The sequence below is a fragment of the Paenibacillus sp. TAB_01 genome (assembly GCF_043945595.1).
Classification (GTDB): domain Bacteria; phylum Bacillota; class Bacilli; order Paenibacillales; family NBRC-103111; genus Paenibacillus_S.
Window position 1 is genome coordinate 1,994,044 of record NZ_JBIFNP010000001.1, and the last position, 115,343, is coordinate 2,109,386.

Annotated in this window: 114 protein-coding genes, 3 tRNA genes, 7 pseudogenes and 2 other annotated features (2 of these 126 only partly in view); of the genes and pseudogenes, 105 read left to right on the plus strand and 19 right to left on the minus strand. The window is 51.8% G+C overall.

What is annotated here, in order from left to right:
* The 15 genes and pseudogenes from ACHHV8_RS09500 to ACHHV8_RS09570 all read left to right on the plus strand — a co-directional run.
* Positions 1-628, plus strand: the 3' portion of a protein-coding gene (locus ACHHV8_RS09500) for a cell division protein FtsQ/DivIB (RefSeq protein ID WP_395158054.1). Its footprint begins 275 nt before the window's first position; only the last 628 of its 903 coding nucleotides appear in the window; the start codon falls outside the window, past its left edge; the stop codon is at positions 626-628.
* A 194-nt stretch (positions 629-822) separates the two neighbouring features.
* Positions 823-2,082 carry a cell division protein FtsA gene (gene ftsA / locus ACHHV8_RS09505; RefSeq protein ID WP_395158055.1) on the plus strand — a complete coding sequence of 420 codons (1,260 nt, stop codon included), beginning with the start codon at positions 823-825 and terminating at the stop codon, positions 2,080-2,082.
* Positions 2,083-2,130: 48 nt separating this feature from the next.
* Positions 2,131-3,267 carry a cell division protein FtsZ gene (gene ftsZ / locus ACHHV8_RS09510; RefSeq protein WP_395158056.1) on the plus strand — a complete coding sequence of 379 codons (1,137 nt, stop codon included), beginning with the start codon at positions 2,131-2,133 and terminating at the stop codon, positions 3,265-3,267.
* Between the two features lie 339 nt (positions 3,268-3,606).
* Entirely contained in the window at positions 3,607-4,524 is a 918-nt protein-coding gene (gene spoIIGA, locus ACHHV8_RS09515; protein WP_395158057.1) for a sigma-E processing peptidase SpoIIGA, read from the plus strand.
* 85 nt (positions 4,525-4,609) lie between these two features.
* Complete coding sequence (gene sigE, locus ACHHV8_RS09520; RefSeq protein ID WP_395158058.1) at positions 4,610-5,332, plus strand: RNA polymerase sporulation sigma factor SigE; 723 nt, start codon at positions 4,610-4,612, stop codon at positions 5,330-5,332.
* 170 nt (positions 5,333-5,502) lie between these two features.
* Positions 5,503-6,285: an RNA polymerase sporulation sigma factor SigG gene (gene sigG / locus ACHHV8_RS09525; protein WP_395158059.1), complete on the plus strand. Its 783-nt coding sequence runs from the start codon at positions 5,503-5,505 to the stop codon at positions 6,283-6,285.
* A 486-nt stretch (positions 6,286-6,771) separates the two neighbouring features.
* Positions 6,772-7,071, plus strand: a complete 300-nt coding sequence (locus tag ACHHV8_RS09530) for a YlmC/YmxH family sporulation protein (RefSeq protein ID WP_395158060.1) — start codon at positions 6,772-6,774, stop codon at positions 7,069-7,071.
* Positions 7,072-7,221: 150 nt separating this feature from the next.
* Positions 7,222-8,079, plus strand: a complete 858-nt coding sequence (gene pgeF, locus ACHHV8_RS09535) for a peptidoglycan editing factor PgeF (protein WP_395158061.1) — start codon at positions 7,222-7,224, stop codon at positions 8,077-8,079.
* A 46-nt stretch (positions 8,080-8,125) separates the two neighbouring features.
* Positions 8,126-8,815: a YggS family pyridoxal phosphate-dependent enzyme gene (locus ACHHV8_RS09540; RefSeq protein WP_395158062.1), complete on the plus strand. Its 690-nt coding sequence runs from the start codon at positions 8,126-8,128 to the stop codon at positions 8,813-8,815.
* 54 nt (positions 8,816-8,869) lie between these two features.
* Positions 8,870-9,307 carry a cell division protein SepF gene (locus ACHHV8_RS09545; protein WP_395158063.1) on the plus strand — a complete coding sequence of 146 codons (438 nt, stop codon included), beginning with the start codon at positions 8,870-8,872 and terminating at the stop codon, positions 9,305-9,307.
* A 22-nt stretch (positions 9,308-9,329) separates the two neighbouring features.
* Positions 9,330-9,596 carry a YggT family protein gene (locus ACHHV8_RS09550; RefSeq protein ID WP_395158064.1) on the plus strand — a complete coding sequence of 89 codons (267 nt, stop codon included), beginning with the start codon at positions 9,330-9,332 and terminating at the stop codon, positions 9,594-9,596.
* Positions 9,597-9,606: 10 nt separating this feature from the next.
* Positions 9,607-10,389 (plus strand): YlmH family RNA-binding protein, encoded by a 783-nt coding sequence (locus ACHHV8_RS09555; protein ID WP_395158065.1) that lies wholly within the window; start codon positions 9,607-9,609, stop codon positions 10,387-10,389.
* A gap of 113 nt (positions 10,390-10,502) precedes the next feature.
* Positions 10,503-10,982, plus strand: a complete 480-nt coding sequence (locus ACHHV8_RS09560; RefSeq protein ID WP_395158066.1) for a DivIVA domain-containing protein — start codon at positions 10,503-10,505, stop codon at positions 10,980-10,982.
* Positions 10,983-11,079: 97 nt separating this feature from the next.
* Positions 11,080-11,343: a binding site (T-box leader), on the plus strand.
* A gap of 107 nt (positions 11,344-11,450) precedes the next feature.
* Positions 11,451-14,219, plus strand: a pseudogene (gene ileS / locus ACHHV8_RS09565) (isoleucine--tRNA ligase).
* Between the two features lie 100 nt (positions 14,220-14,319).
* Positions 14,320-14,646: a DUF5665 domain-containing protein gene (locus ACHHV8_RS09570; protein WP_395158067.1), complete on the plus strand. Its 327-nt coding sequence runs from the start codon at positions 14,320-14,322 to the stop codon at positions 14,644-14,646.
* Here the strand turns inward: ACHHV8_RS09570 and ACHHV8_RS09575 are convergent.
* Positions 14,643-15,407, minus strand: coding sequence for a TraR/DksA C4-type zinc finger protein (locus tag ACHHV8_RS09575; protein WP_395158068.1), 765 nt, complete (start codon positions 15,405-15,407; stop codon positions 14,643-14,645). The genes ACHHV8_RS09570 and ACHHV8_RS09575 overlap by 4 nt on opposite strands.
* 107 nt (positions 15,408-15,514) lie before the next feature.
* Here ACHHV8_RS09575 and lspA point away from each other — a divergent pair, with 107 nt between their 5' ends.
* Genes lspA through ACHHV8_RS09590 form a run of 3 tightly spaced genes read left to right on the plus strand, consistent with a single transcriptional unit; the run spans position 15,515 to position 18,132 of the window.
* Complete coding sequence (gene lspA / locus ACHHV8_RS09580; RefSeq protein ID WP_395158069.1) at positions 15,515-16,006, plus strand: signal peptidase II; 492 nt, start codon at positions 15,515-15,517, stop codon at positions 16,004-16,006.
* 5 nt (positions 16,007-16,011) lie between these two features.
* Entirely contained in the window at positions 16,012-16,959 is a 948-nt protein-coding gene (locus tag ACHHV8_RS09585) for an RluA family pseudouridine synthase (RefSeq protein ID WP_395163462.1), read from the plus strand.
* A gap of 18 nt (positions 16,960-16,977) precedes the next feature.
* Entirely contained in the window at positions 16,978-18,132 is a 1,155-nt protein-coding gene (locus ACHHV8_RS09590) for an aminotransferase A (RefSeq protein WP_395163463.1), read from the plus strand.
* A 530-nt stretch (positions 18,133-18,662) separates the two neighbouring features.
* On the opposite strand, the gene ACHHV8_RS09595 is transcribed toward ACHHV8_RS09590, so the two are convergent.
* Entirely contained in the window at positions 18,663-19,823 is a 1,161-nt protein-coding gene (locus ACHHV8_RS09595; RefSeq protein WP_395158070.1) for an N-acetyldiaminopimelate deacetylase, read from the minus strand.
* Between the two features lie 110 nt (positions 19,824-19,933).
* Positions 19,934-20,644, minus strand: coding sequence for a 2,3,4,5-tetrahydropyridine-2,6-dicarboxylate N-acetyltransferase (gene dapD, locus ACHHV8_RS09600; RefSeq protein ID WP_395158071.1), 711 nt, complete (start codon positions 20,642-20,644; stop codon positions 19,934-19,936).
* A 464-nt stretch (positions 20,645-21,108) separates the two neighbouring features.
* Here dapD and pyrR point away from each other — a divergent pair, with 464 nt between their 5' ends.
* From pyrR to pyrE, 7 genes and pseudogenes are all read left to right on the plus strand, one after another.
* The gene (gene pyrR / locus ACHHV8_RS09605; protein WP_395163464.1) at positions 21,109-21,663 is read left to right on the plus strand and encodes a bifunctional pyr operon transcriptional regulator/uracil phosphoribosyltransferase PyrR; all 555 of its coding nucleotides are present in this window, start codon (positions 21,109-21,111) and stop codon (positions 21,661-21,663) included.
* Entirely contained in the window at positions 21,660-22,571 is a 912-nt protein-coding gene (locus tag ACHHV8_RS09610) for an aspartate carbamoyltransferase catalytic subunit (RefSeq protein ID WP_395158072.1), read from the plus strand. Before pyrR ends, ACHHV8_RS09610 begins: the two co-directional genes overlap by 4 nt.
* A 53-nt stretch (positions 22,572-22,624) precedes the next feature.
* On the plus strand, positions 22,625-23,902 hold the full coding sequence (locus ACHHV8_RS09615) for a dihydroorotase (protein ID WP_395158073.1): 1,278 nt from the start codon (positions 22,625-22,627) through the stop codon (positions 23,900-23,902).
* A 60-nt stretch (positions 23,903-23,962) separates the two neighbouring features.
* Positions 23,963-25,144, plus strand: coding sequence for a carbamoyl phosphate synthase small subunit (locus ACHHV8_RS09620; RefSeq protein WP_395158074.1), 1,182 nt, complete (start codon positions 23,963-23,965; stop codon positions 25,142-25,144).
* Positions 25,131-28,344, plus strand: a pseudogene (gene carB, locus ACHHV8_RS09625) (carbamoyl-phosphate synthase large subunit). Before ACHHV8_RS09620 ends, carB begins: the two are co-directional and overlap by 14 nt.
* A 107-nt stretch (positions 28,345-28,451) precedes the next feature.
* On the plus strand, positions 28,452-29,189 hold the full coding sequence (gene pyrF / locus ACHHV8_RS09630; RefSeq protein ID WP_395158075.1) for an orotidine-5'-phosphate decarboxylase: 738 nt from the start codon (positions 28,452-28,454) through the stop codon (positions 29,187-29,189).
* 42 nt (positions 29,190-29,231) lie between these two features.
* A complete protein-coding gene (gene pyrE, locus ACHHV8_RS09635; protein WP_395158076.1) occupies positions 29,232-29,888 on the plus strand; it encodes an orotate phosphoribosyltransferase in 657 nt (218 codons plus the stop codon).
* 745 nt (positions 29,889-30,633) lie between these two features.
* Here pyrE and mtnB read toward each other — a convergent pair.
* From mtnB to ACHHV8_RS09670, 7 genes and pseudogenes are all read right to left on the minus strand, one after another.
* Positions 30,634-31,275: a methylthioribulose 1-phosphate dehydratase gene (gene mtnB, locus ACHHV8_RS09640; RefSeq protein ID WP_395158077.1), complete on the minus strand. Its 642-nt coding sequence runs from the start codon at positions 31,273-31,275 to the stop codon at positions 30,634-30,636.
* On the minus strand, positions 31,272-31,946 hold the full coding sequence (locus ACHHV8_RS09645; RefSeq protein ID WP_395158078.1) for a 2-hydroxy-3-keto-5-methylthiopentenyl-1-phosphate phosphatase: 675 nt from the start codon (positions 31,944-31,946) through the stop codon (positions 31,272-31,274). Before ACHHV8_RS09645 ends, mtnB begins: the two co-directional genes overlap by 4 nt.
* Positions 31,943-33,256 (minus strand): 2,3-diketo-5-methylthiopentyl-1-phosphate enolase, encoded by a 1,314-nt coding sequence (locus ACHHV8_RS09650; protein ID WP_395158079.1) that lies wholly within the window; start codon positions 33,254-33,256, stop codon positions 31,943-31,945. Before ACHHV8_RS09650 ends, ACHHV8_RS09645 begins: the two co-directional genes overlap by 4 nt.
* A gap of 29 nt (positions 33,257-33,285) precedes the next feature.
* Complete coding sequence (proC, locus tag ACHHV8_RS09655) at positions 33,286-34,152, minus strand: pyrroline-5-carboxylate reductase (protein ID WP_395158080.1); 867 nt, start codon at positions 34,150-34,152, stop codon at positions 33,286-33,288.
* Between the two features lie 54 nt (positions 34,153-34,206).
* Positions 34,207-35,481 (minus strand): annotated as a pseudogene (locus ACHHV8_RS09660) (glutamate-5-semialdehyde dehydrogenase).
* A gap of 86 nt (positions 35,482-35,567) precedes the next feature.
* On the minus strand, positions 35,568-36,686 hold the full coding sequence (gene proB / locus ACHHV8_RS09665) for a glutamate 5-kinase (protein WP_395158081.1): 1,119 nt from the start codon (positions 36,684-36,686) through the stop codon (positions 35,568-35,570).
* A gap of 65 nt (positions 36,687-36,751) precedes the next feature.
* Positions 36,752-36,974: a binding site (T-box leader), on the minus strand.
* A gap of 62 nt (positions 36,975-37,036) precedes the next feature.
* Positions 37,037-38,230 carry a pyridoxal phosphate-dependent aminotransferase gene (locus tag ACHHV8_RS09670; RefSeq protein ID WP_395158082.1) on the minus strand — a complete coding sequence of 398 codons (1,194 nt, stop codon included), beginning with the start codon at positions 38,228-38,230 and terminating at the stop codon, positions 37,037-37,039.
* 218 nt (positions 38,231-38,448) lie between these two features.
* Between ACHHV8_RS09670 and ACHHV8_RS09675 the strand changes: the two genes are divergently transcribed.
* Positions 38,449-39,249, plus strand: a complete 801-nt coding sequence (locus ACHHV8_RS09675) for a methyltransferase domain-containing protein (protein WP_395158083.1) — start codon at positions 38,449-38,451, stop codon at positions 39,247-39,249.
* Between the two features lie 77 nt (positions 39,250-39,326).
* Positions 39,327-40,127, plus strand: a complete 801-nt coding sequence (locus tag ACHHV8_RS09680) for a carbon-nitrogen family hydrolase (protein ID WP_395158084.1) — start codon at positions 39,327-39,329, stop codon at positions 40,125-40,127.
* Positions 40,128-40,432: 305 nt separating this feature from the next.
* On the opposite strand, the pseudogene ACHHV8_RS09685 reads toward ACHHV8_RS09680, so the two are convergent.
* A pseudogene (locus ACHHV8_RS09685) lies at positions 40,433-41,376 on the minus strand (LysR family transcriptional regulator).
* 191 nt (positions 41,377-41,567) lie between these two features.
* Here ACHHV8_RS09685 and leuC point away from each other — a divergent pair.
* The 9 genes from leuC to ACHHV8_RS09730 all read left to right on the plus strand — a co-directional run bounded on the left by leuC (position 41,568) and on the right by ACHHV8_RS09730 (position 54,606).
* Positions 41,568-42,986 carry a 3-isopropylmalate dehydratase large subunit gene (leuC, locus tag ACHHV8_RS09690; RefSeq protein WP_395158085.1) on the plus strand — a complete coding sequence of 473 codons (1,419 nt, stop codon included), beginning with the start codon at positions 41,568-41,570 and terminating at the stop codon, positions 42,984-42,986.
* Between the two features lie 31 nt (positions 42,987-43,017).
* Positions 43,018-43,623 carry a 3-isopropylmalate dehydratase small subunit gene (leuD, locus tag ACHHV8_RS09695; RefSeq protein ID WP_395158086.1) on the plus strand — a complete coding sequence of 202 codons (606 nt, stop codon included), beginning with the start codon at positions 43,018-43,020 and terminating at the stop codon, positions 43,621-43,623.
* 136 nt (positions 43,624-43,759) lie between these two features.
* Positions 43,760-45,127, plus strand: coding sequence for a UTP--glucose-1-phosphate uridylyltransferase (locus ACHHV8_RS09700; RefSeq protein WP_395158087.1), 1,368 nt, complete (start codon positions 43,760-43,762; stop codon positions 45,125-45,127).
* Between the two features lie 342 nt (positions 45,128-45,469).
* Positions 45,470-46,795 carry an extracellular solute-binding protein gene (locus ACHHV8_RS09705; protein ID WP_395158088.1) on the plus strand — a complete coding sequence of 442 codons (1,326 nt, stop codon included), beginning with the start codon at positions 45,470-45,472 and terminating at the stop codon, positions 46,793-46,795.
* A 72-nt stretch (positions 46,796-46,867) separates the two neighbouring features.
* A complete protein-coding gene (locus ACHHV8_RS09710; protein ID WP_395158089.1) occupies positions 46,868-47,767 on the plus strand; it encodes a carbohydrate ABC transporter permease in 900 nt (299 codons plus the stop codon).
* Positions 47,767-48,651 carry a carbohydrate ABC transporter permease gene (locus ACHHV8_RS09715; protein ID WP_395158090.1) on the plus strand — a complete coding sequence of 295 codons (885 nt, stop codon included), beginning with the start codon at positions 47,767-47,769 and terminating at the stop codon, positions 48,649-48,651. Before ACHHV8_RS09710 ends, ACHHV8_RS09715 begins: the two co-directional genes overlap by 1 nt.
* A 49-nt stretch (positions 48,652-48,700) precedes the next feature.
* Positions 48,701-50,488, plus strand: a complete 1,788-nt coding sequence (locus tag ACHHV8_RS09720; protein WP_395158091.1) for a cache domain-containing sensor histidine kinase — start codon at positions 48,701-48,703, stop codon at positions 50,486-50,488.
* Complete coding sequence (locus tag ACHHV8_RS09725; protein WP_395158092.1) at positions 50,466-52,040, plus strand: helix-turn-helix domain-containing protein; 1,575 nt, start codon at positions 50,466-50,468, stop codon at positions 52,038-52,040. The genes ACHHV8_RS09720 and ACHHV8_RS09725 overlap by 23 nt, the downstream gene beginning before the upstream one ends.
* A gap of 46 nt (positions 52,041-52,086) precedes the next feature.
* Positions 52,087-54,606 (plus strand): beta-mannosidase, encoded by a 2,520-nt coding sequence (locus ACHHV8_RS09730; RefSeq protein ID WP_395158093.1) that lies wholly within the window; start codon positions 52,087-52,089, stop codon positions 54,604-54,606.
* 189 nt (positions 54,607-54,795) lie between these two features.
* Here ACHHV8_RS09730 and ACHHV8_RS09735 read toward each other — a convergent pair whose 3' ends face one another.
* On the minus strand, positions 54,796-55,074 hold the full coding sequence (locus tag ACHHV8_RS09735; RefSeq protein ID WP_395158094.1) for a helix-turn-helix domain-containing protein: 279 nt from the start codon (positions 55,072-55,074) through the stop codon (positions 54,796-54,798).
* Between the two features lie 171 nt (positions 55,075-55,245).
* On the opposite strand from ACHHV8_RS09735, the gene ACHHV8_RS09740 reads away from it, so the two are divergent.
* On the plus strand, positions 55,246-56,205 hold the full coding sequence (locus ACHHV8_RS09740; protein ID WP_395158095.1) for a HipA domain-containing protein: 960 nt from the start codon (positions 55,246-55,248) through the stop codon (positions 56,203-56,205).
* Positions 56,202-56,939: an HIRAN domain-containing protein gene (locus tag ACHHV8_RS09745; protein ID WP_395158096.1), complete on the plus strand. Its 738-nt coding sequence runs from the start codon at positions 56,202-56,204 to the stop codon at positions 56,937-56,939. The genes ACHHV8_RS09740 and ACHHV8_RS09745 overlap by 4 nt, the downstream gene beginning before the upstream one ends.
* Before the next feature lie 378 nt (positions 56,940-57,317).
* Here the strand turns inward: ACHHV8_RS09745 and ACHHV8_RS09750 are convergent, their stop codons facing one another.
* Together ACHHV8_RS09750 and ACHHV8_RS09755 are read right to left on the minus strand one after the other, a co-directional pair.
* Complete coding sequence (locus ACHHV8_RS09750; protein WP_395158097.1) at positions 57,318-58,187, minus strand: MFS transporter; 870 nt, start codon at positions 58,185-58,187, stop codon at positions 57,318-57,320.
* 532 nt (positions 58,188-58,719) lie between these two features.
* Positions 58,720-59,286: a helix-turn-helix transcriptional regulator gene (locus ACHHV8_RS09755; RefSeq protein ID WP_395158098.1), complete on the minus strand. Its 567-nt coding sequence runs from the start codon at positions 59,284-59,286 to the stop codon at positions 58,720-58,722.
* 52 nt (positions 59,287-59,338) lie between these two features.
* Here ACHHV8_RS09755 and ACHHV8_RS09760 point away from each other — a divergent pair, with 52 nt between their 5' ends.
* A complete protein-coding gene (locus ACHHV8_RS09760; protein WP_395163700.1) occupies positions 59,339-59,482 on the plus strand; it encodes a hypothetical protein in 144 nt (47 codons plus the stop codon).
* On the opposite strand, the pseudogene ACHHV8_RS09765 reads toward ACHHV8_RS09760, so the two are convergent.
* Positions 59,414-59,566, minus strand: a pseudogene (locus ACHHV8_RS09765) (AraC family transcriptional regulator); the annotation flags it as partial. The gene ACHHV8_RS09760 and the pseudogene ACHHV8_RS09765 sit on opposite strands and share 69 nt — an antisense overlap.
* A gap of 154 nt (positions 59,567-59,720) precedes the next feature.
* Here ACHHV8_RS09765 and ACHHV8_RS09770 point away from each other — a divergent pair.
* The 17 genes and pseudogenes from ACHHV8_RS09770 to ACHHV8_RS09850 all read left to right on the plus strand — a co-directional run bounded on the left by ACHHV8_RS09770 (position 59,721) and on the right by ACHHV8_RS09850 (position 75,805).
* Positions 59,721-60,494, plus strand: coding sequence for a sugar phosphate isomerase/epimerase family protein (locus tag ACHHV8_RS09770; protein ID WP_395158099.1), 774 nt, complete (start codon positions 59,721-59,723; stop codon positions 60,492-60,494).
* A 66-nt stretch (positions 60,495-60,560) separates the two neighbouring features.
* Complete coding sequence (locus ACHHV8_RS09775) at positions 60,561-61,583, plus strand: Gfo/Idh/MocA family protein (protein ID WP_395158100.1); 1,023 nt, start codon at positions 60,561-60,563, stop codon at positions 61,581-61,583.
* A 282-nt stretch (positions 61,584-61,865) separates the two neighbouring features.
* Entirely contained in the window at positions 61,866-62,738 is an 873-nt protein-coding gene (locus ACHHV8_RS09780) for a 3-hydroxyacyl-CoA dehydrogenase family protein (RefSeq protein WP_395158101.1), read from the plus strand.
* A complete protein-coding gene (locus ACHHV8_RS09785; RefSeq protein WP_395158102.1) occupies positions 62,735-63,949 on the plus strand; it encodes an acetate/propionate family kinase in 1,215 nt (404 codons plus the stop codon). Before ACHHV8_RS09780 ends, ACHHV8_RS09785 begins: the two co-directional genes overlap by 4 nt.
* Before the next feature lie 43 nt (positions 63,950-63,992).
* On the plus strand, positions 63,993-65,291 hold the full coding sequence (gene asnS / locus ACHHV8_RS09790) for an asparagine--tRNA ligase (RefSeq protein ID WP_395158103.1): 1,299 nt from the start codon (positions 63,993-63,995) through the stop codon (positions 65,289-65,291).
* Between the two features lie 78 nt (positions 65,292-65,369).
* Entirely contained in the window at positions 65,370-66,032 is a 663-nt protein-coding gene (locus ACHHV8_RS09795; RefSeq protein WP_395158104.1) for a DnaD domain protein, read from the plus strand.
* A gap of 560 nt (positions 66,033-66,592) precedes the next feature.
* A pseudogene (locus tag ACHHV8_RS09800) lies at positions 66,593-69,698 on the plus strand (efflux RND transporter permease subunit).
* 73 nt (positions 69,699-69,771) lie between these two features.
* Entirely contained in the window at positions 69,772-71,028 is a 1,257-nt protein-coding gene (locus tag ACHHV8_RS09805; protein WP_395158105.1) for an efflux RND transporter periplasmic adaptor subunit, read from the plus strand.
* Between the two features lie 167 nt (positions 71,029-71,195).
* The gene (locus tag ACHHV8_RS09810) at positions 71,196-71,741 is read left to right on the plus strand and encodes a phosphatidylglycerophosphatase A family protein (protein ID WP_395158106.1); all 546 of its coding nucleotides are present in this window, start codon (positions 71,196-71,198) and stop codon (positions 71,739-71,741) included.
* Between the two features lie 97 nt (positions 71,742-71,838).
* The gene (locus tag ACHHV8_RS09815; RefSeq protein ID WP_395163701.1) at positions 71,839-72,006 is read left to right on the plus strand and encodes a hypothetical protein; all 168 of its coding nucleotides are present in this window, start codon (positions 71,839-71,841) and stop codon (positions 72,004-72,006) included.
* 71 nt (positions 72,007-72,077) lie between these two features.
* Positions 72,078-72,154 (plus strand) — tRNA-Met (locus ACHHV8_RS09820).
* Between the two features lie 9 nt (positions 72,155-72,163).
* Positions 72,164-72,240, plus strand: a tRNA-Ile gene (locus tag ACHHV8_RS09825).
* A 44-nt stretch (positions 72,241-72,284) separates the two neighbouring features.
* Positions 72,285-72,369: transfer RNA gene (locus ACHHV8_RS09830), tRNA-Leu, on the plus strand.
* 178 nt (positions 72,370-72,547) lie between these two features.
* The gene (locus ACHHV8_RS09835) at positions 72,548-73,468 is read left to right on the plus strand and encodes a hypothetical protein (protein WP_395158107.1); all 921 of its coding nucleotides are present in this window, start codon (positions 72,548-72,550) and stop codon (positions 73,466-73,468) included.
* On the plus strand, positions 73,443-74,180 hold the full coding sequence (locus ACHHV8_RS09840) for a plastocyanin/azurin family copper-binding protein (protein ID WP_395158108.1): 738 nt from the start codon (positions 73,443-73,445) through the stop codon (positions 74,178-74,180). Before ACHHV8_RS09835 ends, ACHHV8_RS09840 begins: the two co-directional genes overlap by 26 nt.
* Before the next feature lie 294 nt (positions 74,181-74,474).
* Positions 74,475-75,056, plus strand: a complete 582-nt coding sequence (locus ACHHV8_RS09845; protein ID WP_395158109.1) for a sigma-70 family RNA polymerase sigma factor — start codon at positions 74,475-74,477, stop codon at positions 75,054-75,056.
* Positions 75,053-75,805 (plus strand): anti-sigma factor, encoded by a 753-nt coding sequence (locus ACHHV8_RS09850; RefSeq protein WP_395158110.1) that lies wholly within the window; start codon positions 75,053-75,055, stop codon positions 75,803-75,805. Before ACHHV8_RS09845 ends, ACHHV8_RS09850 begins: the two co-directional genes overlap by 4 nt.
* Positions 75,806-75,910: 105 nt before the next feature.
* Here ACHHV8_RS09850 and ACHHV8_RS09855 read toward each other — a convergent pair whose 3' ends face one another.
* Both ACHHV8_RS09855 and ACHHV8_RS09860 read right to left on the minus strand, forming a co-directional pair.
* Positions 75,911-76,249 carry a hypothetical protein gene (locus ACHHV8_RS09855; protein ID WP_395158111.1) on the minus strand — a complete coding sequence of 113 codons (339 nt, stop codon included), beginning with the start codon at positions 76,247-76,249 and terminating at the stop codon, positions 75,911-75,913.
* Positions 76,250-76,285: 36 nt separating this feature from the next.
* The gene (locus ACHHV8_RS09860; protein WP_395158112.1) at positions 76,286-76,984 is read right to left on the minus strand and encodes a pirin family protein; all 699 of its coding nucleotides are present in this window, start codon (positions 76,982-76,984) and stop codon (positions 76,286-76,288) included.
* Between the two features lie 187 nt (positions 76,985-77,171).
* Here ACHHV8_RS09860 and ACHHV8_RS09865 point away from each other — a divergent pair, with 187 nt between their 5' ends.
* The 6 genes from ACHHV8_RS09865 to ACHHV8_RS09890 all read left to right on the plus strand — a co-directional run bounded on the left by ACHHV8_RS09865 (position 77,172) and on the right by ACHHV8_RS09890 (position 80,620).
* Entirely contained in the window at positions 77,172-78,335 is a 1,164-nt protein-coding gene (locus ACHHV8_RS09865; RefSeq protein WP_395158113.1) for an acyltransferase, read from the plus strand.
* Between the two features lie 126 nt (positions 78,336-78,461).
* The gene (locus ACHHV8_RS09870; protein ID WP_395158114.1) at positions 78,462-78,668 is read left to right on the plus strand and encodes a hypothetical protein; all 207 of its coding nucleotides are present in this window, start codon (positions 78,462-78,464) and stop codon (positions 78,666-78,668) included.
* A 160-nt stretch (positions 78,669-78,828) separates the two neighbouring features.
* Positions 78,829-79,071 (plus strand): hypothetical protein, encoded by a 243-nt coding sequence (locus ACHHV8_RS09875; RefSeq protein ID WP_395158115.1) that lies wholly within the window; start codon positions 78,829-78,831, stop codon positions 79,069-79,071.
* Positions 79,065-79,202: a hypothetical protein gene (locus tag ACHHV8_RS09880; protein WP_395158116.1), complete on the plus strand. Its 138-nt coding sequence runs from the start codon at positions 79,065-79,067 to the stop codon at positions 79,200-79,202. The genes ACHHV8_RS09875 and ACHHV8_RS09880 overlap by 7 nt, the downstream gene beginning before the upstream one ends.
* A 535-nt stretch (positions 79,203-79,737) precedes the next feature.
* Complete coding sequence (locus tag ACHHV8_RS09885) at positions 79,738-80,025, plus strand: hypothetical protein (RefSeq protein ID WP_395158117.1); 288 nt, start codon at positions 79,738-79,740, stop codon at positions 80,023-80,025.
* Between the two features lie 322 nt (positions 80,026-80,347).
* Positions 80,348-80,620 (plus strand): hypothetical protein, encoded by a 273-nt coding sequence (locus ACHHV8_RS09890; protein WP_395158118.1) that lies wholly within the window; start codon positions 80,348-80,350, stop codon positions 80,618-80,620.
* Positions 80,621-80,946: 326 nt separating this feature from the next.
* Here the strand turns inward: ACHHV8_RS09890 and ACHHV8_RS09895 are convergent, their stop codons facing one another.
* Complete coding sequence (locus ACHHV8_RS09895) at positions 80,947-82,065, minus strand: site-specific integrase (protein ID WP_395158119.1); 1,119 nt, start codon at positions 82,063-82,065, stop codon at positions 80,947-80,949.
* A 15-nt stretch (positions 82,066-82,080) separates the two neighbouring features.
* Positions 82,081-82,698, minus strand: coding sequence for a LexA family protein (locus tag ACHHV8_RS09900; RefSeq protein ID WP_395158120.1), 618 nt, complete (start codon positions 82,696-82,698; stop codon positions 82,081-82,083).
* A gap of 172 nt (positions 82,699-82,870) precedes the next feature.
* Here ACHHV8_RS09900 and ACHHV8_RS09905 point away from each other — a divergent pair, with 172 nt between their 5' ends.
* The 43 genes and pseudogenes from ACHHV8_RS09905 to ACHHV8_RS10115 all read left to right on the plus strand — a co-directional run.
* Positions 82,871-83,059, plus strand: coding sequence for a helix-turn-helix transcriptional regulator (locus ACHHV8_RS09905; RefSeq protein WP_395158121.1), 189 nt, complete (start codon positions 82,871-82,873; stop codon positions 83,057-83,059).
* Positions 83,060-83,217: 158 nt separating this feature from the next.
* Positions 83,218-83,421 carry a helix-turn-helix domain-containing protein gene (locus ACHHV8_RS09910; protein WP_395158122.1) on the plus strand — a complete coding sequence of 68 codons (204 nt, stop codon included), beginning with the start codon at positions 83,218-83,220 and terminating at the stop codon, positions 83,419-83,421.
* Between the two features lie 333 nt (positions 83,422-83,754).
* Positions 83,755-84,159, plus strand: coding sequence for a hypothetical protein (locus tag ACHHV8_RS09915; protein WP_395158123.1), 405 nt, complete (start codon positions 83,755-83,757; stop codon positions 84,157-84,159).
* Positions 84,146-85,333, plus strand: a complete 1,188-nt coding sequence (locus ACHHV8_RS09920) for a DUF2800 domain-containing protein (RefSeq protein WP_395163465.1) — start codon at positions 84,146-84,148, stop codon at positions 85,331-85,333. Before ACHHV8_RS09915 ends, ACHHV8_RS09920 begins: the two co-directional genes overlap by 14 nt.
* A 30-nt stretch (positions 85,334-85,363) precedes the next feature.
* On the plus strand, positions 85,364-85,915 hold the full coding sequence (locus ACHHV8_RS09925) for a DUF2815 family protein (RefSeq protein ID WP_395158124.1): 552 nt from the start codon (positions 85,364-85,366) through the stop codon (positions 85,913-85,915).
* A gap of 29 nt (positions 85,916-85,944) precedes the next feature.
* Positions 85,945-86,316 (plus strand): nucleoside triphosphate pyrophosphohydrolase family protein, encoded by a 372-nt coding sequence (locus ACHHV8_RS09930; protein WP_395158125.1) that lies wholly within the window; start codon positions 85,945-85,947, stop codon positions 86,314-86,316.
* A complete protein-coding gene (locus ACHHV8_RS09935; RefSeq protein ID WP_395158126.1) occupies positions 86,313-86,642 on the plus strand; it encodes a hypothetical protein in 330 nt (109 codons plus the stop codon). The genes ACHHV8_RS09930 and ACHHV8_RS09935 overlap by 4 nt, the downstream gene beginning before the upstream one ends.
* Before the next feature lie 15 nt (positions 86,643-86,657).
* On the plus strand, positions 86,658-86,990 hold the full coding sequence (locus ACHHV8_RS09940) for a hypothetical protein (protein ID WP_395158127.1): 333 nt from the start codon (positions 86,658-86,660) through the stop codon (positions 86,988-86,990).
* Positions 86,991-87,326: 336 nt separating this feature from the next.
* Entirely contained in the window at positions 87,327-88,934 is a 1,608-nt protein-coding gene (locus tag ACHHV8_RS09945; RefSeq protein ID WP_395158128.1) for a DNA polymerase, read from the plus strand.
* A gap of 197 nt (positions 88,935-89,131) precedes the next feature.
* Complete coding sequence (gene dcm / locus ACHHV8_RS09950) at positions 89,132-90,604, plus strand: DNA (cytosine-5-)-methyltransferase (protein WP_395158129.1); 1,473 nt, start codon at positions 89,132-89,134, stop codon at positions 90,602-90,604.
* A 186-nt stretch (positions 90,605-90,790) separates the two neighbouring features.
* Positions 90,791-91,486, plus strand: coding sequence for a hypothetical protein (locus tag ACHHV8_RS09955; RefSeq protein WP_395158130.1), 696 nt, complete (start codon positions 90,791-90,793; stop codon positions 91,484-91,486).
* 702 nt (positions 91,487-92,188) lie between these two features.
* Positions 92,189-94,558: a virulence-associated E family protein gene (locus ACHHV8_RS09960; RefSeq protein WP_395158131.1), complete on the plus strand. Its 2,370-nt coding sequence runs from the start codon at positions 92,189-92,191 to the stop codon at positions 94,556-94,558.
* Between the two features lie 265 nt (positions 94,559-94,823).
* A pseudogene (locus ACHHV8_RS09965) lies at positions 94,824-95,126 on the plus strand (VRR-NUC domain-containing protein); the annotation flags it as partial.
* Positions 95,110-96,480 (plus strand): SNF2-related protein, encoded by a 1,371-nt coding sequence (locus tag ACHHV8_RS09970; protein ID WP_395158132.1) that lies wholly within the window; start codon positions 95,110-95,112, stop codon positions 96,478-96,480. The pseudogene ACHHV8_RS09965 and the gene ACHHV8_RS09970, both read left to right, overlap by 17 nt.
* 7 nt (positions 96,481-96,487) lie before the next feature.
* Positions 96,488-96,853 carry a transcriptional regulator gene (locus ACHHV8_RS09975; protein ID WP_395158133.1) on the plus strand — a complete coding sequence of 122 codons (366 nt, stop codon included), beginning with the start codon at positions 96,488-96,490 and terminating at the stop codon, positions 96,851-96,853.
* Positions 96,854-96,868: 15 nt separating this feature from the next.
* Positions 96,869-97,042 (plus strand): hypothetical protein, encoded by a 174-nt coding sequence (locus ACHHV8_RS09980; RefSeq protein ID WP_395158134.1) that lies wholly within the window; start codon positions 96,869-96,871, stop codon positions 97,040-97,042.
* The gene (locus tag ACHHV8_RS09985; protein WP_395158135.1) at positions 97,039-97,440 is read left to right on the plus strand and encodes a winged helix-turn-helix transcriptional regulator; all 402 of its coding nucleotides are present in this window, start codon (positions 97,039-97,041) and stop codon (positions 97,438-97,440) included. Before ACHHV8_RS09980 ends, ACHHV8_RS09985 begins: the two co-directional genes overlap by 4 nt.
* Positions 97,441-97,468: 28 nt before the next feature.
* Positions 97,469-97,972: a hypothetical protein gene (locus ACHHV8_RS09990; RefSeq protein WP_395158136.1), complete on the plus strand. Its 504-nt coding sequence runs from the start codon at positions 97,469-97,471 to the stop codon at positions 97,970-97,972.
* Between the two features lie 17 nt (positions 97,973-97,989).
* Entirely contained in the window at positions 97,990-98,160 is a 171-nt protein-coding gene (locus ACHHV8_RS09995; RefSeq protein ID WP_395158137.1) for a hypothetical protein, read from the plus strand.
* Between the two features lie 339 nt (positions 98,161-98,499).
* Positions 98,500-98,874: an HNH endonuclease gene (locus ACHHV8_RS10000; protein WP_395158138.1), complete on the plus strand. Its 375-nt coding sequence runs from the start codon at positions 98,500-98,502 to the stop codon at positions 98,872-98,874.
* A gap of 135 nt (positions 98,875-99,009) precedes the next feature.
* The gene (locus tag ACHHV8_RS10005; protein ID WP_395158139.1) at positions 99,010-99,522 is read left to right on the plus strand and encodes a phage terminase small subunit P27 family; all 513 of its coding nucleotides are present in this window, start codon (positions 99,010-99,012) and stop codon (positions 99,520-99,522) included.
* Entirely contained in the window at positions 99,515-101,236 is a 1,722-nt protein-coding gene (locus ACHHV8_RS10010; protein ID WP_395158140.1) for a terminase large subunit, read from the plus strand. The genes ACHHV8_RS10005 and ACHHV8_RS10010 overlap by 8 nt, the downstream gene beginning before the upstream one ends.
* Before the next feature lie 65 nt (positions 101,237-101,301).
* Positions 101,302-102,504, plus strand: a complete 1,203-nt coding sequence (locus ACHHV8_RS10015; protein WP_395158141.1) for a phage portal protein — start codon at positions 101,302-101,304, stop codon at positions 102,502-102,504.
* A gap of 1 nt (position 102,505) precedes the next feature.
* The gene (locus ACHHV8_RS10020; protein ID WP_395158142.1) at positions 102,506-103,192 is read left to right on the plus strand and encodes a head maturation protease, ClpP-related; all 687 of its coding nucleotides are present in this window, start codon (positions 102,506-102,508) and stop codon (positions 103,190-103,192) included.
* Between the two features lie 31 nt (positions 103,193-103,223).
* Positions 103,224-104,393 (plus strand): phage major capsid protein, encoded by a 1,170-nt coding sequence (locus ACHHV8_RS10025; protein ID WP_395158143.1) that lies wholly within the window; start codon positions 103,224-103,226, stop codon positions 104,391-104,393.
* Positions 104,390-104,665, plus strand: a complete 276-nt coding sequence (locus tag ACHHV8_RS10030; RefSeq protein ID WP_395158144.1) for a head-tail connector protein — start codon at positions 104,390-104,392, stop codon at positions 104,663-104,665. The genes ACHHV8_RS10025 and ACHHV8_RS10030 overlap by 4 nt, the downstream gene beginning before the upstream one ends.
* 1 nt (position 104,666) lies before the next feature.
* Complete coding sequence (locus ACHHV8_RS10035; RefSeq protein ID WP_395158145.1) at positions 104,667-104,996, plus strand: phage head closure protein; 330 nt, start codon at positions 104,667-104,669, stop codon at positions 104,994-104,996.
* The gene (locus ACHHV8_RS10040; RefSeq protein WP_395158146.1) at positions 104,993-105,415 is read left to right on the plus strand and encodes an HK97 gp10 family phage protein; all 423 of its coding nucleotides are present in this window, start codon (positions 104,993-104,995) and stop codon (positions 105,413-105,415) included. The genes ACHHV8_RS10035 and ACHHV8_RS10040 overlap by 4 nt, the downstream gene beginning before the upstream one ends.
* Positions 105,415-105,864: a phage tail terminator family protein gene (locus ACHHV8_RS10045; protein ID WP_395158147.1), complete on the plus strand. Its 450-nt coding sequence runs from the start codon at positions 105,415-105,417 to the stop codon at positions 105,862-105,864. Before ACHHV8_RS10040 ends, ACHHV8_RS10045 begins: the two co-directional genes overlap by 1 nt.
* Positions 105,865-105,876: 12 nt before the next feature.
* Positions 105,877-106,284 carry a hypothetical protein gene (locus ACHHV8_RS10050; protein ID WP_395158148.1) on the plus strand — a complete coding sequence of 136 codons (408 nt, stop codon included), beginning with the start codon at positions 105,877-105,879 and terminating at the stop codon, positions 106,282-106,284.
* A gap of 100 nt (positions 106,285-106,384) precedes the next feature.
* Positions 106,385-106,963 (plus strand): phage tail sheath C-terminal domain-containing protein, encoded by a 579-nt coding sequence (locus tag ACHHV8_RS10055; RefSeq protein ID WP_395158149.1) that lies wholly within the window; start codon positions 106,385-106,387, stop codon positions 106,961-106,963.
* A gap of 13 nt (positions 106,964-106,976) precedes the next feature.
* Positions 106,977-107,402, plus strand: a complete 426-nt coding sequence (locus tag ACHHV8_RS10060) for a phage tail tube protein (protein ID WP_395158150.1) — start codon at positions 106,977-106,979, stop codon at positions 107,400-107,402.
* 44 nt (positions 107,403-107,446) lie between these two features.
* Positions 107,447-107,824, plus strand: coding sequence for a hypothetical protein (locus tag ACHHV8_RS10065; RefSeq protein ID WP_395158151.1), 378 nt, complete (start codon positions 107,447-107,449; stop codon positions 107,822-107,824).
* Positions 107,825-107,964: 140 nt separating this feature from the next.
* Positions 107,965-109,809 (plus strand): tape measure protein, encoded by a 1,845-nt coding sequence (locus tag ACHHV8_RS10070; RefSeq protein ID WP_395158152.1) that lies wholly within the window; start codon positions 107,965-107,967, stop codon positions 109,807-109,809.
* 11 nt (positions 109,810-109,820) lie between these two features.
* Positions 109,821-110,240, plus strand: a complete 420-nt coding sequence (locus ACHHV8_RS10075; protein ID WP_395158153.1) for a hypothetical protein — start codon at positions 109,821-109,823, stop codon at positions 110,238-110,240.
* Positions 110,237-111,226 carry an XkdQ/YqbQ family protein gene (locus tag ACHHV8_RS10080; RefSeq protein ID WP_395158154.1) on the plus strand — a complete coding sequence of 330 codons (990 nt, stop codon included), beginning with the start codon at positions 110,237-110,239 and terminating at the stop codon, positions 111,224-111,226. Before ACHHV8_RS10075 ends, ACHHV8_RS10080 begins: the two co-directional genes overlap by 4 nt.
* Positions 111,226-111,504: a hypothetical protein gene (locus ACHHV8_RS10085; protein WP_395158155.1), complete on the plus strand. Its 279-nt coding sequence runs from the start codon at positions 111,226-111,228 to the stop codon at positions 111,502-111,504. The genes ACHHV8_RS10080 and ACHHV8_RS10085 overlap by 1 nt, the downstream gene beginning before the upstream one ends.
* Positions 111,488-111,913, plus strand: a complete 426-nt coding sequence (locus ACHHV8_RS10090) for a DUF2634 domain-containing protein (protein ID WP_395158156.1) — start codon at positions 111,488-111,490, stop codon at positions 111,911-111,913. The genes ACHHV8_RS10085 and ACHHV8_RS10090 overlap by 17 nt, the downstream gene beginning before the upstream one ends.
* Entirely contained in the window at positions 111,906-113,006 is a 1,101-nt protein-coding gene (locus ACHHV8_RS10095; RefSeq protein ID WP_395158157.1) for a baseplate J/gp47 family protein, read from the plus strand. Before ACHHV8_RS10090 ends, ACHHV8_RS10095 begins: the two co-directional genes overlap by 8 nt.
* Positions 112,943-113,476, plus strand: coding sequence for a putative phage tail protein (locus ACHHV8_RS10100; protein WP_395158158.1), 534 nt, complete (start codon positions 112,943-112,945; stop codon positions 113,474-113,476). Before ACHHV8_RS10095 ends, ACHHV8_RS10100 begins: the two co-directional genes overlap by 64 nt.
* Positions 113,477-114,862 (plus strand): hypothetical protein, encoded by a 1,386-nt coding sequence (locus tag ACHHV8_RS10105; protein ID WP_395158159.1) that lies wholly within the window; start codon positions 113,477-113,479, stop codon positions 114,860-114,862.
* Positions 114,859-115,278 carry a hypothetical protein gene (locus ACHHV8_RS10110; RefSeq protein ID WP_395158160.1) on the plus strand — a complete coding sequence of 140 codons (420 nt, stop codon included), beginning with the start codon at positions 114,859-114,861 and terminating at the stop codon, positions 115,276-115,278. The genes ACHHV8_RS10105 and ACHHV8_RS10110 overlap by 4 nt, the downstream gene beginning before the upstream one ends.
* Before the next feature lie 3 nt (positions 115,279-115,281).
* Positions 115,282-115,343, plus strand: the beginning of a protein-coding gene (locus ACHHV8_RS10115) for a hypothetical protein (RefSeq protein WP_395158161.1). The gene runs 133 nt beyond the window's last position; the window shows 62 of its 195 coding nt (coding positions 1-62); its start codon is at positions 115,282-115,284; its stop codon lies off the right edge, out of view.

The following is a 115,343-nucleotide window of genomic DNA, read 5'->3' on the forward strand; positions in this document are numbered from 1 at the left end:
CAAAATGGTAGAGTCCGCTGTCGTGACAAAGCATTTTCCCGGTGTCATTCATATCGAGGTAAAGGAATTTCCGAAGGTAGCTTATCAGCTGGGGGATGCGAATCAGCCGGAGGCCATTTTGGCTGACGGGAGCATCGTGCCGGTGTCCAGCCAAGTCAATTTTGTGATGGACAAGCCTATCCTGACCGGATGGTCGGGAGCGGAGGCGATGAAGGATAAGCTGTGCAAGGCGCTGGCCTCGATTTCCGAGTCGTATCTGACCGATGTGTCCGAAATTAAGCCGGATCCTACCGAGTCTTATCCGGACCGGATCAAGATGTACACCCGCTCCCAATTCGAAGTGATAACGACCATCGGGTATTTGCCTGAAAAGCTCAAATATCTCGATACTTATATCGCAAATTTGAAAGAAAACAAAATTCATACCGGCGTGCTGAAGCTTCTTGAGGCCGACACTCATGCCCCGTTCGACACGGACGCGGGAAAAAGCGGAGCCTCCTCCAAAGATACGAAGACGGATCCTAAAACGGCCGCAGGCGCTTCCGGAACCCCGGCCGATCCGAAAAAAGATCCAGTCAAAGATGCCAAAAGCGAGAAGACGAATACGAAGGATTCTTCAAGAAACTAATGGAATTCTAATGGAATTAGTCTACTCAACCGATAGAAATAATGATAGAATTGGCATTACGGTATCATTTTGGTCAAGAAAATGAAAAAAGTTTGCAAAAAAAGAGGGAAAATCCCAAGCGTGTTGAATATGTACAGGAGCTTTTCTTTAACAATCAGCTAACAACAATTACAGATCACAGGAGGTGCCACAGGTTGAGCAGCAATGACATCATTGTTAGTTTGGACATCGGTACATCCAAAGTTCGTGCTATTATTGGGGAAGTCGTTAACGGCGCCATTAATATAATAGGGGTTGGATCTGCCGACTCGGAAGGTATTCGCAAGGGAGCCATTGTCGATATCGATCAGACAGTCCAGTCGATTCGCAACGCAATAGATCACGCGGAGCGGATGGTCGGTATTCAAATAGCAGAGGTTTACGTTGGAATTTCCGGGAATCATATTGCTTTGCAATCTAGCCATGGCGTAGTTGCCGTATCTAATGAAGATCGCGAAATCGGAGATGAAGATATTGAGCGGGTCATTCAAGCGGCCAAGGTCATTCCTTTAGCTCCCGAGCGTGAAATCATTGGGGTCGTGCCTAACCAATATTTGGTCGACGGTTTGGATGAGATCCATGATCCTCGAAGTATGATTGGCGTACGACTTGAAGTAGAAGCAACCATAATTACCGGCGCCAAAACAGCAATACATAATTTGCTGAGAGTTGTCGAGAAGGCTGGCGTAAAAGTATCTGGCTTGATCTTAATGTCACTGGCAGCAGGACATTTGAGCCTGTCCAAGGACGAGAAAGCCGTTGGAACGGTTCTTGTCGATATTGGCGCAGGACAGACGACGATTGCGGTATTTGAACAAAATAATCTAGTGGCAACGTCTACATTGCCGATTGGCGGCGAATACATTACGAACGATATATCTATCGGACTTCGTACACAAGTAGACATCGCAGACAAAATCAAGCTGAAATTCGGCTGTGCCATTATTGAACACGCGGCAGCGGATCAGGTTTTTAAAGTGAACCGGATCGGCAGCAATGTGGACAAGGAGTTTACGCAGATCGATTTGGCGAATATCGTCGAACCTCGTGTTCAGGAAATTTTCCACTTGATCCGTATGGAAGTACAGCGTCTCGGTTTTGCGGAAGTGCCTGGCGGTTATGTATTAACCGGGGGAACAGTGTCCATGCCGGGGATGCTTGCCGTTGCACAAGCGGAGCTTGCCACTTCCGTCCGTATTGCAGTTCCTGATTTTATCGGTGTTCGTGACCCTTCTTATACCAGCGGTGTTGGGATTATCCAATATGCTCATAAATATTTGAGAGCAGCTAAACAAGCCGGCGGAGCAAAGAAAGTCATCACTAACCCGGCGAACACGAAAAAATCGTCCGTTGCCAGCGAAACAAAGCCTTCGGTTATGGAACGTTTTAAAAATTGGTTGAGCGAATTCATCTAAAGGGATTTCCTGGCTTATGAAAGCTTATTGAGGAGGATAATGAAGGCTATGTTTGAATTTGATATGGACGCGGATTTGTTAGCCAAGATAAAGGTTATCGGTTGCGGCGGCGGTGGCAGCAATGCCGTCAACCGCATGATCGAGAATGGAGTGAAGGGCGTAGAGTTTATTACCGTCAATACGGATGCTCAGGCTCTGCAAAACTCCAAATCGGAGCAAAAACTGCAAATCGGGGATAAACTGACTCGCGGTTTAGGTGCCGGTGCCAACCCGGAGGTTGGCAAGAAGGCGGCTGAGGAATCGAGAGAGCTGATCTTCAATACATTGAAGGGTGCCGATATGGTCTTTGTTACAGCCGGAATGGGCGGAGGTACAGGAACAGGCGCGGCTCCCGTCATCGCTGAAATCGCCAAAGAATGCGGCGCTTTGACCGTTGGCGTGGTAACGCGACCATTCACCTTCGAAGGCCGCAAACGCGCTTTGCAGGCGGAGCAGGGCATCTCTGCTCTGAAAGAAAAAGTGGATACGCTGATCGTCATTCCGAACGATCGTTTGCTTGAGATCGTCGATAAGAAGACGCCGATGCTGGAAGCTTTCCGCGAGGCGGATAACGTTCTCCGTCAAGGCGTACAGGGTATTTCCGACTTGATCGCCGTTCCCGGCCTAATCAACTTGGACTTTGCCGATGTAAAAACGATCATGACCGAGCGCGGCTCGGCCTTAATGGGGATTGGGGAAGCTACAGGCGAGAACAGAGCTGCCGAAGCTGCCAAGAAAGCGATTCAAAGTCCGCTCCTGGAAACATCGATTGACGGCGCACGCGGCGTCCTGATGAACATTACAGGCGGAGCGAATCTGTCTCTGTATGAAGTCAACGAAGCGGCGGATATCGTTGCCTCGGCTTCCGATCTGGAAGTCAACATGATCTTCGGTGCCGTCATTGACGAATCGTTTAAGGACGAAATTAAAGTTACGGTTATCGCAACCGGCTTTGAACACAAAGCTGCACCGTCACAACCGGTCCGTAAGCCTAATGCCAATAGCTCCGCACCGTCGTCAGAACCGGCCGGAGACAATCGCGGCGGCGCAAGCAACTTGCGTCCTTTTGGAGGCCAAACTTCCGGAGACCAGCTGGATATTCCGACATTCCTGCGCAACCGCGGCAGAAGCAATCTGGATAAATAAAGCTATGATGACAAGTTATCCCTTGATCGTTTGGATCAAGGGATTTTTGCTGTATGGAAATGTATGCTTTTGAAACGGAAGGCTTTCCGCCTGGCCGGTTCGAAGCTTGGATATGATATGCGCAAGGACCGTCAGGAGGATTTGCCTGACGGTTTTCTTTTGCTGCAGGGGCTTCGGCATCCATTGCCGCACCCCCACTATATGACAAAAAAAGTTACGGCTAATCGGCAAGTTTAGACAGACTTTGGAATAGGCTTACTATATACTTGTCTCATTCGCATGAAATGGAAGAAGACAGGTTCTATTAAGCAGCAGCTTGCGGCTGGGAGGGCTCGGAGAATGATTGTTTACATCGATATCATTTTCCTGACGAATGTACTGATTGACGGGGCGCTGCTGTGGGTTACCGCAAGATCGCGCAAGCTCGCTTTCCGCTGGTGGAGGCTGCTAAGCTCCGCTTGTTTGGGAGGGGCTTATGTAGTCTTGATGTTCTTTCCGCCGGTATCGTTTATGTTCACGTTTGCCATTAAATTTGCCTTGTCGCTGCTCATGCTGTGGCTGGCCTTCGGCTTCGGAGGCATTCAGCATTTCATGAGGAATGTCAGCGCATTTTATGTGGTGAATTTTGCGGCGGCCGGCACCGTATTGGGAGTGCACTATTTTTGGATGTCCTCCACAGAGGTGCTGAACGGCATCTGGTTCGCCCAATCGGGCGGGGCTTCCCACCAAGTGCATATCGGACTGATTTTTCTTCTTGCCGTATTGATTTTTGCCATCTGGCTGTATCGGCATGTTCATCAAGCCGCCAAGCGCAAGGAGGAGATGGCATCCTTTTTTGCCAAAGTGGAGGTGTATATCGATGAGTATGCTTCGAGCTGCATGGGATTAATCGATACGGGGAACCAGCTGTACGATCCGCTGACCAAGACCCCCGTGATGGTGATGGAGGTGTCTCAATGGGGCGAGAAAATCCCCGATACCTGGAAGCAGCGAATTGAACGGTCGGAGGTCGACCAGATCGTGAGCGCAATCGGGACCGATGAATTCGAATGGCAGGATCGGCTCCGCCTGGTTCCTTACCGGGGCGTGAACCGGAATACGCAGTTTATGCTGGCGATCAAGCCCGACCGGGTCATTATTACGTATAACGACAAACAATTTGAAACGCTTAAAGTGCTGATCGGGCTCGATGGAGGCAAACTGAGCTCCGACAATGCCTATCAAGCTATTATCCACCCGAATCTGATGCAAGCCTAATCTCTGTCATGTGGGGCTGGAACGGCCCTAAACATGCTGACGAAGAACGTTTTGCCGGCGGCAAAACGCCTAAGGAGGACACACGATGCTCGTGAAGTGGAAGCTGAAACTGCAAATCTATTATTTCCGTCTGATGATGAAGCTGGGACTCAAGGGCGAGGAAATCTACTACATAGGCGGAAGTGAAGCCTTGCCTCCTCCACTTACCCGGGAAGAGGAAGAATACTTGCTGGAGAAGCTGCCTTCCGGGGATGCGGCGATTCGCGCGATGCTGATTGAGCGCAACCTGCGGCTCGTTGTGTACATTGCCCGCAAATTCGAAAACACGGGAATCAACATTGAGGATCTCGTGTCCATCGGCGCGATCGGCTTGATCAAGGCGGTCAATACGTTTGACCCCGAGAAAAAAATCAAGCTGGCCACATATGCTTCCCGCTGCATTGAGAACGAAATCTTAATGTACCTGCGGCGCAACAGTAAAATCCGTACCGAGGTTTCCTTCGACGAGCCGCTGAACATCGACTGGGACGGCAACGAGCTGCTGCTCTCCGATGTGCTCGGTACGGAAAACGATACGATTTACCGCAACATCGAAGAGCAGGTGGATCGCAAGCTGCTGCATAAAGCTTTGGATAAGCTGTCGGAGCGGGAGCGGACGATTATGGAGCTGCGGTTCGGTCTGCAGGACGGCGAGGAGAAGACGCAGAAGGATGTGGCTGACCTTCTCGGCATTTCGCAGTCCTATATTTCCCGTCTAGAAAAGCGCATTATTAAAAGGCTTCGCAAGGAATTTAATAAAATGGTTTAAACTGGAAATTATTTTTTTTGAAAGCCATGAAAGCGAATCCGGGCTTGTACGGCTTGGATTTTACGGCATTGAGGCATTTGGTTAAAGAATCAGACAAGCATAGGGGGCGCATAAAAAACCGGACCGAGGAGATAATTAACAGTAATGTTTCTCCTTGGGAGGTAATCACGGTGACCCGAAACAAAGTCGAGATTTGCGGTGTAGATACCGCAAAGCTACCTGTTCTGACCAACGCGGAAATGCGTGAATTATTCGTTCAACTGCAATCGAACAATGAACGAACGGCAAGAGAGAAATTGGTTAACGGCAATCTGCGACTCGTACTAAGCGTTATTCAACGGTTTAATAACCGCGGCGAATATGTGGATGACCTGTTTCAAGTCGGCTGTATCGGACTCATGAAGGCGATCGATAATTTCGATCTGAGTCAGAATGTTAAATTCTCCACCTATGCCGTTCCGATGATTATCGGAGAAATTCGCCGTTACTTGCGTGACAATAACCCGATCCGGGTATCTCGTTCGCTGAGGGATATTGCCTACAAAGCGCTGCAGGTTCGCGACAGCCTGACGAATCAAAATTCCCGCGAGCCCTCCATTTACGAAATTTCCGAGGCGCTTAACGTGCCTAAAGAAGATGTCGTCTTTGCGCTGGATGCGATTCAAGATCCCGTTTCCTTGTTCGAGCCTATCTATCATGACGGTGGCGATCCGATCTATGTTATGGATCAGATCAGCGACGACCGCAACAAGGATGTGTCGTGGATAGAAGGAATTGCTCTGAGAGAAGCGATGCGGAAGCTGAACGACCGGGAAAAAATGATTTTGTCCATGCGGTTTTTCGATGGCAAAACCCAGATGGAAGTAGCAGACGAAATCGGAATATCGCAAGCGCAGGTTTCCCGTCTGGAGAAATCGGCGATTTCCCAAATGCAAAAACATGTGAAAAATTAACTTGCCCGCCAGGCAAGCTTTGTATACTCCCCTGAAATGATAATCATAAGGCCGGCTCTTGAAAGAGCAGGTCTTTTTTTACACGCCAGAATTTAAGTACCTGAGTCCGCTTCGAAGCATAAGCCCCACTTTGTGGGTCAGGCTGTCGAGAAACCCGCCTTTAAGTGAAAAAGGAGCACAGACGCAGGTGGGGTATCCAAGCTTACGAAGCCCGTTTTTCTACGAAAAACGCTTAGTTTACGTCCGCCTTTGAAATCCGTGAAAATACCTTTAAATCTAATCCATTTCACGGGTTCAACAGCGGCTGGAAGAGGATACCCCACCGGAGTATCATACAAATTCTGGGTTCCTAGACAAGCTCGCCCCACTTTGTGGGGTTATTTTTCGTGAGGAAGGACATTTTGCCCAAGTCATACATATAGTAGGTAATAAAGGCTTTAGAGAACAGGCTCGAAGAATCCATGAAGAATACGTGGTGGTTGCAGCGTGAAAATTTCAGATTTTCAAACCAAAGACGTCATTAACATAGTGGATGGGAAAAAACTGGGGCAGATCAGCGACCTGGAGCTCGACTTACGCCAGGGACGGATAGAGTCGATTGTCGTTCCGAACAGCCCCCGTTTTTTCGGATTGTTCGGCGGAGCGACCGATGTCGTCATTCCATGGAAAAATATCGTCAAAATCGGTGCCGATGTAGTACTCGTCAAGCTGGAGGACGTCCGAAGCTTCCGGCAGCAGGAAGAAGTGGAGATGAACTACGATTATAACCGTTCCTATCGAGGCTAGCCGCACACGTTTAAACAGCACGCCGACGCAGGCATCCCGCCGTTTGCAGGAAGGGATTTCCGGCTATGGTGTGCTGTTTTTTACGGGTTGTTGTATACTGGAGTGAGGATGAACGACAAGACCGAAAGAGCGGGAGGAGAGCGGCCGGCTATGGAACCTTTTGTACTGCAAAAAGTAGAGAACGGATGCGAGTTGTTTTTTCTAAAAGGATGGATGAAGGAGCATCCTGGTTTGACGGCGGGATGTACTTCCCGGCTAGGCGGCGTCAGCAAGACGGCGTTTGCCAGCCTGAACTGCGGTCTTCACGTATCGGACCAGCCTGAGCACGTGGTGGCTAACAGGGAGAAGCTTGCCGAAGCGCTGCGGGTTCGTCTGGAGGATTGCACCTACGGAGAACAGGTGCACGGCAGTGAAGTGCAGGTGGTCACCAAGGAGTTAGCCGGGGCGGGGACGAGAACGAGAGCGACGGAAATCCCCTCGAAGGATGCTTTTATAACGAATGAACCGGGACTTTTCTTGCATGCCTTGTTTGCGGATTGCGTTCCTTTATTGTTCTTTGATCCGGTCCATCGGGCCGTAGGCCTGGCGCATGCCGGCTGGAAAGGGACGGTGCTTGCTATTGCCAAAGCTACGGTTGAAGCGATGAGCAGGGAATACGGCACGAACCCAAGCGAAGTCTATGCCGCGGTAGGCCCTTCCATTCATGCCTGCTGCTATGAAGTGGACGATTACGTCCTGTCCCGGGTTAAGCAGGTCATGAACGAGCTGGAGCTGTCCAATGAGGCTGCAGACGGTTTTCCGCCGATCTATGTGGAGCGGTCCGACGGCAAATACAGCTTAAGCTTGCAACAAATGAATCGACAAATTATGATGAAAGCAGGAATTTTGCAGTCTCATATCGAAATGAGTAGTTTATGCACAAGCTGCCGCACGGATCTGCTGTTTTCCCATCGCAAGGAGCATGGCAAAACGGGCCGGATGGCCGCTTGGATCGGTCTGCGCGATTGAACTGCGCCGGCTAAGGTTATGTAAGAATAGAGGTGAAAAAGACGTTATGCAGCTTACGCAAACGATACCATATGTTGAAGACTTGATTCATAAAGCTTGCGCCCGTTCCGGCAGAAGCCGAAGCGAGGTTCAGACCATTGCCGTAACGAAATATGTTTCTGCGGAGACGACGGGGAAGGTGCTGCAGAGCGGCTTGCTCCATATTGGCGAGAACCGGTGGCAGGATGCGCAGGCCAAATGGGAAGCCTATGGAGAGCAGGGCCTGGGCGTGTGGCATTTTATCGGGCATCTGCAGACCAACAAGGTGAAGGATGTCGTCGGTAAATTTGCCTATATCCATTCATTGGACAGGCTATCCCTTGCCAAAGAAATGGATAAGAAGGCGGCGGCGCTCGGCATTGCGGCGCAATGCTTTATTCAATTGAACGTTTCGGGCGAGGAAACGAAATACGGCCTGGAGCCGGAGGCGTTACACGGGTTTGTGGACGAGCTTAAGGCGTTCCGCCACATCCGTATCGTCGGATTGATGACGATGGCGCCGTATGAGGCCGAGCCTGAATCAACCCGGCCGGTATTCCGCCGTTTGAGAGAGCTGAGAGATGAATTAAACCGGGAGCAGGCGCTAGGCTATGAGGTGCCGCATTTGTCCATGGGGATGTCCAATGACTTCGAGGTGGCGATTGAAGAAGGAGCCACGTGGATTCGGCTGGGATCGATATTGGTGGGCAGGGAATAACCTGCGCTTACGATTCGAGCTTCACATGAAGTGAAGCTTATAGGAGGAGAGGACATGGGCGTAATGAACAAATTTATGAACTTTTTGGGTTTGCAGGATGAAGAGGAAGTCGTTGTAGAACGTGAAAGGGTAGTTGAGCCTGCCGAGGAACAACATGAAACCAATTTTGCGGAGCAGCGTAAGAATAAAAGTAATATTGTCAGTATACATTCGCAAAAAAATGTACGAGTGGTGCTTCTTGAGCCTAAATCGTATGAGGATACGCAGGAAATTGCCGACCATCTTCGCTCGCGCCGGCCGGTTGTCGTCAATCTGCATTTGGTGCGCTCCGATCAAGGAACGCGCATTGTGGATTTTCTAAGCGGCACCGTTTATGCGCTGAACGGTTCCATTTCCAAGATCGGACCGAACATTTTTCTGTGTACGCCGGATACGGTTGAAATTCATGGCTCCATCTCGGAAATAATGAATCATGATGTATACTCTCAATAAATGAAAAATCGAGGTGAACAGCTTGTATAATATCGACTATTACATCTACACACTTATTGAAATCTATACATACATGCTGATCGCCTATGTGCTGCTGTCGTGGCTGCCGAGCGCCCGGAACAGCTTCATTGGCGAAATGCTGGGCAAGCTCTGTGAGCCGTATTTATCTGTCTTTCGACGCTTTATTCCACCGATCGGCGGGATGATTGATATTTCCCCGATCGTTGCGTTGATTGCTCTGCGGTTTATCGGCGAAGGCGTCCGCGCGATCATCCACTTCTTCGTCTAGGTACCGGTCCGTGAATAACGAGAACATTTACTCGCATTTTCACCCGGATGAGCATCGCTTCGTGGATAAGGCGGCCGAGTGGGTGGAGAAGGCGGAGCAGCATCAGGCGAAGCTGACGGATTTCCTGGATCCGCGGCAGCAGTTTATCGTGGAGTCTCTGGTGAATCGGAGTCAGGACGTGCAGGTTCGCTTTGATGGCGGACATGAGCAGGCGGAGAGAAAACGAGCGCTGATCGCGCCGGATTACCGGGTGCTGGACGATGAGGAAATGGGCATCCGTCTGATTGCCGTCACTTCTCTGGACGATAAGCTGAAGGAACTGGATCACAGCGACTACATGGGATCGATCCTGGCTTTGGGAATGAAGCGCGACAAGATCGGAGATATTCATGTGTCCGATACGGGCTGCCATTTTCTTGTGGCCGAGGAGGTGGCGGATTATATGCGGCTTCACCTCCAGCAGGTCCACAGGGTTCATGTGCAGACCGAGCTTCTTCCTCTGGAAAAGCTGCAGGCATCTGTCGTCAAGCTGGAGGAGATGAATCTGTCGGTCGCTTCCATGCGGCTCGACGGCATCGTGAGCGACGTATACCATCTGAGCCGCGCCAAGATATTAGTCCCGATCAAGGCGGGGCGCTGCAAGGTCAACTGGAAGCAAGAGGAGGACTCCAGCCGTGCGCTGAAGCCGGGAGATGTCGTGTCTCTGCAGGGGTTCGGCCGCTTCAAGGTGCTTGAAGTCGAGGGAGTCACAAAAAAGGGCAGATTTCGCGTGAAAATCGGCAAATATGCATGAATGCCAATTTTTTTTCGTTTCGGATGCAGGAAAATGCGGCCTCCTGTCGAATATAGCTATACGCATCGGACAGAATTGATGACAGTCTGCCCCAACTTTCAGGAGGTGCCGCAATGGCTTTAACACCGTTGGACATACATAACAAAGAGTTTGGCCGCTCGTTCCGCGGCTATGACGAGGATGAAGTCAACGAGTTTCTGGATCTGGTCATTAAGGATTATGAAGCGCTCATTCGCGAGAATAAGGATTTGCAGAATCAACTGCTGGCGATCCAGGAGCGCCTAGATCATTTTTCCAATATCGAGGAGACTCTGAGCAAAACGATCATCGTGGCCCAGGAAGCAGCGGATGAAGTCAAATCGAACTCCAAGAAGGAAGCGCAGTTGATCCTTAAGGAAGCGGAGAAGAACGCAGACCGGATCATCAATGAATCCTTGGCCAAATCCCGTAAGATCGCAGTGGAAATCGAAGAATTGAAGAAGCAAGCTTCCATTTACCGGACCCGTTTTCGCACGCTGCTTGAAGCTCAGCTGGAGCTGCTCAGCAAAGAAGACTGGAGTTCTCTCGAACGAATGGAAATCGAACAGCCGTAAGACCTGCTTAAGGACTTAAGGCGTGTCTCGTGTTGACGCCGCACGCCATTTTCGCTATACTCCTGTATATGCAGCCTCCTAAGAGGCAATCATGATGAGGAAAGCGTTGACTGGGAAGAGTAATTCACGTACGCATCTGCCAAGCGAGTCGGGGGCCGGTGAAAGCCCGATCTGTGCAGTGAAGGAAAATCACCCATGAGCATCTCTTGAACTAATAGTAAAGAGCATCGGCTGATCCCGTTACCGATCATTTGAGCGAAGGCTGGATGCCGGCTTGGAAGGAGCAACGTCGAAGGGCGCTGCTTGAATTCATGCCGTTGGTCTTAATCAGGGTGGTACCGCGAGACTTCTCGTCCCTATTGGGGATGAGAGGTTTTTTTGTTGTGCTTGAGCGTTTTTAGCAAACCCCTTGCGCTTATCCTGAGGAGCGGGGTTAACCTGTTGAATATTGAAGGAGCTGGAATCACAATGGATTATGGAAAAACGTTAAACCTGCTGCAGACGGAATTCCCGATGCGCGGAAATCTGCCGCAAGCGGAGCCGAAAATGCAAGACCGCTGGAACGAAATGGACATTTACAAGAAAGTACAGGAGAGCCGCAAAGGCAAGCCGAAATTTATTTTGCATGACGGACTTCCGTACGCTAACGGAGATATTCATATCGGGCATGCGATGAACAAAATTTTGAAGGACATTATCGTCCGCTTCAAAACGATGCAGGGCTTTGACGCTCCGTACGTGCCCGGATGGGATACGCACGGTCTGCCTATCGAGCAGGCTATTGCCAACGGCGGGAAAGTGGACCGCAAAAAAATGAGCGTCTCCGAATTCCGCGAATACTGCAAGGAGTATGCGCTGCAATGGGTAGAGAGGCAGAAGAAACAGTTCCAGCGTCTCGGCATCCGCGGCGACTGGGCGAATCCGTATATCACGCTGCAGCCGAAGTATGAAGCCCAGCAAATTCGCGTATTCGGCGAGATGGTCAATAAAGGGTACATCTATAAAGGTCTGAAGCCTGTTTACTGGTCTCCGTCTTCGGAGAGCGCTTTGGCTGAAGCGGAAATCGAATATCACGATAAGCAATCGACTTCCATCTATGTCGCGTTTCAAGTGAAGGACGGAAAAGGAAAGCTTCCTGAGGATGCGGCAATCGTCATCTGGACGACGACGCCATGGACGCTGCCTGCCAACCTCGGCATCAGCTTGCACCCTGATTTCGACTATGCCGTCGTACAAGCCAACGGCAAAAAGTATGTGCTTGCCCACGGATTGCTGGACGCGGCGGCTAAAGAAATCGGCTGAGCCGACGTCCAGGTGCTGTCGCAAATCAAAGGCAGCGAGCTCGAAGGCGTGCTCTGTCAGCATCCGTTCTATGACCGCACCTCCCTTGTTATGGTAGGAGAGCATGTCACGCTGGATGCCGGTACCGGCTGCGTTCATACGGCTCCCGGCCACGGGGAAGACGACTTTGTCATCGGCCAGCGCTATAATCTCGGCGTGCTGTGCCCTGTGGACGATCAAGGCCATTTTACGGCCGAAGCGCCCGGCTTTGAAGGCATGTTCTACGAAAAAGGCGGCAAACAGATCGTGGAGATGCTGAAGGAGTCCGGACACCTGCTGCATGCGGCGACGATTCAGCATCAATACCCGCATGACTGGCGTACGAAAAAGCCGGTTATTTTCCGGGCGACTGAGCAGTGGTTCGCATCGGTGGATAAATTCCGCCAGGAAATGCTGGATGAAATCAAGCGGATTAACTGGACGCCGAACTGGGGCGAGATCCGTCTGCACAACATGATCGCCGACCGCGGAGACTGGTGCATTTCCCGTCAACGGGTATGGGGCGTGCCGATTCCGATCTTTTACTGCCGCAGCTGTAACGAGCCGGTCGTGAACAACGAGACGATCGAGCATGTGGCTCAAATTTTCGAGCAGGAAGGCTCCAACGCCTGGTTCCAGAAGGAGGAAAGCGAGCTGCTTCCGGCAGGAACCGTGTGCCCGAAATGCGGACATGATCATTTCCGTAAGGAAACGGATATTATGGACGTTTGGTTCGACTCCGGCTCCAGCCACGTGGCGGTTCTGGAAACGCGCGAAGAGCTGCAGTGGCCCGCGGACCTGTACCTGGAAGGTTCCGACCAATACCGCGGATGGTACAATTCCTCTCTGATTACAGGGGTTGCGGTCAAGGGGCAGTCGCCTTACAAAGGGATTTTAAGCCACGGCTTTACGCTGGATGGCGAAGGGCGGAAAATGTCCAAATCGTTGGGCAACACCGTCGATCCGAACCAGGTATGCGATAAGCTCGGAGCCGATATTTTGCGGCTGTGGGTGTCCTCGGTAGACTACCAGCAGGATGTCCGAATCTCCGATAACATTCTGAGCCAGATTACGGAGGTATACCGTAAAATCCGTAATACGCTGCGCTTCCTGCTCGGCAACCTGTCCGATTTCAATCCGGAGACGTAACGGGTGGCTGTTGAGGAGATGAACGAACTCGACCGCTTCGCGATGATTCGTCTGAACCGGATGCTGGAGCGGGTCGTCAAAGCTTACGATGCATACGAGTTCCACGTCGTATATCAAACGGTGCATCATTTCTGCGCGGTGGAGATGAGCGCATTCTATCTGGACATTATTAAAGACCGACTCTATGCGAGCTCCCCGAGCGATCCGGGACGTAAAGCGGCCCAGACGGTATTATATGACGCGCTGACGGCAATAACTAAATTGATTGCCCCTGTGCTGCCTCACACTACGGACGAAGTGTGGAAGTATATTCCAGGTGCGGCCTTGGAGAGCGTACAGCTGAGCGAGCTTCCGCAGGTAGACGCTTCTTTATTCGATGTCAGCATGGAGCTGAAATGGGAGCAGTTTATCGCTTTGCGTGACGATGTGCTGAAAGCATTGGAAGAAGCGCGCAAGACGAAAATTATCGGCAATTCGCTGGGGGCCGCCGTCCACTTATACCCGGATGCTCCGGCTTATGAGCTGCTTCAGGAATTCGAGGCATTGGATCAGCTGTTTATCGTATCCGGTGTGGTGGTGCACGAACCGGGAACGCAGGCTCCGGAAGGGACTCATGCCAGCAAAGGCTTATCGATTCGCGTGCAAGTGGCGGAAGGGGAGAAATGCGAACGCTGCTGGATCGTGACGCCGGAGGTTGGGCATGATCACGATCATCCGACGCTCTGCAAACGCTGCGCCCAAGTTATCAAGCAGAATGCTTTAGTTTAATGGAACCCAGCTCGGCAGAATAAAATAAAGCATCCCGGCAGGCCGAACGGCCTCGCCGGGATGCATATCGTATCAGATCCAAAATCGGAGGGGATGACGGATGGTTGATCGGGACCCTTTGTCCGGTTCGGATAAAGAGCTTTTAGCCAAAATCAATAAGCAGTTAATCCATGTCGCCAATCAAATGGAGAAAACCCAAATTGCCGATTACGTTCAACTGCTCAACAGCCCTCGAAGATTAATCTGGACTAATATTTTGGCGGGAATCTCAAGAGGCGTCGGCATCGCGATCGGATTTACGGTGTTCGCCACGACGATTCTTTATTTCCTGAAAATGCTTGGAGCTTTAAACCTGCCTATCATTGGCGACTATATTGCCGAGATTGTGAAGCACGTGCAGTATCAGCTGGAAGGCCGGGGCTATTAGCTGTAGGCGTCGCCGTCATAGTAGGATTCATCGTTTTCGAGCAAGCCTTCGCCTTCGCCGCTGTTCATGTAATCGCGGTAAGCCTTGTTCCGGACAACGGTCACGTGCTGTCCGTACATATCGGTAGCAAGAAAGCTTTCAAACGATTCGACATAGCCGACATGCTCATCCGCTTCGATTTCCATGTCGTCGTAATCGCTGGACACGTTCGGATTTTCCGCCATCGCCGGAGTATTGGATGTGCCCCAGCTTTCTACGATTTGCCAGGCGTCCTCGCCGTCGAATTCGGTTTGGTTGTTTTTCTCGTCGAGACTCGATCTTCCGAATGGTGGCGCGAGCAGCTGCTCTTCAACGGGCCGGCGCTCGGAAGCATGCGGGTCCGGCACGTGCTCAATGCAGTAAAGAGTGGTAGGGATCGCTTCTAAACGCTCGAAAGAGATGGAAGCGCCGCAAGTAACGCAACGGCCGTATCCGCCGCTATCCATTCGCTGCAGAGCCTCATTGACGTCAATCAAATGCCGCTCTCTATTTTCATTTAGTGCAATATCTTTGCTTCGCTCGAACATTTCCGTTCCGAGATCGGCCGGATGGTTGTCGTATGCCGACAGCTCTCCGGTCTGAACTCGTAATGAATCGTCCAAGCCCATATGATCGTCGTCATCCTCCAGCTTTTGCTGAAGCCACTGCTGTTCTTCCTGCAGCTTGCTTTTCAGATAACCGAGCTGCTCGGGGGTAATGGCGTTTTGCGGGATATTAGGCATGGAAGACACCTCCTTGTAAAATCGCTATGCACCTATTTTTTACGGTTGCCGTGTTTTTTAGCTAGGAAAATCCTTGTACCACAGGAAGCGAATAAGGAGATGAAACCTTGATATATTACATCTATGCGTTAATCGTGCTGCTCTTGGATCAGGCTTCCAAGTGGCTGATTGTCAATCGGCTTTTGCTTGGAGAGTCCAGATCGGTGATCGGGGAGTTTTTTCAAATTACTTCCCATCGCAACCGGGGAGCGGCATTCGGCATTTTACAGAACCAGCGGTGGTTCTTCATTATTATTACTCTAGCTGTGGCCGCAGCTGTTATATGGTATCTGCAAAAGACCGTAAAAGAAGGGCGTAAGCTGCTCCCGTTTGCATTGAGCTTGCTGCTTGGGGGCGCCATTGGAAACTTTATCGACCGGGCGCTGTTCGGCGAAGTGGTCGACTTTCTGCAGTTCCGCTTTCAGTTCAATTTCTTCGGTACGCCGGTGGATTACACGTTCGCCATCTTTAATTTGGCCGACTCGGCCATTTGTATCGGGGTTGCATTAATATTTATCGATTCATTTATTAGCTGGAGAAAAGAAAAGAGGGACGCGTAATCGTGATGTCGGCTACAGAGCAGGAAGGCATGGACAACTTCAGAGAATGGACGGCTGAGGCGGAAGACCGCGGTGAGCGGATCGATAAATTTATTACCGACTCCTTGGAGGAAGACGTTTCCCGTACGCAGGTTCAGCAGTGGATCAAGGAAGGTCACCTGACGGTCAACGGGGGACAAGTAAAGCCAAATTACAAGCTGGCCGAAGGAGACCGCCTTCAGCTGACGATCCCGGAGCCGGAAGAGCTGGATTTGGCACCGGAAGCTATCCCATTGAATGTAGTCTACGAAGACTCGGACGTCATCGTCGTCAATAAACCTAGAGGATTAGTCGTGCATCCGGCCCCGGGCCACTACAGCGGCACCTTGGTGAACGCTTTATTGTATCACTGTCATGACTTGTCAGGGATTAATGGCGTCATGCGTCCGGGGATTGTGCATCGAATCGATAAGGATACGTCAGGTTTGCTAATGGCAGCCAAAAACGATCTGGCTCACGTTTCGCTTGCCGCTCAATTGAAGGAGCACAGCGTAAACCGCAAGTATATCGCCGTGGTGCATGGAAACGTAGCGCATGAGCATGGGACGATCGACGCTCCGATCGGCCGTGACCCGAAGGATCGGAAGCTGTATACCGTTACCGAGAGCAACAGCAAGCATGCGGTAACGCATTTTGTCGTGCTGGAGCGGTTCGGCGACTACACGTTGATGGAGCTGAAGCTGGAAACCGGACGCACGCACCAGATTCGGGTGCATATGAAATTTATCGGGCATCCGCTGGTAGGCGATCCGGCTTACGGGCCTTCGCGCAGCAGAGATATCGCGATGGAAGGGCAGGCTCTGCATGCAGCCGTGCTTGGCTTCGTCCATCCGCGGACCGGAGAGCATTTGCAGTTCGAAGCGGAGCTGCCGGAGGATATGACCAAGCTGCTGCATGTGTTAAAAAATCGATAAGGACGGGACGGATGGATGATGGAACATTTGGTCAATCCCAAAGTAAGAGACATTCAAATTTCGGGTATCCGGAAAATTTCCAATCTGGTCAGCACCTACAAGGATGCTTTGACCTTGACGATCGGCCAGCCGGACTTTCCGACACCGCAGCACATTATGGATGCGGGGAAGGCCGCGATTGACGCACATAAAACAACGTACACTCCGAACCCGGGGATGCTGGAGCTTCGCCAGGCCGCCGCGGCTTTCGTCTCGGGAAAATACGGGCTTTCGTACCGTCCGGAGACGGAAGTGATTGTGACTGCGGGAGCGAGCCAGGCGTTGGATATTACGCTGAGGACGATCCTGGAAGCGGGCTCCGAGGTCATTCTGCCGGGCCCGATTTATCCGGGCTACGAGCCGCTGGTCCGTCTCTGCGGCGGGGAGCCTGTCTACGTGGACACGCGGCAGAACGGCTTTAAGCTGACCGCCGACCTGCTTGCGCCCCATATTACGGAGAAAACGCGCTGTATTATTTTATGCTATCCGTCCAATCCGACAGGAAGAGTGCTGAGCCCGCAGGAGCAGGCCGATATCGCCGCACTGCTTGCGGACAAATCGATCTTCGTTATCTCCGATGAAATTTACAGCGAGCTGATTTACGGTCAGCCGCATACTTCGATTGCAACGATGGGCGGCATGCGCGACAAAACGATCGTCATCAACGGCCTGTCCAAATCCCATTCGATGACCGGATGGAGGATCGGCTTTACGTTCGCGCCTGAAGCCATTTCACAGCATATGGTGAAGGTGCATCAATATAATATCACCTGCGCCAGCTCGATCAGCCAATATGCTGCGCTGGAAGCGTTGACGAACGGAGTGGACGACGCGCTGCCGATGAAAGAGGCCTATGTGGCGCGAAGAGATTATGTTTATGACCGGCTGGTACAGATGGGCTTTGAGCTCGACAAGCCGGAGGGGGCGTTTTATTTGTTCCCATCGATCGAACGCTTTAAGCTCTCATCGATGGATTTCACGATGAAGCTGCTGGAGGAACAAAAGGTCGCAGTCGTGCCCGGCGACGCTTTCTCGATTTACGGCGAGGGCTATATCCGCATTTCTTATGCGTACAGCATGGAAGTGCTGGAGAAAGCGATGGACCGCCTCGGAGCTTTCGTCAGCAAGCTGTAGTTTAGCCTTTCGGCACTTATTCTTATTTAACCGATCCAACCTTAATCCAAGAAAAGCTCCTCCCTCACTGGGAGGCCGCTGAAAAAACTAGCGGAAGGTGCGGATGCATTCTTATAGAAGCGCCAAGCGCTCGCCTTGTCCCGGATTTGAACCGCTCACAGCGGGATCCAGTCAAAACATCCGGGACAACAGCGATGAAAGAATGAGCCGTGCTCGTCCAGCGATGATTTTTTTGATCGGCCCCACTAGAGAGGAGGCCACTGAAAAACTAGCGGAGAGCACGGAATCGTTCTGTAGAAGCGAAAGCGTTCGCCTTTGTCCTTGGATTTCAACCGCTACAAGCGGAAGATAATCAAAGAAATCCAGGGACAACAGCGATCGGAAGAATGTTCCGTACTCGTAGCGATGACTTTTTCAGTGGCCTCCTAGAGAGTAGGGGCTTTTTTGCGTTGAGTAAAAAAGAAAAGCTCTTGCCTGTCCCGTAAGACAGGTAAGAGCCTGAAAGGTTCAGCCGTAGGGCTGCTGCATTTTTAGTTGGCGGATTTCCACTCCAGGTAGCTGCTGATCACGTCGATCGCCAAATCGATAGCCTGCTCGTCCGGCTCAATTTTGGCATGATGCAGCCCGTAGGGGGTGTCCACGCCGAGCCAGAACATGAAGCCCGTGATTTTCTCCAGGAAGTAGCCGAAATCCTCGCCGGTCATCGCTTCCGTACATTCGAACAGCTTCGCTTTACCGCTCTCTTCAAGCCAGCTCATAAATTCGCGCGTCGTTTCCGCGTGATTGAATACTTGACGATAATTGGCTCCATAATCGATATCCACTTTGCAGTCGAAGCCTGCTTCGATGCCGGCCGTGAGCGACTCGATCCTTGATTTGACGAGCGCCATCGTTTCGGCGGACAGCGTGCGGATCGTGCCTTCCAGCCGGGCCTTTTCGGCAATGATGTTTTGCTTGGTGCCGCCCTCAATCTTGCCCACGGTGATCACCGCGGAATCGAGCGGATTGACGTTGCGGGAAATGACGGTCTGCAGCTGGGATACGAGCTGGCAGGCGGCAACGACCATATCGTTAGCCAAATGAGGAAACGCCGCATGGCCGCCTTTGCCGGTCAGGTCGATGAACAGCTCCGAAGTGTTGGCGAACAAAATGCCCGGCTTGGTCGCGATGGTGCCGACAGGGTATTCGGGGGCGATATGAAGCGCGACGATCTGATCCGGCATCCAATCCTGCAGCTCCTCTGCTTCAAGCATCGGCTTGGCCCCGCCGGGCCCTTCCTCTGCGGGCTGGAAAATAAAGGTGATATTATCCTTGATCGGCTGCTCGACGAAATGAGTCAGCACACCGAGACCGATGGACATATGAACATCGTGTCCGCAGGCGTGCATATACCCGGGATGGGTCGAGCGGAAGTCATAGCTCGTATCCTCGGAGATAGGCAACCCGTCCATGTCGGCGCGATAGCCGAAACGGCGGGTAGGGGCGGTTCCTTTCACATTGACGAGGATGCCCGTCCGCCAGGTGCGGATTTCAATCCGTTCTTGAGGAAGGGCTTGAATATAGTCCAGCAAAAACTGCTGCGTTTTGAATTCGGCAAAGCCGGGCTCGGGAATTTGGTGAAGCGCTCTGCGGATCGTAACGAACCGGCCCGGGGCCGTTCCTTTGCCGGTTGGGGTTGTGGATGCCGTCATAGGTGAGAATCCTCCTTATATAATTAAAAGCTTGCGCCGCATAACCATGGCTGAGCCTGCAAAAGAAAAGGCCCGGCGACAATCCGCCGAGCCCCCTTGAGCACATCACCTTACAGGGTGCGCAGGTCTTGTAAAATTTCTGTTTTGGATTTCGTTTTGGCGTCTACGGTTTTGATGACGCGGGCAGGAGCGCCGGCAACAACTGTGTTCTCCGGAACGTCAGCTACTACTACTGCGCCAGCGGCTACAACGGAGCCTTTACCGATGCGTACGCCTTCGAGGATAACGGCATTCGCGCCGACAAGCACGTCGTCTTCGATAACGACCGGTTGAGCGGAAGGAGGCTCGATTACGCCTGCAACGACGGAACCTGCGCCGATATGGCACATCGCGCCGATTTTGGCACGGCCGCCGATAACGACGTTCATATCGATCATCGTGCCTGCGCCGATGGATGCGCCGATGTTGATCGAAGCGCCCATCATGATGATGGCATTGTCGCCGATAGCCACTTTATCGCGGATGATCGCGCCCGGCTCGATGCGGGCGTTGATGTTTTTCAAATCCAATGTAGGGATAGCGGAGTTGCGGCGGTCATTTTCCACCACGTAATCTTCGATTTTCGCTTGGTTGGCATCCAGGATGCTCTTGACGTCGGTCCATTCACCGAACAATACGCCGCTTTTGCCGGAAATAAAGGATTGAATGCTTGTCCCGAAATCGATCGATTCCAGGTCGCCTTTCACATATACTTTCACCGGGGTTTTCTTGGTGCTGTTTTTAATAAAAGCAATAACTTCTTCTGTATTCATTTCCAACATGCGTTTATCCAACTCCTTATGTAAAATTGCGCGTGTCTCGTTTCTGCCGGACATCACGAAACCATTCTTTCTCTTTATAGCATAAAAGCCATGTTCTAGCAATGTCGGAAGCGACAGCTCTCGACACTCCTATTGACATCGGCTGTCGAACGTGGGATAATACTCGTAACTGAATAGCACCTTTAAAATCAGTCCCGTGAGGCTGGCAAGGTGAACGAATGGAAAGAACGGATCTTATAGGAGGCCGGAGTCTATTGTCATAGGCTCAGCTCTATCTGAACATCCGATTCTCTCTGTGTGTCCACGAACCTTGCCTAACGGCAAGGTTTTTTTGCATGATAGAATTTATATGTTTTCGGGGTCCCCGCAAAGTACCTGATTCCGCTTCGAAGCATATGCCCCACTTTGTGGGGGTTGTTTTATCCCATTACAGGAGCAGGAGGTCGAAGACCTTGGTGCAGGAAATGAACAAAGAGCACGAGCATGTGCTGATGGATGAAACGGGTATGCGCCGTGCGTTAACCCGGATTGCACACGAAATTCTGGAGAGAAACAAAGGCTTCGAGAATTGCATGCTGATCGGCGTGCGTACGCGGGGCATTTATCTAGCCCGACGCATTGCCGAGCGCATTATGGAAATTGAAAATGTACCCGTGCCGATCGGCGAGATCGACGTCACCCGCTACCGGGACGACCGTTCCGGCAGCCTGGAGCATGCAAGCGACGAAGGATCGCCGGCCATGGACATTCATAATAAAAAGCTGATTTTATTCGATGATGTACTGTATACCGGCAGAACGGTCCGAGCCGCGATGGATGCCTTGATGGACCTGGGCCGTCCGCAGATGATTCAGCTGGGCGTGCTGGTGGACCGCGGACACCGCGAGCTTCCGATCCGGCCCGACTATGTGGGCAAAAACATTCCGACCTCCCGGCTTGAAAATATTGAGGTTTTGCTGAGCGAAGTAGATGGAGTGGACCAAGTCGTCATAACCCAACAAAGGAGGCACCACGGATGACAACAACATTGAAGGCGGCATCGGAGAAGCATTTGTTAGGCACCAAAGGGATGAGCGCGCAGGAAATTACGTCGATACTTGATCGGGCGGCATATTGGGAACAATACCCCGTAAAGCTGTCCAATCATCTGAATGGCCGGTTTGTGGCCAATATGTTTTTTGAGAACAGCACGAGAACGCGATTCTCGTTCGAGGTTGCCGAGAAGCGTCTGGGAGCGGAAGTGCTGAACTTTGCCGCTGCCGCCTCGAGCGTGGCCAAGGGCGAGTCGATTTACGATACGGTAAAAACGCTGGAGTCGATGGGGATCGACGCGGGCGTTATCCGGATGAAGCCGAACGGCTTGCTGGAGGAGCTGGCCCAAAAGATCCGCGTGCCGCTCATCAACGCAGGCGACGGCAACAACGAGCATCCGACGCAGGCGCTGCTCGATCTGTATACGATGCGCAAGCATTTCGGCGAGCTGAAAGGGCTGAACGTAGCGATCATCGGCGACATCTTACATAGCCGCGTGGCGCGTTCGAACCTATGGGCGCTGCAAGCGGTCGGCGCCAAGGTCAGCTTCTGCGCGCCGGAAACGATGCAGGCGCCGGAGCTGGCGGCACATGCGCCTTACATCCCGATGGAGGAGGCCATCCAGGCCGACGTTGTGATGATGCTGAGGGTGCAGCTGGAGCGTCACGAAGGCGGGCTGTTCAAGTCCCAGGAGGATTACCGCGAAGCTTACGGCTTAACCGCCGATCGGGCGGGCCGCATGGCTCCGCATGCGATTATCATGCACCCCGCGCCGGTCAACCGCGATGTGGAGATTGACGACGAGCTGGTGGAATGCGAACGGTCGAAGATTTTTACGCAAATGAGCCACGGCGTGCCGATTCGGATGGCCGTGATCGAGCGGGCATTGAGCTAAGCCGGCAAACGGTGCGGCAGGCTGTTCTTAAATAAGGATTGCAGGAGGTTATCATGGGAATCTGGATACTTAACGCTCAGGTGGTTGCCGAAGGTAACGAGCTGGCGAAACGACATATTTTAGTGGAAGGCCGGACGATCGAGCAAATCGTCGAGGCGCGGCCGGATACGGCGGGACATACCGTCATCGACGCGGAAGGAAAGCTGGTAACGCCCGGGCTGATCGATATGCACGTGCATCTGCGCGAGCCGGGCTTCGAGCATAAGGAAACGATCGCAAGCGGAACGCGCTCTGCTGCGCGCGGCGGTTTTACAACAATCGCCTGCATGCCGAATACGCGGCCGGTGATCGACACCGTGGATACGGTGAAGTATGTGTTGGACAAGGCTGAGACGGAAGGCGTCGTCCGCGTCCTGCCATACGGCTGCATTACGAAGAACGAGCTCGGCCGCGAGCTGACCGATTTTGAAGCGCTGAAGGAAGCCGGAGTTATCGGCTTTACGGATGACGGCGTAGGCGTGCAAAGCGCGCAAATGATGAAAGATGCGATGGCGAAGGCCGCATCGATCGGTCTGCCGGTGATCGCGCACTGCGAGGATAACACTTTGGTGGAAGGCGCTTGGGTAAGCGAAGGCGAGTTCTCCAGGAAGCACGGCTTGAAGGCGATCCCGAACGAATCCGAAGCGATTCACGTCGGCCGCGACTGCCTGCTGGCTGAAGCGACAGGCGTACACTACCACGTATGCCACGTGAGCACGGAGCAGTCGGTACGCCTGATCCGCCACGCGAAGCAGTTCGGCATCAAAGTGACCGCCGAGGTGTGTCCGCACCATTTGATCTTGTCCGATGAGGATATTCCGGGCATGGATGCAAACTGGAAAATGAACCCGCCGCTGCGCACGCCGAGAGACGTGCAGGCATGCATCGAAGGGCTGCTGGACGGCACGATCGACATTATCGTTACGGATCATGCGCCTCACAGTGCTGAAGAGAAAGCGCGCGGCGTGGACCTGGCTCCATTCGGCATCACCGGCTTCGAGACCGCGTTCCCGCTGCTCTACACGAAGTTCGTAGCGACAGGCCAATGGACGCTGCAGTTCCTTGTGGACAAAATGACTTCGCTGCCTGCTCAAGTGTTCGGCCTGCCTTACGGGAAGCTGGAAGCGGGCAAGGAAGCGGATATTACGATCATCGATCTGGAGAAAGAAAAACCGGTCAATCCGGATGAATTTTTATCTAAAGGCAAGAACACGCCGTTTACCGGCTGGAGCTTGAAGGGATGGCCAACCACGACGATCGTGGGCGGCAAGGTTGTGTGGACGGAAGCTTAAAGCTTGCGGTAGATGGGCTGGACATACAAGGGGAAGTTAACTGATAAGGAGTTGAAATCGATGCAGGCAAGATTGTTGTTGGAAGACGGTACATTGTTTACCGGTAAAGCATTCGGTAGTGAAGGCGAATCGACGGGTGAGGTCGTTTTTAATACAGGGATTACAGGCTATCAGGAGGTACTGTCCGATCCTTCGTACTGCGGACAAATCGTTACGATGACGTATCCGCTGATCGGAAACTACGGGATTACGCGCGACGACTTTGAATCGGTGCGTCCGTTCATTCACGGCTTCGTCGTACGCCGTCTGGAAGAAGTGCCGAGCAACTGGAGAGCGGAATATTCGCTCGACAGCCTGTTGAAGGAATACGGCATTATCGGGATCAGCGAAATCGATACTCGTATGCTGACGCGCCGTATTCGTCATCACGGCGTTATGAAGGGCTTGCTGACGACTTCCAATAAGCCAGTGGCCGAGCTGCTGGAGCAATTGAAATCGAAGCCGCTTATGACCGATCAAGTATCCCGCGTGTCGACCAAGAGCGTCTTCAGCGTGCCGGGAACGAAAGAGCGTATCGTGCTGGTCGATTTCGGCTCCAAGAGCGGTATTCTGCACGATCTGACCAAACGCGGCTGTAACGTAGTGGTCGTTCCTCAAGATACGACGGCAGAGCAAATCCGCCGCCTGGCTCCAGACGGCATCATGCTGTCCAACGGCCCTGGGGATCCGAAGGATGTGCCGCATGCGGCCAAAATGATTTCCGAGCTGCTCGGCGAATTCCCGATCTTCGGCATCTGCCTCGGTCACCAGCTGCTTGCGCTCGCTTGCGGCGCCGACACGGAGAAGCTGCCTTTCGGACACCGCGGAGGCAACCACCCGGTCAAGGACTTGATCAGCAACCGCTGCTACATTACATCGCAGAACCATGGCTACACCGTAAAAGAAGATTCCATCGCCAATACGGAGCTGGAAGTTACGCATATCAACAACAACGATAAAACCGTTGAAGGTCTTCGCCACAAGAAATATCCGGCATTCTCGGTGCAGTACCATCCGGAAGCCGCGCCAGGGCCTTTTGACTCGAGCTATTTGTTCGACGATTTTATCGAATCCATCCGCAAGTTTAAGCAGGATAACCCGCAGCTTCCGAAACAAGCTCAGCTATCCGCCGCTTCCAAGCTAGCCGGTCAAACCGGTGCGGCTGACGCATCGAAGGGAGAACTTCACTATGCCAAAAAATAACAGCCTCAAAAAAATATTAGTTATCGGCTCCGGCCCGATCGTTATCGGTCAGGCGGCTGAGTTCGATTACGCGGGTACGCAAGCTTGTCAAGCTTTGAAAGAAGAAGGCATGGAGGTTGTGCTGATCAACAGCAACCCGGCCACCATCATGACGGATACGAACATGGCCGATAAAGTATATATCGAGCCGATTACGCTGGAATTCGTAACGCAAATCATTCGCCAGGAGCGTCCTGACGGACTGCTGCCTACATTGGGCGGCCAAACCGGCTTGAACATGGCGGTAGAGCTGGCGCGTGCAGGCGTGCTGGAGCGCGAAAATGTAAAGCTGCTCGGTACGCAGCTGACAGCGATTGAGAAGGCCGAGGACCGCGATTTGTTCCGCGATCTGATGAGAGAGCTGGAGCAGCCGGTACCGGACAGCACGATTGTAACGACCGTGAAGGAAGCCGTTGATTTCGCGAACGAAATCGGCTATCCGATCATCGTGCGTCCGGCTTACACTTTGGGCGGCACAGGCGGCGGGATTTGCGCCAACGAAGAAGAGCTGCTGGAGACGGTAGCTTCCGGTATCCGTTACAGCCCGATCGGCCAATGCTTGATCGAGAAAAGCATCGCCGGTATGAAAGAAGTCGAATACGAGGTTATGCGCGATGCGAACGACAACTGTATCGTCGTGTGTAACATGGAGAACTTTGACCCGGTTGGCGTACATACGGGCGACAGTATCGTCGTCGCACCGAGCCAAACGCTGTCGGACCGCGAGTATCAAATGCTGCGTTCCGCATCGCTCAAAATCATTCGCGCCCTGAACATCGAGGGCGGATGTAACGTTCAGTTCGCGCTGGATCCATTCAGCTTCCAGTACTATGTGATCGAGGTAAACCCTCGCGTAAGCCGTTCCTCGGCGCTCGCCTCCAAAGCAACCGGTTATCCGATTGCCAAGATGGCCGCCAAAATCGCGATCGGCTACACGCTGGACGAAATCATCAACCCGGTTACGGGCCAAACCTATGCATGCTTCGAGCCGACGCTGGATTACATCGTATCGAAAATTCCGCGCTGGCCGTTCGATAAATTTACCGCTGCGAACCGCAAGCTGGGCACGCAGATGAAAGCAACGGGCGAAGTAATGGCCATCGGCCGTACCTTCGAGGAATCGATTCATAAAGCGATCCGCTCTCTGGAGATCGGCGTACACCGCCTGTTCTTGAAAGAAACGGATCTGCTGGATCAAGAAACGCTGGAAACACGTCTGGCGAAGCCGGACGACGAGCGGATGTTCCTGATCGCGGAGGCTTTCCGCCGCGGCTACACTTTGCAGCAAATCCAAGACCTGACAAAGGTCGACTGGTGGTTCCTGCACAAGCTGGAAGGCATGATTCAATTCGAGGAAGAGCTGAAGCAGCCTGAATTGACCGAGGAGCTGCTGTACCAAGCGAAGCGCAAAGGCTTCACGGAACGGCGCGATCGCCGAGATCCGCAGCAACGCGAACAAAGGCTTGAACTTCACGAACGAAGCGGACATCCGCGCTTACCGGATCAGCCTGAACCTGAAGCCGGTATACAAAATGGTAGATACGTGCGCAGCCGAGTTCGAGGCGACGACGCCATACTACTACTCGACTTACGAGCAGGAAGATGAAGTGAAGGAAACTTCGAAGCAAAAGGTTGTCGTTCTGGGCTCCGGTCCGATCCGTATCGGTCAAGGGATTGAGTTCGACTACTCTACGGTTCACGCGGTATGGGCCATTCAAGCGGCAGGCTACGAAGCGGTCATTATCAACAACAATCCGGAGACGGTTTCGACGGACTTCAATACGTCGGACAGACTGTACTTCGAGCCGCTGTTCTTCGAGGACGTAATGAACGTTATTGAGCGCGAGAAGCCGATCGGCGTTATCGTTCAATTCGGCGGTCAGACGGCGATCAACCTGGCTGCGCCTTTGGCAAAAGCGGGTGTTCGTATCTTGGGTACCGATCTGGAAAATATCGATGCGGCGGAAGACCGCAAAAAGTTCGAAGCCCTGCTTCGCGGCCTGGATATCGCACAGCCTCCGGGCGGCACGGTAACCTCCGTAGACCAGGCTGTAGGCATGGCGGCCAACTTCGGCTATCCGGTGCTGGTGCGTCCTTCGTACGTACTGGGCGGACGCGCGATGGAAATCGTGTATTCCGACGAAGAGCTGCTCAGCTATATGGAATATGCGGTGAAAATCAATCCGGAGCACCCGGTTCTGATCGACCGTTATATGCTGGGTAAAGAAGTGGAAGTTGATGCGATCTGCGATAAGGAAACGGTATTGATTCCGGGCATCATGGAGCACATCGAGAGAGCAGGGGTTCACTCCGGCGACTCGATCGCGGTCTATCCGCCGCAAACGATCTCTGAGGAAATCAAGCAGCAGATTATCGAGATTACGACCAAAATCGCGCGCGGCCTTCAAGTGGTGGGCTTGGTCAATATCCAGTTCGTTATCTTCCAGGATCAGGCGTACGTGATCGAGGTTAACCCGCGTTCTTCCAGAACGGTGCCTTTCTTGAGCAAAGTAACGAAAATTCCGATGGCTAACGTAGCTACCCGCGTCATCATGGGCGAGAAGCTGACGGATATGGGTTATGAAACCGGGCTGTGGCCTGAAGATAACTATGTATCGGTGAAAGTGCCGGTCTTCTCCTTCGCCAAGCTGCGCCGCGTAGATACGACGCTCGGACCTGAGATGAAATCGACCGGTGAGGTTATGGGGCGTGACGAGAACTTCGCCAAAGCATTGTACAAAGGCCTGATCGGCTCAGGCATGAAAATCCCGCCAACCGGCTCCATCATCGCAACGGTTGCGGATAAAGATAAAGAAGAAGCGATTGAAATTTTGACCGGCTTCTATAAGCTCGGTTACAAAATCGTCGCTACGGGCGGTACGGCCAAAGCATTGGAAGAAGCAGGCCTTGTCGTGACGCATGTGAACAAGCTGAGCGAAGGCTCGCCTAACATTCTTGACCTGATCCGCAACGGGGAAGCGCACTTCGTCGTGAACACGCTGACCAAAGGCAAAACGCCTGAGCGCGACGGCTTCCGCATCCGCCGTGAAGCGGTTGAGAACGGTATTGTCTGCATGACCTCGCTCGATACGGTGAGAGCGTTGTGGCATATGCTTGAAGCCATCAACTTCCAGTCGAGACCGATGCCTGCATTTAATTAATAGCCAAAAATCGATTAGCACAGCAGCCCGAGAGCAAGCAGGGAAGCTGTGCTAATCCCTTGATTAGGCGCTTGCGCCGCTTATTAGAAAAAGGAGGCGAACGATTCATGACCAACGGAGCTCAGGTAGCGGAGCGCATCATGGTTGCGCTGGATTACGCCGAGGCGTCGGAAGCGCGTCAGCTGGTAGAAGCATTGAAGGGCATTCCATGCTATATGAAGGTGGGCATGCAGCTGTTTTACAGCGCAGGACCGCAATTCGTGCTCAGCTTGAAGGAGCAGGGCTACAAAGTATTTCTGGATGTGAAAATGCACGACATTCCGAACACGGTCAAAGGCGGCTCGGAGAGCGTGACCCGTCTCGGCGTGGATATGTTTAACGTGCATGCGGCCGGAGGCAAGCAAATGATGGAGTACGCGCTCGAAGGCGTAGATAAGGCCTGCACAGGAGCGGCGGCCGAAGCTGCCAAGCCGATCGTCATTGCCGTCACACAGCTGACCAGCACAAGCCAGACCGTGATGAACGAAGAGATCGGTCTCGCAGGTACGGTCGAGGACGCGGTCATCCGCTATGCGCGGTTCGCTCAAGCAGCCGGGCTGCAGGGCGTCGTAGCCTCCCCGCTGGAGGTTACCCGCATTAAAGAAGCCTGCGGCAGCGGCTTCGTAACCGTGACGCCGGGCATCCGGCCCGCGGGAGCGGCGCTGGGCGATCAGTCGCGCGTTATGACGCCGCCTGAGGCGTTTGCCCAAGGGACCGATTACGTGGTCATCGGACGCCCGATCACGGGCGCAGCGGACCCTAGAGCGGCTCTGGAGGCCATCATAGCATCGGTACAGCAGGCTTAATACACATAGATCTTATTTTGAACGAGAAAAGGAGCTAAATCCATGTCTACCAAAACGATCTCGACGAATCCGCAATTGGCGGAGCAAGTAGCAGCGGCGCTGCTTAATATCCAGGCGGTCGCGCTTCGCCCGAACGAGCCTTTCACCTGGACTTCCGGTCTGAAGTCGCCGATTTACTGCGATAACCGCATCACAATCTCTTATCCGGAAGTGCGCGAATTGATCGCGGACGGATTGGTTGCCCTGATCCGTGAAAACTTCCCGGATGCCGAAGTGATTGCAGGCGCGGCGACAGGCGGCATCCCTCATGCGGCATGGGTGGCGCAGAAGCTGAACCTCCCGATGGTCTATGTGCGTGATAAAGCCAAAGGACACGGCAAAGAGAACCTGATCGAAGGATACATTCAACCCGGACAAAAAACGGTGGTCATCGAGGACCTGATCTCCACCGGCGGCAGCTCGCTGAAAGTCGCACTGGCTGTCAATGATGCCGGCGCTCAGGCGCTTGGCGTGCTCGGCATTTTCTCATACCAATTCGAAAAAGCCGTCGAAGCTTTCAGCGGCGCCGGCATTCCTTTTGAAACCTTGACGAACTATTCCGTCCTGGTGGACGTTGCTTTGAAGCAGGGCAGCATCCAGGCTTCGGATCTGGAAGCTTTGAAAGCTTGGCGCTTGAATCCAAGCGAGTACGGTAAATAAGAGCGATAAGCAAAAGCAGCTAGAAGATACGACAGCTAGAAAACGATAGGATAGATAAACGATTGCTGGATGAAACGATTGATAAATGGCTGGTCGGATGAATGATTCATTCAATAAAGAGGACTGTCCCATAAGTGGGACACCGATAAGGCTAGTCTTAAATGATGCAAGACGTACTAAACGTACAGGATGTACAAAGACGCTGCCAAAACCACGATATCAGTGGAACTGGCAGCGTCTTTTTATGTTTATTCAGGTCAAGCGGGGAATGAAGCAATGAAGCATGTAGCATCTGAAACTGACTGCGCACACTGCCCGTTCCACTTTTCGAAAAGTGGAGAGACTGGGACTTGATGCCATGCAAAATGCGGTTTAGCAATACCCTCGAAGTATTTAGCTGAAAAAAAGTAGAAGAGAACTCGTAGCAGATCAGAGGAGGGAATAGGTATGGGGTGGAAAGTTTACGTGCCGTCTTTGAAGTCGTGTTCCCCCTACCTTGTCTAATCCAATGGAACACGACTTCAACAACGGCTGGAACCCCATACCTATTCCCTCCCCCCCACGGACTACCGGATGGGTCTGCTCCAAGATTGTTGCTTTTAATACAGCCCAGGATTCCAGACGGCAGTGAAAGGAGACTGCGTTCCGATCCAGCTGTGACCCTCGCCCCGAGCACAGCAAAAAGGCGGTCCGAGACGCCTTGTCCAAGGCTTCGAACCGCTGCTCACCGTTATAAGCGCGGCTGTTATTTTTTCAAAAGCTCCAGCCGGTACACATATTCGAACAAATATTCGAAGGCTTCCAGGTTGCGCTTCGCTTCGAAGGAGTTGGCGCCCCAGGCATAAATACCGTGCTTGCGCAGCATAATGCCAGGCACGCGAGGCACGATCGCCCCTTGCACCAGCTCTGCAATGCGCGGAATGTCCGCATAGTTCGGCAAAATCGGAATTTCGATCTGCGCTTCCTCATCCCAAATATTGAACGCTTTAATCAGCTCGACGCCGTCCACCGGAATCGATTTGCGCTCCCAGAACAGCTCGGAGACCAGATTGTTGAAGACGGTATGAACATGGAAAATAGCGCCGCAGCCTGTGGCTTTGTAAATTTCGCAGTGAATCAGCGTTTCCGCGGACGGTTTCAGACTAGTTTCATCGGTCGGCTGTCCTTTTTCATTTACGAGCAAAAAATCGGACGGGGTATTCACCGACTTGTCTTTCCCGCTAGCCGTGATGGCGAAAGTAAACTGATCCGGGTTGAATTCCCCGACACGAATGGACAGATTGCCGCTTGTCGCCGGGAACCAATTGCGGGCAGCCAGAATGGTCTTGATTTCGCGCAGCTCGGCAAAAGCCTGCTGCTTTTCCTCTAAACGCAGAGTACTGCTCACCTTGCATTCATCTCCTCTAACCGTTGAATGATATCGTGAAAGTCATGAAATGGGTAATAAGGCAGGTGCAATTCCTCGCACAGGTCGATCAGGTGGGAGCGGGCGAACACCGTGTCCACCAGCTTGGCCCCCTCAAAATCGGTTACGCTGTCGCCGATCATGATGCGCTCGTACTGCTCCTTATCGTAGCCGCGGATGATCGTCGTTTTGCACATCCCGCAGCGGCCGTGCGTGTCGCAATGATCGTCGCAGGAATGCGGCCACAAAATTTCGATATGCGATCCGCTGAAATCGCTGCCGTTGCAGTAAACATGCTCTTTCGGAATCGGAAAGCCGGAAAGCACCGAATAGACGAAAAAATCGATGCCTCCGCTCGTAACCAGAAACTGAATGTGCTGCTGCTTACAGTATTCCAGCAATTCGGCAAAGCCGGCACGGATCTTGACATTGCCGATAGCATAGTCAATCACTTCCTGCTTGCGAGAGGTGGGCAGGAGGGCGAACATTTTCCCCACACCCTCGCGGATCGAGATCTGCTTGGAAAGCACCTGCTCGACCAGCATATCCCATCCCGGCGGTTGAAAATGCTTCATGATCGCTACGATATTGTCGTTTTCCGTGATGGTTCCGTCAAAATCGCAAAAAATGATTTGCTGGCGCTTGTGGCTCATTCCTTGATCCCCCAAGCTTCAATCGCCGCTTTCAGCTCCGGATGGCCTTCGGCATAGCTGCGCAGCGATTCGCCAGCGAGGCAGGCGTCGATCGCTTGGCGGAAGGCTTGTCCGCCCGCAATGGTACCCATCGGATGGCCGTGAATACCGCCGCCGGCGTTAACGACGACTTGTCCGCCGAAATCGCGGAGAATGAGCGGGACAAGCCCCGGATGAATGCCCGCGGAAGGGACAGGGAAGCTCGTTTTCAGCTGCAGTTCGCTTGCAGCCGGCTGCTCTGACGCTTTGACCGGTGCGCCGGCCGCTTCAAGCCGTTCAACGCTGACGGTGTAATCGGCAGCGTTTTCCGTAAGCAGCACTTCCTTGATGGCCATATTCTCCTCGCGCGGCATCACCACGGAGCCGTAAGGCGAAGGGAACAGGCAGAGATCGGCTCCGGCGAGACGAAGCAGCTTGCCGAGCAGCACGTTGGCCGAGATGCCGTGGTGCGGCGATGGGTAGAATGCGCCGGCAAGCGCCGGGTGCGCCATAATCGGCACGTTGATGTCCGGATGGCGGCTGAGCTCGCTCAGCACATCGAAGCCGTAGGACAGCACGTTAAACAGCAGCGCGTTGGCGCCGGCATCGATCGCTTTGCGCGCCTGATCGAGCAGACTGAAGGTCGGTCCGGTCAGGTTGACTGCGTACAGCAGCTTTTGCCCGGTTTCTTGTCCGGCCTGTTTAGCCGCCTGCATGCAGATTTCTACACGCTTCTCAATCGGTGTGAGCGGGTTTTCGAACAAAATCTCATCGTCCTTGATAAGGTCGACGCCGCCTGCTGCCTGCAGATAAAACTGCTCTCTCAGGGTCGACAGGTCGTGCCCGATGACGGATTTGAAAATACTCATCAACAGCGGGCGGTCGTGTACGCCCAGCAGCTCGCGGACGCCTTGAATACCGAATTTCGGTCCGGGAAACCCGGCCAGGAACTGATCGGAGAAGGAAAGGTCAATCAGCTTGATGCGGCCGTCCATCGACAGCTTGCCGAACACCGTGACGAGCAGCGCAGGGATATCGCGGCTGAAGTTGGCATCCGGATAGGCGATCTGGATATCGGCATACCGTTCGGAGGCAGGGGCTCCCGGCGCGGGATTATGCTCCTGCACATCCATCACAATGCCCAGGTGGCGCTGCATCTCGGCCTTCCGGGCTTCAGGAAGATCGGTCCAGCTGCCGACCGTTAAGCCTACGGCGATACCTTGAGCTTTTTTGGCAAAATCGGCTTTCTCGTCAAAGCAGCGGTATGTCGCTACACAATATGCGTTAGTCAAGTTAAGACACCTACTTTTAATTTAAATAATTACTTGGTTTCTACGGCCGAAGCTTGAGCGCTGATGGCTTCGCCCAGCTCGCCGGCGCGCTCCGCAGAGCGCAGCACCGCTTTGGTGACACCTTCGGAGAACTGATGGGCGTCCATCGTTTCAAGCGCGGCTTGTGTCGTGCCGTTCGGTGAGGTGACCTTGCGGCGCAGATCGGCAGGGTTCTCGCCGGTCAGCTGCACCATTTGGGCGGCGCCCAGCACGGTCTGTACTGTAAGCTCCTTCGCCGCTTCAGGGGAAAGACCGCCCCGGATGCCGCCTTCGATCATCGCTTCCATCATATAATAGATGTAAGCCGGGCCGCTGCCGGACACGCCGGTTACGATATCGAGCTTCGACTCGTCCACGACCGATACGATACCGGTCGATTTGAACATGTCGATGGCCAGCTGCTGCTGCTCCGGTGTGACCGACGAAGAGAAGCTGATCCCGGTGGCTCCGAGACCGATGGAGCTCGATGTGTTAGGCATTGTGCGCGCGATCGGCTGGTCGGAAGTGCCGAGTATCGTTTCGATAGTAGCGATGGAGAGCCCGGCTATCACGGATACGAGAAGCTGGGACGGTTTTAACAGCGAAGCGATGGAGCGTAAGCCCTCGATCGCATCCTTCGGCTTGAAAGCGACGACGACGATATCTGCGTCGGCGATCGCGCTGTTTTTGCCGGCTGTATCCGCTGCGTAGCTGACGCCGTAGCTCTCCTGAAGGGAGAGCAGGCGGGCCGTATCCTGACGGTTCAGCACGGTGATGCGAGCCGCATCGCCGTCGGGCTGCTGGGCGAGGCCGCGAACGATCGCTTCGGCCATAGAGCCAGCTCCGACAAAAGTAATGGAAGCCGTAGTTAAAGACATATCGGAAAGTCTCCTTTTCTTAAGTTGATGTCCAATACACCAACCTTGTGTCCGTCAGCCGCGAATTTGGCCACTTCCGTTGACAAGGAATTTGGTGGAGGTTAAAGCAGGCAGACCCATCGGCCGCGGGCATGCAGCTTTTGGGTGCTGATGCCGATTTCTGCGCCAAAGCCGAACTCGAAGCCATCCGTGAAGCGGGTGGATGCGTTATGGTAGACGGCGGCGGCATCGACTTCCTGGAGGAAACGGGCCGCATGTCCGGCGTTCTCCGTCACGATGCATTCCGAATGCATCGTGCTGTGGAGGCGGATATGATCGATAGCCTCATCCAGTCCCTGGACGACACGCACATTTAGAATGTAATCGTTGTACTCGGTATCCCAGTCCTGATCGCTTGCAGCTTTGATCGACGGCACCAGCTCAAGGGTGCGGGAGCAGCCGCGAAGCTCTACTTTAAGCTCTTCAAAATGGGCGGCAATCGATGCCAGATGCTCTTGGGCGAACGCTTCGTGCACAAGCAGCGTTTCCATCGAGTTGCAGACGGAAGGACGCTGAACTTTGGCGTTGGTCGCAATATCCAATGCCATTGTGTATTGTGCCGATTCGTCCACATAAGTATGACAAATGCCGGCTCCTGTTTCAATGACAGGCACTTTGGCGTTTTGAACGACATTTTGAATAAGGGAGTGGCCGCCGCGCGGGATGAGGACGTCCAGCAGCCCGGTCAGCTTCAGCATTTCGTCCACAGAGGAACGGTTCGGGTCAAGAATCAGCTGCACTGCATCCGCAGGCATGTCGGTTTGGGCCAAAGCTTCATGGATGACCTCGACAATACGTTTGTTGGAATACAAGGCTGCCGAGCCGCCGCGTAAAACAACGGCATTGCCCGTTTTCAGGCACAGGCCCGCGGCATCGACCGTCACGTTCGGACGGGCTTCATAGATGATGCCGATCACGCCGAGCGGCACGCGGATTTTACGGATATGCAGCCCGTTCGGACGGGTATACTGCTCAAGCGTATCCCCGATAGGATCGGGGAGCTCGACGACCTGGCGCAAGCCTTCCGCGATGCTTTCGATCCGCTGCTCGTTCAATGCGATGCGGTCGAGCAGGGAAGAGCTCGTGCCGTTCTCCCGGCCCCGGCGCAGGTCCCTTTTCGTTTGCTGCGATAATCGACGCGCTTTCCGCTACGAGCGCATCGGCCATCTTCAGGAGCGCGTCATTTTTCTGTTCGGTTGTCAGCAGGCTCAAGCGGGGAGCCGCCTGCTTGGCAAGCGTCGCTTTTTGCACGACCTCGCTTGCTGCGGCTGTCTGAGTGGATGATGTCATAGGTAAATCCTCCTCGCCAAGTTAGTAGTTCATATACGGCTGCCGCCCTTATAAAAGGGCGCTTGTCTTATCGTACCGGCTTGCGCCTAAGGCAGTCGTGCCGCTAAGGTAATCCATTCATCTCGATGGATCACTTCGATCCGGTGCACCTCGATGCGCTTCTGCACTTCCTCGGTGCTCAGTCCGGCTACGGCCTGCAGCTGCCAATTCGCGTAGTTGACGATGCCGCGGCCGATAGGCTGCTGCTCGAGGTTTACGACCTCGACGACGTCGCCGGGATGAAATTCGCCGCCGATTTCCTTCACGCCGGCCGGGAGCAGGCTCCTGCCTCCGCGAATAAGCGCGGCCTCGGCGCCGGCGTCGACGGTGATTTGGCCCTGCGGCAGGGAATGAAAGCCGAGCCACTGCTTCTTCATCGGCAGGTTATGCTCATGCGTCTCGAAGTACGTCCCCCGGCCGCGGCCTTCGGTGGCCAGCAGCAGGTCGCCGTCCTCGACGACGCGGCCGATGAACACCGGTACGCCGCCGCGCATCGCAATGCTGGCCGCTTCGATTTTGGAGCGCATGCCTCCGGTGCCGACAGAAGAGCCGGAGCCGCCTGCGACGCGGTAAATGTCCTCGCCGATTTCCTGAACGCGTTCGATCCGTCTGGCATTCGGATTTTTGCGCGGGTCCTCCGTGTACAAGCCGTCCATATCCGTCAGGATAACCAGCTGGCGGGCGCGGATCAGATTCGCGACGAGGGCGGAGAGCTTATCGTTATCTCCGAACTTCAGCTCGTCGACGGACACGGTATCGTTCTCGTTAATAATCGGGATGATCCGGTGACGGAGAAGCTCCTCAATCGTCATTGACGCATTGTGGATCCGCTTGCGGTTCGAGAAGTCCGAGCGGGTGAGCAGAATTTGCCCGACCCCGATATGATGGGCAGCAAAGGCTTCATGGTAAGCTTGCATAAGCAGCGCCTGACCGACCGAAGCGGAGGCCTGCTTTTCATGCAAATTTTTCGGGCGGCTCAGGTAGCCCATTTCGCGGAAGCCTGCCGCTACCGCGCCCGAGGTGACGAGCAGCACTTGAAAGCCTTGGTGCTGAAGCCTCGCAAGCTCGGAAGCGAAGAAAGCGATCTGGCTCCGGTTCAGCCCGCCCTCATCGGAGGTTAGCGAGCTGCTGCCTATTTTGACAACGATGGTTTGCTGCGGTTGCATGAGGAAATCACTTCTTTCTACATGGATGTTTCAGGGCGGGATACAAACACAAAAAGCCCCCGTCCTCTAAGGACGGAAGCTTCAACTTCCGCGGTACCACCTTAATTGATGTTCGAATAACATCCAACTTTAACAACGCCTTAGTAACGGCAAGACACAAGCCGTCCAACTCTTCGTTGGCCGTTCCGGGGCGGGTTCGGTGGCGGTTCGCGGTAAATTCTTTCAGCCGGTGGAATTTACTCTCTGAGCGCGGAAGAGGCTACCTACTATTCCCTTCATCACGTTTGGTATCATTTCATTTAAGCATAGCACGGGGTCAGCCAGTTTGTAAAGGTTCGGACAACCAGCGGTTACTTGAATAAATTCAATTTGGCGATCCGGTCAACCGCTTCCTGCAGGCGGGCCTCCGGCGTCAACAGTCCGAGGCGCACATAGCCTTCGCCGCTCTCGCCGAAGCCGATGCCGGGGGCGACGACAATTTTGGCTTCCTCCAGCAGCAGATCGGCGAGCGACGCCGAGGTATGCCCTTTTGGAACGGGGAGCCAGGTGAAGAACGAGCCCTGTGAGCGGTTTGCCTTCCAGCCGATTGCATCGAGTGCCGAGTACAAGACATCCCTGCGGCTCTGGTACATCGCAAGAAGATCGGCCACACAGTCCTGCGGCCCTGTCAGCGCGGCGGCAGCCGCTGCCTGGATTCCTCCGAACAGGCTGCAGTAGTAATGATCCTGAATCAGATTGATCAGCCGGACAACCTCTTTGTTGCCCAGCGCAAACCCGACGCGCCATCCCGCCATGTTATAGGTTTTGGACAGCGTGTAAAATTCGATGCCGACTTCCTTCGCTCCCGGGAGCTGGAGAAAGCTGACGGGCTTATGGCCGTCAAAGCCAAGCGCGCCGTAGGCGAAATCGCTGGCGACGACAATGCCGTGCTTTTCCGCGAAACGGATCGTCTCTTCGTAAAAGGAGGCCGGCGCCGCCGCACCCGTCGGATTGTTCGGATAGTTGACGAACATCAGCTTCGCTTTGTTTAAATCGTCTGCAGACAGAGCGCTGTAGTCGGGCAGGAACGCATTCGATTCGCGCAGCGGCATGAATGCCATCCGGGCGCCGGACAGCGCTACGCCCGACCAGTAATCGGGGTAGCCCGGATCGGGTACCAGGCAGACATCGCCGGGATTCAACAGACATTGGGCGATCTCGACCAGGCCGGTTTTGCCGCCGAACAGGATGGCGACTTCGGTCTCCGGATCCAGATCGACATTGTAATCTTCCTTGTAACGCTGCGCGACGGCCTGCTTCAGAAACAGAAAGCCGTTGAACGGAGGATAACGGTGGTACAACGGGTTCTCGGCCGCTTCCTGCAGCGTCTTGACGATATGTGGGGGCGTCGGCTGATCGGGATTGCCCTGACCCAGGTTGATTACATCATGTCCTGCGGCGATCTGCAGGTTGGCTTTGCCTACGAGCGTTGCGAAAAACTGCGTAGGCAGCACTTTCATGCGTTCTGCAGGCTGAATCGGAAAGGCGGAAACACGGGAACTCATCTATAGTCACTCTCCATACTTATTTTCATTAGTTTGGCCGACACATCGGACTAGCATTAATGTAACACGAAAGACGAGCAGATGTATAGGACTACTCTGGTTTTTGTGCTTTTCAACATTAGTAAAAGATAGTAAAATAGTAAAAGAATATGTTTCACTTGTCAATATAATGTTTCATTGAATGAAACAAGAAAAAAGCCGGGAAGGGAGTGGAGAAATTGCCGATCCATTTTCATGATCCTAAGAATCGCTTTACCTATACAACTAGGGAGGCGGATGCCGAGTGGCTGGAACTCATTTCGAAGCACGCGGCAGTGGCAGGCCGAAGAGCGGCGGATATCGGGTGCGGCGGGGGAATCTACACGAAAGCGTTGGCCCGGCTGGGAGCCGTGTCCGTGACAGGGATCGATTTTTCCGAAGCTATGCTGGAGGGGGCCGAAGCTAACTGCGGCCAGCTGGCGAACTGCCGGTTTTTACGGGGCGACGCCTCATCCGTTCCGCTTGAGGATTGCTCTGTCGATGCTGTGCTGGAAAGGGCATTGATCCACCATTTAACGCCGGATGAGCTTCAAGAGGCCTGCCGCGAGGCTTACCGCATTCTCGATGCATCAGGCGTGCTGATTATGCAGGACCGGACGCCTGAGGACTGTTTGCTTGCCGGAAGCCGGGAGCATCCGCGCGGTTATTTCTTTGAGGCTTTTCCCAAGCTGTCGGCGAAGGAAACCGGCCGCAGGCACTCCTCCGCTGCGGTAACCTCTGCGCTTCGGCAGGCAGGGTTTCATGAAGTGAAGGAGCTGCAGCTCTGGGAAATCCGTGAGCGGCACGCCTGTTTTGCCGATTATCGCACGGATCTGCTTAACCGGACGGGGCGTTCTATTTTGCACGAGCTGACGGATGACGAGCTTCAGGTGCTTGCGAAAACCATTCAGCAGCGGACGGGGTACGCGGATGAAGATCCTGTCGTCGAGAAGGACCGATGGACCGTATGGATTACCTGCAAAACCGCCGCGAAGCATTGAAGTTATATCCGGGTTCGACTATGATGAATACATCTGAACAGTTCATTTTATATAGAAAAGATAAAGGGTGAAGCGGCATGTCGAGTCAAAAATGGAATGTGGCCTTATTGCAAATGGATATTGCGATTGGAGAGCCTGAGCGGAATTTTGCCAAGCTGGAATCCATGCTGGAGGAAGCGGTTAGCGGTCCGGTGAAGCCCGATGTGATCGTGATTCCGGAAATGTGGAATACGGGCTATGCGCTTGAGCAGATTCACGAGCTGGCCGACCGGGACGGAGAACGGACAAAAGGGCTGCTGTCGGCATTCAGCCGCAAGCATGGCGTCCACGTGATCGGGGGCTCCATTGCCGAGAAGCGGCAGGAGGATATCTACAATACGATTTATGCGTTTGACCGCGAGGGCCGTCCCGCTGCGGACTATTCGAAGATTCATCTGTTCAGGCTGATGGACGAGGAGAAGTATTTGAAGGAAGGCGGCAAAATAGGGCAATTCGAGCTGGACGGCATTCCTGCCGGGATGATGATCTGTTACGACATCCGGTTTCCCGAGCTGGCCCGCAAGCTGGCCTTGGGCGGCGCCCAGGTTTTGTTCGTTCCGGCCGAGTGGCCGAATCCGCGGCTGCATCATTGGCGCACGCTGTTAACAGCGAGAGCGATTGAGAATCAAATGTTCGTTATTTCTTGCAACCGTGTGGGCATTAGCGGAACGACGGAATTTTTCGGCCATTCGATGATCATCGATCCTTGGGGCGAGGTGCTGGCGGAAGGGAACGAAACGGAACAAATTATCCGTGCCGAAATTGACTTGGGATTGGTGGCGGAGGTGCGCAGCCGGATTCCGATTTTTGAGGACCGCAGGCCCAATCTGTATAACTAATCTGTACAGCTAGTCTGCATAATTTATGCAGCAGCTTACACTTAAAGAGCCTTCCTGTGAACGAACGGGGCCTGCAACAGGTCCGAGGTTCGTCATCGGGGAGGCTTTTTTTCATTGCCGCAGCTTACCCGGTTCGAGTTGGGAGGAAGCGTGCGGGCCGCTTATGTACATGCTGCAGCGGGGGCAGCACCCGAGCGCCGTTGGCAGAGCAGAGCGACAGCCTTTACGGTGCTCCCGCTAGCAGGTGCTCTCCACGCATCCGCCTTTACGGTGCTCCGCTAGCAGGCGCTCCCGCGCATTCGCCGTTACCGCTCCGCTGACGAATGGTTCTGCGCGTCCGGTTTTGCGGGCTCCGCCTGCCACTGCATCTGCATGACCTCGCTGAAGGTGCTCATAAAAGCTTCCACCGCTTTGGACAAGTACCTTCCCTTGCGGTAGGCGATCACAAGCGTCCGGGTTGGATGCTGCTTCAGGGAAAGGTATGCCGGAGCAAGCTCGCTCCAGCCCCGGGAGACCATGTGAGGCACGAAGGCGATGCCCATGCCCGCCGCGACCAGCGACCGCACGGTTTCAATGTTGCTGCTTTCAAAAACGATATTGGGCGAAAAGCCGGCCTGGCGGCACAGCTCAATCGTAATTTGGCGGAAGCCCTGGCCTTTTTTTAGCGCGATAAAAGGCTCCTCCTGCAGATCCTCGATCCGAACCGAGCCGTCCGGCGAGGCCGCCAGGCGATGCTGGCGCGGAAGGGCCAGCATAATCTCTTCTTCGATCAGCGGCTGGTAGGTCAGCGAATCGTCCAGCAGCGGCAGCGACAGCAGACTGATATCGATCTGCCCGTTTGCCGTCAGATGCTCAAGGTTAGCCGTCGTTTCTTCCATCAGCGTAATTTCGATCTCGGGATAGCGGGCCTGGAATACCGGCAGCACGAACGGCAGCACATGCGCGCCGGTGATCGGCAGGCTGCCGACGACGAGCTTGCCCTTGCGCATTTGGGAAATGTCGTCCATTTCCCGCTTCAGCTGCTCGACCATGTCGAGGATCGCCTGGGCTTTGTCGACGAAGAGGACCCGGCATGGGTCACCTCGACGGAATTGGTCGTCCGCTGAAACAGCAGGACGCCGATTTCTTTTTCCAGCTTGGATAGCTGCTGGCTGAGGCTCGGCTGGGCGATGTGCAGCTTTTCCGCCGCGCGGGAGAAATTTTTGTCTATTGCGATTTGCAGCGCGTATTGCAGCTGTCTCAGTTCCATTTTTTAATGCTCCGTTTCTATATAAAATAGTGTATGATAGAATCATAGTGTCTAAGCTTAGCGTCAGAGGTTCTTATTATGTTTTCCTATCAAGCTTATAGATATTATATCTTGGAACAATGAATAAAGAAATGCTAGACTATGCACAAAGGATGAATTGATTATCATTCATGACTAATGAGGTGAATCTGATGGCAAAAACAATGTTCGAGAAAATTTGGGACAATCACGTAATTCATCAGGAAGAAGGCAAGCCTAGCATCATCTATATCGACCTTCAGCTGGTGCACGAAGTTACGTCCCCGCAAGCATTCGAAGGACTTCGCCTGTCGGGCCGCAAAGTACGCCGTCCGGATCTGACTTATGCGACAATGGACCACAACGTACCTACGAAAGACCGTTTCAACATTACGGACCCTATCTCCAAGCAGCAGATCGACACTTTGTCGCAGAACTGTAAGGATTTCGGCGTAACCCTGTTCGACCTGGACAGCATCGATCAAGGCGTTGTTCACGTTATGGGACCTGAGCTGGGCTTGACTCATCCGGGCAAAACCATCGTATGCGGCGACAGCCATACTTCCACTCACGGTGCATTCGGCGCGCTGGCGTTCGGTATCGGTACTTCCGAGGTTGAGCACGTATTGGCTACCCAATGCTTGCAGCAATCCAAAGCCAAAACATTGGAAGTTCGCATCACCGGCAAGCTGAACCCTGGCGTAACGGCTAAAGACTTGATCTTGGGCGTTATCGCCAAATACGGCACGGACTTTGCAACAGGCTACGTTATTGAATACACTGGCGAAGCTATCCGCAATCTGTCCATGGAAGAGCGTATGACCGTTTGCAACATGTCCATCGAAGCGGGTGCAAGAGCAGGCCTGATCGCTCCGGACGAAGTGACTTTCGAATATTTGCGCGGCCGCGAGTACGTGCCACAAGGCGCTGCTTTCGACGAAGCGGTAGCTCAATGGAAACAGCTGACAACCGATGAAGGCGCAGTATACGACCGTGTCGTTGATTTCGACGCGGACAGCCTGATTCCGCAAGTAACCTGGGGAACGAGCCCTGGTATGGGTACCGATGTAACGGCTCTGGTTCCAGACCCGCAAAGCTTCCCAACGGAAAACGAGCGTAAAGCAGCTGAGAAAGCAATTGAATATATGGGCATTACTCCAGGCACGCCTATGACCGATCTGGCTGTAGATTATGTATTTATCGGTTCCTGTACGAACGGGCGTATCGAGGATCTTCGCGCTGCAGCGGCAGTCGCACAAGGTCACAAAGTATCCCCTAATGTAACGGCAATCGTTGTTCCGGGCTCCGGACGCGTTAAAATTCAAGCGGAAAAAGAAGGCTTGGACAAAATCTTCACAGAAGCTGGCTTCGAATGGCGCGATGCAGGCTGCTCCATGTGTCTGGCGATGAATCCGGACGTATTGAAACCGGGCGAACGCTGTGCATCCACATCCAACCGTAACTTTGAAGGACGTCAAGGCCGCGACGGACGTACGCACCTGGTATCTCCGGCTATGGCGGTAGCGGCAGCGGTTAAAGGACACTTCTATGATGTCCGCAACTGGGAATTCAGAGTGAAGCAAGAAGCCTAATATCATTTTCTAAGTGAGGAGATTAACGACTATGGAAGCTTTTACAAAGCATACCGGCCTGGTAGGTCTGTCGAACCGCGTTAACGTAGATACAGATGCAATCATCCCGAAACAATTTTTGAAACGGATCGAGCGTTCCGGCTTTGGCCAATTTTTGTTCTTTGAATGGCGTTTTGACAAACAAGGCGAAGTGATCAAAGAATTTTCCTTGAACCAGCCGCGCTATCAAGGCGCTTCCGTTCTGATCTCCCGTGCGAACTTCGGCTGCGGCTCTTCCCGCGAGCACGCTCCATGGGCGATTCAAGACTACGGCTTCCGTGTAATCATCGCTCCGTCTTATGCGGACATTTTCTACAACAACTGCTTCAAAAACGGCATTCTGCCGATCAAATTGAGCGAGGAGCAGGTTGAAGAGCTGTTCCAGCGCACAGCGAAGCAGGAAGGCTACAAGCTGACTGTGGATTTGGAAAACAACAAGATTACGGACGATCAAGGTCTGGAAATCACTTTTGAATTGGATGAGCACCGCCGTCAATTCCTGCTGCAGGGCTTGGATGATATCGGCTTGACGCTTCAGCATGCGGACAAAATCGCAGCTTATGAAGAGGCTCACCAAGCTCGCTTGGCTTATAAATAAGTAATTGTGCAAGATAGAAGCTGTCTGAGTGAATACTCGGGCAGCTTCTTTATTTCTATCGTATGGAAAGCGTTCAAGGAAAAGTATGTTAAAATAACTCCAAAAGTGTCATTTGCGATAAAGAGGAGGCGGTTTCGTGAAATCAAGAAGGACGCAAGCGGAAGCGCTGCTGGCTGCCTATGGTCAAGAGCAATTGCTCCGTTTTTATGACGAATTGCCCATGGACTTGCAAGAAAAGCTGTTAGATCAAATTTTTCAAATCGACTTGAAACAGATCGATTCCATCCGAAACAGCACGAGTGCTGCGATAGAAGCTGAATTGGAGGGGAGTGATTTTTCACCGATACCAGGATATAGCTGGGATGACTTTACCAATGAGGCGAAGGTTCAATATGAGCAGAAGGGATGGGAGCTGCTTCAAGCCGGACGAGTAGGAGCTATTGTGGTTGCAGGAGGACAGGGGAGCAGGCTAGGGTATGACGGGCCCAAAGGAACGTATGATATCGGACTGCCGTCAGGCAAATCTTTGTTTCAACTGCAGGCGGAACGGCTTCTCAACATTTCAAAGAGAGCGGGAGCTGCCATTCCCTGGTACATCATGACAAGTCCGGAGAACGATGAGGAGACCCGACATTTTTTTGAACATGCGAACTATTTCGGGATGGATCCGGCGGATTGTTTCTTTTTTCAACAAGGCGTCATGCCTGTTCTGGACGATAACGGTAAAATATTGCTGAGCGGTAAGGGGGAGATCAGCCTCGCGCCCAGCGGTAATGGCGATTGTTTTGCTGCCCTAGAGCGTTCGGGAGCGCTTAAGGATATGAAGCGGCGGGGGTTGGCTTGGTTGTTTTATTATAATGTGGACAATGCCTTGGTCAAGGTGGCAGATCCATGCTTTGTCGGGTTGGCGGCATGTCATAATCATCCGGTTGCGGCCAAGGCTCTTGACAAATCGAGTCCTGAGGAGCAAGTGGGAGTGCTATGCTTGAAAAGCGGGCGACCCGCCGTTGTCGAATATACCGTCATTCCGGAACAAATGAAAAATGAACGCGATGAGAAAGGCAAGCTTGTTTACGGTCTTGGCAGCATATCCATGCAGCTGTTCCGGTTCGATTTCATAGAGAAATTTGCAAAAATAGATTTACCCTACGCTATGGCTCATAAAAAAATCCCTTTCATCGACCCTTCAGGCAAACGAATAAACCCTGACACCCCGAATGCGTTCAAATTCGAACGGTTTATATTCGACTATTTCCCTTTGGCCGAGCAAATTACCGCATTGAAGGTGAAGCGGGAAGAAGAATTTGCCCCTGTCAAAAACAAGGAGGGCGTCGACAGCCCTGCGACTGCACGGCAAATGATTCTGTCTCTCCATCGCAGCTGGCTTCTTGCCGCGGGTGTCCCCTGTGAGCGTCTGAAAGATCGCGAGATTGAAATCTCGCCTCTGCTCTCTTACGCCGGCGAAAATCTGAGCGAAGAGGTTATCGATTCGCTCGGTCTTTAGCTCCTTCTCTTTAAGACGAAACAAATCCCCGCCTGCCTATTGAGTCCGCTGACGGAGGGGAATGGGGTGTGCCGTAGGAACGAAGTGTTCGCCTTTGAACTCGTGAATATACCGCTGAGCGGCAAAATTCATGATTCACGAGTTCAACAGCGACCGTAGGCATACCCCATTCTCCGGAGTCTCAACGGATTCAAAAGGCATTTCCCCCTCTAAGAGGGATTTTTTTCGTCCTTATCTCCCCTTATCCGATATTTTTCTACCCTCCTCCTTATCAAATTCCCCTTACTGAAAGTTAGAGAAGCTTATAGAATGAGGATAGAAACGAAAGGGGAGAGTAAGAACATGAAAAAAATTACTAAAGCTAGTTTAGCGATGCTGACTGCTGCGACCATGCTTGCAGGGTGCGGGGGCCAACAGTCTGATGATAAAGGAGCGGCCGCAAGCGGCGGTTCCAAAGAAAAAGTAAAGCTTTCCGTATGGCATAACTGGACAGGCCAGGATGCGAAAGCGATCGCAATGCGCAAAATTTTGGACGACTACCAAGCGGCGCATCCCGAGGTACAGCTTGAAGTGGAAGGGCTGCCGACGGACGGCTTGAAAACACGTCTGCGCACGGTTGCTGCTGCTGATGAGATGCCGGATATGTTCGTGATGTGGCCGGATGCCATGACGAAGGAATTCGTTAACGGCAATCTGCTTCAACCGGTTGACGAATTTTTGAACAGCAAGCCGGAATGGAAAAATAACTTCATCCCGAACGCGCTCGACGGTTTTACGGTAGACGGCAAAACCTATTCTGTACCGATGAACCTGGCGCCAAGCTCCTTTATTTATTACAACCAAGCGATTTTTGATAAATACGGCGTGAAAGTACCGAAAACGTGGGACGAGCTGAAAACGGCAATTGATACGTTCAACAAGAACAACGTGATTCCGGTAGCTCTCGGCAACAAAGCTAACTGGGTATCTCAATCGACGATCTTCAGTACAATCGGCGACCGCGTAACCGGAACGGATTGGTTCCTGAAAGCCGTTACTCAGAACGGCGCGAAATTCACCGATCCTGAATTCGTCAAAGCTTTGACGGTAATGCAGGACTTGGGCAACTCCAAGGCATTCCAGGACGGCTTCAACAGCATCGACGAAAACCAAATGATCCAGCTGTATACGCAAGGCAAAGCGGCTATGTTCATGGATGGCGGCTGGGCGCTGGCTAACCTGGTAAAAACGGCTCCGAAAGAAGTGCTCGATACGACGCACATCACGATCCTTCCGGCTGTTGACGGCGGCAAAGGACAACCGCAAACGACTGCGGGCGTTGTAGGTACAGGTATGGGAATCAGCAAAAAGGTTTCCGGCGCCCAAAAGGACGCAGCGATGCAACTGCTGTACGCTTTGTCCGGACCTGAAGGCCAAAAAGCTACATTGGACAGCAGCACGCTGGTCAGCTACAAAATCGATGTAGATAAAGCCAAAGCACATCCATTGTTTGTAGAGCTGAACGAACTGATGAAGAATGTGAAAATTACGCCGGTGTATGACTCCAAGCTGAGCTCTGCGGCTGTCGAAGTCATCAATAACGGATTGCAAGAGCTGCTGATGGGCGGTAACCCTGAAGCGATTGCGAAAAAAATCCAGGACGCACAGGCAGGGGCTATCGGTAAATAACCAAAATCTCTTAAATCAGCCAGCCCTCCAATACGGAGGGCTGATTAATTACCAGCAAAGGAAGTGAAATTGATGACTAATACATTGAATGTGCGCCGCTTTGTGGTTCTTGGCTTGCTGCCTGCCTTAGTGCTCTATTCTTTGTTCGTTTTTGTGCCGGTCATTTGGTCGGCTTACTACGGCTTTTTCGATTGGAAAGGAATCGGCGCTGCCAAATTCATCGGGTTGAAAAACTATGTGGAGGTTATCCACGATCCGGTGTTTTGGCGGGCTTTGAAAAATAACGTGATCTTCGTCCTTGCTTCCGTGCTCGGACAGCTGCCGCTGGCGCTGGTATTGGCCATCGTACTGTACAAAAGCAATCCGCTTCAGCGGTTTTTGCGTTCCGCTATTTTTATGCCAATGGTTATGTCGTCTGTTATTATCGGGATGATCTGGCAGTACATTTATCACCCGCAAATCGGGATTTTGAACTTTTTGCTCGATGCCGTAGGTTTAAGCAGCTGGAAGCTGCAGTGGCTGTCGGATGACAAAATCGCTATTTTCTCTCTGATTCCTCCGCTGCTGTGGAGCTTTGTCGGCTTGTATCTGATCATCTTTATATCTGCGCTTCAGAACATACCGGGAGAGATTCACGATGCGGCTTTGATCGACGGGGCGGGCGGATTGAGAAAGATCGTATCCATCACGCTGCCAATGATTTGGAGCACCGTGCAGGTCGCCATTATTTTATGTATTTCCGGGAGCTTGAAATCGTTTGACCTTGTGTATGTCATGACCAAAGGCGAACCGGCGCATTCAACCGAGCTGCTCGCCACTTACATGTACAACTCTACGTTCTCTTCCTACCGCTACGGCTACGGAAGCGCGATTTCGACATCCATTATTATTATCAGCCTGCTCTTTATCGGAACCAGCCAATGGCTGACCAGCCGTAAATCGAAGCAGGAAGCGAAAGGAGGACATGCCTAATGAGCGGATTACTGGTCGAAAAATCATCGGTATCACCATTCAAAGCCGGCAGCGGGGCGTCCGCTAAGAAGTGGAAGAGTACGATCTTCTGGATCCTGCTGACCATTTACGGCTTGCTGACGCTGTATCCACTGTTCTGGCTCGTAATCAGCGCATTCAAGACGAACGCCGAATTTATGAACCGGCCCTTCGGACTGCCGGAGGCATGGCAGGTGGATAACTTTGTCCGCGCCTGGAAATCTTCTAAGATGGGAACGGCTTTTGCCAATTCCGTCATTGTTTCCGTCGTCTCACTGGTATTGACTTTGTTTATTTCCGCGTTGGCGTCGTTTGTTATCGCCCGATTGAAATTTAAAGGCAAAGGACTTATTTTAGGCTTTTTCGTTGTAGGGATGCTGATCCCGATTCACAGCACGCTCGTGCCGTTATTTATTTTGATGAAACAAATGTCGGTATTGAATACGTACTGGGCCTTGATTTTGCCTTATACAGCTTTTGCTTTGCCTACGGCTATATTCGTTTTGACGGCCTATCTGACTTCGGTGCCGAAGGAGATTGAAGAAGCGGCATTTATTGACGGAACGGGACTTTGGGGTGTATTCTTACGAATTATGCTGCCGATTTCGCTGCCGGCGCTGTCTACCGTTACAATTCTAAGCTTCCTGCATTCCTGGAACGACTTCTCGTTCGCTTTGGTGTTTATCAGTAAATCGTCCTTGAAAACTCTTCCGCTCAGCATTGCAACCTTTGCGGACGGCTATCAGACGGATTACGGCTTGACTCTGGCTGCGATGACGATTGCAGTGATTCCTACTATTATAGTTTATCTGGCATTCCAGGAGCAGGTAATGAAAGGCATGACGGCGGGAGCGGTGAAAGGCTAAGCGTCAGCGGCTTTACTGTGAACTTGACTGCAATGGAGGCTACGGTTTAATGCGGCGATGGTTGGGACTTTCTTTAGGACGTAAGCTGTCATTTATTATGCTGATTACTACGCTCATTCCCTTGGTGTTCCTTGGCGGCTTCGCCTACCGCATTTCCTCTGGCATTACAGAGGAGAAGGCGGAGCAGTCGGGAATCGATACGCTGCGCCAAATGGATGCGAATCTTCGCTTTATGCTGCAGGACGTCGAGAATTTGTCGATCACCTTAATCGGCCAAAGCGATATTCAGCAATATGTCAACCGTCCGGACGCGGATTTCGCCTCCCAGACCCGTATATTGGGGCTTATGGCTAATTTGGTCAGCTCCAAGGATTATATATCGAATGTGACGATCTATCCGGCCAATGCGAATCCGGTTCTTTCGACGGCTGCCATCTACAGCTCGGATCTGGAGGAGCAGGTAATGATACGAGAAGTGGGGACCAAGCTCTGGACGGAGCTGTACACCGTGGAGAAATATAACGGAAAATCGAAGGTGCTTTCTTTTATCCGTCCGCTTCGCAGTGTGAACAATTACCAGACGATGGGCTGGCTTGTCATCTCATTGGATGAGAGAGCCATTTCCCGCTACTGGTCTCAGCCGAAGCTTGGCGACGGGCAAGGGAACGTAGCTTTGATTAACGATAAAGGACATGTCGTGTCCGCGACGGACGATCAATGGCTGGGCAGGCCGTTCGAGTCGTTATATCCGGGGATATCCCCGGGATTGAAATCGGGAGCTTACGGCACGATCACCTACGGAGAGGGCAAGCACGAGAAGAAATCGATGCTCTATTATAAAGAGCCGCTGGTCGGCTGGACGCTGGTAGGGGTAATTCCCTTCGAGCTGTACAGCGCGCAGAACCGCTATATTTTGCAGCTGACGGCCATTGCCGTGCTGATTTCGATATTTGCGACGGTCGGCATCATTTTTTTCGTCGTTCACCGGGTCACCAATCCGCTTCGTGCGTTAACGAGGCTGTTATCCAAGGTTAATCCGGAGGAGCCTCTTCCGTTATACGCGACAAACAGCTCCGACGAGATCGGGAAGCTGGCGGAGAGCTACAACATGCTCGGCTCCCACATTGAGAAACTGAAGATGCAGGTGATTCGCAATGAGGCCCGGAAGAAGGAAGCGGACATGAGGGCGCTGCAGGCGCAGATCAATCCGCATTTTTTGTACAACACGCTTTCTTCGATTCATTGGATCGCCCTGTTGACGGAGGAGAAAAGGATTGCCGACATGGTCGGCGCGTTGAGCGATTTTTTACGCTTCAGCTTGAATAAAGGCAAGGAATTTTGCCCTGTTCATCAGGAGCTGGCTCATATTCGCAACTATGCCCAGGTGCAGTCCATCCGCTTTCCGGACAAGTTCGACGTCGATATCGTCGTCGATCCGGAGCTGCAGGATCAATACATGCTCAAGCTGCTGCTGCAGCCGTTGGTGGAGAATGCGATGATCCATGGCGTCCAGAAAAAAGACGGCAAAGGCCATATTACCGTTTACGTCGAGCGCAAGGAGGAGCAGATGTTTTTTCTCGTCCTGGATGACGGAATCGGTATGACGGAGGAACAGCTGGCAGCCATTTACCAAAGCTTGCAGGAGCCGCCGGATCAGCAGGACTTTTCGGACGTCGCCAGCTACGGTTTAAGGAATGTGAACGAACGGCTGCGGCTCCATTACGGTCCGGACGCAGGGCTGGTTATTGAGAGCAAGCTGCATTCGGGAACCCGCATTTCCTTTACCATCCCGATGCTGGAAGGAGGGGGAAGCCATGAAAATCTTGATCGTGGATGATGAAGTCATCATTCGTACCGGTCTGGCCAAAGTCATCAAATGGGATGAGCTCGGTCTTGAGCTGCTGGAGCCCGCCGCCTCGGCCGAAGAAGCATTGCAACGGCTTGCGAAAGAACGCCCCAACATATTGCTGACAGACATTCGGATGACCGGGAAAACAGGGCTGCAGCTGGCCGAGGAAGCGAAGCTGCTCATTCCGGGGCTGGAGGTCATCATTTTATCCGGCTATGACGATTTCTCCTACGCACAGCAGGCTATTCGCCAGGAGGTCAGCGACTATCTGCTGAAGACGAGCCGGCCGGAGGATATTATCCGGGCGGTGCTGCGAGCCAAGCAGCGGGTAGAAGAGAAGTGGGCTGCGCACAGTCAGGATCATTTCAAGCAAAAAGAGGCGGTTCACCGGCTGTTTGAACGATGGGTCATCAACGGCGAGGCGAATGCCGTGGATTCGAGCTCGTTCTCGGTCTACTTTCCGCGTCTGGACGGAGGCGGGCGTGACCCCAGCTATCAGATTGTTATCCTTTCCGCGGAGGGCTGGGAGGATACCGCGGTTTCCGGCTCGCTGCTTCACTTTGCCGTCGAGAACATGCTGCATGATTTGCTGAGCTGCGAGACGCTTTTGGAAAAGAAGCGGATCATTGCCGCGTTTGCAGCCGACCGCGGAGCGGAGGAAACCAAACGGCATCTGCGTTCCGTCTTTCACAAGATTGAGCAGCTGCTAAAGTGCAGCCTGTTCGCCGCTTTAGGCCGGCGCGTGGAGCGCAAGGAAGAGCTTCACGATTCTTATGTAACCGCAGCGGCGGCTTTCGGCTATAAAACGTTAATCGCCGAGAGCCTGTGCGACTTTGCCGATATCGTGCAGCGCAAAGGCGGCAAAACCGTCTGCACGCACGAAGAGGAGCTGGAGCTTTCCTCCATCCTGCTAGAGGATGACCCGGTCGCCTTGAAGGGCTGGGTGAACCGCCTTCTGCAGGCGCAGCTGGAGGACCCTCAGATGACGCTTGCTTCCATGGAGGCGCTCATCCATTCCGCGGTCATTGCCGCGCACCGCTGGCTGGAGCGCGTACTGACCGCTACCGGACGTCCGCTTGCCGCAGAAGGCAGCGAAGGCAGCGTGCCGCTGCGTCTCAAGCCGTCCGTCCAGCCGAAGGATGCGCTGTTTCAGCGTCTGTATTCGGTGATGAAAATGTATCATAACCGGCTGGCGGAGGGGCAGGCCACGCATGCCCAGAAAGCGATGGCCTATATTGAGGAGCATCTCGGTCACGATGTCGGGCTGCAGCAGGTGGCCAAGCACGTGCATCTGCACCCGAATCATTTGAGCGAGGTATTCAAGAAAGAAACGGGCATGACGTTCGGCGATTATGTCACCCGGCAAAAAATACGCCGCGCCACGGAGATCCTGAAGGTTTCTCCGGCAAAGGTCAGCGAGGTTGCGGCGCGGGTCGGCTATGAGGACGTTAAATATTTCAGTCAAATTTTCAAGAAATATACCGGCAAAACGCCAAGCGAATACCGTGAGGAGGCGGCTCAGCCGACAGGGCCGTCTTAAGCAATCGGATGGGTTTACTTATAATAGGGAGCAGGAGTGGGACGTTATGGAGCTTAAGAGCTTATGGAGAATTCAGCATTTTGACGTGGGACAGGTCAGGCCGCAGGAGCTTGCCTTCCCCGGATTGGACGACCGTTTCTGGATTACCGCCAAGGTGCCTGGGGATGTGCATTCCGCGTTAATCGAGAGAAATATTATCGAGAACCCGTATTTCGGGCATAACGATGCCAAAAGCCGCTGGATCGAACAGAAGGAATGGTGGTACCGGACATCCTTCGACTATGTGATCGAGGAAGACAGCGAAGAGAAGCATGAGCTGATTTTCGAAGGGCTGGACACCTTCGCGACGGTTTTCTTGAACGGTCTTGAGATCGGCAGCACGGACAATGCGTTGATGGCGCACAGCTTTGATGTGACGCGTGTGATCCGCAACGGCTGGAACAGCATTGCAGTGAAATTCGATCCGTTGTATCTGCACAACAAGAACAAGGAACAGTTCCAATGGTCCTCCTACACGAAGGAACGTCCGTGGCTCCGCAAAGCGGCGATGAATTTCGGCTGGGACTGGGGTCCGAGAATGGTAACGGTCGGCATCTGGGGCAAGGTACGCGTGGAGCGTTACCGGCAGGCGAAGCTGGAGAGCGTCTATGCCCGTACGGTATCGGCTTCTGCCGATCAGGCGCTTGTCCGCGTGGACTTAGATGTGACGTCGTATCGTAAACACGCAGTGAAGTCCTGCAAGGTACGTCTAGTTGACCGGGAAGGACGGATTGCCGCCGAAGCCGAGCTGCCTGTGAACGGCAAACAAGGAACCGCCGACTTGACAGTCGCTTCTCCTCGGCTTTGGTGGACGCATGATCTGGGCGAGCCGTATCTGTATGAGCTCGAAGTCGTGCTTTTGGCCGACGGGCAGCAGGTAGACGCTTATAAAAAGCCATTCGGTATCCGGACGATCGAGCTTCAGCTGAAGGATGAAGAAGGGAACAACGCCTTTGCATTTCTTCTCAATGGGGTAAAGGTGTTCGCCAAGGGCTCCAACTGGATTCCGGCCGACAATTTCATCGGCGCCATTCCGGATGACCGCTACCGCGATTTGATCGATTTGTCGGTCGAATCCAATATGAATATGCTTCGTATTTGGGCGGGAGGCATCTACGAAACGGACGTATTTTACGACGAATGCGACCGCCGCGGCGTGCTCGTATGGCAGGATTTCGCTTTTGCGAATGCCTTGTTCCCGGATTTTAACCGGAATTTCATGGACAACGTGCGCAAGGAAGTGGTGTACAATGTCACAAGACTCCGCAACCATGCGTCGCTGGCGCTATGGTGCGGCAACAACGAGATCGACTGGCTGTATGACATGAAGTCCTCCGAGGGGAGCATCACGACTCCGTTCTACGGCGAGAGCATTTACCATGAGCTGATTCCCGAGGTGCTTGAAGAGCTGGATGACAGCCGTCCTTACTGGCCGTCCTCGCCGTTTGGCGGCAATGACGCCAACGACCCGGATGCAGGCGACCGCCACAACTGGCAGGTATGGCACGGTTCGGTGTATCCGCGCAAGTTCGGGGAGAAGCCGATTCTCGACTACAGCATTCAAGGCGTCACGTTCAAAAATTATAAAAAAGATTTCACCCTGTTCAGCAGCGAGTTCGGCATGCATGCCTCAGCCAACCGCTATACGCTGGAGAAGCATATTCCGGATGGCCAGTTCTACTGGGGCAGCGTCGAGATGGCTTACCGCAACAAGGATACGAACCATCAGAAGGGCATTCTGCTGATGGAAGGCTATACGGGGATTCCGACGAATATCGAGGAGTATATGAACTTCTCCATGCTGACGCAGGCGGAGGGCTTGAAGTACGGGATCGAGCATTACCGCCGGAACAAAAAGCGGACAAGCGGCTCCCTTGTATGGCAGCATAACGACAGCTGGCCGGGGACAAGCTGGTCGCTGATCGATTACGAGCTGCTGCCGAAGGCATCGTTCTACTATGCGAAAAAGTTTTACCATCCGCTGCTGCTCACGGTAGACCACGAGCCGGGACAGCCGCTTCAGGTATGGGCTGTGAACGACCGTGTGGAGGCTTATCAGGGCCAAGTCACGCTTCGCGTCTACGATTTCGCCGGGAAGCCGCTGTTTGAGCGTACGTTCGACGCCGCGGTACCTGCCAATGGAGCGGTGCAGCTGGGCAGCCTGACGGAAGCCGAAGTATTGAACGGAAGCGCGGCGGAAGAGGTTGTTGTGAAGCTGACGGCGAACGGCTTCGACGCGCCGGATAATGTGTATTATCTGCGCGATCCGAAAGAGCTGCGGCTGCCTGCCGCATCGCTGAAGGTCGTAGCTGACGAAGAAGAGCAGACCGTTACCGTGACCGCCGAAGGGCATCATGCGCGTCTCGTCAAGATCGATTTGCCGCAGGGCAACATCCGCTTCAGCGACAACTTCTTCGATCTGCTGCCGGGCGAGTCGGTCACCGTTCGGATCCGCGATCCGAAGGGGAACCGGGTATCGTTTGCCGGACTGAACGTTTCGGCTTTGAACGGCCGTAGCAATAACTAAAAGCTTTAGCTCGGTCGGAGTTTGCAGGTGCTAATTGTAGAAAATAACCAAAAGCCGGTTCTCTGTTCATAGGAGAATCGGCTTTTGGTTTAGAAAATGCTGTGTGGCTTATGGGCCAAAAAAGATCAGGAGCAAGCTTCACAGTGATAATATACCAAAGAAATTGTAGCAATCGAAATAGATATCTTGTTATTTTAAATGTTGCATAATGTCACTAGGTTGTACTCCGAAGTGAGTACATATTTTATCCAAGACCTCCATAGATACGTATTCATTTTTTCCGAGCTTGGCTAGGGTAGCTGTTGAAAGGCCAAGAATTTCACGGAACTCAGTTTTAGATAAATTTGCATCAATTAAGAGCTTCCAAAGCGGGTTATAGGAGAAAGGCAATTTAACCAGTCCTTGTGATATATTATTCAAATTATAAAATATAATATTTAACTTTGCAAATATTATGTTTGACCTCAAATTTTATAATGATATAATTTACATATTAACTACAACTTGTCTTACGGAGTAGCGGAGTTGGATATGCATTCTAGTACAGTTAATTATATCCAGCTTATCCACTATTAAATGTGGCATATTTTGGGATGTTTGATATAATCAAGTAAAATAATTGACCCTATGGTGATGAGAATGTATGAAGTAGTGGATATAACTAACTGGAAGACAGAAAAGATTAGAGCATCGGGATCTAAAGAAAAAAGTTGGTACAGAAGACCGGAAGATAATAAATTGTTTTTGTTCAAACTCCCGGTATCATTGACTTCAGAATCATGGAGAGTATTAAATGAGTCAACTGGAGAGATGTGGTCGGAAAAAATCGCTTACGAAGTAGGGAAAGTTTTAAATATATTTACTCATACAGTTGAAATTGGTTGTATCGAAGCAAATGATGAAATTATCAATTCATATGGCATAACACCTGAAAAAATAAAGTCAGGGGTGATATATGGAGCGCTTTGCTGCTCTTTTCTTGAAGAAGGGTTAGAGAGTTTAATTGAAGGTGCGGATATGATTTCTGATTTTGATTACACCTATGATCGAGAAACATTACGAGGAACAATTGAGATTTATAATTATGATCTTCTAATTAGGGTGTTTCAAAAATACAATATCATTGATAAGTTGTATAGTATGCTAATCTTCGACACGCTTATCGGCAATACTGATCGTCATCAAGATAATTTTGGGTTAATTAAAGACGAGGTAACTCGCAAATTATTTTTTGCTCCCCTTTATGATAACTCTTCAAGTCTTGGCAGGGAACTGACGGATGATCGAATTAAATTAATGTATAGAGATGCACAAATGCTTAATTCTTATTACTTTGGAAAGAAATCTGCGTCACGTATATGGTGGGGGGACATTAATGACTACAAGCGGTTAAATTCTTTTGAATTTTTTAAAAAAGCTGGTGAAGTTACTCCGGAATTAAAAGCTATGCGGTATATAGTACAATTGCTTACTGATGATAAAATAGATGAAATAGTGCACAAGGTGCCAGTAGAAGTAATGAGTGATATGAAAAAGGATTTTGTTTCAGATTTTTTGAAATTTAGACGAAATTACATTCTTGAGGGTGTATATAAATGAGTAAGGTATCTTTTAATAAATTGTTAATTAATTGGAAGAGTCAAGAAACCAAGAAAAACTACTTGGTTGGGGTCCTTGAGAAAAAAGATTCAAAATATAAGTTCTTCTATATCAGTAATATCTTGATCGAAGCAGGTAAAGAAGGATTTACGCCATTTGTTGGATTAAGCGAAACTGAAAAAATTTACGAAAGTGAAAAATTATTTCCTGTTTTTGAAAGAAGGCTTCCGAATAAAAATAGAAGCGATTTTAAAAAGTTTCTGCAAGATAACAATCTCGATTTATCTGATGATGTCTACTGGGATTACTTTGTTATTACTCACGGCAGATTAGCTACGGATTCCCTCTCCTTTTCTAACCCTGTAGTAATTGAAAATGAGCGTATGTTTTTCAGTTTCGATGTTGCTGGATGGTCAATTTATAAAATAGCTAATGCTCAAATTTCTCGACTAACAGAATTGACATTACATATTGAAGAAGATAACGAACATGATCCATTTGCTGTTAAAATCTTGGATTCAAAAAAGATGAATCTCATTGGCTATATTCCGAGACCATTTAATGTTCTATTTTATAGGCTACTGAAAAATAATCTTTTGATTTCAGCCCAGATTTATCATATTGACCCGGAAAACTATCGTCCAAGTGTCATTATTACGGCGCTTGGCAAGTCTGTTGAGTTTATTAGAGAAGAAAATGACTTACAATATTTAATCGACTATCATGGGGAATGATTTAGTCAAATCTTCCTTACCCGATGTGAAGTGCACCGCTTAGAATACATATTGGAAAAATTGAGTATTCCAATGGTTTCTAAGGGGTGCATCTTTATGGCAATCAAAGGACAAGAGAGGGAGGTTCGATGACTGAGCTAGAGGGGAGACGCCAGAGATGTCGATCAAAAGCGATACGTTCAAGAGTTAAATCGGGAGAATCAAATGCTAAAAAGTGTTTGGAAATAAGATGCGCAACCGGCGAATGCAACTTAAATGAGCTCTGTAGCGTGCCGAGTGTACCGGCGCTGCGCAATAATACACGCGTGTGCGCTAGACTACCGATCGGACCGTGATTGTATATCTCGTGTTCAGAATAAAGCAAAGGTTTTGTTAAAATTAATCTCCATCCGCTGCCGTCTCCGTGCCTGCGCCGTGATGAAGATGACGCAAGCACCACAGAGTAACGACGAGCAGCAGCGGAATCCAGAAAATCAATACCGACTGAATGGCGGCAGATACGCCGCCGCGGTCGGCAAGGGCACCGATCGTCCAGAAGGTGACGATCATGCCGCACGAGATCATCATATTGAATACGGACAGCATGGTCGCACGCATGGAGGAAGGGACCAGCTCATTCAAATACGATTCGAGCAGCGGCTCCAAATAGCTGATAAATACAGATAGCATCAGGAAGGCGCTGACCAGCGGAAGCGGCTTGCCTGTAGCGGACAGCATGATCAGAAAGGCGGTAAACCCTGCCGCCGATATCACAATCGAAGCTTTCTGACCGAGCCGCCGCTCCCCTATATAGGCAATGGCGGTGATGCCGGCGGAGATCCAGGTTTCGGCTCCGTTCAAGGTACCGATCTCTCCATGGGAGAAGCCGTTGGATTGGAAGAGGAGCTGGCTGTAGAAGGTGATGGTCCAGGCCATGGAATGAAGCATCATGCCGAGCAGGCTCAAGGTGAGAAAAGGCCGGTTGTCCTTGAGGAAGCCGAAGCATTGGGCGATCTGTGCGGCAAAACCAAGCTCGGTTACGCCTTGAATCAGCGTAGAAGACTTGTGCTCGGCTGTCTCCGCCTTCTTACCGCCGGCTCCTCCGGCGGCTGACGCTTCCGCCATAAGACAGACGAGACCGAAGGACAGCAGATGAATCGCCGCTTTGCCCAAATAAACGTATGTCCAGTTCACATCCGCCAGCATTCCGCCCAGGCTGCCGCTGACGCCCATGGATACCAAGGCGACGGCGGATAAATGGGAGGTCATCCGTTTGAACAGCCGTTCCTTCTTTTGCGCTTGCAGCGATTCGTATACAAGTGCGCTGGTCGCACCGGACTGCAGGGTGCCGACAAGCCCGCCCAGCAGAAACCCGAGGATGATGGCGGCCGGACCCGATCCCAGGCCCAGAGCTAAGGCGGCCCCCAGCCCGAGCAGCTGGGAGAGCAGCAGGCTGGACCGGTTTGCCGTAACGATCGGCCAAATACCCTGTCGGAATTTCGCATAGGAAAATGACTGTATGATAGATGGCTTCGATCAGCCCGATCTCGGCAAGCGTGAAGCCGCGCGAAACGAGAAACAGCATCCAGATGCCGCGGTCGAGGATGAAGGAGTTCAATAATTGATAGCCGAAAAACAGAGGAATGTTTCCGGCAGGCGATGGTTTACGCATAGGTTCTTCTCCTTTGGGATGAGGCCTTATGCCGTAGATTACCATATTTTGGACGCGTGAACCCGATAAAAAACAATTATAAATATTTCCCCGCCTCTATAATTCATTGTTGAATAGGGAACGGGAAAGCTAACCCCGGGGCTTTAGCCCGGTCTCGGCCGGCTGAAAGGGCTGGCCGCCCTCATGACCGAGCCGGTACTGCTTGGGAGAAACGCCGTACTTCTCGCGGAATACGCGATGGAAGTATGAATAGCTGGCAAAGCCCGACGTCTCGGCAATTTGCTCGAGGGTCATCCCGGTATACTGCATGCGTTCGATCGCCGAGGAAAGCCGGATTTCCAGCGCATACTGGATGATCGTTTTGCCGAAGCTCTCCTTGAATAAGTGAACCGCCCGGGAGACGCTGATGCCGACGTGGCCCGCGACATCCTCTACCTTGAGCGGAAGAAAGGCGTGCTCTTCAATGAAGCTTTTCATTCGGGAAGCGAGGTAGGAGCTGCCGTGCAGCATGCGGGTCTCCGTAATGGCGCGGTCGATATGCAGGCACAGCGCCCGGAGCAAATAATCCGACAGCTCCTTGTTCTCCTCCTCGAACCGGCGCTTCTCCAGTATAATCTGACGCCACAGGGTCAACAGCCGCTCGTAGGCGGCAATCCGGACCTTTTTGAGGCTTTTTTCCTTTTCTCCACCAGGCATCGAGCCAGTCGCCCTTGCAAAAAATGTAATAATCGCCGCTGGACACCACCGTTTGATTCAGCTTGTTCCAATGCTCCTCGACGCGAAGCTCGTAAGGATCGCCCGGCTGGATCAGCAGCAGATCGCCCTGCTCAAGAGTGTGAAGCGTCCCGCGGACAAGCGCTTGCGACGCGCCCTCGGTTTGCAGCCGGAATAAGTAGGAGGGAACCCCTTCCTTATGGCTGTTCTGAAACGGCTGGGCATGATAGGAATAACCGCAGGTTAAAATGGTGGAAAGCATCTCGTACAAGACCCCTTTATCGTTTCGCGCCGCATAAGCCCGAAAATATCTTAGCCAAATAGTTCATGTCATGACCACATCGTTCATAGCTATTATAGGGCATGTCTGATTAAATTAATATCAAATACATCATTTCTATGGAGGTACTGATTCGATGAGAAGAATGGGTATTGGTTTGCAGCTTTACACTGTGCGTGACGACTTGGCTAATGATTTCCGCGGAACGCTGCGCCGTGTGGCCGAAATGGGCTATGAGGGCGTTGAGTTTGCCGGTTACGGCGGACTGTCTGCCGAAGAGCTGAAGGAATTGCTGCAGGAACTGAATTTAAAAGCGATCGGTGCTCATGTAAGCCTTGCCAATATGAAAGCCGATTTGAATAAAGAGATCGAATATTTGCGTACGATTGGAGCGCATTACCTGATTTGTCCTTTCATCGCTGCCGATGACCGTAAAGATGTGGAAGCCTGGAAGGGCTTGTTCTCCTACTTCGCGCAAGCGGGACAGCAGGTGAAGGAGCAGGGGCTTCAATTCGCTTACCATAACCATGCTTTTGAATTCGAGCTGAAAGTGGACGATCAATACGTATTCGACGCTTTGTACGCGTCTGCGTCTCCGGAAGCTCTGCAGGTGGAGCTGGATGCGGGCTGGGTGCAATTCGCAGGTCTGGACACGCTTCAATATATCGCTAACTATGCAGGACGTCTGCCGCTGCTGCATCTGAAAGATTTTAAAGGCATCGTCAACGGACAAATCAATACCGTAGAGCTGGGCCACGGCGAAATCGATCTTCCATCGGTTATCCAGGCAGGCTCCGACGCAGGAGTCGAGTGGATTATCGTCGAGCAGGACCGCTGCGCGAACCCGCCGCTCGAAAGCGTTGCAACCAGCTATAACTGGCTGAAAGATAACTATTTGTCCAAGTTTTAACGGATACCGGCCTGAAATAAGCATCAATTTACTAAATCAAGAGCATATAAGGAGTCGAACAAGACAATGAGCAAAGTTAGAGTAGCGGTTGTGGGCTGCGGGTCCATTTCCAAGCATAGACATATTCCGGAATACGCGGCCAATCCGAACGTGGAATTCGTAGGCTTCTGCGACCTGATCCTGGAGAGAGCGGAGCATTACGCACAGCAGCACGGCGGAAGAGCGTATACAAGCTATGAAGAAATGCTGAAGGCGGAAAAGCCTGACGCTGTCAGCGTGTGCACGCCGAACGTGCTGCATGCTCCTTACGCCATTATGGCGGCGAACGCAGGCGCTCACGTGCTTGTCGAGAAGCCGATGGCAACGAGTGAAGCCGATGCTCTGGCTATGATCGAAGCGGCCAAGAAGAACGGCGTCTACCTGATGGTAGGCCATAATCAGCGTCTGATGCCTCCTCACCAGAAGGCAAAAGAAATTTTGCAGACCGGCAAAATGGGGAAAGTGATTTCCTTCCGTACGTCCTTCGGACATCCGGGACCGGAGCGTTGGAGCATCGACGGGCGAGACAGCTGGTTCTTCCGCAAAGAAGAAGCGATTATGGGCGCTATGGGCGATCTTGGCGTACATAAATCCGATTTGATCCGCTGGCTGCTTGATGACGAGGTTGTTGAGGTTGCGGCTTTCGTCAATACGCTGCACAAAGAAGGTACGGATGTAGACGATAACGCGACTTGCGTCCTGCGCATGAAGAGCGGCACGATCGGTACGCTCGTAGCCAGCTGGACTTATTACAAGGGCGGCGACAACAGCACCGTGCTCTGGTGCGAGAACGGCGCAATGCATATCGGTACGCATCCGGTAGATCAAGTGATCGTTGAGCTGCGCGACGGCTCCGTTGAGAAATATCAAGTCGGCGCAATGGCGACGAACGAGAAGCAGCTGCCAAGCGGCGTGATCGACGCTTTCGTGGAATCGATTGTGACGCAAACTCCGCCGAGCATTTCGGGCGAAGAAGGCTTGAGATCGTTGAACGTTATTCTGGCTGCGTTCGAATCGCAAGCATCGAAGAAAGTTGTTCCGTTGTCCTAATTTTGCTTCATTCACATATAATGAAACCAAGCAAGCCTGCGAAACCGGATGTCCGGCCGCAGGCTTTTTTTTCATGATAGAATTGATATGTTTTCGGGGCCCCCGCAAAGTATCTGAGTTCGCTTCGAAGCATAAGCCTCACTTTGTGGGGTTTTTTAGGGTCTAAATGAACTTGGCATATAATGGAGCCGGCAAACAATATTCAACAAATATACCCAGAATGGAACGCATAATCAGGTTATAATAGACATGTGGGATAGTTGGTGAATAGGGGGAATCGGCATGCAATGGAACAGAATTGGAGTTATTGGAGCCGGTACAATGGGACAAGGCATTGCAGAGATGCTTGCCGCTCAAGGCATTGAAGTGGTGCTGGTGGAGCGGACGGCAGAGAAGCTGGATCAGGCTATAGAACAGATCGAGATCAGCCTGGACAAGCAGATGGAGAAATGGGCCATTACGGCCGTCGAAAAGAAGCTCGTTTTATCGCGTATACATAAAGAAACGGATATGAATGAAATAACCGATTGCGAAATGGTTATCGAATCGATCAGCGAAGACCTCGAGTTGAAGAAACAGCTGTTCCGCCAGCTGGACGCGCTGTGCCCGTCGGCAACCATACTTGCGAGCAACACGTCGACGCTCAGTCTTACGGAAATTGCGGCTGAGACGCAGCGGCCGGAGCGGGTGATCGGCATGCATTTTCTGTATCCGGTATCGAAAATACATCTTGTCGAAATCATCCGCGGCTTAAAGACATCCGAAGCGACGTTCAACCTGACCAAACGCTTCGTAGAAGATACGCTTCAGAAGCGGGGCATCCAGGTATATGAATCCCCCGGTTTTGTGACGACGCGTCTCATCTGCGTGCTGATCAATGAAGCGATGCATACGCTGTCCGAGCGTGTGGCAAGCGCCGAGGATATCGATACCGCCATGCGGATCGGGTATGACTTTCATTACGGCCCGCTGGAAATGGCCGACCGTTTCGGCCTCGATTCCGTTCTATCGGCCATGGAGCGCATGTTCCGCGAGTTCGGGGACGTGAAGTACCGCCCATCCGTGCTGTTGAAGCAGATGGTACGGGCAGGCCAGCTCGGAACGAAAACCGGCCAAGGCTTTTTCCGTTATGACAAGGAAGGTGACCGTCTATGAAAATTTTGGTAATCAACGCAGGCAGCTCATCTGTTAAGTTTCAGCTGTATGAGATGGAAGACGAATCGGTGCTGGCCAAAGGCAAGGTGGAACGCATCGGGATGGATTCCGCTATTTTGAGCTACGAGCCTTCCGGCAAGCAGGAGGTACGCCAGGTGGAGGAGATTCTGGAGCATACGACGGCCATTCGCAAGGTGCTTGACCTGCTGACTGACCCTGAGCATGGGGTACTCGTATCGACCGGGGAAATCCAGGCTGTCGGCCACAGGGTCGTTCACGGGGGAGAATCGTTCTCCAGCTCCGTCATTATCAATGATGAGGTGAAGCAGGAAATCAAACGGCTGTTTGATTTGGCTCCGCTGCACAATCCTGCGCATTTGCTCGGCATTCAAGCGGTGGAGAGGAACATGCCGGAGGTGCCGCAGGCCGTCGTATTCGATACGGCGTTCCATCAGACGATGCCGCCGCAGTCTTATTTGTACCCGATTCCGATGGTGCTGTACAAGAAGCATAAGGTTCGGCGTTACGGCTTTCATGGCACCTCCCATGCCTATGTGAGCGAGAGAGCTGCGAAGCTGATGCAGCGTCCGCTGGACGAGCTGAAGCTGGTGACGTGCCATATCGGGAACGGTGCGAGCTGCACGGCTGTGCTCAACGGCAAGTCGTACGATACGAGCATGGGAATGACCCCGCTGGAGGGACTGATGATGGGGACGCGCAGCGGCGACATTGACCCGGCGATCGTGCCTTATGCGATGAGCAAAGAAGAGCTGACGCTGAGCGAGGTCAACTCGATGCTGAATAAACACAGCGGATTAATGGCTATTTCCGGCATCAGCAGCGATATGCGGGAAATTGTGCAGGCGATGGGCACCGGCGACCGCAGCGCCGCGCTGGCCTTCGATATGTACGAGTACCGTCTGCGAAAATATATCGGCGCCTACGCCGCGGCGATGAACGGCATCGACGCCTTGGTGTTCACGGCGGGAGTCGGAGAGAACTCGGCGGATCTTCGCGCCTCCGTCTGCCGCAAGCTGACCTTCCTCGGATTGGAGCTGGACGAGCAGGCTAATGAAATTAGATCCGGCGAGGAGAGAAGGATTTCCACAGAGGGCTCGGCCGTTCAGGTGTGGGTCATTCCCACCAATGAGGAGCTTGTTATTGCACGGGATACGCATCAGTTGATTTCTGACCGCATAGATGTAGTATAATGAGCAGGTTAACCCTAAGATGCAGGAAGGATGAATCCAAACGATGAGCCGTAATTTATCCATGATTCGCGATATCCATCAACACAAAGACGGTACGGTAACGATTGGCTGCTGGCTGCATAACAAGCGGTCCAGCGGTAAAATTCAGTTTTTGCAGCTGCGCGACGGCTCCGGATTTGTCCAAGCCGTTGTCGTGAAGAGCGAGGTGCCCGAGGAAGTATGGGAAGCCGCAGGCAAGCTGACGCAGGAAAGCTCTCTGTACGTCACAGGCACGGTTCGCGAGGATACGCGCAGCAAGAGCGGCTACGAGCTGACGGTAACAGGCATCGAGATTATACAAATTACGGCGGATTACCCGATCACGCCGAAGGAGCACGGGGTCGATTACTTGATGGATCACCGGCATTTATGGATCCGGTCGCCGCGGCAGCGGGCTATTCTGGTCGTGAGGGCGCAAATCATCCGCGCCATTCAGCAATTTTTTGACGAGCGGGGCTTTCACTTGATCGACCCTCCGATTCTGACGCCTTCGTCCTGCGAAGGAACGACGAATCTGTTTCATACGAAATATTTTGACGAGGACGCCTATCTCACGCAAAGCGGTCAGTTGTATATGGAAGCTGCGGCTATGGCTCTGGGTAGAGTGTATTCGTTCGGACCGACGTTCCGTGCGGAGAAGTCGAAGACCCGCCGGCATTTGATCGAGTTCTGGATGATTGAGCCGGAGATGGCTTTTGTTACGCATGAGGAAAATCTCGAGGTACAGGAGCAGTTCGTCTCTCACATTATCCGGTCCGTACTGGACAACTGCCGTGCGGAGCTGGAGGTGCTGGAGCGGGATACGTCCAAGCTCGAGAAAATTCAAGCGCCGTTCCCGCGGATTACGTACGACGAGGCGGTGCAGTTCCTGAAGGACAACGGGCACGAGTTTGAGTGGGGAGAAGACTTCGGAGCGCCTCATGAGACGGCTATTGCGGCCAGCCACGATAAGCCGGTGTTTATTACCCACTATCCGACGGAGATCAAGGCGTTCTACATGAAGCCGGATCCGCAGCGGCCGGAGGTGGTGCTGTGCGCGGATATGATCGCTCCGGAAGGCTATGGCGAGATTATCGGCGGCAGCCAGCGGATCGACGATCCGGAATTGATGGAGGAACGTTTCCTGCAGCACGAGCTGTCCAAGGAAGCGTACCAATGGTATATGGATTTGCGTAAGTACGGGACGGTGCCGCACTCCGGCTTCGGATTGGGGCTGGAGCGGACGGTAGCCTGGATTTGCGGATTGGATCATGTAAGGGAAACGATTCCGTTCCCGAGATTGCTGTATCGTCTGTATCCTTAAGGCGCGGCACAACGCCGCAAGGCTGGGTACAGGCGGGAACGGCGTACGTTTGCCAGTGAAGAGAGGACATGGAAGAGGATGAAACGTAACGAGATAGAACAGAGCGAGCTTTTGGCGGCTTTCACGGCAGGCTGGCGTTCCGGCAATGTGGCGGTACCCTATCTGCTGTTAGCTTCTTACCGCCAGTTAAAGCTGTCCGAGGCGGAAGTGATGCTCATCATTCATGTGATGGCGCTCATGGAGAAGGAGAACAAGGACTTTCCGACGCTGGAGGAGCTGCAGGGGAGAATGAGCATTCCGCCGGAGAAGGTGATCGCCGCGCTTCAAAAGCTGCTGAAGGAAGGCTTGCTGTCCATTGACGAAGGATTCGACCCGGTAACCGGCGTTCAGAATGAGAAATACAATTTCAATCCGCTCATGGAGCGGCTGGCCGCCTGCTGGCTGGAGGAAACGACCAAGCGTCAGCAGCAGGAGGAGCCTCCGGTGCGTAAAGATATTTTTTCGATCTTCGAAAAAGAATTTGCCCGTCCGCTCACGCCGATGGAGCTTGAATCGATTACCGGCTGGCTGGATAAAGACGGCTATCCCGAGGATTTGATTCTGGCGGGGCTGAAGGAAGCGGTGTTTGCGGGAAAAGTGCATTTCCGGTATATCGACCGGATTTTGCTCGAATGGAGCCGCAACCGGATCAAGACGGTGGAGCAGGCCAAGGAGCATTCGCAGAAATTCCGCACCCGATAATATTTTTATAGCATGTTATGTTAGTTAGGACTTGAAGAAGCAGCGTCTTTCCCTGAACGGCTCGTGGGGAACGGCGCTTTTTTTATTCATTTTGTTGAATCCTTTTTCATTCGAGGTTCGTCTTAAGAAGAGTGATGGAAGAACTAACCATAAGCAGAACAATTTCGGTGGAGGGAGGCAGGGGCAAGGACAGCTTCGCAAGCAATCGGACCGGAAGTGCGGCGGGCTCACTCGTTAACCGTTTCGAATTATTAAGCTTTGGTCAATTGCCGATTTCAGTATTGACACATATTCCCATGTCCATTATGTTATGTTCGTTAATAATTTTCTTAACGATCGTAATTTTCGCTTTGGCAAAATCAGCTGTGGAAGTATCGCTGCGGCTTCGCCTGCATGAAATGCGCATAAACGGTCGTCTATTTCGGCTTGCGGCAGCAACGGCTTTAGTCTGAAGAAATATTTGCGATAAAAGAGATTTCCTTTTCATACCAAAACTTGAAGGGGAGATGACGGCAGCTTCGTCTAAGTAACGTAGCCCATGTGATGGAGGAGTAAAAAGGATGAACAAATTAACACAATTTTCCATGAAGAATATAACAGCGGTCATGATTATTATGCTGCTGCTGTTAGGGGGAGGCATCTATACTTCCACGACCCTGAAGGTGGAGAGTATGCCGGATATTTCCTTCCCTGTGGTCTTGATTAACACGCAGTATACGGCGCCTCCGAAAGACGTGCTGGAGGATATTACGAAGCCTCTGGAAAAGGCCGTAACCGGGCTTGACGGCATCAAAAACTTGACCTCCACCTCAAGCGATAACTTCTCGTCGATTGTCATCGAGCTGGAGCAGGACAAAAAGCCTGACGATGTGAAGAAGGACGTGGAAAGCCTGATCGCTAACGTCATTCTGCCTCAAAGCTCGGAGAAGCCGAAGGTGGAGACGATGGGCTTTGCATCGGAGCCGGTGTATTACTTGTCGATCTACGGCAGCAACGGGATGAGCCAGCAGGAGCTCGACAAGGTGTATAAGGATGTGATTCAGCCTGGGTTTAATACGATCAAGGGGATCGACCATCTGGATTCGATCGGCAACCAGGAAGCGGTTCTGACGATGAAGCTGGACGCTAACGCGCTGGCGAATTACGACTTGACGCCCTCCGCAGTGATAGGCAGCGTCCGGTTCCGCGCTGTTGACCAGCCCGGCGGGGTCGGTTGATTTTAACGGGAACGAGCAGATGGTTCGTGTGAAGAGCGATCTCAACACGGTATACAACCTGGAAAATATGAAGCTCAACACCGCCGGCGGGGATACGCTGCTCCTCAAACAGCTCGCCAAGGTCGAGGCGATTACGGAATCGACGTTTTTGTCCCGTCTGGACGGCAAGCCGGCGATCGGCGTCAACCTCTACAAGACCAAGAACGCAAACGCGGTCGAGTTCGCAGCCGAAGCGGACCGTTTAATGGCCGGCTGGAAAGAACAATATCCGAACATAACTTTCCACACCATTTACAATAGTGCAGTCGATATCAAGCATTCCATCAACGGGATGGTGCAGGAAGGCGCTTTGGGCGCTGTGCTGGCCTCGATCATGATTTTGCTTTTCCTGAGAAATCTCCGGATGACCCTCATCGTTCTGGTATCGATTCCTTTATCGATTCTGATTACTCTTCTGTTTATGGGCCCGCTGGGCATTTCCCTGAACATCATGACGCTCGGCGGTATGGCGATAGCGATCGGCCGGGTCGTCGACGACAGCATCGTGGTGATCGAGAATATATACACGGAGCTGCAGAAGGCGCAGGAACGCAACGAATCGGTCATCAAAATGGCGACCTCCCAGGTCGCAGCGGCCATCACTTCCTCTACGATCACAACGGTAGGCGTGTTCGGGCCGATTGCTTTTGTCAGCGGCGTGCTTGGCGAAGTGTTCCGTCCCTTTGCGATCACGCTGGTCGTAGCGCTAATGTCGTCCCTGCTCGTCGCTCTGACCGTCATCCCGATGCTTGCTAAGCTGCTGGTGATGAAAGGCAAAGCCGGCGGGCACCATGACGAAGACTCTCTTGGCAAATTTTCCGCGGGTTATAAGAAGTCGTTGATCTGGTCGCTGAACAACCGTAAAAAAACGGCCTTTCTTGCTTTTCTTCTTTTTATCATTACGGTTGCAGTGACGGTTCCGAATCTGTCGACTTCCTTCATGCCGGAGAGCGAATCGGACAAAATGATGTACTTTACAATCAAAATGCCGCGCGAAACGACAATTGAATCGATGGACGCGAAGGTCAAGGAAATTGAAACGATTATGCGGGAAGCGAAGGATTCCACAGGCGCGCCGACATTCAATTACGTGGAATCCTTGATCGGCTACAATAACAGCACAGACCGGATTCCTTACCGCTCCTCGATCTTTGCCGAGGCGTCTCCGGCCTCCAATGCCAAGCAGGTGGTCAATGAATTTAAAGACCGAATCGCTTTTACGCTGCCCAAAGGCTCCGAGGCCGAAGGCACGCTGATTTCCGCAGGCGGCCCGCCTTCAGGCGGAGCGGACTTCTCCTATGCGCTGAAGGGGGAGGATTTGCTGCTGCTGCAGCAGGCGGCGCAGCTGGTCAAGGAAAAGATGAAAGAATTCCCCGAGCTGACGGAAATTAAGGATACGCTGAGCGAATCCAAAACCGAGGTCGAAATTAACGTCGATCAGAATAAAGCGCGGCTTTACGGGCTCTCGTCGGCTCAAATTACCGATACGGTAAGGAGCTGGCTGGCCGAAGAGAAACTCGGCGATTTGAAATTCGATAACACCACGTTCAAAACCAAGATCATGCTTGACAAGTCCTTCAAAAACTCACTGGATAAACTCGGGCAGTTTCCGCTGAAGACCCCGTCCGGCGCGACGGTTCATCTGAATGAAATTGCCAAGGTGCGCCAGGTGGATGCGCCGGTATCGATTTCCCGCGAGCAGCAGGAACAGATCGTCAAGGTGAATGCCAAAATCGACAGCCCGGATAAAGGCGGTGTGAGCAGCAAGGTCGGCGCAGCCCTTAAGACGCTCTCGCTGCCGGACGGCGTGAGGCCGGAGGTCAAAGGGGTCACCGACGATATTGAAGAGAGCTTCAAGCAGATGTTCGTGGCAATGGGCGCTTCGATCTTTATCGTGTACCTGGTGATGGTGCTTGCTTTCGGCAACGGAAGCGCGCCATTCGCGATCCTGTTCTCGCTGCCTCTGGCGGCGATCGGGGGCTTGCTCGGCCTGCTCGTGACCCATGAATCGGTCAACATTACCTCGCTGATCGGCTTCCTGATGCTGATCGGGGTCGTCGTCACGAACGCGATCGTGCTCGTAGACCGGGTACAGCAGCTGAGGGAAGGTGGGCACAGCGTGCGGGATGCGTTGATTGAAGCGGGCATGACCCGGTTGCGGCCGATTATTATGACCGCAGGCGCGACGATCATTGCGCTTCTTCCTCTGGGGCTGGGCCTCTCCAAAGGCACGCTGATCTCCAAAGGGCTGGCGGTCGTTGTTATCGGCGGCTTGACGACTTCGACGCTGCTTACGTTGATTATCGTTCCGATCATCTATGAGATGATCGATAACTTTAAACGCCGGGTAGGGCGTCTGTTCAAGAAAAAGAATGCGGCAGCGGCGGATGCGGCTTCCGCTGGGAATTAACAAGCGATGGAAGCCGGCGATGACGCGGATACATTGAGACTCGCCGGACTTTCAAGGAAAAGGAGAATTCGGAATGAACCTTAACGAACATAAACATGTGATCAAACATAGCGCGAAGATGCTTGGCGCCGTGCTGCTGAGCTCTGCACTTCTGGCGGGCTGCACCTCGGCTCCGGCGGCTCAGCCCGCAGCCCAGACCGCGGAGCCGGCCTTGAAGGTCGTTAAAACCGCAGCCATCGAAAAGAAATCGATCGGCGATCCTCTGGAGCAGGTGGCGGACGTCGTGTCTTCGATTCAAATGGACGTGGTGACCAAAGTTTCCGGCGACGTGCAGGAGATTGTGAAGAAACGCGGAGAAATGGTTCAAAAGGGAGACGTTATTTTGAGGCTCGATCCGACCGATATCCAGCTGCAGAAGGATAAAAACGTGCTGGGGGCCAAAAGCGCCTCCCAGCAGCTGGATAAAGCCAGAGAGGAGCTGTCGGATTCCAAGGTCGATCTGCAGAATGCGGTGACCAAAGGCGAACAGGCGGTCAAGGACGCCGAGAAAAATTACGCCAAAATGCGTAACGATTTTGATCAGGGGCTTGTCACCAAGTTTCAGCTGGATCAGCTCGAAACCCAGTTGAACAATGCCCGTTTGGATCTGGAGAGCACCAAGAACAAATTGAAGACGCTGGAAACGACCAATTCGCTCGCGCAGCTGCAGACCCAGCTGGAATCCTCTAACTTAAGCGTCCGCGAGGCCGACCGTTCGCTTAACAATATGGAGATTAAAGCTCAAGTGAACGGGGTGATTACAGACCTGCCGGTAGAGGTCGGGATGACGCTGCCTGCGGGCTTCAAAGCCGCTCAGGTTCAGCAGCTCGACCCGATCAAGATTAAAGCGGAGCTGACCGAGGAATCGGCAAAGCTGATTCGCGGAAAAAGCGAACTGATGTTCTATATTCCTGGCAGCGCGGAGAAGCTGAAAGGAACGGTCAGCTACCTGGCGGATGTGATGAGCACGCAGACCAAGTCGTATCCGCTGGAGCTTGAAATTCCGAATGCCGACACGAAGCTGAAGCCGGGCATGAAGGTGCAGATTCTTTTGACGGACGAGAAGGATGAGATCGTGGTGACGGTTCCTACGCTCAGCGTCGTGCGCGAAGGCGGAGATACTTATGTGTTCGTGCTGAACGGCGATACGGCCGAGAAACGGAAGGTGCAGCTGGGACGGTTGAACGAGACGAACCAGGAAGTCCTGTCGGGTGTGAAAGAAGGCGAGCAGCTGGTTATTTCCGGTCAAAATCAATTGAAGGACAAAGAAAAAGTCAAGCTTACGCAGTAATTACCGCGGATATATTTCATACGTCCGATAAAACGAGAGCCGCTCTTTTCAATAAGAGCGGTTCTTTTTTTCGTATGGTGCAAATAGGAAAACCTTTTCGCAAGGGCTTTCATATTCTAAACTATGCTTTCATCTGTCATGCAGCGAAAGAAAGGGGCGATGCTACGATGAAACGTCAAGTCCACAGCAAAGAGACGAAAGCCGCGGTCTACCGCAAGCTGGCAGAACGGGGAGTCACGGTCGCGGATATTGCCTTAATTGTGCTGGAAATGCAGAAGCCGTACGAGCCGAATCTCCAGTTGGAGGCATGTGTCGAATCCGTCCAGGCTGTATTGAATAAAAGAGAGATCCACCATGCGATTCTGGTCGGCATCGAGCTGGATGAATTGGCGGAGCAGGGGAAGCTGTCCGAGCCCATCCAATCGATCATCGAGTCGGACGATGGATTGTTCGGATGCGATGAAACATTGGCTCTAGGCTCCGTTTTCGGTTACGGCAGCATTGGTGTTACAACCTTCGGCCATTTGGATAAACATAAGGTAGGCATCATCAAACAGCTGGATACCAAGGGCAGCGGCCAGGTGCATACGTTTCTCGACGACCTTGTCGCAAGCATTGCCGCTTCGGCGTCAAGCCGGATCGCCCATCATACCCGGGATGCGGAAGAGAGCGGGCATGAGAGCGAACAGGATCAGGGGACGGACGGAGTCTGAAATCGGCGTTAAGTTCCATCCGGATCAAATAAGAAGACCGAAAATTGGTTATGCTACAAAATAACGGACAGTTAGATTACGCAAACGGAGTGAGATTATGATGAACTGGGTGTACTGGGGCAAGTTGTACGAGAGTAAATTTCAAGCCGGCTGTCTGGCCAAAAGAATGGAAGAAGACTGGTGGATTTACGGTTATGAGTGCCCGCAGGAAGTCGAAGTATTCCGGTTGAAGAAAGGAAGATTTGGCGTTCGCTATATGGTATGATTTTTTTGTTGACATTTCATTTTTGTTTGTTGTACAATAAGGTTCGTCGCTATGAGAGGCTATCGTACTAACGCGGGGTGGAGCAGCCCGGTAGCTCGTCGGGCTCATAACCCGAAGGCCGCAGGTTCAAATCCTGCCCCCGCAACCAATTCATCCAGGGCCCTTAGCTCAGTTGGTTAGAGCGGTCGGCTCATAACCGATTGGTCGGGGGTTCGAGTCCCTCAGGGCCCACCATATACAGTACAAGCTTTGCCATAAGATCTGGATCAGATCTTTTTGCCGGAGTGGCGGAATGGCAGACGCACTGGACTTAAAATCCAGCGGTAGGTGACTACCGTACCGGTTCGAGTCCGGTCTTCGGCATAACGAATTACATAGCGTACCACAGCGAATTCCGTTGTTTCTTTACTTAGGTAGAGAGGCAGCGGAATTTTTTGTGTTTGCCGGATATATCGATCAAACCGAAAGCGGATTTCTTCCGTTATGTGAAGAGGAAGGCCATTAGGCTGGAATAGTTGAGACTCAGGGAGGAATCGGCGGAATGGGAAAAAAACGGCAAACGGCAGTATGGCTATTGGCAGGCAATCTGTTATTGGCGCATGCAATCCCGGTCATGGCAGCGGAGGATGCCGCGGCAGGTGCGGTAAAAACGGATGCGCAAACGATGGAGGAGCTCGGGGTGCTCCAAGGAGAGGGAGGCGGAGTATCGGCAGCCTATTTGGCCAAACCGGCCACGCGGATGCAGGCCGCTCTGCTGTTTTTGCGTTTAAAGGGGCTGGAAAGCGAAGCGCTCCGTTACAAGGGGACGGCGGGCTTTACAGATGCCGGCGAGGTCAATGAGTCAAACCAGGCGGTTCTGGGCTATCTTCAAGCGAACCCGCAATGGGGATGGAGCGGTACCGGCGGCGGGAGATTCGAGCCGGGAGCTCCTGTGACGGCTCAACAGTATTATAAAGTGCTGCTGGAAGCGCTAGGCTACAGGCAGGACAGTGATTTTACATACGAGGATACGCTCACCTTTGCGCGGTCACTCGGACTCTCACAGGCCGCGGACGCAGGGGCGCTGCGCAACGGTCACATCGCTTCAGCCACCGTCGAGGCTTTAGCCGCCCGTCTCAAGGGAAGCGATACAACGTTGCTGGCCTCCTTGGCCAATCAAAACGTTGTGGATGCGGCAAAGGCTTCGGGGGTTCCTGCCAAAGCGGTCACCATCGCAAATAACGCGCAGCTGGGCCCGTACTTGGTTGACGAAAAGGGCATGACGCTGTACATGTTTATGAAGGATACTCCGAATGTCAGCGCCTGCAAGGAACCAATGTGCGGCCAACTGGCCCGTTTACTACGCAGATTCGCTGCGCATTTCCGCGGAATTGAATGCTGCGGATTTCGGGACGATCGTCCGGGAGGACGGGACCAAACAAACCACTTACCGAGGCATGCCTTTATATTATTTCGTTCGTGATATGAAGCCTGGGGATACGAACGGACAGGGGGTCAATGGCCTGTGGATGGTGTTCAGCCATGCAGGGGTGACCGTTTCCTCGAAGGCGGAGCTTGGCAGTTATTTGGCGGATGCCATAGGGATGGCCTTATACCGCTTTACCAAGGACAGCGCCGGTCAAAGCGCCTGCAAGGGAAGCTGCGAGTCGGCGTGGCCGATATTTTATACGGACCATATGCCTGTCACGGGAGAGCTTGCTTCGGCGGCAGCTGATTTTGGCACCATAACGCGGGACGACGGTACGAAGCAGACCACCTTTAGAGGGATGCCGCTTTATTACTATGTGAAAGATCAGCAGCCGGGCGATACGCTGGGTCAGGATGTGCTTCATGCCTGGTATGTTATAGATCCGGCGGGTTCGGCTTCAGAAACGGCGAAGGAAACTGCCGACTCCAGTTCACCGAACCAGTATGCTGTGGAGATCAGTCATTTTGCATTTTCGCAGAAGGAACTGACGGTTGAAGCGGGAGCGACGATAACTTTTACGAACCAGGATCAGGTGATGCATAATGCTGTGTCCGATCAATTAAACGCCGACGGGACGCCGGTGTTCGAGACGAGGCTGCTTGGCCAAGGGGAGTCCGCGTCGGTAACGCTGACCGAGCCGGGAGAATATACGTACTACTGCCGACCGCACCAGAGCGTAATGAAAGGTAAAATTATTGTCAAGTAATGCAAAATGCATTGAAGCCTGAGGGCGAGTCATCGCCTGAAGGCTTTTTTTAACATATCATAATTTATAAATTTTCGGGGTCCCCGCAAAGTACCTGAGTCTGCTTCGAAGCAAAAGCCCCACTTTGTGGGGTTATTTAGCTGCGGGCCGGTCGTTGGATTGTAAGCTATGAGAACGTTTACTATTGCCAAATATAACGGATTCGTAGAAGATATCAGTATACCTCTTGTTACCTGCCGATCCGTTTTCATTATACTGATAGAGTCGCCGTAAGACTCGGGGAGTGCCGATCGCGTGCAGTCATATTCGGACGAACAATTAATGCAGCTTATTCAAGAAAAGCAAAGCTTTGCGCTTCGTATTTTGTATGACCGTTATGTCCGGCTGGTCTATTCCTTCGCCATGAAGTCTGCGGGGGATACCCAATATGCCCAGGATATCGTCCAGCTTGTATTTACCCGGCTGTGGACGACGGAGCATGGCTACGATCCGGCCAAAGGAAAATTCGTAAGCTGGCTGCTTACCATCACTAGAAATATTGCCATCGATCAATTGAGAAAGCAGCGGAACCAGCAAGCCACGATCGCTTATGAGGAGCAAACGCTGGCGGCTGCCCGCCTTTCATCCGCAGGAAGCGACGATTTGGACCATGAAATTACGAGGCGGCTGTTGAAAGAGGAAATCGAGCAGGCGTACCGCTTCTTGTCCTCCAGCCAAATTCAACTGATTCGCCGGCTCTACTGGGAAGGATACACCTTGAATGAGATCGCCGTACAGAACGGGGAGCCGTTAGGCACAGTCAAAAGCAGGCTTCACCAAGCGTTAAAGACGCTTCGCAAGCATTTGAACACGATAGAAAGGAGTGAGCTGCCATGACAATTTCTCAGGATTCATGCGATACTCTGCTGCCTTACTTTTTAAAAGAGCTGTCTGCTAAAGAGGCGGAGGCTTTTGAGGCGCATTTGGCACATTGCGCGGATTGCAGAGAACAGCTTCAAGAGCTTCGGCAGGTCTGGCAGGCGCTCCCGTATGAGATGGAAGAGGCGGAGCTCCCCGATGAGCTCAAAACGCAAATGTTCAGCCGGATTCAGGAGGAGCTTGCTTTAGAGGCTGAAGAGGAACAGCCCATACCGTTACCGCTCCAGTCTGTGAACGCCCCGCAGCGTTTGTCCTGGTACCGGAAGCCGCTGCTGACCGCGGCAGCCGTGCTGGCGGCAGTGATAGGCGCTGCGGTCTGGATGAACGCCAAGCCTGTCAGCGGCCCGGCTTCCGCCGTGGTAGAGCCTCCGGCTTCCGCCAAAGCGCAGTACGTGCTGAAAGCCTACGATCCCTCGATGCCGTCTGCAGGAGGAACCGCATGGATTGTACAGAAGGGCGGCACGGAACAGCTTGTCCTGAAAATGAACGGGCTGAAGGACGTGACCGGCGAGCAGGCATACCAGCTCTGGGTCATTAAAGACGGCAAACGGTACAATGGAGGGACATTCCGCACGGATACCGGAGGGAATGCCCTATTGACGTGCGACTTGCAGCCGGTGCAGGGTACGTTTGAAGCTTTGGGAATTACACTGGAGCCCGACGCCCAGGGAGTTCAGCCAAGGGGAAAGAAAGTGCTGGGGACTTAAGAGCCGAGCCGGAAGGGGGATCCCGGCTCTATCCGGGTATGCAAACAAAGCCCTTGCCCGGCCGAATGGCCAAGCAAGGGCAGATGTCCGAAAGGAAAGCGGCGGCTATACTTTTTCGTTGTTATATTCCATCATGGCGTCCAGATCAATCGTCAGGCGCCCGGTTCCCGGATTGTATTGAATTTGCGGAATATCCTTATCGTAAAACCATTTTTTACGGATCGGCTGCCCCGGCTGTTCCACGAAATAAAACAGATTTAAGTCGGCTGCATACCGGGTTAAAAGCTCGGCGGCGGCCGGCTCGACGTTTTCTATGACAAAGCTCCACCCTCTGGGCGATTCCGCCAGCCTAAAGCGTTTGTGCGTACCGGACACATCGAGCAGCATCCGGCTTCCTATGGCATGCTTGATATATAATGTTTCATTGGTCTGGCTTTCGGACATACAGGTCACGCTCCTCTGCAAATATAAAAATCCGGCTTAGGGCAGGTCGATGAGCAGCAGCGCCGCTCCCTGTCCGGAGTTTAACTCCAATATTGTCGTATCCGTGATTCTGGCGGCATCGCGCTTTTGCAGCTGCGCATTCCCGTTCAGGGCCAAATCCCCTTCAATGACAAAGACATAGATCCGGCGTCCTTCCGGCTGCGTAAACGTCAAGGAACGGCCTGCTTCGAGCTTGGACAAATAAATAGTCATGTCCTGATGGATATGGGCCACGCCCGGACCGGATTCGTGTGAAACCACAGGCAGCAGCTGATTTACCATCTGCTCCGGGTTGTAGTGGCTTGTTTCATAAGAAGGCGGCAGCTGGCGATGGTTCGGCTTGAACCAGATTTGCAGCAGCTCGACCTCTTCGTCTGCCGGGTTCACTTCGGAATGGATAATTCCTGTGCCCGCGGACATGCGCTGCACCCCGCCGTAGCCGGTGACCGCCGAATGGCCTGTGCTGTCTTCATGCTTCAGCTGGCCGCGCAGGACAATGGATACGATCTCCATTTCCCGGTGGGGATGTGCGCCGAAGCCCCGGTGTCCTGCAATCGTGTCGTCATTGAAGACGCACAGCGGACCGAACTCTGTATTATCCGGATCATAGTAATCGCCGAAGGAAAAGCTGAAATTGCTCTGAAGCCAGCCGTGGTCGGCGGAATAGCGGGATTGAGCAGGATAGATGTTGATCATAAGTCCACTCCTTTGAAATTGAAGGCATGTCTTCATGGAAAAGCCAGTTCTACTTTCAATATATCGAAGCGGGAACCGATTTTCAAATTCATCCCCCAAAAACTATCAAAACGCGCCAACGCGAATATGGTATGATAGGAAGGCTGGTTTGAAAGGTCTGCAAGAATGGAAAAGGAGTAGAATGGTTTTGGCTAAAAAGACAAAAATTGAGGAAATCCAATATTTGCGCGGATTTGCGTTTTTGGCGGTCGTACTGCAGCATGCTATCGGTCACTATGCCTATGAGCCGGAGGCGGGGCTTGCGGACGGCACACTGCTCGGAGCCTGGCTGATTGCGGCAAAATTCGCGGTGCCGATGTTTATATTCATCACCGGACTCGTACTCTTCTATAATTATCCCAACGGCGTTTCTTACGGAACGTTTCTATTAAAAAGATGCAAGGATATCATGCTGCCTTATCTGCTTTGGTCGCTGCTTTACGCCGTCGTCTTCGGCGGCATCCGTTCGGTTCAATGGCCGCAGCTGCGCGAAGTGCTGCATGACTGGCTGACCGGCAAGGCGTCCTACCATCTCTGGTATGTCGTGATGGTTATCCAGCTTTATATTGCCTTTCCGCTTATTCAAAGCATCGTACAGCGGGTTTACCGGGCGCTCAACGGTGCTCCGTGGCTGTTAAGAACCTTGTTTCTCCTGTTGTGCGCGGGATATGTGCTGCTGACCGGCATAGTGGGTCGGGTGAGCGAGGTTGCCGCTGCCCTTCATGTGCCCGTTCTGACACCGCTGTTTACCGAATATGCGGACCGGAACGCGCTTTATTTCATTGTTTATTTCCTGCTTGGCGCGGCGGCCGGCTTACAGGTTCAGGAATGGAAGGAGCGGCTGTGGAGGTGGAGATATGCCTGCCTGGGGACCTATGCTGTTCTGGCTTCCATCCTGCTCTATCGAATTGTAGACAGCTTCGGCAGCCCTGCTGTTATCCAGTTTAACGCAACGCTGCTGCTGCAGCCGTTCATGGCGCTATTTCTGCTGGCCTCCGTGCTCGCCATGTGCATCGTATCGATCGGCTGCCAGCTTCATGCGGGGCAACGGCTGAGAGGACTGATGGCCTTCGTCGGCCGGCATTCATACGGCGCCTACCTTGCGCATGCGCTAATGCTGACCTTCAGCACCGCGGCGGCGGATGTCCTGCTGCCCGGCATGAACGTGTCGCTGCGGACGCTGGCTGCGTTTGCGCTCTGCGCCGGCTTGTCGCTTCTGACGTCTGCGGTGCTCGGAAGATTCCACTTCGGCAGCCTGCTGACCGGCGCTCCTGCACCGCGAAAGCCCGTTTCCCCGGCGCAGGGAGGATAGCCGCCTCTGTGCGGCGTACAAGCTCAAAATATTGTTGCCGGCGGACAGGCAGCCCTTGGCCGAGCGCGGTACGCGCAGCCTGCGGATTTCATAGTATAAACCAACCTAAGTGTTGAGGTGAAGACTATGAGTGGCAAAAAGGTCAAGAAAAAAAGCACGCCGCCGTCCGGTATAGACAAAAACAAATTTAACATGAAAATCGTGACCTCCGATGTGTGCAGCCGGTGCAGAAAATGCGAGCGGGGGCTGCGTTATTTGGAGAGAATGTCCCAGCCGGGAGCCGTCGGCAAGGGCATCCCCTGTATTTTGACCAAGGGAAAAGCTTATGTATAACGATACGCTCAAGGTCTCGTCCATCAACGGGCCTTTTTTCGTGGCCTTGCCCGGCTGGCTTTTCATAAGACTCTCCATAGCCATCGGCGGGTGCTTGTTTCAAACAAGCCCGTACCGGTTAATACAAAGTATCTTATTTCGAAATGGAGGGCGAAGACAGATGAGGAAAACCTACTATGTATCTGTTGCGTCTGCAACCATTGAAGATAATGACATGCTTGCGGATCAGGCCAACTATGCTTACGAATTTGTCGTAAAGGCGAACGAAGAGGAGCTGCGCAACCTAAGGGAGCTGCTTGATGCCTATACGACGGATATGGAGAAAACATTTGCCAGGGCACCGGCCCCTACAAGTCCGCGGATCATGACGCGGCGACGGAGGAGCACAATGAACGAATGCTGAGTCTGTATTCGCTGCTGTATCAGCTGGGTACGCTGGACACCCAAAAGCATATTGAACGCATGGGAATTATGGACAAGCTGAGGCAGCCGGATTACCATCATGCAGGCTATGAAAACGAAGCCAATTACTAGGCAAAGCGGAAATGGAACTGAATATAGATCAAAAAATAAGCTGCGGGACGAGTTCTCGACAGCTTATTTTCTTTTTCATGCTAAAAACCGAAAAATAGTTTAAATCGGAGCCCAAATTTCGAGCATCTTTTTACAGGGATTAGTATATAATCCAACGTACTACTATAAATTTAAAACTAACAAGAATAGGGAGATGCGAATGTTATATGTAAATCATCTGAATATTGCTAACAAGAGCGAGAACGTGTACTGCTGCCTAAGGAACAAAATTGTACAATTAGGTGAACCGCAAGTGTCTAAATATTGCTCGGGATGCTCGATGTTCAATGGCTTGGAAGAGAACTATAAAAGTGTGCGTTGCCTCTGGAATGACTGGCGTCATACTCAGGATGATGAAGATTATGTTGTATTGGACCCGCAGCTGGAGTTTATGAGCATGCAATCGAGAGATATTCGCTGCGGTTAATCGTTTGGCCATTTTGCGCTTCAGTTTAAATCTTGACCTTTTGACCATCATCCTAGGAGGATTGTTACTTTGAGAAACAAATACAACAACTTTCGCGTTCAAATCAAGTGGTTTATGAATGAAGAGATCGAAACCACAATTAAAAATTTAGAAATAGGATTAATTAGCAGAGATCAAGCGATCGGCAGCCTGAATACGGTTTTCCGCATCGCATCGAACATAGAGGACAGCAATTATATGGGCAGAATATGCCGGGTTATTTCCTATATACGCAGCTCAAGCAATTATTTCAGATTGTTCAAGACTTACCAGAACAGCTTTAAAGAAGAAGAGATTCCGCAGGTAAAGGAAATGTAATCCTGTACGCATAACCGGAGAAGGTTTAAGGGGAAAGGGCGCAAATCGTTATGGATTTGTGCCTTTTTGCTGTTCTTCCTCAGCAGGCAAGTCCATGTGCGGGTATAAAAAAAATCCCTGTCGCGTCGATGGCAGCGACGGCAGGGATCTACGTGATATATGTTGAATGTGGGATCAACGGTTTTTATTATAAGGGGCCGTTCTTAAATTTAGATGAAAGCAACCTTAAATGAAAATAAAAATGAAAGCCAAACAGAGGTATAAAAAGTAATTTTTTTACAAATCCTTAAACCGTTAACTTTCCTAGGAGGTCAGGCAATCTATGGCGCAAGAGGTAGTTCAGCAGTTACAGCAGAAGCTGCAGGAAACGGCTCAGCAGGTGCAGGAAGTATCGCAGGCGACGGAGCAATTGGCGCAGGAGATCAATGTCCAGCAGCTTGAGCAGATTCAGCAGCAGGTCCAGCAAAACGCTCAGCAGCTGCAGCAGCTGCAGTCGGCCGTGCAAAATTCAGGCTCGAACAATGCCTCCGACCCTTCGCAGAACAACGCGGGAGCCGGCTCGAATGCGGATTCTTCATCCGCGTCAGATCAGTAAAAGAGTAGGGAAGAAGAAAAGAACCTCGAGGCATCGAGGTTCTTTTCTTGTACTATAGTAAGAAAATATGTGAAAGAATAGAAAAAGAACCTTGATTCCTCAAGGTTCCTTCTTTATGACCTGTGCTGGGTTCGAACCAGCGACCCCTACCCTGTCAAAAAAGAGCAGCGCCTGTATTGTCGGATGTACGTTAGTGCATAATAGTGTCAAAAGCCTTGTTATATGGGGGTTTCTTGCGGCGGGTTAATGTATGTTAGTCCGTTTGGAAATGGGGTGTTTTTCGTTAATGCGTTGGCAAATTGTTGGCAAGTGTGGGCAAAAAAAATTTAACTGAATAATAGCTTACCGACCTTCTCTGCTGCATCTTTCTGCATGTGGGGGAGTACGTGGGAGTATATCTCTAAGGTGACCCTCATATCTGCGTGCCCTAGCCTCTCAGCTACAACCTTTGGGTGAATCCCTTGGGTAAGTAATAGTGTGGCATGTGTGTGCCGTAGGTCGTGGAAAGTTATATGCGGTACTTCGGATTGGCTTAATAGTCTGTAAAATGTCCGCGATAGGTTTCTTGGCGTTACTGGTGTTCCCTTGCTTGTCGGTGTCACCAGATCATAATCTGTGTATTCGCCCTCTTGAGCTTTTAATCGCTCCTGCAATATACGAGCTTTTTGTTTGCGGAGGATTTTAACAAGATCGGCGTCAATACTGACAGTCCTATTCCCTGATTTTGTTTTTGTTCCGGCTGAAAGCTCTTTGCCGTCATGGGAGAGCGTTTGCACGATGTGAAGTGTGCCGGCTTCCAGGTCAACGTCCTTCCAACGTAATCCGAGGATCTCACCTTGACGCATTCCCGTACTAAGAGCGAGGAGAAAAGCGACGTAAAGCCGATCAGTTAGGGCTATTTTTAAAAATTCCTTTGCTTGTTCGGCAGTCCAGACGGACAACTCTTTCCGGCCGGCTCTCGGTTTCTCAACCAAAGCCGCGGGATTCCGCTGAATGATTCCCCACTTAACGGCCTGATTTAGAGCCGCGGTAAATACCTTATGAACATCTCGCACCGTTCCCTCAGCAAGCTTTTTCTCATTTAACAAGGTAGCGTAAAATTTTCCGATCTCTGCTGGAGTGAGCTTAGTTATGTCGATTTTACCCATAGCGGGGATGATGTGATATTCAATGTGGTGCTTGTAGCTGGCGTAAGTGTTGCTTTTAAGGCTTATCCGTTTTGACTCCAGCCAATCCGATAGATATTTCTCTAGGAGCTGCTTAACAGGTTTTCGATAATTATTATTTTCCAATTGCACAATTAACTCGGCTGCGGCAGCTTGCGCCTCTTTCTTGGTTTTAAACCCGCCCTTTTCCTTTTGACGCCTTTTCCCGGTTGCTGGATCGGGCCCGAGGTCCACGATATAGCTCCACTTGTCGCCTCTTTTCCGGTATGATCCGTTCATAATATCCTCCCCGAATTAGTATTTAATGACATTCATTTTCAACTTACCGATAATTTGCGTTTCGGCTGGCGGGCAAAACACAGGTGGGTAATTAGGATTTTCAGATTGAAGAACCAGCGTATCCCCGTTACGGTACACCCGTTTTAAATAGGCTGTATCGCCAATTAAAACCGCAGCAATTTCACCGTTTTCAACTTCGGGCTGTTTTCTAATCAATAACAGATCGCCGTCATATATCCGGGCGCCGCTCATCGAATCGCCATTGGCACGTAAATAGAAATACTCTCCGCTGCTAAGCCATTCTTTTGGCGTAGGCTCATACCCCTCAATGTTCTCGAAAGCAAGGTTACCATTTCCGCACGAAATTTTCCCGACAATCGGAAGTAATACAAGCTCCCCGCCAACAGGTGTCAGAGTTTTCGCGTCGTCTTTGTTTTCTTTATTATCTGAAAATATATCATCAATGTTAACCTGATAAACTGCAGCCAGTTCTCTAATCGTGTCTAAGCTAGGACGTCTTTGCTCATTCTCATAATGGGAGTAGGTCTGTTTACTCACGCCTAGCTTTTTTGCGACTTCTTCTTGAGTCCATTTTTCTATTTTACGAAGTTCTTTCAGTTTTTTACCGTACACTTTAACTCCTCCTAAGTCTATCTTTAGTGTATTATACCCATAAAGTACGGACGTGTAAACAGAAAGTTGACAAATTTGTTGATGAACGTAAAAACAACGTGTTGACATCGCCCAATTGTTGATTTATTATTTAGTCAACAGGCAGGCGACAAACAATGAGAGGAGGTTTAGTATGTTGGGTGTTGTTGAAGCTAGGCGAAAAGAATTAAAGCTTTCACAGGAAAAATTCGCCAATAAAATTGGAGTCAGCAGGCAATATTACAACGCTGTAGAAAATTTTAGGTGTAAGCCGTCTGTTAAATTGGCAAAAGAGATAGCGGGTATTCTACAAGTTAATTGGACTATTTTTTTTGACAACTAAGTCAACAAATAGGCGACTCGGTTGGAGGTGATGCCATGACCGAGCAGGAGAAAGCAAAAAAGAAGGAGCAGTTACTCCGAGAAATCTGCTGCGAATTGAAAGTTTTGGAACAAAGCGGCTCTAAGTGAGCCGCAGAGTACCTATAGGAGGTGGACAAGATGTCGGTCCAAATAAATAACAGCCTTCCGGAAGTGTTGACGCCAAAAGACATTGCGGATTTCCTAAGGGTCAATGTTCGTCGGGTATACGATAACCTGCAACTTAAACCGGAATCAGGCGGCATACCGCACATACGAATTGGAAAGCAAATGCGTATCGAAAAAACCGATTTTGTTGCTTGGCTGGCTAACCAAAAGAGCTGAAAGGAGGTGTGGCCGTGCCAGTACCGACGGACGAGTTGCTGGAGCACTTAGCGGATAGTTTCCTAGCCCTAAAGCCTTCCGGGCTTACCTTCATTCAGTATTTAGCCTTGGAGGGGTACAGCGTATGCGAGTAGTCAAGAAGGACGGCAGGCTATACGTTAGGACAACAGGCGGCAACCTGGTAAGCCTGGCCCTGGTGTTAGCTGCCCTGGATGAGAGCCGATGCTAATCGAACGGCTACGCGATAGAAGAAACAACAAAAGCGCTCTTTGCAGAGAGCGCCTAGGAAAAACTTATCATCTTAAAATATATCATATCTGGAGGTAATTATCCATGAATTTTACAATCACAATTAACGGTGAGCGCGCAGAGCTTGCCGCCGTACTCGCAACTTTGAACGCTATTGCAGGCTCAGAGGCTGAGGTTTCCACAACTAAGGCCGCAAAGGATACCCCTAAGAAGGAGGATACCCCTAAGAAGGAGGAAACCACTAAGAAGGGCGCTACCAAGCCGGAGGAGACGACAGCCGAGCCTAAGAAGGACGACGAGCCTAGCTTTACGGCTGAGGACGTACGGGCGGCGGCTAACGAGCTTGTGCAGAAAGGCATGCGGCCGAAACTCGTAGAGATCCTTGGTGATTTAGGAGCTAAAAAGATTTCCGAGCTTGATGCTTCGAGCTATGCGGCGTTTATCGAAGCGGTCAAGGGGGCTCAGTCCGGTGACGATGCACTCGCATAAGGAACGAGCCCACGCCAAACTGTCGGCCTCCGGCGCTGAGCGCTGGATGGCCTGCACAGGCTCTCCGCAGTTCGAGGAAGGTTTCGAGAACGAGGAAACGGACTATGCAAAAGAGGGCACGTTAGCCCACGAAATATCTGAAATCCTCTTGCGTAAAGAGCTAGGGCTGATTGATAAGCGGAAAATAAATAGCTTGCTTAAAGCCAAGCAGAAAAGCGAGCTTTACAGTGCCGATATGCTGGATTATGTCGGGGGCTACGTAGATTACGTTATGGAGCGAGTAAACAGCGCCAAGGCTGTAACGCCGGACGCTGTAGTCATGCTGGAGCAGCGGCTAGACTTTAGCGAATGGGTCCCGGACGGCTTCGGCACCGGTGACGTGGTTATCGTATATGAGGGCACGGTGGAGGTTATCGACCTCAAGTATGGACAGGGTGTTAAGAAAGACGCCCCGGACAACCCGCAGCTGAAACTATACGGCCTTGGCGCTCTGAATATGTACGATATTCTATACGATATCAAGCGTGTACGCATGACTATTGTGCAGCCGAGACTTGACCATATCAGTACGGACGAGCTTACCGCTTTTGATTTGTACGATTGGGCCGAATCTACGGTTAGAGTTCTAGCGGAGGCGGCAGACAGCGGTAACGGGGAGTACATTCCCGGCAAACACTGTCAATTTTGTAGAGGCAGGGCGGCATGCGCTACGAGGGCCGCGTCCATGATCGAAGCGGCTACAGAGTTTGACTATCAAGACCCTAACAGGCTAACCGTAGAAGACACAGCAAAGCTGTTAGGTATCATCGACGATATCAAAAAATGGTGCGATCAGGTTGGGGCTTATGCCTATAAACAAGCCACTATGAACGGCATTAGATATCCGGGCTATAAGCTGGTATCCGGTAAGAGTAGCCGGAAGTTTACTAACATCGGCACGGTGAAGGAGATCCTTCTAGGCGAGGGGTACGAGCCCGAGGATATCCTAAAGCCGGAGGAGCTTATCAGCCTGACAGACATTGAGAAGAAGCTGAAAAAGAAGCGCTTCGAGGCCCTGTTAGGCGGCTGTATTGAAAGATCGGAAGGCAAGCCTGCTCTCGTTCCAGAATCGGACAAGCGTAAAGAACTAAACACCGGCGACTCTGCACGTGACGACTTCGCGGATGAATTATAAAAACTATAAACCATAAAGGAGCCTTCATATATGTCTACTAAGGTTGTTACTAAGAAAGTCCGCTTTTCATTCTGCCACGTATGGCAACCGCAGGAAGGCGACGACGGCCGGAAAACCTACGGCGTTTGCGTCATGATCCCTAAGAGCGACAAGGAAACCGTCGCAAAAATCAAAGCAGCTATCGAGGAAGCGAAGCAAGAAGGGAAAACCAGCAAATGGGGCGGCAAGATCCCGCCGAATTGTAAGACACCTTTGCGTGACGGCGACACTGAGCGCGACCTGGATATTAACCCTGAGTTCGAGGGCCATTGGTTCCTTAACGCAAACTCGCTGCGCCAGCCGGGAATTATTGATGCGGACAAGGAGGATATCCTCGACACTACCGAGTTTTATAGCGGGTGTTACGGCCGGGCATCTCTTAACTTCTATGCCTATGATAGCAAGGGCAGCAAAGGGGTTGCGGCGGGGCTTAACAACTTGCAGAAGCTTTCAGACGGTCCGGCTTTGGGCGGCGGCGCTTCCCGAGCTGAGGACGATTTCAATGACGACTTTGAGGACGAGGACGACGACCTTTTAGATTAATCAACTAATACCGGGAGGGAACGGAAACTATGAATCATCTCAGCAGAGAATCACTTTTAGAAATGAGAGCCGCAGCGATTAATAACATGGTGGCTGAGGCAGCAACTAACGCGGCTGAAAAAGGCTGGGACGAAAAGCCCGTTACACCTGGCGAACAGATTGCCCTCATGCACTCCGAGCTATCGGAGGCGCTGGAGGATATCAGGAACGGCCTGCCGGTTTACGAAATGCACTACGAAGAAGACGGGAAGCCTTGCGGCGTCCCTTCGGAGCTAGCGGACGTGATAATCCGTATTGGGCACTTTTGCGGCAAGTACGGTATCAATTTGGGCGAGGCGATCAATGTAAAAATGGCCTACAATGCCACAAGGCCGCACCGTCACGGAGGTAAGGTGCTATGACAAAAGATAATATTCTCCGGCTTGATCTTTACGACCTTGGCCTAAAAGTGGAGGCGGCTCTCGGTAAACATGTAAAAGAGCCCAATACGGACATAGCTGGCGCTTGGTTCATTGTGGAGCACTTACGGGCTGAGGGCTTGACAGTTGTTATTCGCACGGTGAGCCCTGACAGCAAGGCCGTAAAGAGCGGCGAGGCTAATAGTGGGGATTGGGTTGTTAAGATCGTTAGCGAGTCGCCTGTAGACAATGACGTCTATTGGGCGCACGCCCCCGAATTGCCTGAAGCGGTATGCAGAGCTTTCCTGATTTTCCATTATGGCTTGTGAGGAGTGCTGCGGGTTATGAACATACAACAGATTATGGCCTTAAATATTAACGATTTGGGGCAGAAGGTTAGGGAGGCCACAAAACTCCCGTTGTTCCTGCCTGCCCGGGATAACGCCAGCGCATGGAGTCTAGTGGAACACCTGCGAGAGAAAGGGGTGGACGTAACCATAAACACGGCGTCCGAAGAAAGCTCGGCCGTAAAGAGTGGTACTGCCGACTTGTGGGATTGGCATGTATGCTTATCGGTCAAAACCCCTGAATGGGGCCGATTGTGGCACCGTGTTTATGCTAAAACTATGCCCGAAGCGGTATTCAGAGCCTACCTGCTCTATCATTTTGGACCATGAGAGCCCTTAGAATCGACCTTGAGACATATAGCAGCGTGGACATTAAGACCCAAGGCGCACACAAGTATATAGAGTCGCCCGACTTCGAGATTCTTATATTTGCCTACGCTTTCGACGATGAGCCGGTAGTGGATATTGACCTTGCGAATTTTGAGGACATTCCGGCTCATGTCCTTTCCGCTCTGTTAGATCCGACAGTTAAAAAGACGGCGTATAATGCCTCTTTTGAAATCGGTTGTCTTGAGAAGCATCTAGGCTTAAAGCTCCCTATCGATCAATGGGAATGTACGGCGGTTTGGTTCCCGTTACCTGGGTCTGCCGGGATACTTGGACGGCGTGGCCAAGGTTCTCGGCGTAGAGATCCAGAAAGACGCAAAGGGTAAACAGCTTATCAAATATTTTTCCGTGCCGTGTAAGCCCACTAAGGTTAACAACGGCAGGACGCGCAACTACCCGCATCATGACCCTGTGCGCTGGGACGAGTACCGGTCTTACTGCCGGACAGACGTTGACACTGAGAGGGCTGTAGCAAAAGCCCTCGCACGCTTCCCGGTTCCTGCGGATGAGTGGGAGCTGTGGCGCCTAGACCAACAGATAAATAACCGCGGCGTTGGCGTCGATCGGGAGTTTGTCCGGCAGGCCATGGCGTGTGATGAGCAGTTCAAGGCTAGAGCCCTGGAGGAAGCAAAAGAGCTTACCGGGCTTGATAACCCTAACAGCGGGCCTCAGCTCATGAGCTGGTTAGCTGATGAAGGTATCGAAACCGAGGACATTAAGAAGGATACCGTCAAGGATATCCTTTCTACGCTAGATGAGGGAGTCACGGCTCAGGTGCTGCGGCTGCGGCAGGAGCTAAGCAAGACAAGCGTTAAAAAGTACCGAGCTATCAGCCGGGCCTTGTGTGCTGATGATCGGCTGAGGGGAACGCTTCTGTTCTATGGGGCTAACCGCACGGGCCGATGGGCCGGACGAATATTCCAGCCGCAAAACCTGCCGAAGAATCTCTTAAACGACTTGGAGCTTGCCAGGGATATTGTCCGGCGCGGAGACTTCGAGCTACTGGAAATGTTATTTGACAGCGTGCCGGACACGCTTTCTCAGCTCCTACGGACGGCGCTAATAGCCGAGGCAGGCAAACGATACATTGTATGTGATTTTAACTCGATCGAGGCGAGGGTGTTAGCCTGGGTGGCCGGGGAGCAATGGGTCCTTGAGGTGTTCGCTACTCACGGAAAGATATACGAGGCTACGGCTTCAAGCATGTATAACGTCCCGCTCGAGCAAGTGACCAAGGGTAGCAAGATGCGGCAGAACGGCAAAGTGGCGACGCTGGCCTGCGGTTACGGCGGCGGCGTTAATGCGCTTATCGCTATGGGTGCATTGCGTGATGGTATCGCAGAGTCAGAGTTGCAGCCTATCGTAACCGCCTGGCGGGCGGCAAACCCCATGATAGTCAAGCTATGGCGCTCTGTAGAGGCTGCGGCGGTAGCTGCGGTGGAGCGAGGCGGCAGGCGCAAAGTCCGAAACCTTATCACCTATTTTGTTAGTGGAGACTGGCTTTTCTGTGAATTGCCTAGCGGGCGGCGGCTTAGCTATTACAAGCCTAAGCTAGAGGAGGGCAAATACGGCAAAAAGCAGCTCAGCCATGAGGGCGTGGATCAAAAAACGTCCAAATGGGGCAGGCGGCGCACCTGGGGCGGGACGCTTGTGGAGAATATCATCCAGGCGATAGCGCGGGACTGCCTAGCGGTCAGCATGCTGGCCGTAGAGAGTGGAGGCTATCCCATTGCCATCCATGTACATGATGAGATTGTCTCAGAAGTACCGGACGGCTTCGGCAGCGTGGAGGATATGGGTGAGATCATGTGCCAGCCTATTCCATGGGCACCAGGCTTACCGCTTAAGGCTGAGGGGTACGAGACACAATTCTATAAGAAGGATTGATTAACTTGGCTCATATGAATTGCTACACATGTGAGGATGAACGGTGCCAGGCCAATTTTGCTATCAGCTCATTTTCTGATACGGGTTCTCCTTGCTGTCCTTTATGCGGAGGGCTGGAAGTTGTAGATACACATGAGGTTATTGTAGACCCTAATATCGTAGGGCATAGCGTTGCTCTGAAAAAAGGGCTGATATAAATGTTCAACTATATAGAGCTATTCGCCGGTATCGGAGGCTTCCGCACAGCATTCGATACCGTAGGCGGCAAATGTGTATTTGCTAGTGAGATAGATAAGTACGCAGCACAGTCATATAAAGCTCTTTACAACGGGGCGCCGGAACTACACGGCGATATAACGAAAGTAGACGCGCACAGCATACCGGACCATGACATTTTGCTTGGAGGCTTTCCGTGCCAAGCGTTCAGCGTGGCGGGCAAGCGCGCGGGCTTTGATGATGCTAGAGGAACGTTATTCTTCGAAATTATTCGTATTGCTAACGTTAAGCGTCCGGCGCTCATGCTCCTTGAGAACGTGAAAGGCTTGCTGTCACATGATAGGGGAAAGACCTTTCAGACTATGTGCGAGATTATGGACGATATCGGCTATGCCATCGACTTTAAGGTGCTGAACAGCAAGCATTACGGTGTACCGCAGAACCGTGAGCGCATTTTCATTGTGGCTAGTAGGGATGTTGGGCACGCCGAATGGACTATTTCCGGAAACAGTGTGGAGTCAAAAGCCAAGAAAGCGGCGAAGGAATACGGTGTCAAGACTTTTAACTTTGATTGGCCCAAGAACGACACGGTGACGGTTAGGTTGCGGGATATCTTAGAGCCTAGCGTCCCTGAGAAATATTATCTTTCAGACGAGAAGGCTGCGGCGCTGATTGCCCAATTAGAGCTACACGGCCCGTGCATTCTACAGATGCCTCGCGGGAAGAACAAAGGTGGGCTCCATGAGGAGGCTCCTACGCTAACGTCTAACGCATATCAAGAAAACCATAGAGTGGTAGAGCCTATCATGATCGGACATGTCGAAGGTATCAGCGGTCATGATATATGCAGGCGGGTCTATTCGGTTGATGGTGTGTCACCTACCGTACCTACCGGCTCTAGCGGAAACACTACGCCGAAGATTCTAATGCCATATACCGTGTTTCAGAAAACGACATCCTGGACAACGACCATCAAGCACGATGAGGTTGGGACTCTACAGGCGGCTAGGCTAGATAAGGTTCCGCAAGTGGTGACGCCGGAAGTCCGTCCGGTACTCACACCGGATAGGGTAGCAAAGCAGCAGAACGGACGCCGCTTTAAGGAAGATGACGAGGAGTCCTACACCCTAACCGCGCAAGATACGCACGGTGTGGCTATCGGGCATTACCCGGCATATAGGATACGTAAGCTGACGCCCTTAGAGTGCTGGAGGCTTCAAGGTTTCACCGATAAGCAGTTTTATAAAGCAAAATACTTCACATTGGAAGAAGCCAAAAACATGGTGCGCGTAAGCAGGCGTGATATCCCTATGAACACGCGGCTAGAGCGCATATCAGACAGCCAACTATATAAGCAGGCGGGGAACGCGGTAACCGTTAATGTAATTGGCGCATTGGCCGCCCGTATGCTGCCGATGATCGATTCTGAGCTATGGGAGGTTCTATATGCCTAACGAGAGATACGCTAGACGGGACTTGTCACGGGAGGGCTCTCCTCCGGGTAAGGTTAAGACTTACACGCTATCGGCTCAAGAGCTTGCCGAGCTGAGAGCCCGGACAGATGGGGGCGTAGTGAGGGACAGCAGCGGCAACGCGGTTAAAAAGCCAATCAACAGATTTAATCTTGGGGGCTCGATCAGATGAATGTATATTCGGTGGTTTGTAACCGCCCAGCTGAGATAGAGGCTGTGAGAGCAGCCCGCCCTTCGCACATACTGATATCATACTTTTACTTCAAAAATAAGCCAGTAAGCTCGCTAATCGAGGATCTAGGTTATAGACCTGCCATTATGCTCGACAGCGGAGCCTATAGCGCATTTACGCAAGGGAAAAATATTAGCCTTGTGGATTACATGAATTATGTGGCAGCTAATAAAGATCATGTTGACGAGTATATCTCCCTTGATGTGATCGGGAATGCTAGGATGTCGTTTTATTATTGGCAACTTATGAATTGGGAAGGGTTTAGACCTGTTCCCGTTTTCCATTACGGCGACCCTATGACTTTTCTTCTGCGATACGTGGAAACGAACATAGACCGGGTAGCACTCGGCGGGTGTGTGCCGGTGGAGGACAAACAGGTTGTTGCGAATTGGGCTAACAAGTGCATTAACGCCTTCCCTGATATTAAGTTTCACCTATTGGGCGTTAATCACAAGATCATAAGGGAGCAATGCGAGAGGCTCCATAGTAGGGACTTCTCAACGTGGATTATGGCTGCGGCTAATGGCTACCCGAAAAGCATACCGGGGAGAGACAGAGCTTCCCGAATCGCAAGAGCAATAGAAAATCTAAGATCGATTAAAGACACAGGACAAGTGGAATGGGGTGCTTAACATGAGCTACAGAAAATTAGCTAATGAGATCGGGCAGCTTGTGGAAGAAAAGCAGGCAGCCTATGGCGATTCCTTTAGCAAGTGCGGAGAGTTTTTGAAGCTCCTCTACCCTAAAGGCATTGAGCCAGCTCAGTACGTTGACGCTCTTTGTGTGGTGCGTATCTTTGATAAGCTGATGAGGATAGCCACGGATAAGGACGCGCTAGGCGAGTCACCTTACCGGGATATCGCTGGGTATGGGCTGCTTGGCGCCATGCTTAATGGGTCCGGGCACATCGAGACGGACATCCCAAGCGTACCGAGGTGCTACAGTTGCGGCATTCGTTCGCTGGAGGTTACGAGTAAGATTATCGACGGCAACGAATACCTGCGCTGCCCTGATTGTATGCCTAAGCCTGAGCCCGAAAAGGCGCCCTTGTGCATGGGATGCGGTGTCCGGTCGTCAGATGTTACGAATAAGGAGGTCAACGGGTACAGATATCAACGGTGCCCGGACTGCATGCCTAAGCCTGAGCCTTTGCCTAACGATAATATCAAGGACCCTAAGATGAAAACAGGTAGGACTTGCAGGGCTTGCTTAACGTACGGACCTGACGTTAGGCGAATACGTATCCCCGGTACGACCATTACCGGCTTACGATGCTTAGCTTGCATCCCTTTGCAAACCCATGAGGTAAACGAAACAGAATAGGAAGTGCAGCCATGCTTAATATATCTTACGGACGCAACCGAGGTGAGAAAAACTGGAAGCCTAAGTATGGCGTAGAGTGGGCCGACTTTGTGAAGGAGCTTCGGGCTGTCCGCTACACGGATGAGACCATGCGCGAATATGACGCTATGGACAATGACGCCCGGAGCGCGGTCAAGGACGGTCCGGCCTATGTGGGCGGCGAGGTTAACGGCGGCAGGCGGCTAAGAGAGAGTGTTAGCTCTCGGTGCCTTATCACACTTGACGCGGACCACGTAGAGAGCGCGGAAGACTTCCTATTCGATGTGGATCTTAACCTAGACGGCTACGCCTACTATATCTACTCGACGCATAGCCACAGAGCCAAAAAGGCTAAATTCCGGCTAGTCCTGCCGATGGATAGAGAAGCCAGCCCGGACGAGTACGCAGCAGCCAGCCGGAAACTTGCGGCCGAGATCGGCATGCACTACTTCGATCACACGACATTCCAGGTGCATAGGCTGATGTACTTCCCTTCCTGCTCCAAGGATGCTAAGCCGGTAGGCATAGAGGGCACGGGCGATCTTATCAGCCTGGACGGTATCCTCAGCCGTTACGACAACTGGCGGGACGCCAGCACCTGGCCCCGAGCGGCAGGCGAAAAGACCTACCGTGAAGGCGTTAAGAAGATGCAAGATCCAAGGGAAAAGGAGGGGCTAATCGGTGAGTTTTGCAGACAGTATTCAATCACGGAGGCCATTGCAGCCTTCCTGCCCGACATATACGAGGAGACAGCTCACCCCGACAGATATACTTACGTGGGAGCTAGCTCTAGCGCTGGTCTTATCGTCTATGACGATGATACCTTCGCGTACTCGCAACATGAGAGCGACCCGGCGAACGGTAGGGGCCTCAACGCTTTTGACCTGGTAAGGATTCACCTATTCGGAGATCAGGACGCGGACAGCAAGGAATCGACTAATCACACGAAGCTACCGAGCTACGAGGCCATGCAGGAGTTTGCTGTAAAGCTCCCGGGTATACGAAGCTCGCTCATTCAAAAGAGGCTTACGGCAGCGGAGGACTTTGCAGAAGATTTAAAAGCAGAGGGCGCCTGGCAGGAGCAGCTAGACGTAGATAAAAAGACAGGCGCTATCCTTTCAACAGCAAATAATGCTGAATTGCTCCTGCGGTACGGTGAATTTGAGGGCGTGCTAGGCTATGACGCCTTTCAGAATAGAGAGGTAATCCGAGCCCGCCTACCGTGGCGGGACCGAAGGCTTAAGCATGAAGAATATGAGGCGTGGCTTGCGTCCGACGATGCCCGCTTACAGCATCATTTCTCCAAGAAATACGACTTTAATACGCAATACCTGCTTAAAAATGCCTTCACCGAGGTTGTGCAGTCCAAGCAGTTCCATCCGGTCAAGGAGTACCTAGAGGCTAACGCCTGGGACGGCGTAGAGCGCCTGGATACCTTATTTATAGACTACCTGGGGGCAGAGGACACGCCCTATATTAGAGAGGTTACAAGGAAAAGCCTCACAGCAGCCGTTAAGCGGATATACGAGCCTGGGTGCAAGTATGACACAATGGTTGTCCTCATAGGCCCGCAAGGCTCGCATAAGAGCAGCCTCATATCCCGGTTGGGTGGGCCATGGTTTAACGATAGCCTCAAGACATTCGAGAATAAGGAAGCCTCAGAGCAGCTACAGGGCGCCTGGATTATCGAAATTGGCGAGCTTGCGGCCATGAAAAAGGCCGACGTTGACGAGATAAAAAATTTCCTTTCAAAAACGTCTGACAGGTACCGGGTGGCATACGATCGGGTGGTATCGGACTTTCCCCGGAAATGCGTATTTTTCGGCACGACGAATAATGAGGACTTCCTAAAAGATCCGACAGGCAATAGGCGTTTTTGGCCGGTCAAAGTCAACCCGGCTGATAGGCTTATGAACCACTTTGAGCATTTAGACGACTACGCGATAAGCCAGGTATGGGCCGAGGCGCTTGTCGCTTACCGGTCCGGGGAGAGCTTGCTATTGAGCCCAAGCTTACAAGGCGTATTGTCTGAGCTGCACAAAACACACACAGAGGCCGATCAGTGGGAAGAACCTATACGTCAGTTCCTTGATATACCGATTACGGAAGATTGGGACAGCCTGGATGAGCAGCAGCGCAGACAGTACTTTTACGACAAGCCTACAGGTACGGTTCGGCGTGACAGCATAACAGCTCAAGAAGTAGCTAACGAGTGCCTGCGGAAGGATATTCTATCGTTAGCTAACTGGGAGGCTAAGAGGATTCATGCGATTTTGCGCAGCTTACCGGGGTGGGAGCAACGTGACAAGCGCGGAGTACATTCCATATATGGAAAGCAATTCCATTACGATAGAGTGGTATAAACGGCAAAATTCAGCGGACAGCGGAGGACAGCAAAAATTCTGCTGTCTGGACAGCGGACAGCAAAAAAAATCCGCTGTCCGCGTTTGCTGTCCATGAAAAAAGCCTTATGTACCAAGGGTTTGAGGCACCTGTGGACAGCAAGACAGCAGATTTTACTATATTTAGAAATAATAATAGTTAGCCCTATATTGGCCTATCAAAATAGGGGCTAAATGAAAATATAGCAGGAGAAGGAAAACCCGCTGTCCTGCTGTCCGCTGTCCAACTAAAAATTTTGGAGGGGCTATGCGAGAAAGAGCGCTGGAAAGACGTTTAAAAATGGAAATTGAAAAGCGTGGAGCTATGTGCTTGAAGTTCGAATCTCCTGGGACGGCTGGCGTGCCGGATAGGGTTGTCCTGTTACCTGGTGGGCGTGCTGTGTTTGTGGAAATGAAAGCTCCTACCGGCAAGCTTTCAGAGATTCAGAAATACCGGATTAAGCAATTTAGCGATTTGGGGCATACGGTGTATGTCATTAACTCGCTGGAAGGAATAGAGGCATTCGTTAATCATGAGCTTAGCCTATAAGCCGCACAACTACCAAGAGTATGCTATTAGTCGCGTGGAGGATTCTCCGATAGCTGGGCTGTTTTTGGATATGGGGCTTGGCAAAACAGTAATCACCCTAACAGCCGTTAACAGCTTGATGTTTGACAGCTTCGAGGTTGATAAGGTGCTTATCATAGCGCCCAAACGGGTAGCCGAGGACACCTGGAGCCGTGAGAGCGTCAAGTGGGAGCATACCAAGCACTTACGGCTGTCGAAGATATTGGGCTCTCAGAAACAGCGCCTAGACGCCTTAAAAGCGGACGCGGATATTTACATCATCAATCGGGAAAATGTCCCTTGGCTGGTAGCGCAGACCGGTAAGAAATGGCCCTTTGACATGGTGGTTATAGACGAGCTGTCAAGCTTTAAGAATAGTGATTCGCAGCGCTGGCGGGCCTTACGACGTGTCCGGCCTTTCATCAAGCGTATTGTTGGCCTAACGGGCACCCCGGCGCCAAATAGCCTCATGGACCTGTGGGCGCAGCTCTACTTGCTTGATGGTGGGGAGCGCTTAGGGCAGACGCTAGGCGGTTATCGGGAGCGGTATTTCCAGGCGGGGGCAAAGCGGGGGCATGTCGTCTATGAGTGGAAGCAGAAGCGAGAAACCGAGACTAAAATTTATGAGGCTATCAGCGACATATGCGTAAGCATGAAGGCTGAGGATTATCTGGATATGCCGGAGAAGATCCTTAACTATATTCCGGTTGTCTTGGATAAAGAGAGCCGAGCAAAGTACGAGAAGCTGGAGAGAGACCTGCTTTTGCCGCTTGTCGATGCGGACACGACGATCATAGCCAACGGCGCGGCTGTCCTGAGTAACAAACTGCTACAGATGGCTAACGGTGCTATCTACGACGAGGATCGGGCAGCGCACGTTATCCATGACGGCAAGCTCGACGCCTTGGAGGATATCATTGAAGCCGCTAACGGAAAGCCGGTGCTGCTGTTCTATGGCTTCAAGCACGACATAAGCCGGATAGCTAAGCGCTTTAAAATAAAAGAGCTTAAGACCAGCGAGGATATAGCCAACTGGAATAAAGGCAAAATTAGCCTTATGGGCTGTCACCCCGCTTCGGCTGGGCATGGGCTTAACCTCCAGGACGGCGGCTGTATCATTGTTTGGTTCGGGCTCACCTGGAGCCTGGAGCTGTACGAGCAGGCCAACGCTAGGCTATTCAGACAAGGGCAAAAGCAGAATGTTATCATTCATCACATCATAGCTGAGGGCACAATGGACGAGGACGTAATTAATGCGCTAGAGCGAAAGGCTACCGGTCAGAATGCGCTCATGAGCGCGGTTAAAGCCAGGATAGATAAATACAAAGGGAGCTGATAAGCGTATGGCTTTGAGACAAAGCACCTTCAAGAATATCGAGGACGAGCTGCGGGACTATCACGCTACAGTTCAGCATATCCGCGCCAACCGGCAAGCCCTTCTACATGGTGAGTCAGACGGACGGGCAGTTACGGCTCTAGCAAGTAACCGAGCGCTGGCCGAAATGGAGAACGTGACACAGGCTATTGAGTATGTGGTCAGTCTCCTTCCGGACGAACGGAAGCGCATGCTGCACTTACGCTATTGGATGCGGCCGCAGGTGCTTACCTGGGACGGTATAGCCATGAAATGCAACGCTAACCGGTCCACGGTTATCCGATGGCGTAATGAAATTGTGGCGGCTGTCGCTGAAAGGCTAGGAAGACGATGAGGGAGGCGGGGGAGCATGCACACGATTGATATGAAAAACAGAAACGTTGTATTAATTGTTTCGGCGCTTGCAAGTATGGTGGAAGACGAAGGAAAAACGCCCCGAGAGGCGTTTCAGATGCTCGAAGACATTAAGCGTGATACCTGGCATGCCTTGCAGCAGATACACATGGAGGCAAAGGGCAAATGAATAACGTTAAGCTTCTCAAGTCCGACGTCCCGGTTTACAAGGGGCTCATAGCCGGTAAGACCGTAAAGCAGCTTACTAGGGAGCTGGGAAACACCAGCAACTACGTTAGGGCGCGCATAAGACGCCTTAAGCGGGCGGGCTATATCGATCCGAGCGGGAAACCTATATCGGACACATGGGAGTTGATAACCCGCAAAGCTCAACGCGGAGAGGACGTCGGGCTAAGTAAGCCGGAGGATAACTTTGGGGAAATTAAGCTGACAGCACGGCAGGCTGAGTTACTGCGAGAGCATCAAGGGTCTATGAGGCGGTCAGAGCTTGCCAGGCTGACGGGCCTATCACGAACGGATCTATGCTTTGTGATAATGCGGCAGGACTGGCGCGATACAACAAAATGAATATCGAAGGACATAAGGAGGAATTAACGTGATTACTTGCCCTGTGTGCGGACCTGATTACGGAGCTAACGGTACTCGTAAATTTAATGGGAGAGAACATTGTTGCAATACCGAAAAGCATCATGGATTTTACCACGCCTTGCAATATACTTGCACTCACGGTCTTGAGTATAAAGATTGCGCCGACTGTCAGGCCGAAGATTACGTCAAAGAAATGAACGAACAACGATCGAGCATGCAACTGGACATTGGCAATATAGTGTTTTTCGAAAAAGAAAAGGACCATTACATCGTCAAGGCATCCAATTACAAGTTTTCAATCTGTGTAACAAGTGCAGGTGATCTGTACACTATTATTGATTGGAGTAGAGGGCAGCGTAATCGAAATAACCTGATTTTTAATCCATATGATTACAGAAAACAAGAGGACATCGAAAGATGCCTGCGCGATCTTAGCGACCCGGAGCACGTCTGCGAATTATCACAACGTGGAGCAGTAGATTTAGACATTGTGAAAGTAGAACAGGCTTGAATATGGAGGGGCATGGGATGAAAATACAATTTTTGTTAAACCAATTCTTTTGCGACGAGTGTAACTTTGAATTTTATACTCCCGATGCTCATGATCCTGAGCATTGTCCGAAATGCACTGGCATGAATTTATCAGATGCACAGAAGACGATAAAAGCTGAGCAGTGGCGTGGCGAAGAACTTCAATGAACATTCATGAATAATCAAATACATGGGAGGCGCTAAACATGCTTATAGGTCATATTATTAAACTGCCATATATAACGGTCGTTCCTTTCCGCTATAAAGGCGGCGGCTATGACTGCGTAGTGGTTAGAGGCAGCGAAACTTACCCGGTAGGCGGGTATAATTTGTACATTCCAGATAATGAGTTAGAAGCTGGGGAGCGTATTATCTTATAGATGTTGCGACTATGATGCGACTTTTGATGCTTAGTTTCGGGCTATATTATAAATACCTCCTCCTTGTAATAGAAAAAAGGCCTTTCCTTGTTGGAGGGGCCTTTTTGCTTTCTACAGAAAGGTAGCTATGGCGATTAGAAAATTATGCAATAAGCCGGGATGCGGTGAGCTGATAGCGCCGGGCGAGATCCGGTGCGCCAAGCATCCAATAGACACCAGTGAACGGCACCGATATTACGACAAGCACCAACGCGACCAAATAGCTAAAGCGTTCTATGAAAGTAAAGAATGGCGCAGGCTTAGGGCCGTTGTGATTAAGAAGTGCTTCGGGCTGTGTGCCAGGTGCAAGGCTGAGAAGCGTATCCGGGCTGGATACATATTAGACCATATTATCCCTATTGCTGTAGCCTGGGAGCTACGGTTAGAGGAAAGCAACCTGCAGTACCTTTGTCACGCACATCATAACATGAAGACCTGGGAGGACAAGAAGCTATACGGCTAGGGGTAGGGGGGTGGCTAAAATGTTTTTAGCCTATTAGCCTCACCGCATCCGGCCTTTTTAAAAGTGAAATGTCCCTTTATTTTCGGGTTTTCTATGGGTTTGTTCACATAATGTTCATAGATTGGAGGTGCTAGCGTGGGGAGACAGAAAAAGCCGATAGACGTGCTCATTCAAGACGGTAAGAAACACCTGACAAAAGCCGAAATTGCTAAGCGGCGACGAGAAGAAGCCAAGGTTAAAGGCGAAAACGATAAACTTGCTTGCCCGGATTGGGTGCAGGGCCGGGTAGCCCGGAATATCTATCAGGCAACAGCCCGAGAGCTTAAAAAGATAGAGCTACTTGCTAATTTGGACGTAACCACGCTAGGCCAGTACGCCAACGCAATGGCTAAGTACAGGGAGGTTAATCAGGCGATCCAGGGCGCTCCGCTGCTAGTCCCTAAACCTACCGCTTACGGTGACGTATTAGTTGAGAATCCGCTGTTTAGGCTGCATGTCCGCTACGCCGAGGAGACCCGGAAATATGGCGATAAGCTAGGGCTAACGCTAGGCGCCCGGCTAAAGCTATCGACAACGCCTAAAGGCAAGGAACCGCCTAAGCCTAAGAGCAAGTATGCCGAGTTTACCGATGAGGACGATAATGGATAGGGTGACGCAGTACGCGCAGGACGTAATCACCGGCAAGATACTAGCGGGCCGGTCGGTTATCCTGGCGTGTCAGCGGCACATGGACGATTTGCGACGGGCTGAGGTGTACAACGCCTTAGCGACGGACAGCTTCCCGTATGTGTTCAATGAGAAAAAAGCCGATCGGATATTGAAGTTTGCCGGTAAGCTCCGAATAGCCGAGGGAACCGGTAAGCCTAAGAGTTTAAAGGTGTCCGGCTGGCAGGCTTTTATTTTAGGCTCCTTGTTCGGCTGGGTGCATCGAGATACCGGATACCGGCGCTATAGGCAGTCCTATGTCCAGGTAGCGAGGCAGCAAGGTAAGTCACTCCTTAACGGGATCTTAGGTACGTACAGCTCAAACTTCGCGGGCTATAAGTACGCTCAGATAAACATAGCTGCTACGAAATTGAAGCAATCAAAGATCGTTTATAACGAAATGGTCAAGTTTATCGAGGCTGACCCGGAGCTAGCGGAGACATTCAAGATCCAAGATTATAAGTCCACTATCCAGGCATTGCTCACCAAGTCTACCGTCACGGCCCTATCTAGGGACGATAAGCTAGACGGATTCAGGAGTTACTTGGCTATCCTGGACGAATATCACCAGCATGCAACAGATGAGATTTACTTAGCGTTGCTGTACGGTCAGCGGACGCTCCCCGAGTGCCTGCTTAGCATCATCACGACAGCCGGGGAGGATTTCACGGCACCTTGCTACGGCTTTTATGAGTATTGCCTTAAGGTGCTGGAGCAGCCGCAGACAAACGAGCAGATATTTATCTATATAGCTCAGATGGACGCGGGGGACGATATTTGGGACCCGGACAACTGGATTAAATGTATGCCGCTCATCGACGACATACCGGGTATGAAAGAGAACATTCTCCCCGATGCCCACAAAGCGCGGTCGGTAGGCGGCAAAGAGCTGTCAACGTTCTTGACAAAGGTATTCAATATTTGGTGTGTGGCCGGTGACACGCAGTTTGTCGATGTCGTCAAGTGGAAAAAAGCCGGTTGTAATACGACCCTGGAGGATATGAAAGGGCGCGAATGCTATGTAGGGATTGACTTATCCGGCGGCGGCGTCGGAGACTTGTGTTCGGTGGGGTTAGAGTTCCCGCTGGACACGCCGGGACACTTTTTCATAGAGTCCCAATCCTTCATGGCTAAGGAGCATTTAGCCGCAAAGACTCAGGGTGACGACGTGCCCTATAACAAGTGGGTAAATGACGGATTGCTCACACTGACGCCAGGCTATAAAACGGATTTCAACGCGATCCTGCAATATCTGAGGGACGTTAAGGAAAAATACGCACTTCGCTTTCGTATGATTTGCTACGATACCCACAACATTAACCGGATACTTGACGAGCTTGATACGTTCGGCTGTGACGTTGTGGAGGTTGTGCAGTCGGCCAAGTCGCTAAATGAGGCGGTATGCGACTTTAAGCTTTCCGTGGAAGAAGGCTCGATATTCTACAACCGGCGTAACGAGCTGCTGGTGTGGTCTGCTCTAAGCTCTAAGCTGGAGTTCAATTCCTTCGGGGAGTGTAAGCTGGAGAAGCGCAAAAGTAACAAGCGCATAGATCCAGTGGACGCGATCATAGACGCCCACAAGCACGCCATGCTGATGAAAGAACAATGGGTCATGTCTGATAGCGATATAGACGACATTTACGCGGATTACGTATAGCTGAAGGGGGTGATAACTATATGAAATGGCCTAGATTTAGGCAGCCCAAAGCGGCCGGCGTGCCTGTGACGAATGATTTTACCTTCCAGGACGTTCAAACCTTTCTGCAATCGCTCGGTATGTCGTCCGGCGACATTAGCGCCGACAAACTTAATAGCGCTACGTATTTTGCCTGCATGGACATCCGCTGCAAGGCTATATCAACGTTACCGCTGCGGGTCATGAAGCGCGATGTCGACGGCGGCAGCGAGCAGGACAGAGCACATTACTTGTCTCCTTTGCTCCAATACCGGCCTAACCCATATATGTCTATGGTCGATTTCCTGTATGCTCGGGAGTTTATGAAGCTCGAATACGGAAACGCCTATGTGTACATGCACACAAGGCGCGGAAAGATTGTGGGGCTTTATCTCCTGGACAGTGCCCGGATGCAAGTGTGGGTGGACGACGCGGGGATAATCGATAAGACCGGGGCCGTGTGGTACTTCTATACGGACAAGGCAGGCAAGCCGTACACCTTCAAGCATGAGCAAATAGTCCACCTAAAGAATCACACGAAAGACGGATTGATCGGGCATTCTGTTAAGCGCTATTTAGCCGAAACGATTGAAAATGAGCAGTATAGCTCAAAATTTATCAATAATTACTGGAAAAACGGCGTACAAGGCCGGGCGATCCTTCAATATACAGGCTCCAAGGACACCGCAGAAATCGAAAAAATGAGGACGACATGGGATAAAATTGTCGCCGGTATCAAGAACGCCGGGCGCATTATTCCGGTAGGTTTGGGCTACGAGATTAAAGAATTTAATCCGAAGCTCGTAGATTCTCAGTTTTTCGAGCTTCAAGGGCTCACAATCCGGCATATAGCTAACGCTTTTGGCGTGAAAATGCACCAGCTTAACGACCTGGGCCGCAGCACATACAACAATATTGAGAGCCAAAACCGAAACTGGCTCACTGATACGTTGCAGCATGAGCTAGTACAGTGTGAAAGCGAATCTAGCTGGAAGCTGCTCACGCCTACCGAACTAGAGGCCGGGTATTACCTTAAGTACGACCTTGATTCCTTGCTACGTGCCGATATCTTGACACGTTACCAGGCTTACGAGATTGGCGTCCGCAGCGGCATTGATACATCTAACGAGGTTAGGGCCCTGGAAGGCAAAAAGGCGCTGCCTGGCGGCGACAAGCTCACCGTTAACGGTGCGGTTATGCCTCTTGAGCTGGCCGGAGCAGCGTATAAAGAGCCGGAGGGAGGTGACTAAAATGCTTAAGTACTTGCAGGTTAAGAACCAAACGGGCGATTCCGCAGATATTCATTTCTACGGCGATATCGTGGGCAGCGAGTGGGATAAATGGGACGATACCGACACCGCGCCGTCCGACGTTATGGCGGCTCTGGACGAAGCGAAAAACGCCAGCATGCTAAACATTTACATCAATAGCGCTGGCGGCTCGGTGTTTGCCGGACTTGCCATCTATAACATGCTCAAGCGGCACCAAGCCCACAAAACCGTGTATGTGGACGGCGTAGCTGGCTCTATTACTTCTGTTATTGCTATGGCCGGAGACAAGATAGTTATCCCTTCTAACGCCTTCCTGATGATACACAAGCCGTGGAACATCATCCAGGGAAACGCTAATGATTTTAGGAAGATGGCCGACGACCTGGACCGAATCGAGACCGGCATGCTGAATGTCTATCAGTCCCGACTCGCTTACGGTACGTCCATCGAGACCGTTAAGGAAATGCTCGAAGCCGAAACCTGGCTGGATGGCAAAGAAGCCGCTAAGTATTTCACGGTGACGGTAGGCGACGAGGTGCGGTATGCTGCTTCGGTGAGTGACCTATCCATATACGCCAAGGCTCCTAAAGCCCTAACGGCTGTAGAGCCGGACAACAGCGCAGAAATTGAGCGCTTGAGCCTGGAGCTGGAATTGCTGACCGTTTAGAACCAAAAATAACTTATAAGGGGCAACATCAATGAAACTTATCGACGCTATGAAAGCGAAACTCGAAACCTTGAAAGCCGAAGCTCAAGCCTTTTTGACTGACGGCAAGGTAGCCGAGGCTAAAGCCAAAATGGAAGAAGTTAAGAGCCAAAAAGAGGCCGTAGCCTTACAGGAAATTCTCGACCAAGAAGAATTAGAAGCAATCCAGGCGAAAGCACCAGGCGCGCCGACTCCAACCCCGGCAGCAATCGACCCGCAGGCGGCAAAAGAAAATGCTTCCTTCCTCCGGGCTGCTATTAAGCAAGGTATGGGACGCAGCCTGACCGCCGCAGAGAATGCTTTGCTAGTGCCTACCGGCCTACCGACACCAGGCTCGGACGGCGTGGGGTTGCTGTTCCCGCAGGACATTCGGACAATCATTCAGAAGAAGATCCGTCAATACCGCTCTTTGCGTGACGTGCTCGGCTATTTCCCGGTAAGCACAATGACAGGCTCCTTGCCGGTTGAAAACTTCGAGACCGTAACCGAGCTTGTGGACTTCTCCGATGGTACGCCGGTTGACGATATCGCGGATATCAAATTTGGAAACGTGAGCTACTCGCTGAAAGAAAAAGGCGGCTTCATCGCTCTATCTAACACGCTCCTAGCTATGACGGACAATGACCTGATTAACTACATTGCCGACGTGTTTGCGCGTAAAGCGGTCGTAACTGAAAACAAAATGGCTATCACAGCTTTGAAAGCTGGCAAGACGGTTAAGGCTATCGCGGACTGGAAAGCGCTGAAAAAGTCTATCAATGTGGACCTGGACGAAGGCGTTAAGTACAACCTTGTTATCGTAACCAACCAGGACGGCTTTGACGTTCTGGACTCCGCACTCGATACTACGGGCCGTCCAGTGCTGCAGCCTGACCCAACCAACCCAACGGCTAAGCGTTTCATGGGTATTCGCGTAGAGGTTTACAGCAATGCTATGCTCCCGACTACCGGAACGGACACCCTGGAGGCGCCAATCTTTTACGGTAACTTGGACGCTGCGGTTAAAATGGTCGACAACGGCCAGTATATGTTTGCTACGTCCGCGCATGCCGGGTTTACGACTAACACGACCGTAGCGCGTGTTATCACTTACCTCGATGTTATGAAGCTGGATGCCTCGGACAAAATCTATATCGCCGGTACGCTGACAGTAGCCGAATGATAGACGAGCTTAAAGTCTATTTACGGATAGACCTGGACGCCACGGAGGAGGACGCCCTCCTCCAAGGCCTGATAGGGGCCGCTAAGATCCAGATAAAAGCCGCTACGGGAAAAGATATTGACGAAACGAATGAGATCCACAAGCTAGCCGTGTATATGTTGGTAACTCACTGGTATGAGAATAGAAACGTTATTGTAAATGCCACAAGACCGCCTACCGAGATACCGCACACGTTGACGCCAATTTTGCTTACTATCGAATGGAGCGATTAACATGCTTGAAATCGGCAAAATGGACAAGCGCGTAGAGCTATGGGCTAACCAAACCGTCACTAACGAGGTTGGCGCCCAAGCTAACCAGCCGGGCAAGGTGCGCAGCCTATGGGCGCAGATTGAGAATATGGCCGGCAAGGTGTCCGAGCGGTCCGGCGTTGATACGAACGTGAACACAACGACACAACGCGTAACGGTCCGATATGCGAAGGATATAAGTAAAGACAATTGGCTAGTATTCCGCGAGCGCCGCTTCGATATTGACTATGTGGACGATGCGTACTATCGGCAGGATAAGCTCATCTTACATTGCCGGGAGGTGCAAGCATGAGCCGGGACGTAGACACACGGCAGCTTGACGCCTTTGTGCAGAGCCTGGTAGACATTGCTACCAAGACGATCCCCAAAGAGTCCAAAAAGTTCCTAAGAGGCGAGGGAACGAAGCTGCGTAAAGCCACAGCAGCACAAGCCCGGAAGTCTGTTAATAAAAAGTCTAACCGGTATTTCAAGAGTATTAAGCGTGGCCGGGCTTACGATTTCAACGGGGTGCCTAGTATACGCGTATACTCCACCGCTCCGCATGCCCACTTAATCGAAGACGGGCACAGAATCGTAGGGCGTGACGGCACAGAGCACGGATTCCAACCGGGTCTAAAGGTGTTTGAGAGGGCCTCAATGGCTTTTGAGGATACCTATGTAGACGACGTGGAGGCCTGGGTAGATAAAATGCTGAAAGAGGGAAAGTTATAATGTTTACGCTTAAGGACCTGGCTCGGGCTATCAATTTAAGGCTGTCTGCGGCTGTCTCAGAGATTCCAATCGTGTCCACGGACATTCGAGAAGGATTCCATAGACCTAGCTTCTACGTCGATTTCGACGAGGCTACGAAGGCGCCCCGTTTTGATTGGGCTGTAGAGCGAAACGTCCAAGTGACCATATACTTTTTCCCTACCAGCCAGTACGACTACCAGCTTGAAATGCTCGACATACAGGACCGGGTAGAGAGCGCGTTCACTGGTACGCTTGACTTGGCCCCGGGAGGCGCGTTTAAAGCCTGGATTGACGAGGTGTCTACTATCCGGGTGGATGGTGTTCTACAGACAAGCTTTGAGATCCATTACGTAGAGGACAAAGACGACGACGGGGGCGCCGACGCGGATATGATGGAGGAGCTAAGCCTCGATGTTGATTTAGAATAGGATGGTGAGTAAATGGCTAACACAATGCCCCAGATAGAAATTATTTTTAAGCAGCTTGCCGGTACGGCAGTAGCCCGCTCGGCGCAAGGTATCGCTGCCTTAATCGTACTAGACGACACCGACAAGAGTTTCGATACGCTGACGCTGACAAGCGTTACAGACCTTGACGCCACGAAATTCACGGCAGCTAACGCCGGATATATCAAAGATGTTTTAACCGGTGTGCCGTCCAAGCTTATCGTTATTAGGGTGGATGCTGACAGCGAAGCGGTAGTATCCGACGCAGTAGCGGCGCTAGGCGTAACGAGATATAACTGGATCGGCCTAGTAGGCGGGGCCGCCGAGGACCGAAGCAGACCTAGCCGATTATATCAAAGCTCGGGAGGCCGCTGGCGATACGAAAAAGGCAGTTGTTTTTAACGTAACGGCTCCAGACTGCCAGCACGTAGTCAACTTTGCAACGGCTAATATCACTTATGTTGACGGTCCTACGGTAACAGGTGAAGCTTTTGTTCCTCGTTTGCTCGGGGCGCTTTCCGGTATCGAGGTAACACTAGCGCAATCAGCTACGTACAAAGAGTTCCCCGAGCTGCTTTCTGTAACGGATCAAGCCGACAACGACGCGGCCGTAGCAGCTGGAAAGCTATTCCTTTTTAACGATGAGGGAGCCGTGCGCCTGTCCACAGCAATCAACAGCCTGACCACGTTCACCGGTGATAAAACGGAGGACATGAGTTCTATTCTTATCACGGAGTCTATGGACATGATCCGGGCTGACATTGCTTCTACGTTTAAAAGCGGCTACCTGGCTAAGTACAAAAATAAATACGACAATCAAGTGCTGTTTATCTCGGCCATTAACGCATATTTTAATGAGCTGGTGACGCTTAACATCTTGGATAACGCTTTTGCTAACCTGGCGGGCGTGGACGTCGAGGCGCAGCGTAACGCGTGGCTGTCTGTGGGTAAGACGGAGGCCGCGACCTGGACAGAGGCACAGGTTAAAAACAACAGCTTTAAGCGTAACGTGTTTTTAAGCGCTGATATTAAAATACTGGACGCTATGGAAAACTTTAAGTTTTCTGTATCGCTGCAATAAGGAGGTGGCATGAGTGGACTACAGCAAACAAAACAAGCTGCTATCCGGTACAGATGGGAGCACCTGGGTTAACGGTGAATTGCTTACCGACATGGCTAGCTTTGAGTTTAAAGTAACGGGCAATTTTGAGGAAGTTAGCTTTGTGGGTGATTACGGAACATATAATCGCTTCATGGGCTTTTCTATTGATGGCACTCTCGGCCTAAATAAAATTATGTCCCGCGGTGCCCGCCTGGTCGGTGACGGCTTCAAGACGGGTATCATGCCTGATATTAAGATTATAGGCTCGATCAAGAATCCTCAAACCGGCGAGTCTGAGCGCGTGGAGCTTCTGGGCGTTGTGTTTACGGAGTTCGGGCTTAATTTCGAGAACAAGACGCTGCTGAAAGAGGACCTGCCTTTTAAGGCCGTGACTTACAATTACATTGACCGAATCTAATAGGGCGGGGGCTCTGGCCCCTTTCCATCCTGGGAGGGCTGTACATGAAAAAGCCAATGACGCTTGATGAGCTTATCGCTAAGAAGCTGAAAAAAGATGAAAAACTTAACGCCGAGGAAGTATACGAGCTCCCCTCGGGCGGCTGTGTAACGCTCCAGACTCCGACTGACGACATTATAAGCTCGACACTAGACCGCCTAAGTGATAGCAGCGTTAGCGGCGTTGCAGATGCTTACGATTTCCTTATTTACAATTGCGTCAAGGAGTTCAAGGACCCAGCTTTACATGAGCAGGCTGGCATTAGCGTGCCTACTGATACCGTGCGGGCTATTCTGGATCTTAACGACCGCTTGACGTTGGGCACGCACTTGATTGAGAAGGCCGGGCTAAAAGACATGGCAGATGAGGTAAAAAAGCCGTAGAGAATGACGGCGAAATGGCCCTAATTGGGTTCTGGATGCTTCGCGGTCATTCTGCTGAATCTTTACTCAATCTGACCTACCGGGAACGACTTTTTTATGCTTATGTCATGGAGCAATACAACAGACAGGAGGGTTAGACGTTGGCCTCCAGATCAAAAGTTATTAATACGATACTTAACTTAAAGTCAAACATGGCTGCACAAATTGCGTCCATAACCAACGCTACAAACAAGCAGCAGAAAGCAATGCAGAAGCTGACCAACAATATCAATAAATTCAAGTCCAACACCAAGACGGCTTTTACCGAAGCCGCCAAATCGGCTGTCAAGTTCGGGGCCACGGTGGGCGCTATCGGATTTACAGCTATCGGGGCTACCGCGGGCCTGGCGCTTAAAAAAGGGTTAGAGGATTCAATGGACTTCGAGGGCCTTAAGAATCAACTCTTAATCGCTACGCGGGACCAGACCAAAGCGAGTGACCTGTTTAGCTGGGCTAACAAATTCGCCAATACTACGCCGTTTGGCAATAAGGAAGTTATCGACGCGACCAGCCAGCTAACCATGCAAGGGTTAGACGCTAAAAAGTGGATACCACTTTTAGGTGACATGGCTGCATCGAAATCCGGTAAGACTCTCGACGATGCGGTGCAGGCGCAGCTGGACGCGCAGACCGGGGAGCTGGAGCGGCTCAAAGAGTTCGGCATCACAAAGCAAAACATCATCGACGAGGGCAATCGTATCATGAAGGGTAAACAGCTCGTTAACAACAAAGGGCAAATAACCGACATGGACAATTTCCTTGTGGCCTTGCAAAGCCTAATGTCCAAGAAGTATTCCGGCGCTATGGAAGCTCAGTCCAAAACGGTTAAAGGTATTTGGGACAATACTAAAGCGACGGTAAGCACAGCGCTTACCAAGATTTGGGGCATACAAGAGGACGGAAGCATTAAGGCCGGATCGGCTTTGGATAAGCTCAAGAATAAAGCAAAAACGCTAATGGACTTTGTTGATACAGCTGCCGGGGGCGCCAAGCTCGACGAGTTGCAGGCCGATCTATCCCAGGTATTTGATTATGCAGAGGTTGCGATCCCCAAAGCCATAACTGCGGCAAAAACAGCGTGGGATAAGTTAACCGGTGCGCTGTCCTGGATTAATGATAACAAAGGCTGGCTGATTCCTACGCTTGGAGGCATTGCGGCGGCTATCGCAGCCCAGAAAGTAGCCTCTACGATTGTTACGATATATGAGTCATGGATTGTCGTTACAAAAGCGCTGACCTTAGCGCAGGTGGCTTTTGCGGCGGCTTCGGCTCTCACGCCTTTCGGTATTATAGCTATAGCAATCGGTGCTGCGGTGGCTGCGGCGATACTGCTCTACACTTATTGGGACAAAATAAAAGCAAAATTGGACGTGTTCGCTGAGGCCGCTAAGTCTGTTTTGATCGGGCTTGTCGGGCCTTTCGGTATGATTATAGAGGCGGGCACTCTGCTCTATAAGAATTGGGACACTATCCGGGAAAAAGGAACGGTGATGTGGGCCACTCTGAAAGACGCCTTTAACTCCTCGGTCAACGTCATTATCGATAAAATCAATTGGCTGATTGAGAAGATCAACCTCATACCCGGCGTAAACATTCCCATAATTCCTAAAATCGATATGAGCAGCTATAACAACGCCGCCCCGATGCTCACGCCGAGCGCTATCGATAACGCCATTAAGCCTAACAGCCCGATGCTTGCTAAGCACGCTCTAGGCACGAACTATGCGCCTGGCGGGCCGTCACTTGTCGGTGAGCAAGGGCCTGAGATTGTTAACTTGCCTAGAGGCTCCCAGGTACTGAACGCAAGCAAGACAGCCGGAGCGCTTGGCGGTAAGTCGGTGACCGTTAATATTAGTGTAGGGACGCTGGTAGCGCCGGATGGCTACGCGGACAAAATAGGCGAGCTGCTTTATGATCGTATATCGCTTGCTATGACTAACGTATAAGGGGGCCGAGGATGGATATTGTTTTTGCCGTCAATAACTTTGCGGATTCTATCATCCTGCCGGTCAATCCTACCAGTGATTTCATGGCAGACATGAACAAAAGGAAGAACGAACAATTTGAACGGGTGGACGGTACGCCTTTAAACCTGCCGGGGCCTCGGGATCTTAAGACGCTTACGCTGACGTCGTTCTTCCCGGTCAAGTGGTACCCCTTCATGAAGGGCGAGCGCTTAGGCTGGGACTGTGTCGTATGGTTCAACACGTACATTAATCAGCGAATACCCTTACGGCTCATTGTGACGGTGGGCGACGTGGAAATGATGAATATAGCTGTAATAGTTGACGATTTTAGCTATGGGGTCGACAAGCCGGGGGATATCCCGTACACACTGACGCTTAGCGAATTTCCGTTCGGAGATGGTACGCAATGAGCCATATATTGGTTTTGGTGCAAGATAACATATTGACCGACATAACAAGTTTTGCAGGTTCTCTGAGCTGGAGTTCTAACGTTGATAGCCTAGCTGTAGAATGCCAATTCGACTATATCAACAGCTCCAACGCGCGATACCTTGACTCTAAGGCTATCAACCTAGGTGACCAAATTTTATTACAGGATTCGGCAGGCGTTACGCTGCATAGGTTTATCATCGTCAAGCAGCAGAAAAACGGCCCTTTTAGGATAACTTACAACTGCTTTGACTTTGCTTGGTATCTCAATAGTAACGCCGCAGCCGTCCAATTCAACGGCGTGGCGGCGTCTACGGCCATAGAGCAATTATTAAACCGGTACAACGTTAAGCACAGCGTAACGAGCATCAAGACGCCTATTAAGAAGATTTACAACGGTGACAGCCTATCGGACGTTATCAAGGATATTATCAGCCAGGCTACGAGTGAGACAGGTAAAAAGTATTTTATGGAGATGCGACTAGACACGCTCCACATCACGCCTTACGAGGACCTACTTATCACGCCTACTGTCCAGATAGCTAACAACACGGCACCGTTCCCGGTAGCGGCTGCGATAAGCAACCCTAGCCGGACGTTAAGTATAGAGGATTTGCGTAACAGAGTTACGGTGGTAAGCGAGAGCGACGACCGCCTAAAGATCCTACAGACCGTGGACGACGCGGATTCACAGGCCCAGTACGGGCTCTTGACGCACGTTGAAAGTGTAGACAAAAAAGATGAATCGCAGGCCCGGAACATAGCGCGTAACAAGCTGGCCGAGCTTAACCGGGTGTCAGAGGATACGAGCATTGACCTTCTGGGCTCAGACGAGCTAAGAGCCGGGCGGCTTATTGATGTTAACGAGCCGATTACGGGCATAACGGGCCGATATCTCATCACTCAGGCCAGCCATACGGAAAACAACGGGGTCCACAAGACAACTATTAGACTAGGGGTGACGTAATGCAACGTTGGGACGTAGGTTTAGCAAGGCTGCTCAAGCAGCCGCCAGGCGTGCAGGCCGTTAGCCTGGGCGTTGTAGTGTCGGTGAGCCCGATCAGGGTAAGCCTGGGTGACTTTCTGCTAGAGGCCGATCAGCTCATGTTGTCTAGCCGGTTGAATGACCTGGTGGTAGCGGATCGGCTTAGTGTAGGTGATGCGGTTGTTTTGCTCACAAGTAATTTTCAGCAGTTTGTCGTAGCTGACAAGATCGGGGGCGGCTTGCTTGATACCAACGAATAACACAGCGTCAATCCTACCAGCCACGGCTATTCCTTTCGGTTTAGCGCCACTATTCGACTTTGAGACAGGGCAGACTGTATTCCAGGACGGCCGGCCGGTCATGGCTGATTATGGGCAGGCCATTGAGCAATGGGTGCGAATGCTGCTAGGCACAGAGCGCGGAAAGTATCCGATTTATAGTGACTTCGGCGTATCCTTATATCAATTCATTGGGCGGCGTGACTTGCCGGTAGGCGTGGTAGACTCTGAGGTTAAGCGGCAGGTATCCGAGCAACTACTCATGCACCCCGAGATAACCGGTATTACAGGCTTTAGCACAAAGCGAACGCCAAAGGGCGCGGAAATATCCTTTATGGTTCAAACAAAGCAAGGGGCCGCTCAGAGATTGGAGGTTAGGCTAAATGGATAATTACAGTAAGCTCATGGCGGGCCTACCGGACACATACGACAAGCGGCCCGGCCTGCTGCCTGCCGATTTGATGAAAAGCTTTAGTCTGCTGCTGGATGGATTAGACGGCAAGCTAGCAGGGGTGGAGGCGCAGATGGACATTAACAACTTAGCGGGCGATCAGCTGGAGCAGTTTGTCAACCAACGTACAGGCTTGACGCGCAACCCCGCGACATATGCCATTGGTACGGTTACCGTAACCGGCACAGGCGTGGTTAACACCGGGGACATATTCGAGACTAAAAGCGGCATACAGTACCGGGCCACGCAGACGGGGACGGTCTCCGGCAGCGCGTCGATCGAGGTTAAGTGTGTGCTTCCCGGGATGGCAGGTAACGTGCCTGCTGGGCAGGTGGTGCAGATCCCGGTAACCTTGCCGGGCATTACTGCCGTCACCAACAGCGCCCCTATGACGGACGGCTTCGACGCTGAATCTGACACATCACTAAGGGAACGGTATTTCCTGGTATTGCAGACCCCGGCGACAAGCGGCAATGTCTACCATTATAAGCTATGGGCGCGGGAGCAGGCGGGCGTAGGTGACGCGAAGGTTTACCCGCTCAGCTTCGGACCTGGTACGGTGGAGGTTAGAATAATCGATCAGAACAAAGGCGCTGCCTCTCCTACGTTGGTTGACGTCGTTCAGAATTTTATAGATCCCGATTCAGAGGGTAAAGGCTTAGGCCAGGCCCCTATAGGCGCTAAATGCACGGTGCTATCAGCCGACGCGAAGCTGATAGATATTTCTGTTAGTGCCATTAAGTCAGCCGGGGCAACGGATTCGGACGTTCTCACCAGTATCGAAAACTCGGTATCTTCTTATTTAAAGAGCATAGCCTTTCAGGCGGCCGCAGCCTCTTACGCAAAGATCGGGGAGGCGATTATCAGTGCGGAAGGCGTGGAGGATTACTCCGGCCTTACGGTTAACGGGGATATCGTTAACGTGCCTATAGGCGATAAGGAAACGCCGGTCCGTAGGGGTGATTACGCTTGTATAAGGACAAGGTGCTTTCTAATCTTAACGCTATCAGCCGGTCGGATAAATTTGTTATAGACCTGGCGTCTTCTGCTGGAGAGGCATTAGACACGGTGCTAAATATGGTCGGAGATGCTATAGACAACCTTAACGTTGATACGGCCACGTGGGCGTTATCCCTATTTGAGCGAGACTTGGGGCTACCCACTGACGTCAGCAAGCCGCCGGCCGAGCGCCGGGCCAGGATAAAATTTAAGCAGCGGACGCTTGGGGCCGTTAATGTCGATACAATCAAAGCTGCATGCCTATCATATCCTAACGGTGATGTGGAGGTAGACTTCAACGGCGCGGTGATTATCCGATTTACCAACGTGCAAGGGACGCCGAGCTTCCTCGACAGCCTAAAGTCTGACCTAGAAAAGCTCATACCTGCACACCTGGCTATCATATGGGAGTACAAGTTTATCACCTATCGGCAGCTTCTAGGCATGACTTACGGCCAACTACAGAATACCAAATATGACAAATTTTCAAGAGGGGGATTTTAGGTGCCTACCTACACGCAGAATTTAGGTCTGAGGAAAATCGACACGTCCACGGACTTAGACCTTACGGTTAACGTCGATACGGATTTCAATGCTAACTGGGATGAGCTAGACATGAAGGTGCCGGTAAAATCTACAGCTGACACGACATACTACGTAAGTGTGGAAGGCGACGACACCAATGATGGTTTGAGTGCGGGTACGCCGTTTAAGACGATAACTAAAGCGGTCAGTATGATTCCGCAGGTGTGTAATCACTTGTATACAATCAACCTAGCAGACGGGACGTACAGTGAGGACGTTACCATTACAGGGGTTGTGGGTGGCGGCACGATCGATATCACCGGAAATATAACAACTCCTGATTCGGTTGTCATTAACTCTATTATGGTAAAACATTGTGTCCCCATATTGGGGATATATGGTATTAAAGGTATCAGCACCGATAAACCATGTTTCTATGCCGTTCGATGTAAACACGTCATATTCAGTGCTTGTAAAGTAACAGCAACAAGTGCTACGTCTTCAGGTGTTATGATGGATGCGACTGATGGCCGTATTGTAGGGTGTACCCTATCAAACCGAAAATATGGTATTCAGGTAGGATATTGCGCAAATGTATATTGTTCCAACAATACAGGGGAAGGGAATAGCTACGCGATGCACGCCCACGAGGGGGGCCAAATTCGATTTACAGGAACGATCCCCGGCATGGGATTACTAAGTATATCAGCTGGGGCCATTAATAATGTCTTCCCCGGTGCTACGGAACAAAATATCACCTTGTATGTGTCTACGACAGGAAATGATACCAATGATGGATTGACCAGTGAAACGGCATTGAGAAATATTCAAACGGCAATTAACCGGATTCCTCAGATGGTCAATCATCAGGTAAAAATCAACGTAGCTGCGGGGACCTACAGCGAATCCATAGGTATAAACGGGTTCATCGGTAAAGGGTCGATCCTGCTGGTCGGTGGGACTAGCGTATCCGATAACTATGTTGTGAATAGTGTGGATGTTTTTAACTGTGTCTTGGATGTAACCGTTCGAGGTCTAAAGGCCATATCCACTACACATGATGGATTTTCGGCGTATGGCAGCTCGGCCGTCACATTCGACGCGTGTCGGTGTAACAATGCGACAACATCCTTTAGTGCTGTTATATACAATAAGTCGAAAGGAACGGTTTCAGGATGCGACTTATCCAATAGACAAGCCGGGCTTTTTATCCAAAGGCATTCGATTGTATTTAGCACAACAAATACGGGCACAGGTAACGCGACTGGACTGTATGCTGCAGAAGCATCAACGATAGGGAAGTTCAGCACACAGCCAACAGGAACGACTGCGGAAAGCACAGGTGGAGGGGGAGTTATACGATGATAGCAGTTCTATACAAAGATGGGGTGCTCGCTAGTTTTATTGATAAGGTCACATCGATTGATGGGGATACCATCGAAGCTGAAAGCGGCGGGGCCAAGGGCGTACAGCATGATATCCTTGTGCTCGATCAGGCAAGCATCCGGTATGAACAGGTTGAATCGGGTCGTATCTCCTATACGGATTGGGTGCCTGACGAACAAGGCATCCCACAGCCCGAAGAAAAGGTAAACGTCTATTACACCGATATTCCCATATTGGTCACGACCCAAGGGGAATATCGTTCAGGTGACGATTTTGACGCTTCACTTTTTACTGATGAGCGGGATCTCATCCCAAAGACTCAAGCACAGATTGACCGCGAACGCCTATCCGACTTGGAATTAATGATAGCCGATATTATTACGGGAGGGCTATAAAAAATGGCAAATATGACAGATCTCCAAGTAAGGATTGTTGGTCGTGCGTGTATTACACGGTTTGA

Excerpts from the sequence above, each read along its gene's own strand:
- ACHHV8_RS09585 (WP_395163462.1), top strand. The coding sequence starts at position 16,012 with ATGTCGGCTACAGAGCAGGAAGGCATGGACAACTTCAGAGAATGGACG.
- leuC (WP_395158085.1), top strand. The coding sequence starts at position 41,568 with ATGGCAAAAACAATGTTCGAGAAAATTTGGGACAATCACGTAATTCAT.
- ACHHV8_RS09960 (WP_395158131.1), top strand. The coding sequence starts at position 92,189 with ATGCTTAATATATCTTACGGACGCAACCGAGGTGAGAAAAACTGGAAG.
- sigE (WP_395158058.1), top strand. The coding sequence starts at position 4,610 with ATGCTCGTGAAGTGGAAGCTGAAACTGCAAATCTATTATTTCCGTCTG.
- ACHHV8_RS09810 (WP_395158106.1), top strand. The coding sequence starts at position 71,196 with ATGAAACGTCAAGTCCACAGCAAAGAGACGAAAGCCGCGGTCTACCGC.
- ACHHV8_RS09595 (WP_395158070.1), bottom strand. The coding sequence starts at position 19,823 with ATGACGGCATCCACAACCCCAACCGGCAAAGGAACGGCCCCGGGCCGG.
- ACHHV8_RS10020 (WP_395158142.1), top strand. The coding sequence starts at position 102,506 with ATGCTTAAGTACTTGCAGGTTAAGAACCAAACGGGCGATTCCGCAGAT.
- ACHHV8_RS09560 (WP_395158066.1), top strand. The coding sequence starts at position 10,503 with ATGGCTTTAACACCGTTGGACATACATAACAAAGAGTTTGGCCGCTCG.
- dapD (WP_395158071.1), bottom strand. The coding sequence starts at position 20,644 with ATGTTGGAAATGAATACAGAAGAAGTTATTGCTTTTATTAAAAACAGC.
- ACHHV8_RS09835 (WP_395158107.1), top strand. The coding sequence starts at position 72,548 with ATGGGAAAAAAACGGCAAACGGCAGTATGGCTATTGGCAGGCAATCTG.
- ACHHV8_RS10080 (WP_395158154.1), top strand. The coding sequence starts at position 110,237 with ATGAGCCATATATTGGTTTTGGTGCAAGATAACATATTGACCGACATA.
- ACHHV8_RS09755 (WP_395158098.1), bottom strand. The coding sequence starts at position 59,286 with ATGCCTGGTGGAGAAAAGGAAAAAAGCCTCAAAAAGGTCCGGATTGCC.
- ACHHV8_RS09780 (WP_395158101.1), top strand. The coding sequence starts at position 61,866 with ATGCAATGGAACAGAATTGGAGTTATTGGAGCCGGTACAATGGGACAA.
- pyrE (WP_395158076.1), top strand. The coding sequence starts at position 29,232 with ATGTCTACCAAAACGATCTCGACGAATCCGCAATTGGCGGAGCAAGTA.
- ACHHV8_RS09540 (WP_395158062.1), top strand. The coding sequence starts at position 8,126 with ATGCAGCTTACGCAAACGATACCATATGTTGAAGACTTGATTCATAAA.
- ACHHV8_RS09920 (WP_395163465.1), top strand. The coding sequence starts at position 84,146 with ATGCACTCGCATAAGGAACGAGCCCACGCCAAACTGTCGGCCTCCGGC.
- leuD (WP_395158086.1), top strand. The coding sequence starts at position 43,018 with ATGGAAGCTTTTACAAAGCATACCGGCCTGGTAGGTCTGTCGAACCGC.
- ACHHV8_RS09610 (WP_395158072.1), top strand. The coding sequence starts at position 21,660 with ATGACAACAACATTGAAGGCGGCATCGGAGAAGCATTTGTTAGGCACC.
- ACHHV8_RS09995 (WP_395158137.1), top strand. The coding sequence starts at position 97,990 with ATGAAAATACAATTTTTGTTAAACCAATTCTTTTGCGACGAGTGTAAC.
- ACHHV8_RS09955 (WP_395158130.1), top strand. The coding sequence starts at position 90,791 with ATGAATGTATATTCGGTGGTTTGTAACCGCCCAGCTGAGATAGAGGCT.
- ACHHV8_RS09570 (WP_395158067.1), top strand. The coding sequence starts at position 14,320 with ATGGTTGATCGGGACCCTTTGTCCGGTTCGGATAAAGAGCTTTTAGCC.
- ACHHV8_RS09715 (WP_395158090.1), top strand. The coding sequence starts at position 47,767 with ATGAGCGGATTACTGGTCGAAAAATCATCGGTATCACCATTCAAAGCC.
- ACHHV8_RS09710 (WP_395158089.1), top strand. The coding sequence starts at position 46,868 with ATGACTAATACATTGAATGTGCGCCGCTTTGTGGTTCTTGGCTTGCTG.
- ACHHV8_RS09890 (WP_395158118.1), top strand. The coding sequence starts at position 80,348 with ATGGCGCAAGAGGTAGTTCAGCAGTTACAGCAGAAGCTGCAGGAAACG.
- ACHHV8_RS09720 (WP_395158091.1), top strand. The coding sequence starts at position 48,701 with ATGCGGCGATGGTTGGGACTTTCTTTAGGACGTAAGCTGTCATTTATT.
- ACHHV8_RS09645 (WP_395158078.1), bottom strand. The coding sequence starts at position 31,946 with ATGAGCCACAAGCGCCAGCAAATCATTTTTTGCGATTTTGACGGAACC.
- ACHHV8_RS09925 (WP_395158124.1), top strand. The coding sequence starts at position 85,364 with ATGTCTACTAAGGTTGTTACTAAGAAAGTCCGCTTTTCATTCTGCCAC.
- ACHHV8_RS09590 (WP_395163463.1), top strand. The coding sequence starts at position 16,978 with ATGGAACATTTGGTCAATCCCAAAGTAAGAGACATTCAAATTTCGGGT.
- ACHHV8_RS10095 (WP_395158157.1), top strand. The coding sequence starts at position 111,906 with ATGGATAATTACAGTAAGCTCATGGCGGGCCTACCGGACACATACGAC.
- ACHHV8_RS10025 (WP_395158143.1), top strand. The coding sequence starts at position 103,224 with ATGAAACTTATCGACGCTATGAAAGCGAAACTCGAAACCTTGAAAGCC.
- ACHHV8_RS10075 (WP_395158153.1), top strand. The coding sequence starts at position 109,821 with ATGGATATTGTTTTTGCCGTCAATAACTTTGCGGATTCTATCATCCTG.
- ACHHV8_RS09805 (WP_395158105.1), top strand. The coding sequence starts at position 69,772 with ATGAACCTTAACGAACATAAACATGTGATCAAACATAGCGCGAAGATG.
- ACHHV8_RS09905 (WP_395158121.1), top strand. The coding sequence starts at position 82,871 with ATGTTGGGTGTTGTTGAAGCTAGGCGAAAAGAATTAAAGCTTTCACAG.
- ACHHV8_RS09985 (WP_395158135.1), top strand. The coding sequence starts at position 97,039 with ATGAATAACGTTAAGCTTCTCAAGTCCGACGTCCCGGTTTACAAGGGG.
- ACHHV8_RS09815 (WP_395163701.1), top strand. The coding sequence starts at position 71,839 with ATGATGAACTGGGTGTACTGGGGCAAGTTGTACGAGAGTAAATTTCAA.
- pyrR (WP_395163464.1), top strand. The coding sequence starts at position 21,109 with ATGAACAAAGAGCACGAGCATGTGCTGATGGATGAAACGGGTATGCGC.
- ACHHV8_RS09795 (WP_395158104.1), top strand. The coding sequence starts at position 65,370 with ATGAAACGTAACGAGATAGAACAGAGCGAGCTTTTGGCGGCTTTCACG.
- ACHHV8_RS09880 (WP_395158116.1), top strand. The coding sequence starts at position 79,065 with ATGCTGAGTCTGTATTCGCTGCTGTATCAGCTGGGTACGCTGGACACC.
- ACHHV8_RS09855 (WP_395158111.1), bottom strand. The coding sequence starts at position 76,249 with ATGTCCGAAAGCCAGACCAATGAAACATTATATATCAAGCATGCCATA.
- ACHHV8_RS09575 (WP_395158068.1), bottom strand. The coding sequence starts at position 15,407 with ATGCCTAATATCCCGCAAAACGCCATTACCCCCGAGCAGCTCGGTTAT.
- ACHHV8_RS09620 (WP_395158074.1), top strand. The coding sequence starts at position 23,963 with ATGCAGGCAAGATTGTTGTTGGAAGACGGTACATTGTTTACCGGTAAA.
- ACHHV8_RS09750 (WP_395158097.1), bottom strand. The coding sequence starts at position 58,187 with ATGACCTCCCATTTATCCGCCGTCGCCTTGGTATCCATGGGCGTCAGC.
- ACHHV8_RS09545 (WP_395158063.1), top strand. The coding sequence starts at position 8,870 with ATGGGCGTAATGAACAAATTTATGAACTTTTTGGGTTTGCAGGATGAA.
- pyrF (WP_395158075.1), top strand. The coding sequence starts at position 28,452 with ATGACCAACGGAGCTCAGGTAGCGGAGCGCATCATGGTTGCGCTGGAT.
- ACHHV8_RS10065 (WP_395158151.1), top strand. The coding sequence starts at position 107,447 with ATGAAAAAGCCAATGACGCTTGATGAGCTTATCGCTAAGAAGCTGAAA.
- ACHHV8_RS09770 (WP_395158099.1), top strand. The coding sequence starts at position 59,721 with ATGAGAAGAATGGGTATTGGTTTGCAGCTTTACACTGTGCGTGACGAC.
- ACHHV8_RS10035 (WP_395158145.1), top strand. The coding sequence starts at position 104,667 with ATGCTTGAAATCGGCAAAATGGACAAGCGCGTAGAGCTATGGGCTAAC.
- ACHHV8_RS09840 (WP_395158108.1), top strand. The coding sequence starts at position 73,443 with ATGCCTTTATATTATTTCGTTCGTGATATGAAGCCTGGGGATACGAAC.
- ACHHV8_RS09670 (WP_395158082.1), bottom strand. The coding sequence starts at position 38,230 with ATGAGTTCCCGTGTTTCCGCCTTTCCGATTCAGCCTGCAGAACGCATG.
- ACHHV8_RS09975 (WP_395158133.1), top strand. The coding sequence starts at position 96,488 with ATGGCTTTGAGACAAAGCACCTTCAAGAATATCGAGGACGAGCTGCGG.
- ACHHV8_RS09730 (WP_395158093.1), top strand. The coding sequence starts at position 52,087 with ATGGAGCTTAAGAGCTTATGGAGAATTCAGCATTTTGACGTGGGACAG.
- ACHHV8_RS10030 (WP_395158144.1), top strand. The coding sequence starts at position 104,390 with ATGATAGACGAGCTTAAAGTCTATTTACGGATAGACCTGGACGCCACG.
- ACHHV8_RS09680 (WP_395158084.1), top strand. The coding sequence starts at position 39,327 with ATGTCGAGTCAAAAATGGAATGTGGCCTTATTGCAAATGGATATTGCG.
- ACHHV8_RS10050 (WP_395158148.1), top strand. The coding sequence starts at position 105,877 with ATGGCTAACACAATGCCCCAGATAGAAATTATTTTTAAGCAGCTTGCC.
- ACHHV8_RS09740 (WP_395158095.1), top strand. The coding sequence starts at position 55,246 with ATGTATGAAGTAGTGGATATAACTAACTGGAAGACAGAAAAGATTAGA.
- dcm (WP_395158129.1), top strand. The coding sequence starts at position 89,132 with ATGTTCAACTATATAGAGCTATTCGCCGGTATCGGAGGCTTCCGCACA.
- ACHHV8_RS09915 (WP_395158123.1), top strand. The coding sequence starts at position 83,755 with ATGAATTTTACAATCACAATTAACGGTGAGCGCGCAGAGCTTGCCGCC.
- ACHHV8_RS10110 (WP_395158160.1), top strand. The coding sequence starts at position 114,859 with ATGATAGCAGTTCTATACAAAGATGGGGTGCTCGCTAGTTTTATTGAT.
- ACHHV8_RS10085 (WP_395158155.1), top strand. The coding sequence starts at position 111,226 with ATGCAACGTTGGGACGTAGGTTTAGCAAGGCTGCTCAAGCAGCCGCCA.
- spoIIGA (WP_395158057.1), top strand. The coding sequence starts at position 3,607 with ATGATTGTTTACATCGATATCATTTTCCTGACGAATGTACTGATTGAC.
- asnS (WP_395158103.1), top strand. The coding sequence starts at position 63,993 with ATGAGCCGTAATTTATCCATGATTCGCGATATCCATCAACACAAAGAC.
- ACHHV8_RS09775 (WP_395158100.1), top strand. The coding sequence starts at position 60,561 with ATGAGCAAAGTTAGAGTAGCGGTTGTGGGCTGCGGGTCCATTTCCAAG.
- ACHHV8_RS09850 (WP_395158110.1), top strand. The coding sequence starts at position 75,053 with ATGACAATTTCTCAGGATTCATGCGATACTCTGCTGCCTTACTTTTTA.
- pgeF (WP_395158061.1), top strand. The coding sequence starts at position 7,222 with ATGGAACCTTTTGTACTGCAAAAAGTAGAGAACGGATGCGAGTTGTTT.
- ACHHV8_RS09980 (WP_395158134.1), top strand. The coding sequence starts at position 96,869 with ATGCACACGATTGATATGAAAAACAGAAACGTTGTATTAATTGTTTCG.
- ftsZ (WP_395158056.1), top strand. The coding sequence starts at position 2,131 with ATGTTTGAATTTGATATGGACGCGGATTTGTTAGCCAAGATAAAGGTT.
- ACHHV8_RS09940 (WP_395158127.1), top strand. The coding sequence starts at position 86,658 with ATGAACATACAACAGATTATGGCCTTAAATATTAACGATTTGGGGCAG.
- ACHHV8_RS09895 (WP_395158119.1), bottom strand. The coding sequence starts at position 82,065 with ATGAACGGATCATACCGGAAAAGAGGCGACAAGTGGAGCTATATCGTG.
- ACHHV8_RS10010 (WP_395158140.1), top strand. The coding sequence starts at position 99,515 with ATGGATAGGGTGACGCAGTACGCGCAGGACGTAATCACCGGCAAGATA.
- ACHHV8_RS10000 (WP_395158138.1), top strand. The coding sequence starts at position 98,500 with ATGGCGATTAGAAAATTATGCAATAAGCCGGGATGCGGTGAGCTGATA.
- ACHHV8_RS09970 (WP_395158132.1), top strand. The coding sequence starts at position 95,110 with ATGAGCTTAGCCTATAAGCCGCACAACTACCAAGAGTATGCTATTAGT.
- ACHHV8_RS09875 (WP_395158115.1), top strand. The coding sequence starts at position 78,829 with ATGAGGAAAACCTACTATGTATCTGTTGCGTCTGCAACCATTGAAGAT.
- ACHHV8_RS10045 (WP_395158147.1), top strand. The coding sequence starts at position 105,415 with ATGTTTACGCTTAAGGACCTGGCTCGGGCTATCAATTTAAGGCTGTCT.
- ACHHV8_RS09910 (WP_395158122.1), top strand. The coding sequence starts at position 83,218 with ATGTCGGTCCAAATAAATAACAGCCTTCCGGAAGTGTTGACGCCAAAA.
- ACHHV8_RS09870 (WP_395158114.1), top strand. The coding sequence starts at position 78,462 with ATGAGTGGCAAAAAGGTCAAGAAAAAAAGCACGCCGCCGTCCGGTATA.
- ACHHV8_RS09860 (WP_395158112.1), bottom strand. The coding sequence starts at position 76,984 with ATGATCAACATCTATCCTGCTCAATCCCGCTATTCCGCCGACCACGGC.
- ACHHV8_RS09935 (WP_395158126.1), top strand. The coding sequence starts at position 86,313 with ATGACAAAAGATAATATTCTCCGGCTTGATCTTTACGACCTTGGCCTA.
- proB (WP_395158081.1), bottom strand. The coding sequence starts at position 36,686 with ATGCAACCGCAGCAAACCATCGTTGTCAAAATAGGCAGCAGCTCGCTA.
- ACHHV8_RS09705 (WP_395158088.1), top strand. The coding sequence starts at position 45,470 with ATGAAAAAAATTACTAAAGCTAGTTTAGCGATGCTGACTGCTGCGACC.
- ACHHV8_RS09785 (WP_395158102.1), top strand. The coding sequence starts at position 62,735 with ATGAAAATTTTGGTAATCAACGCAGGCAGCTCATCTGTTAAGTTTCAG.
- ACHHV8_RS09615 (WP_395158073.1), top strand. The coding sequence starts at position 22,625 with ATGGGAATCTGGATACTTAACGCTCAGGTGGTTGCCGAAGGTAACGAG.
- ACHHV8_RS09930 (WP_395158125.1), top strand. The coding sequence starts at position 85,945 with ATGAATCATCTCAGCAGAGAATCACTTTTAGAAATGAGAGCCGCAGCG.
- ACHHV8_RS09725 (WP_395158092.1), top strand. The coding sequence starts at position 50,466 with ATGAAAATCTTGATCGTGGATGATGAAGTCATCATTCGTACCGGTCTG.
- proC (WP_395158080.1), bottom strand. The coding sequence starts at position 34,152 with ATGTCTTTAACTACGGCTTCCATTACTTTTGTCGGAGCTGGCTCTATG.
- ACHHV8_RS09745 (WP_395158096.1), top strand. The coding sequence starts at position 56,202 with ATGAGTAAGGTATCTTTTAATAAATTGTTAATTAATTGGAAGAGTCAA.
- ACHHV8_RS10040 (WP_395158146.1), top strand. The coding sequence starts at position 104,993 with ATGAGCCGGGACGTAGACACACGGCAGCTTGACGCCTTTGTGCAGAGC.